The organism is Nocardia sp. NPDC056564 (assembly GCF_042793755.1).
In the GTDB taxonomy this organism is placed as follows: Bacteria; Actinomycetota; Actinomycetes; order Mycobacteriales; family Mycobacteriaceae; genus Nocardia.
The window spans coordinates 57,672-170,550 of sequence record NZ_JBHTUR010000015.1 but is presented as its reverse complement, the minus strand read 5'-3'; the positions used below and the strand labels follow the sequence as shown (position 1 = coordinate 170,550).

The following is a 112,879-nucleotide window of genomic DNA, read 5'->3' as shown; positions in this document are numbered from 1 at the left end:
CTTCGTCGTCGAGGGTTCAGTTGGCGGACAGCCCGCGCCGCATCGCTTCCAGCCCGACGACGAGCACCGGTGCCAGCACCACGTGCATGACCGACAGGGCGACCGTGGTCACGGCGTCGAACGGTGCGGCGATGGTCAACCCGATGGTCGCGATGGCGAGCACGGCGCCGACGATCTGGGCCACCCGCAGCGCGCCGGTCCAGAAGTACGACACCAGCGCGGCCGCGGTCATGCCGACGAGCAGCGGCAGGCCGGAGGAGACGATCACCCCGCCCGCGCCGACCGACGTGGTGACCCCCTGGTCGACCACTTCGAACGAGCCGCCGGCGGCCTCGCCGAGCAGCCAGACGATCAGGTTGACCGCGACCGCGACAACGACGCTGCCGATGACGGCGGTCGGCCGGCCGACCGCGGGGATGCGCAGTGTGGGGGTGAAGGTTTGGGCGGTGGTCATGATGTTCTCCTCATCCGAAGCGGTGGTGCTCGCTGTCGAGAACAATCATGAAACCTGAACAATTATTGAGGTCAATTCGTCGTAGATGTGGCCTGGATCACTCGGCGAGACACCGCCGCGACGGAATTCGCTGCGGCGCGCGGGGGTTCGCGCGGATCAGTCGGGCTTCGGCCAGTTGAGCAGCGTGTCCAGGTACAGCTGCCGGACCGCGGCGACCTTGTCGTCCAGGTGATTCGGGTCCCAGTCGCTGACGTCGATGGGGTCGAGGATCGCCACGTCCACGGTGCCCGGCCGGGCGACCATCGAGTTGCGCCAGCAGATCTCGCCCGCGTTGCGGATCACGATGGGGATGACCGGCACGCCCGCCTGGATGGCGATGTGGAACGCGCCCTTCTTGAACGGCCCGACTTCCGGTGTGTAGGAACGGGTTCCCTCGGGCGCGACCGCGATCGACAGGCCGCCGCGCAAGGTGTCGACCACCGGTGCGAGCGCGGCCTTGGCCTTGTCGGTGCTCGACCGATCGATGAAGGTCACCCCGACGAAGCGCATCAGCGGCCCGAAGATCGGGTTGCGGGTGAGCTCCTTCTTGCCGATTCCGGTGACCCCGCCGCGCAGCACCTCGGGAACGATGATGATGTCGAACTGGCTCTGATGGTTGAACAGGAACACCGCGGGCCGCGGTGCGCGCGCGATGTGGGCGCCGCTGACGCGCAGGTGCACGCCCGCGAGGCTCAAGGTATTGCCCGCCGCGTGCTCCAGCAGTGCGTCGGCCATCTGCCGATGGTCCCTGGTCGGCGACTTGGCCGCGACGCCGTAGCACGCGCCGCCGAGCAGGCCGGCGAAACCCGCTGTGGTGCGGGCGTAGTCGGCCGGGCGCGGGTCTCGGCGCGGGTGGAAGCGCAGGATCGGCCAATCGCCGTCGGCGGCGACCGCGGTCAGCTGTTGATCGGGGTTCACCGCGGCCGGATGACCGACCAGGGCCAGTAGCGGCAGGTCGGCGGTGCTGTCGGCATAGGCGTAGCTGCGGGTGAGATCCACGCCGTGATCGGCGGCGAATTCCCGGACCGCCTCGGCCTTGCCGTTGCGCCACCGGGTCTTTCCGTCCGGATAGCCGGTGAGGATGCCGTCCTCGGCGGCCATCGGGGTGTAGAGCACGTGCTCGATGCCGAGCTCGGCCGCCGCGGGCAGGACCTGAAAGCGGGTCAGCGAGCTGGCCAGCACGATGGTGTGCCCGGCCGCCTGATGCGTCCGAATCAGTTGCCATGCTTCGAAATACAGGTGCCCGTACACCGTGCGCCGGAACAGCCGCTCGCCCAGCGCATCCAGGTCGGCCTCGGATCTGCCCGCGAGCGCCGCGGCGAGCTGGCTCAGGAACCGGCCGTACTCGCCGTCGGTGGTGCCGTTGCGGATGCCCCGCAGCAGCACCTCCTCGGTACCGCGCCCGCGGAACAGGCGCCGGAACAACCCGGCCCGCGCAAACCCGTCGACGAGGGTGCCGCCGAAGTCGAAGATCGCGGCGACCTCCGGACCCGTTGGCCCGGAGCGGATCTCGGCGAGCGCGCCGTCGAGCTCCGCGCTCACCGGGTCTCCCGGTTGGACGGATCGAGCGCCGCGGCCCTGGAGATGCGGGCGCCGATGGTGCGCAGCTGATCGGCGAATTCCACCCGCCGCTCGGTCAATTCCGCCCGGCGCTTGGCCGAGTCGTGCGACACCGCTTCGAGCAGCCCGTAGTTGTCCGCGAGTTTCAGTGCGCTGGTGAACAATTCGGTGGAGACCGACTCCGGGCTGTGCAGCCGCTGCTGCAGCATCATCTGCTTGCCGACCGCGACGCAGTCGGCGATGAACTGCTTGCGGTCGAGTTCGACCTCGGGGTCGCGGTCGGCCAGCCGCTCGGCCACCACCAGCTGAGCGTCGAAGAACGAGCGAAGCACCCGGTGCGCCATCATGAATCCGGAACCGGTGAGCTTGGCCATCACCTCGGAGCCGAGGGTGTTGTCCCTGGTGTGGCTGTGCCACTCGGGATCGAGCAGCAGCATCTCGGCGGTCATCTGCTCGGCGAACTCGGCCCGCTCCGGGAAGAAGAACTCGAACTTCAGCAGATCGCGCAGCCGGAACGCCTCGTCCCAGCCGGTGGTCAGCTGATCGGCGCCGTCGCTGTCCAGCGCGGCCAGGATGGACAGCTCGAGGATGGCGCGATTGACGAACCAGTGCACGGCGCTGTTGCGATAGAACGCGGCCTCCAGGTGCGCGCCCGCCTCGATCGAATAGACCGGCTCCAGCCCGCCGCGATAGACCGTCACCACCTTGGCCAGCGAGAGTTGCTCCAGCACAACGGCCAGACCCTGATCGTCGCGCAACGCGGCCAGCTCGCCGTGCGGCAGGTTCCGCTCCTCGATGTAGCCGAGCACCGGCGCGAGCACCGTGCGCACCTCGCCGAGGGTGAGCGCGCGCTCGTGCACGCCGAGCAGGGCGAGGGTGACCAGCGCGTTGACCGTCACCGGGGTGACCGCGTTGATGCCGACGGCGATCTCGAAGGCCAACCGCTGCACGGCTTTGCGCTCCAGCTCCGTGACATCGGGCGCGTCCGGTGTGCCCTGCCCGGTCTCGGTGAGCCCGGCGGGCGCGGGTTCGGTGCGGTGCAGCGGGATGGTCAGCGGCGGCGTGGTGAGCGGATCGCCGTGCGCGGCGAGCCGATCGCGGGCCGAAAGCGGTTCGCCGAAGCGCACATACACGTGCCCGGCCGAATGCTGTTGGCTGCGTACATAACGCGCGAGCCAGGCCAGCCCCTCCGGCTTCTTCTTGCCGCCGACCTGTTCGGTGGAGATGGCGCCGAGTTCGTTGAGCCGCTCGTAGGTGATCGACACCGGCACCAGCATGACGTCCTCGACCCGGTCCGCCCGTACCGCCGCCGCAAGGTAGTTCAGCAGCCCGTAGCGCGGCGGGCGCAGCTTGCCGGTGCGGGTACGGCCGCCCTCGAAGTACCACTCCAGGTTGAAGCGCTTGGCCAGCAGATAGGCGAAGTACTCCTCGACCACCGCCTTGTACACCTCGTCGTCGCCGAAACTGCGCCGGATGAACACGGTTCCGGTGCGCCGGGCGATCGGCCCCATCGGCCAGAAGCTGAGATTCGCGCCGCCGATCACGTGGTTCGGCGGGAAGTCGTTGCGGGCCAGCACATCACCGAGCACGAACGCGTCGACATAGGAGCGGTGCGACGGCAGGAACACCAGCGGGTAGCGGCGGTTGAGGTCGCGCAGCCCGGCCAGCCCCGAATCGTCGGAGTCCACCTTCCAGGTGGACGCGTGGATCGGCCGCATCGCCTGGGTGAACAGGTCGGAGACCAATCTGCTTTGCGCGGCGACGAGTTCGTTCAACGCCTTCTCCGCGCGCCGGTACACCTCGTGCGGGCTGGCGCCGATCTGGTCGGCGATGAGCTCGAGCCTGCGCACGAAGTCGGGGGAGTCGAGGATCTCCTCGGCCACCAGCCGGGGCACCTTGTATCGGTCGCCGATGATGGTGCGCTCGGCCCGCTCCAGCGCCACCACCGCGGCGCGCACGACGGCGCGGGCGAACGGCTCGGCGGTGCCCTTGGCGACCAGGGCGGCGGCTTCGGGGTTGTTCGTGCGCAATTCGCTGAGCAGCGCGGGCTGCCCGGCCAGCACCACGTGCCGGTTCGGCTGGCCGGCCAGCTTGCGCTGGGCCAGCCGATTCGGCTTGCGCGGGTTGGTCAGCAGCGCCATGTCGGCGAAGGTGATCCGGCGTACGCCATCGCGCTCCGGCGGCCGCCAGAGCACCCGCACCGGCACCACCAGCGGGTCGTCGCGGCGGCCGACCAGCCGGGACGCCACCGCGCCCGCGTCGAGATCCAACTGGGTGATCGGCGCGTCGGTGCCGAACTCCTTGGCGATTCCGCCCTCGGTCAGCCAGGCGCCGATGAGTTCGCGCTCCACGCCGGAGGCCGCGTCGACCAGCGCCACCACCGACCCCGGTGCCGACGCTCGCTCACTATCCGCGGGCGATCCGCCACGGTGCTCGATCATTACCGATTCCCTCCTGTCCCGCCTCTCCGAGTATTCAAGCCAGACTCGCGTGCCATGGCGGTTGCGTCGGCGACCGGCGGTCAGGAGTTGGGTTCGGCTCGGCCCGTACCCGGTGAGTTACCCATGTTCTTGCGTGATCAGGTGTTGAGTCGGGAGAGGTCCAGCGCGGAGTGCGCTGGACAGGATCATAAGGCGCGGGGGCTGGACAGAGTCGCCAGTTGTGGTATTTCCGCGGGTTCGATCCGGTGCTGTGGCGGGGCCGCGGTTTACGCTGCGTTCATGGATTGGGCGCTGCGCGCGTGTGGCTGGCACGGTCATTACACCTACGCACCGGACGAGACCGACCTGGCCGATCGGCTGCGGGTCGAGACCGTGGCCGGGGTCGCCTGGCGCTGCTTGCGCTGCGGGACCTTCGTGCCCGGCGATCCGGTCGGATCCGGCCCGGCCGACCACGCGCCCGAGGTGCCGCGCGGGCGGCTGCTGCGGGATCGCTGGTTGATGCGCGCGCTGGCGATCGAGCGGTTGCTGCGCGGGCTGGTGCTGGTCGGTGTGGCGTTCGCGGTGTTGAAGTTCCGGACGTCGCGGGAGACGATGCGGGCCGCGTTCGATCAGGATCTGCCGCTGCTGCGCCCGCTGGCCGACCAATTCGGCTGGGATGTCGACCGATCGAAGATCGTGCACCTGATCGATCAGGCCTTCTCGCTGTCGAATACGACGCTGCTGTGGGTGGCCGTCGGCATCTTCGTCTACGCCGGGTTGCAGGGGATCGAGGCGCTCGGGCTGTGGCTGATGAAGCGCTGGGGTGAGTATTTCGCGGTCGTCGCGACGAGTCTGTTTCTGCCGCTGGAGATCTACGAGTTGACCGAGAAGGTCACCGTGCTGCGGATCGGCGCGCTGCTGGTCAACATCGCCGCGGTGGTCTGGCTGCTCTATTCGAAGCGGCTGTTCGGACTGCGCGGCGGGGCGGCCGCGTACCACGCGGAGCACAGCGCGGAGAGTTTGCTGAGTGTCGAGCGTTCGGCCCTGGCGGTCCCCTCGAACTGACCGTTCTGGGGTCGATCGTTGTGGTTGCGGGCACAGTTCCAAGCTAGTCAGGTAATGCTAACCTTACCTCCAAAGTAGAGCCAGTGCGAACTTTGGAGGATCGTTGTCGACCACGGACGAACGCTTGCGGGTGGAGTATGTGACCGATCCGGCGGCAGCGATGTCCCGGCTGGCGGGGGCAGATCGGTTCGGTGAGTACGTGATGTACGAGCGACCGGGTGAGTGGGTATTCGCCGCCGATCCGATCGGCGGGATCGAGCTGGATGTCGAGGAGCTGCGGGTCAGCTGGGACGGGCAGACCACCGCGACCCCGTGGACGGGCCGTCCGGCGGGAGTCGTCGATCGGGCGCTGGCCGGGTTGCCGCTCGATGGCCGGAATGCCTACGGCTGGATCGGATTCGAGTTCTGCGCGTGGGCCTATGCCGCGACCGCGCACCTGGACCCGCGGACCACGCTGGTGCAGTTGATGATTCCGCGCATCGAGGTGCGGATCGGCGAGTACGGCATCCGGGTCTCCGGCGCCACCCCGGCCGAGACCGGCGACATCCACGACCTGATCACCGAATCGCAGGAAAGCGAACTGCCGCAACCGCATCCGGCGGACATCCGGCTCGACCCGACCGGTTATGCGGGCCGGGTCGCCGAGGCGGTGAGCGAGATCCGGGCGAACAAGTACCAGAAGGTCATCCTGTCGCGGAAGGTCGATCTGCCGTTCGTGGTGGACGTGCCCGCCACCTACCGGCTCGGCCGCGCGCACAACACGCCCGCGCGCTCGTTCCTGCTGCGGCTCGGCGGGCTCGAGGCGGCCGGGTTCAGCCCGGAACTCGTTGCCTCCGTGGACGACAACCGCATGGTGACCACCGAACCGGTGGCGGGCACCCGGGCCTTCGGCCGGGGCGCGGAGATCGACGCGGCGGCCCGCGCTGACCTGCTCGCCGACCCCAAGGAGATCGTGGAGCACGCGATTTCGGTGCAGACCTCGTTCGCGGAGATGACCTCGGTGGCCGAGCGCGGCACCGTGGCGGTCACCGACTTCATGGCGGTGCGCGAGCGCGGCAGCGTGCAGCATATTTCCTCCACCGTGTGCGGCACCCTGGCCGCGGACCGGACCGGCTGGGACGCGCTCGAGGTGCTGTTTCCCTCGGTCACCGCGTCCGGCATTCCCAAGGCCGAGGGCATCGACTCGGTGTTCCGGCTCGACCACGACGCGCGCGGGCTGTATTCCGGTGCGGTGGTCACCATCTCGCCGACCGGCGCGCTGGAGGCGACGCTGGTGTTGCGGGCGATCTATCAGACGACCGAGGGCGCCTGGTTGCGGGCCGGGGCCGGCATCGTCGCGCAGTCGCGGCCGGAGCGAGAATTCGAGGAGACCTGCGAGAAGCTGGGCAGCATCGCGCCGTACGTCGTGCAGGCGCGGTAGACGTTCGATCGGATCTTCGGGCAGCGCATCGAACGATGCGCTGCCCGTTGTGTTTCCGATCGAGCGGCTCACCCAGCGGCGGCGCGTAGCGCCTTCTTATCGATCTTTCCGACGGCGGTGACCGGCAGCCGGTCCGCGCGGCGCAGGACGTCGGGGAGCTTGTAGGTCGCCAGGCCACGTTCGGTAAGAAAGGCCTTGATCTCGGCCAGCGTTGGCATCTCGCCGTCGACAACCAGTACGGCGCAGACTTTCTCGCCGAGCGAGGCATCGGGCAGTCCGACCGCCGCCGCGTGCCGGACGGCCGGATGTGCGAGCAGGTGTTCCTCCAGCTCGTCGCACGAGACGTTCTCGCCGCCGCGGTTGATCACGTCCTTGATCCGTCCGGAGACGATCAGGTGCCCGCTCGGCAGCCTGCGCACCAGATCGCCGCTGCGGTAGTAGCCGTCCGGGGTGAAGGCGCGCGCGTTGTGTTCGGGCGCGCGGTAGTAGCCGCGAATGGTGTACGGCCCCTTGGTGAGCAGCTCGCCCTCGGCGCCCGGCGCGACGTCGTTGCCGTCCGCGTCCACCACCCGGATCTCGTCGGCGGGTGAGAGCGCCCGCCCCTGCGTGGTGTGCAGCAGTTCGGCGGGGTCGTCGAGCCGGGTGAAGTTGAGCAGCCCCTCGGCCATGCCGAACACCTGCTGCAAGGTGGCGCCGAGCGCGGGGGTCACCGCCTTGGCGTTGACCTCGGCCAGCCGGGCGCCGCCGACCTGGAGCAGCCGCAGCGACCGCAGGTCGGCCTCCTCCCATTCGGTTGCGGCACACCACAGCTGGGCCAGCGGCGGGACGACCGCGGTGACCGTGACGCCATGCCGCTCGATGGCGGCGAAGGCGCTCTCCGGGCTGGGATCGGTGACGAACGCGACCGCGCCGCCGACGCTCACCGTGCCGAGAATCCCCGGGCAGGCCAGCGGGAAGTTGTGCGCCGCAGGCAAGGTCGCGAGGTAGACGTCGTCCGCGGTCAGCGCGCACACTTCGGCGCTCGCGGTGGCGTTGTACACGTAGTCCTCGTGCGTGCGGGCGATCAGCTTGGGCAGCCCGGTGGTGCCGCCGGAGACCAGCATCAGCGCGATATCGCTCGGGTCTCTCGTCGGCAGCGAATCTCCGGCGCGCGGAATCGAATTCAAGTCGATGCCGAATCCCGGCTCGCCGAGCACCAGCACGTGCCGCAACGAGGGCACCGACTCCCGCACGGCCGCGGCCAGGTCGCGATAGTCGAAATCCCCGAGCCGATCGATCACGATGTAGGCCACCGCCTCGGAAAGCGCTGCCAGATGCTCGATTTCGGCCCGCCGATGCGCGGGCAGGGTCAGCACCGGGATGATCCCGGCCCGCAGCAACCCGAACAGCACCGTCGCGAACTCCGGCACGTTGGGCAACTGCACCACCACCCGATCGCCGGGCGCGATGCCCAGCGCGAGCAGCCCGTGCGCCATCCGATCGGCCGCCGCGTCCAGCCACGCGTAGCTGCGCGGACCCGCCGCATCGAGCAGTGCGGGCCGATGCGGATGCCGCTGAGCCGTGTCCCGCAGCAGCTCACCCAGCGTGCGCCCGGCCCAATAGCCGGCGGCCCGATAGGCCTCGCCGGCCTCGGCCGGAACGGGCACATAACCATCGCGATGCGGGGTGGATGTCGAAGTCACGGTCGTACCTCACGGCTAACCCGGGCCGAGCCCGGTGAAGATAGGTAAGGCAACCCTATCTCAACGGTGTGTGCCGGTTCGAGCACGTCTCGATCGACGCCGTGCTGGCCCGGGTATGCCGTCACGTCTCGGTTTAAACTCCCCGCCATGAGCAGGTGGGATACCTCGTCGATGCCCGATCAGACCGGCCGGAGGTTCATTGTGACCGGCGCGAACAGCGGGCTGGGGGCGGCCACCGTGCGCGCCTTGGCGGCGGCCGGGGCCGAGGTGGTACTGGCCTGCCGGAACGTGGCCAAGGCGGAGCGGATCGCGGCGGAGCTGGGCGAGCGGGCGGTGGTGCGGAAGCTGGATCTCGCGGATCTGGCGTCGGTCCGGGAGTTCGCCGAGGCGACGGATCGAGCCGATGTGCTGATCAACAATGCCGGGGTGATGGCGCTGCCGGAGTCGCGCACCGCGGACGGTTTCGAAATGCAGTTCGGCACAAACCATCTCGGTCACTTCGCGCTGACCGGGCTACTGCTGGACAAGATTTCGACGCGGATCGTCACGGTGGCCAGCGGTGCGCACGTCATCGGGAAGATCGATCTGGACGATCTCAACTGGGAGCGGCGCCGGTATCGACGCTGGCAGGCCTACGGGCAGGCGAAGCTGGCCAACCTGATGTTCGCCTACGAGTTGCAGCGCAGGTTGAGCGCGGCCGGCTCGGCGAAGATCTCGGTCGCCGCGCACCCCGGTTATGCCGCGACCGAGCTGATGTCGCACACCGAGTCGATCCAGGACGCGGTGATGTGGCTCGGCAACCTGCTGCTCGCGCAGAGCGCCGAAATGGGCGCGCTGCCTACGCTTTACGCCGCGACGACCGACGTCGAGCCCGGCCGCTACTACGGCCCGACCGGCTGGCGCGGCCTGCGCGGCTACCCGGGCCGTTCCGGTTCGACGAGGGCCTCGCGCGACGAGAACGTCGCCCGCGCCCTGTGGCAGCGGTCGGAGCAACTGACCGGCGTCACCTACGCTTTCGCGAAATAGCCACGCGCCCGATCGAGGCTGCCTGCCGTGGACACGCGGCGCGCTGAGCTGCGACGATGAATCGATACGAGGGTGACTCGGGTCACCCCGGCCAGTGATGTCACACATCGCCTACCCGTGTCGTCCTCTCTACGAAGACGCAGAACAACCACGAAGGAAGGCACCATCATGGACGCTCGTATCAACCTCTTCGGCAACCAGGTCGCGGGCAGCTTCATCAAGCGGCTCAACAACGCCGCCCGGATCATCAACGACTCCACCCTGCCCGCCGCCACGCACGAGCTGATCAAGATCCGGGCCAGCCAGATCAACGGCTGCGGGTACTGCACCGACATGCACACCAAGGACGCCGCGCACCACGGCGAGACGTCGGTGCGGCTCAATCTGGTCGCCGCCTGGCGTGAGGCCACCGTGTTCACCGAGGCCGAACGGGCCGCGCTCGCGCTGACCGAGGAGGCCACCCGGATCGCGGACAGCGCCGGTGTCAGCGAGGAGGTGTGGCAGGAGGTGCGCAAGCACTACGACGAGGACCAGGCCGCCGCGTTGATCTCCGCGATCGCGATGATCAACGCCTGGAACCGGTTGAACGTGATCGCCCGCACCCCGGCCGGCGACTACCAGCCCGGCCAGTGGGGGTGAGGCATACCGGATCGACCGTGCTGTGGCATGCGGCACGGTCGAGCCACCCCCGGATAGCTGCCTGGTACAGTGCCTGACGTGCAGCGCGTGTATTTCTGGTTTAGCAAGCCGGCCCCGGGTGGGCTGGTCTGCGGCAACCACTTGCGCTGACGACATTCCACCCCGAGCCGGAAGACCGGCTCGACGGGGTTTCGCGTCCGTGGGTCGGCCGAAGAAAAGGAACCCACATGACCACCGCTGTTGATGTCGATCCACGGCATTCCGACCTGGACGATCAGCGCACCCTGAGCGTCAGCCCGCTGCGATCGCCCGCCGAGGTACGCCAGGTACACCGGATCACCGACGCCCTCGCCGACACGGTTCGCCGCGGCCGCGCGGCCACCGTGGACGTGCTGAACGGCGTGGACGATCGCCTGATGGTGATCGTCGGCCCGTGCTCGGTGCACGACCCCGCCGCCGCCCTCGACTACGCGCGCCGCCTGGCCGCCAAGGCCGCCGAGCTGGACGACGCCCTGCACGTGGTGATGCGGGTCTACTTCGAGAAGCCGCGCACCACCCTAGGCTGGAAGGGGCTGATCAACGATCCGCACCTGGACGGCTCGTTCGACGTCAACACCGGACTCGGCATCGGCCGCAAGCTGCTGGTCGACATCACCGGCCTCGGCCTGCCGGTGGCGTGCGAGTTCCTCGACCCGATCACCCCGCAGTACATCGCGGACCTGGTCGCCTACGGCGCGATCGGCGCCCGCACCGCGGCCAGCCAGGTGCACCGGCAGCTGAGCAGCGCGCTGTCCATGCCGGTCGGCATCAAGAACGGCACCGACGGCGACGTCCAGGTGGCCGTCGACGGCGTGCGCGCCGCCGCGGCCAGCCACGTGTTCCCCGGCACCGACCTGGACGGGCGCGCCGCGCTGATCCGCACCACCGGCAATCCCGACTGCCACGTCATCCTGCGCGGCGGCACCTCCGGCACCAACTACGACGCGGCCTCGGTCGCCGAGGCGTGCGTGCGGCTGGAGAAGGCCGGGCTGCCGCAGCGGGTGGTCGTCGACGCCAGTCACGGCAACAGCAACAAGGACCACACCAAGCAGGTCGACGTGGTCACCGACATCGCGGCCCGGCTCGGCGCAGGCGAACCCGGCGTGGTCGGGGTGATGCTGGAGAGCTTCCTGGTGGAAGGCAGGCAGGATCTGACTCTCGGGCACGCGAGCGAACTGACTTACGGCCAGTCCATCACCGATGCCTGCCTCGATTGGGACACCACCGCCGGCCAGCTCGACCGCCTGGCCGACGCGGTCCGGCAGCGCCGCAACCCCTGACGGCCACACCGGCTTTCGGCCTCCCGCACGGTGTCTCGTGCGGGAAGCCGGGAACCCGGTGATCACCAGACCAGCAACCGTCAAGTGGACCGCGACCGGGCGCCGCCGGTCGGCGAGGATCGACAGCGTGATCGACATGGCGGCAGTGCTCGGAGTCGCGGCGGTGGCGTTGGGCCTGGTCCTGACGCCCGGGCCGAACATGATGTACCTGGTTTCCCGGACCGTGTCGCAGGGGCGGCGCGCCGGTTTGGTGTCGCTCGGCGGTGTCGCGCTGGGATTCGCGGTGTACCTGGTGGCCGCGACCGTCGGCATCACCGCGGTGTTCGCGATGGTGCCGGGGTTGTACCTCGGGGTGAAACTGCTCGGCGCCGCGTATCTGCTGTGGATGGCCTGGCAGGCGCTGCGGCCCGGCGGCACGTCGATATTCGAGCCCGCGACGGTCCCCGCGGATCCGACCCGGCGGTTGTTCCTGATGGGGTTCCTGACGAACCTGCTGAATCCGAAGATCGCGATCCTCTACATGGCGCTGATCCCGCAGTTCGTCGCGCCCGAACACGGGCAGATCTGGTTGCAGAGCCTGGTTCTCGGCGCGGTGCAGATCGTGGTGGCGCTGACGGTGAACGGGCTGATCGTGCTCGGTGCGGCCGGCCTGGCGACCTTCCTCACCGGCAGGCCGCTCTGGCTGCGCGTCCAGCGCTACCTCATGGGCACCATGCTCGGCGCCATCGCCGTCCTGCTCGCCACCGACCGGGCCCGCCCCACCCCTGCCTGACCTCGGCAGAGCCACGGGCCGTGTCGGCGCGGAGCGCGCGCCCGGGTATGACACCGTGAGCGGCATGGTGGATTTCGAGGCCGCGGTGCTGGCCGGCCCGTTCGGGTCGGCGGCGGGCGCGGTGCTGCACGCGGGTGAGTTGTTCGGGGTGTTCGCGTTCGCGAGTTCGGGCGCCTTGCTGGCCGTGCGGCGCGACTTCGACATCTTCGGCATCGTGGTGCTGGCCTGTGCCACCGCGCTCGGCGGCGGCATCATCCGGGACCTGCTGATCGGCCGGACCCCGCCCGCGGCATTCGTCGATCTCAGTTATCTGTGGACGGCGGTGCTGGCCGCCGCGGTGATCTTCTTCTGGCATCCGTCGCGGCGGTTGACCAGGGGCCCGCTCGAGGTCGCCGACGCCTTCGGGCTCGGCCTGTTCTGTGTGACCGGTACGGTCATCGCCTACTCGCGCGGGCTCGGCGCGCCCTCGGCCGCGTTGCTCGGCCTGGTCACCGCGATCGGTGGCGGCGTGATCCGCGACCTGCTCGGCGGGCAGACGCCGAATGTGCTTCGGCCGGACCAGATCTACGCGGTGCCCGCGCTGGCCGGTGCCGTCGCCACGGCGACGCTGCTGCATTTCGGCGTGTATCAGGCGTGGACCGGGGCGCTGGCCGCGCTCGGCGCGATCGTCTTCCGGCTGCTCGCGTTGCGCTTCGGCTGGCATGCGCCGCAGGCACGCCGGTATCCGCGGACCAGGCCGCCGGCCGATCCGACCTCGCCGCACCCGTCCTGATCTCCCGCGCCGAGCGCGGGAGATCAGGGGCGCGCTACTTCAACCGATAACGCAGCTGCGCGAACTGTCCCATCTGTGCGACCTCGACGAGTCGCATGCGCGAGGCCGGAATTCGCCGCGGCAGCACGGGCGCACCGGCGCCCAGGGTCACCGGTGCGACGCCCGCGATGATCTCGTCGAGCAGCCCGGCATCGGCGAACAGTCCGGTCAGCTCGCCGCCGCCGACGATCCAGATGTGCTGCCCGCCCGCGGCTTCCAGCATGTCCCGGTGCACCGGCTCGACCGGGCCGGACACGAACCGCAGGTTGGCGCCGGGGACGGCGGGCAGCGTGCGATGGGTGAACACCCAGCACGGGAGATCCCCGTAGACCTTGGCCCAGTTCTCCGGCGGGTCGTTGGCCATGATCCATTCGTAGGTGGTCGCGCCCATGCACATCGCGCCGACGCCCGCGAGGAACTCGGTGATGTTGTGCTCGGCGGTGCCGTCGTCGTCGACCTCGAACAGCCAGCCGAGCGAGTTGTGCTCGTCGGCGATGTACCCGTCGAGGCTGGTCGCGGTGAAGTATTGGGTTGCCATGGGACATACCCTGTCAGCGAAACCTGACAGGGTATGTCAAGGTTCAGCGACCGCCTGCCCGGAGCCTGCGCACGCCCTCGTCGAGCGTCTCGTCGCGCTTGCAGAAGGTGAAGCGCACCAGGTGACTCCAGGCCGCGGCGTCGTCGGCGAACACGCTGACCGGGACGGCGGCGACGCCGAGCCGCTTCGGCAGTTCGCGGCAGAAGGCGAGGCCGTCGGCCGCGCCGAGCGGCGTGATGTCGCCGCACACGAAATAGCCACCCGGACTGTGCTTCACCTCCAGCCCGGTGTCGGCCAGCGCGGCGGCGAGCCGAAGTCGTTTCTCGGACAGCGTGTCCCGCAGCCCCGCGACCCACTCCAGCTCGTGGTTCAGCGCGTGCGCGACCGCGGGCTGGAACGGGCCACCGGCGACGAAGGTCATGAACTGCTTGGCGGCGAGCACCCCGTCGATCAGCGGCGCCGGGCCGCACGCCCAGCCGGTCTTCCAACCGGTGACGCTGAATGTCTTTGCCGCACTGGACACCACGACGGTGCGCTCGGCCATGCCGGGCAGCGTGGCCAGGCTGATGTGCTCGGTGCCGTCGTAGACCAGGTGCTCGTAGACCTCGTCGGTGAGCACCAGAATGTCATGCGCACAGGCGATCTCGGCGATGGCCTCGAGGTCGGCGCGGCCGAGCACGGTGCCGGTCGGGTTGTGCGGCGAGTTGACCACCAGCATCCTGGTGGCCGGCGTGATCGCGGCGCGCAGGCTGTCCAGGTCGAGCACGAAGTGATCGCCGTCGGCGACCAGGCGTGCGGTGCGCCGCCGCGCACCGGCCAAAGCGACTGCGGCAGCATAGGAGTCGTAGTACGGCTCGATCAGCACGACCTCGGAGCCCGGCTCGACCAGGCCGAGGATGGCGGCCGCGATCGCCTCGGTCGCCCCGACGGTCACCAGCACCTGGGTGTCGGGATCGTAGTGGGTGCCGTAGCGGCGGGCCCGGTCGTCGGCGATCGCGCGGCGCAGCACCGGCATCCCGCGCCCGGGCGGGTACTGGTTGAGGCCGTCGGCGATGGCCTGCCTGGCCACCTCGAGCATGCCGGCCGGGCCGTCGGTGTCGGGGAATCCCTGACCTAAATTGACCGCGTCGAACCGGACGGCGAGCTCGGTCATCTCCGCGAATATCGTGGAGGCGAAGGGGCGTAGGCGAGCAACGGTGGCGGGTTGCGGAGGCATAGTCGGAGACTAGCCCAGCATTCGCTATTGTTGCCATTCAATAGCGAATAGCTATGCTTCACTTCAAGTTTGGGCCGTCTACCTGCATGGTTGTGTGGTTTCCCAGTGGCGGCTAGCCTCGCCGTGTTCTACCTCACAGTCCCGCGATCCGCGGGTATCTCGAAAGGGGCATTCATGGCCTCATATCTCGACCTTGTGGTGAATCCGGCCACGTCGGAGGTCGCCGGATCCGCACTCGGTCTGCTTCGGCACGTCATGCAGGACTTCATCGCGGGCTTCGGCTCCTCTACTCCGGACTGGGGTCTGGGTTCCTCGACCGGCAACCCCGGCCTCGGCTCCTCGACCGGCAACTGGTTCGCCGGCTCGGCCACTCCCTGATGGTGGCCCGCCGGGCCGGTCGTGAGGGGGCCTGCCCGGCGGGCTCAGCCGAGCCGAATGCCGGTCAGCTTGGCCGGATTCGCGAGATCGTAAGTGCCCCAGACCAGTCCGTCGCGGACGGTGAAACCCATGACCCGCGGCGGATGTCCGTAGCCCGCGGTGACGACCATGCCCAGTTGTCCGTTGACCGAGGCGAATTCGTAGTTGTACGCAGGATCCACCGCGCTGCCGTCCAGGCCGTACTTGCGCACCAGCCCCACGTAGAAGCGCGCGATCCGATCCGCGCCGCGCAGGATGTTCACCGCGGTCGAGGTGGTGCCGTCGGCGTCGCCGATCACCACCGAATCCGGGTGCAGCGCAGCGGTAACCGCGCGCACGTCACCGGAGCGCAGCGCGCTGAGGAAGCGCTGCACCGCGGCCTCGTGCTCGGCGTCCGGCACCGGCGGCGGCGTGTCCGCCACCGCCTTGCGCGCCCGCACCGCCAGCTGCCGCGCGGCCTCGGCCGACACGTCGAGGATCTCGGCGATCTCGTCGAACGGCACTGAAAGTCCGTCGTGCAGAACGAAAGCCACCCGTTGCGGCGGAGTGAGGCGGTCCAGCACCACCATGGCCGCGAGTCGGTATTCCTGCCTGCGGACCACCGTCTCCAGCGGGTCCGGCGTGCTCGACGGCGTGCGCGCGGTCACCACCGGTTCCGGCAGCCATTGCCCCACATAGCTTTCCCGGCGCACCGCGGCACTGCGCAAGCGGTCCAGGCAGATTCGGCTCACCACGGTGGTCAGCCAGGCGCGCGGGTCGTCGATCTCGGATTGGTGGGCGCCGGCCAGGCGCAGCCAGCTCTCCTGCACCGCGTCCTCGGCGTCGCCGACGCTGCCCGTCAGCCGATACGCGACCGAGAGCAGATGCGCTCGATGTGATTCGAACAATCCGGCAAGCAGAGCGGCAACCATCAGGAGGATTCTACGATCTCCGGGCCGGTCGGTTCACCGCGGTGCCCCGGCCCGGCGCGCGGGAAAGCCGATGCTCAGCTCCGGCGATCCGTGACAACATGACTCGATGGACGCACACGCGCTGTCGAACGGAACGGTCTGGCTATCGATCCCCACCGCCGCGGACATCGACGCCATCACCGAATGTTGTCAGCATCCGTCCATCGGCGAGTGGGTGACCATCCCGGTGCCCTACACCAGGGATAACGCGCAGACCTTCGTCGACGACATCGTCCGCCCCGGCTGGGCGGGCCGCAGCCCGACCTGGGCGCTGCGCCTGCGGGCGGGCGGCACCGTCGTCGGCATGATCGGCCTCGGGGAACGCGACGAGTCCTCGGCCGAGATCGGCTTCTGGCTGGCCCCGGCCCAACGCTCGCGCGGCCTGATGACCCAGGCGGTGAACCTGGTCTGCGACTACGCCTTCCGGCCCGACGGCATGGCGCTGCGCCGGATCAGCTGGCGTGCGTTCGTCGGCAACTACCCTTCGGCCGCCGTGGCCCGTCGCACCGGCTTCCGCTACGAGGGTCTGGCCCGGCAGGGCAGCCTGCAGCGCGGCCGCAGCCGCGACCACTGGCTGGCCGCCCGCCTGCCCACCGATCCACCGGGCCCCGCGGAGGGTTGGCCTGCCGAGTTCGACCGGGCGCTGCAACGGTAATTGCCGTGGTCAGGGGACCGGCCGTGCCGGGCTGTCGGGGGTCTCAGGAAGAATGGTCCGGAATCGATGCGAGGAGGGGCTGTGACCGACGGTCCACTGATTGTGCAGAGTGACAAGACGCTGCTGCTGGAGGTCGACCACGAGTTGGCCGACGCGGCGCGGCAGGCCATCGCGCCGTTCGCCGAGCTGGAGCGCGCGCCCGAGCACGTGCACACCTATCGGGTGACGCCGCTGGCGCTGTGGAACGCGCGGGCGGCCGGGCACGACGCCGAGCAGGTGGTGGACGCGCTGGTCAGTTTCTCCCGGTACGCGGTGCCGCAGCCGCTGCTGGTGGACATCGTCGACACCATGGCCCGGTACGGGCGGTTGCAGCTGGTCAAGCATCCGGCGCACGGGTTGGTGCTGGTCAGCCTGGATCGCGCGGTGCTGGAGGAGGTGCTGCGACACAAGAAGCTCGCGCCGATGTTCGGCGCCCGGCTCGACGACGACACGGTGATCGTGCACGGCTCCGAGCGCGGCCGGATCAAGCAGATGCTGCTGAAGATCGGCTGGCCGGCCGAGGACCTGGCCGGGTACGTCGACGGCGAGGCGCATCCGATCGAACTGGACTACTCCGACGACAAGTGGCACCTGCGCGACTACCAGGAGATGGCCGCCGACTCGTTCTGGGCGGGCGGCTCCGGGGTCGTGGTGCTGCCGTGTGGCGCGGGCAAGACGATGGTCGGCGCCGCCGCCATGGCGAAGGCCAAGGCGACCACGCTGATCCTGGTCACCAATACCGTCGCGGGCCGGCAGTGGCGCCGCGAGCTGCTGGCGCGCACCTCGCTGACCGAGGACGAGATCGGCGAATACTCGGGAGAGCGCAAGGAGATCCGCCCGGTCACCATCGCGACCTACCAGGTGATCACCCGCCGTACCAAGGGCGAATACCGGCACCTGGAGCTGTTCGACAGCCGCGACTGGGGCCTGGTCATCTACGACGAGGTGCACCTGCTGCCCGCGCCGGTCTTCCGGATGACCGCCGACCTGCAGTCGCGCCGCCGCCTCGGCCTCACCGCCACCCTGGTCCGCGAGGACGGCCGGGAGGGCGACGTGTTCTCGCTGATCGGGCCGAAGCGCTACGACGCCCCGTGGAAGGACATCGAGGCGCAGGGCTGGATCGCCCCCGCCGAGTGCATCGAGGTCAGGGTGACGCTCACCGACGCCGAGCGGATGGCCTACGCGACCGCCGAGCCGGAGGAGCGCTACAAGCTGTGCTCGACCGCGCGCACGAAAATCCCGGTGGTGCAGTCGATCCTGGCCAAGCACACGGACGCGCCGACCCTGGTGATCGGCGCCTACCTCGACCAGCTCGACGAGCTGGGCGCGGCGCTGAACGCGCCGGTGATCCAGGGGTCGACGAAAACCAAAGAGCGCGAAGAACTCTTCGAAGCGTTCCGGCAGGGCGACATCCCCGTGCTGGTGGTCAGCAAAGTGGCGAACTTCTCCATCGACTTGCCGGAAGCCTCGGTCGCGGTGCAGGTTTCGGGCACCTTCGGCTCCCGGCAGGAGGAGGCGCAGCGCCTCGGCCGGCTGCTGCGGCCGAAACACGATGGCGGCCAAGCGCACTTCTACTCGGTGGTGGCCCGGGATACCCTCGACGCCGAATACGCGGCGCACCGGCAGCGTTTTCTGGCCGAACAGGGGTATGCCTACCGAATCATGGACGCCGACGACCTGCTCGGTCCGCCCATCGGATAAGTGGAGGCAACTCCTCCGTAAACTGTGCTAGGAATAGGGACGTGCGACGCTTCGAATTCCCGGTGGACCGCAAGCATGCCCGCGCGGTCAACGAAGTCTTCGCCGACCAGCGTCGACTGCGGATAGGGGCACTGGCCGCGGCGGTCATCGCGACCGCTGGTGCGGCGTATTTGATCTACCTGAACCATCCGTGGGCCTACCTGCTGACCATCGCGTTCATCCTCGGCGCGGTGGTCTCGCTGTGGGTGGCCTTCTGGACCGCCCGGCACGCCAGCATCGACAAGCTCTACACCGACGGCGAGCTGGTGCCCGCGGTGGTCTCGGAGACCTATCCGGCCAGCGTGGTGCTGCTCGCGCTGGTCGATGTGGCCAAGCCGGACGCCACCGATCCGCGCTACGCGCTGGTCATCCGCCGGGTCCGCACGCTGCCCGGGCACGAGATGTCCGCGGGGGAGCGGGTGCCCGCGGTCGCGGTGCGCACCGATCGGGCGCCGCGGCAGGTCGGCGAGCGCTGGCAGTCGGTCAGTGCCATGCCGATCGCCTGGGGCACCACCGACGACGAGGTCATCGAGCGCGCCCGCGCCGCGATCAGTGACGCCGAATGGCGTTTGCTCACCGACAATCTCGCGCTCACCGAGAAGGTCCGGCGCGCGCCCGCCAAGCGGCTGCTGCTCGATCCGCACCAGCTGCCCGACGATCTCGGTTCCTGACGCCGGAACATTCGCCTATTTCGGGTTGCGCCGCCGCTTAGACTCCGAAGATGGTTCCGATGTCCAACCTGCTGGCGTTTCTCGCGGCGGCGACCGTCCTCATCATCGTCCCCGGCCCCGGGGTGCTGTTCACCATCGGGCGTGCGCTCACCCTCGGCCGGCGCGCGGCGCTGCTGTCGGTGCTCGGGCACTGCCTGGGCGTGTTCGTCGCGCTGCTGCTCGTCGCGGTGGGGCTCGGCACGCTGCTGATGGCCTCCGCGCTCGCGCTCACCGTGATCAAGTTCGCCGGCGCGCTGTACCTGATGTACATCGGCGTGCAGGCGATCCGCGAGCGCAAGACGCTGCTGGACGCCCTCGGCGCCAAGGTCGACCTGGTGCCGGACGCGAAGGTGCTGCGCCAGAGCGTGATCGTCGGCGTGACCAATCCGAAGGCGATCATCTTCTTCGCGGCCATCCTGCCGCACTTCGCCGATCCCGACGCCGGATCGCTGCCGCTGCAATTCCTGATCCTGGGCTCGATCTTCCTGGCGATCGCGATGGTCTCGGACAGCGCGTGGGCGCTGCTCGCGGCCTCGGCACGCAGCTGGTTCGCCCGCTCGCCGCGCAGGCTGGAGGCGGTCGGCGGGGCAGGCGGGATGATGATCGTCGGGCTCGGCGCGTCGGTGGCACTGACCGGAAGCACGGACTGAACCGGCTACCATCCATCGGGTTGGTACGGCTGTACCGGAAGTAAGAGGGGTGGTTGTCGAATGAGGTTGTCCGGCTGGATGTGTGCGGCGGTCGTGGGCGCGGTCGTCGCCGCGGGAGCGCCCGCCGCCGCGGACCCGCCGCCCGATCCGTTCACCGGATCGTCCGGCCTCGGCGATCCGTACTACCCGGAGGACGGCAACGGCGGCTACGACGCCCGCCACTACGACGTCACCATCGACTACGACCCGGCGAGCCACCAGCTCACCGGGACCACCCGCGTCGACGCCGTCTCGACCCAGGCGCTGCGCGCGTTCAACCTGGACTTCGCCGGCCCGGACGTGCGCGCGGTGACGGTGAACAACCTGCCCGCCGGGTTCGATCGCCACGGCGAACACGAACTCACCGTGACCCCGTCGGTGCCGCTGCTGCCCGGCCTGCCGTTCACGGTGACCGTGGACTACGCGGGCATCGCGCAGAACACCGAGGGCAACGGCTGGACCTACGCGCCCAGCGGCGGCGCGTTCGCCGCGGGCGAGCCGCACTCGGCGACCAGCTGGTACCCGCTCAACGACACCCCGCTGGACAAGGCGACCTTCGCGCTGCACGCGACCGTCCCCGCGGAATGGGAGGTCGTCTCCAACGGCCTGCGCACCCAGGACGAGGTACGCGGCGAGCGCCGCACGGTCAGCTGGGCGGCCAACCAGCCGGTGATCGGCTACCTGACCACCATCGCGATCGACAAGTTCAGCTTCCTGGAGCAGCGCCGGGCCAACGGCACCCCGCTGATCAGCGCGTTCGCCCCGCAGGCCGAACGCAACCGGGAGACCGAGCAGCGCCTGCCGGAGATCCTCGACTTCATCGAAAGCCTCTACGGCCCTTACCCGTTCGAGTCCTCCGGCGGCATCTACGTGGACGCCGACATCATGTTCTCGCTGGAGACCCAGACCCGGCCGATCTACGCTCCGTGGACCGACCTGCCGACCGCGGTGCACGAGATCACCCACCAGTGGTGGGGCGATTCGGTGTCGGTGCGGCAGTGGTCGGACGTGTGCCTGAACGAATGCTTCGCCAGCTACACCGCCGACTACCTGTGGCCGGAGCACAAGGAGGGCAAGGACGTCGACGCGCAATACCGGCAGACCCTCCAGACCTACCTGGGCAACAGCGAGTTCTGGGAGATCCCGCTGGCAAACCCCGGCGCAGGCAGGGAATTCACGTCGGTCTACTACCGCGGTCCGCTGTTCCTGCACGCCCTGCGCAGACAACTCGGCGACGCCGTATTCTTCGCCGCGGTAAGAGAATTCAACGCCGCGCACGCATTCGCCAACGCCTCGATGCCGGAATTCCGCACCTTCGTACAGTCGAAGTCCCCCACGGATCTCACCGCCTTCTTCGACGCCTGGCTGAACCAGAACACCCCACCCCCCGACGAGTACCTCTACCCCGGCACCCTCCGCAGCTGACATCGAGTCGAGTCAAAAGGTCGCTGAATGATCTTGAACAGCAACCTTTTGACTCGACTCGACAAGCAAACGACCTTTTGACTCGACTCGACGAGCAGGGCCAACCGCTTGGCTGGCCTCGATGACCGAACGGCTCACGCAACGCCCCTCGTTTCCCAGCTTCTTTGAACCGGACCACAACCCGATGACCACGCTGGAACTCCCGCGTTGCCCATGCCAACTGGGTAAGCAGGTCGGGGACCCCACCTGACGTGCTCAGCACTATCGATCATCTCCGGGAGCAGGCGCACCTGATTGCCAGGTGCACTCCCGGCTTGTCCCAGCGCGACCTGGCGAGGGAAAGCTGAAGACCTACCCAGGTTTTCACTGGAGTAGTGCTGGGCACGTCGCCTGCCGTACCCGGCTTTAGGTGCATGTCAGGATGCGGCGTCGCGTTCCGGCGTGGTCATCTGGCTGTGGTTGCGTTATCGAGACTTCTTCGCATACCCGATTCATCCTTCGCATACCTGTTGAAGTGTTGAGGGGTATGCGAAAGATGAATCAGGTATGCGAGGGCGAACCTATTTGTCGCTTGGTCTGCGGGCGGGCGTGGCGGGTGGTGTGGTTATTCGCCGTCGACGTGGTTGCGTGCTCGTTCTACCCATCGTTCGGCGCGGTCGAGTTGTTTTTGGGCTGAACGTAATTGGTCCTGGGCCGCGCGTTCGGTGGCGCGGGCGAACTGCCGCTCCTGCTCGGCCTGGGCGAGCGCTTCCTTCAGTTCGGTGATCCGGGAGTCGATGTCGCCCAGCTGATCCGCCGCCCGGTCGGCTTCCTCGTGCGCCGAATCCCTTGCCGTGCGCGCGGTTTCGAGGGACTCCAGCGCGTCGTCCAGGTCGCGGCGCGGGTTGTCCTCGGCGGGGGCTTCCGCCGGTTCGGCGGCGTCGTCCACGGCGACCAGCCCCGGTCCGGCCGGACCGAACCCGTCATAGGTCGCCGAGGTGACCACCGTTCCGGTCCGCACCTGCTCGGCGACCTGCGGATCGGCCAGCGCCGCGGTCAACGTCTGCCCGACCTCGCGCAGCACGCTCTCGCTCACCGGACGCTCGTGCTCCGCGGCGAGCGCGCCCGCCTTCTTGGCCAGGGCGTTGACCGCCTGCTGCCGCTGCCCGGTCAGGCTGCGCAGCTCGGCGCCGGACAGTGTTCGCTGCGCCGATCGCAGCGCCGCACCCAGCTGGAGCAGCGCGTCCACCTCCTCGGGCGCGGCACGGGCCAGCAGGTTTACCGTCCACGCGGTGACCGTGGGTTTGCGCAGCTTGCCGATGGCGGTCGCCAATTCCTTGTCGCCCGCCTCCTTGGCCGCGTCGGCCTTGGCGGTGCGGGCGGCGACGAACTCGCCCGGGGCGAGTCCGTACAAGTCGCGGGCAACCTCGTCCAGCGTCATACTGGCCAAGCGTAACGACTCGGTCCGCCGGAGCGAAAGAAACCACGTGCTGGACGAATGTCCACGTTCTGGGTTTACGCGAAAGGCATTGCTAGTGAATAGCTTTGGATTCCAACTGCTCGGCCGCCTGCTGCCGAGCATCCTCGGGTACGCCCTGCTCGGCATGTGGGGCACCTGGTAACCGGCACGTCCCCCCAGTTTCGATGTCACCCGTAGAGCTGATGCGGTCGCACTCGGCGTCCGGGTATCCTCACCGCGTTCGCGAGCGGCGTGAATGTGTTCGGTGAGAGAGGTTTTCAGGTGAAGTTTCCAGGAGCGAGGCTGCTGGCACGCGTGGTGCTTGCCCTCGTCGCGGTGGCGGCGGTAATCGTCACGCTGGTCGGTTGTTCGTCGGCCAAGGATGACAGCAAGTCCGGTGGATCGGCCAAGGTCGGTGACTGCATCGTCAAGGGTGCCTCGGCCGACGCCAAGACCGAGACGGTCGACTGCTCGTCCGACAAGGCGGTCTACAAGATCGCGCAAAGCTCCGACAAGAAGGTCGACTGCGCGACGGACTACACCGCCTACCAGGCGAACCTCGCAGGCGGCACCGCGTTCCTGTGCCTGGCGCCCAACTTCAAGCAGGGCAGCTGCTACAACGAGAGCAGCGCCGCCGGCGTCAAGAACGTGGACTGCGGTTCCACCGAGGCCACCTTCAAGGTGGTGAAGCGGATCGACGGCGAGGCCGACGAGCTGCTGTGCGGGGCCGACGCGGACAGCTTCCGGCTGATCTCCGAGGCGCCGAAGACCACCTTCTGCCTGGCCAAACCCAAGGCCTGATCATTCGAGCAGGGCGACCGACGCGATCCGGTGCAGCGTGAAGTGCCGGACCGCGCCGGTCACCGGGTCCAGCGCGTCCAGCTGTCCGTTGCCGACCTTGAGCGGTTCCACCACGCGCTGGGTCGCGACACCCGACGCGTCCACGTAGCCGATGTTCACCGAGCGCCGCACCCGTGCCGCCAGTTGCAGCAGCGCCAGGGTCGCGGCGGTATTGGTGCGGGTGCCGTCCATGCGCACCGATTGCGCGGAGCGCGCGCTGGTGGCGCGTTCGGCCGCGCGGAGTTCGGTGACCAGCAGCTCCAGCTGCTCGGTGCTCGGCGGCATCGGCCGCCACGGCGGCCGGGCATTGGGCCGGGCGGAGATCCGCGCGCCGCGCTGCCGCAGATCCACGATGATGCCGGCCGAATCCTCGCCCGCGGGCGCGAAACCGGCCGCGCGCAGTTGTTCGAGCACCTCGCCGAGCGGTGCCTGGGCGATCGCCACCGTCGGCGCGATGGCCCGCAGCGCGAGCGTGCCCGCCACCGGTGCGGCGAGCACCTGGGCCAGCAGCGCCGGGTCGTCGCTGCGCAGGAACGACTGCGCCATGCCCGCCCGCAGCTGCCCGTGCCGCCGGGCGACGTCGTCGATCAGGTAGGTCAGCGCCTGCGGGATCGGCGTGCGCGAGTGCTTGGTGAACAGCGCGTGCAGTTCGGCGGCGGTGAGCCCGGCGTCGAGCGCACGCCGCACTGACGTCTCGCTGATTCGGTAAACCGTTGCCGCACCGGCGGATTCGACATCGGCAACCAATTCGACCCGCTGCTGCAGATCCGCGGTGAGCGGGCCGGGGGCGATCACCGTCAGGTCCGCCTGGACCAGCACGTGATCGACCGGCGCGGGCAAGGCCGACTCCATCGCCGCCTCGGCATCGGCCGCACTGGTCGGCGAGCCGTGCAGCAGCGCGCGGGCCGGGGAGCCGAGCGCGCCGCGGCCGACGAAGCCGAGTGCCGCGGCCTCGGCCAGCGTGTGTTCCACCGCCTCCAGCCGAAAGTGCCTGCGCCAGCGCGGTTGCCGCCAGGCCAGCACGCGGCCGAGGTCGGCAGGGGTGAGGGCGCTGCCGGACGGATATTCGGCGAGCAGACCGAGTATCGCGTGCCGGTCGCGCGGCGCGTGCGGGGTGCGCAGCTCCAGCGAGAGGGCCGCGAGGGGTTTGTCGTTGGCGTCGCGCAGACCGATCATCCACGGCATCCGGTCCAGTTCGAGCCACGCGAGGGCCAGGACGGCCCAGCGCCGGGCGAGCGGCGCCTCCAGCCACGCGTCGACCGCCGGGGTCGGCGCCCAGAAGTCGTCGGTCGAGTCCACCTCCGGCGGCGGGTCCGGCAAACCCTTTTCGATCAGTCGCGCGGCGGCCAGCAGTTCGACCAGCAAACCCGCCCGCTGCTCGTCGATGCCCGCCTGCTTGGCGATCCGGCGCAGCTCGCGCACGCCGAGCCCGCCCGCGCGCAGGGCGGGGGCCGGGGCCTGCCCGAGGATGTCCAGGATGGCGGTGCAGTGCCGCAGCAGTTCGCCGACTTCGCCCGCGGCAACCGCGTTCACGTCGGCGGCGGGTTGTTTCTTCGGTTTCGGCGCGGGCGGGGTCAGCGCGTGGGGGTGCGTCACCGGCTCGTTGCGCAGCACCTGACCGACCGTGACAGGCAGTTCGACCGTCTCGTCGTCGATCCGGTTGAGCAGCCTGCGGGCGAGTAGCTGCTGCACCGGGCGGTCCGCCGGGGTGCCCGGCGCGGCGTCCCTGGTGCGCCCGCGCGGGCCGGTGCTGGCCAGCTTGTCCAGCAGCGCCCGGGCGGGCGAGCCGAGTTCGGGTAGGACCTCGCGGACCTCGGGCTCGGTGAGCGAGTCCGGAATCTCGGTGGTGCTGCCGATCGGCCAGGGCAGCGCCTCGACCGCGGCGGTGACCAGGTGCAGCCCATCGTCGCTGGTCCAGACCAGGGCGCGGGCGGTGAGCCGCTCGATCGCCGCATCGATCGCGGCGGCGCTCACCCGTTCGTTCAGCTGCACGTGCAACTCGGCGCGGGTCAGCGGTGCGCCGTTGCTCTCGGTGCGCGTCACCCCGTGCACCGCAAGGGTTTCCAGGATCGCGAAGTCGAGGGTGTCCAGGTCGTCGGTGGCGCGCAGCACCGAGGCACGCTGCTCGGCCCGCGCGGCCAGCACGGCCATCGACGAGGGCAGCGGCACAGCCAGATCCGGGCGGAGTTCGAGCAGCGTGACCAATTGGGCATCACTGCGTGCACCGAGCCATCCGGCAAGGGAGGTCGCGGGCTCCCCCGCCTCTCCGCGTCTTTTGCCGGTCGTGGGTGCGTCGAGCCTGCCGCTGCGGGCCGGCGGTTGGGTCTCTGGCTTGGTTTCGGGCGTGCCCGGCGAGTTACCCATGTGCTCCCGAGATCAGTCGTTGCGTCTCAATCCGATCCTTCAGCGTAATCGACGCAGTCCGTCGGCCGCTGTGCGGAGATAGGCGGCCTAACCGGCAGCGGCAAAGTTGCTCAGCGGGCGGCGCGTGCCAGAATGGGGGCGTGGTGAACAAATCGAAGAAACCGTATGTCGACAACGGCTGGCCCAAGGTCGCCGAAGGTGACCACGCGGTCACCGAACTCTCGTCGACCCGTTCCGGTGGGCTCTCACCGTACGGTGAGGACACCGAGTTCCCGCTGCCGGCGGATCAGCTGCCTTACATGCACCCGAACACGGTCATCAACCGCTGATTTTCCGGACGGGAAGTCCGAAAGATACGAATAAGCCCCGCATCCTCGAGGATGCGGGGCTTATTCGTTGTTGATCGAAGGGCAGTGGATCAGGAGGGCAGCAGGCTCTTGTTCGCCTCGTAGAAGTTCACGATGGCGGGATCGAGCTTGGTGTTGCTGGCCTTGGCGGCGTTGAAGAAGTCGAACGCTTCCTTGGGCACCTGGACGCCCTGGCCCTGAACGACCTCGAGTGCGCGGTCGACGGCCGAGAAGATCTGCTGGGTGCTGTCCGGCGCGGCCTGAGCGGCCTGCGGCGCGGGCTCGGGGCTCCAGCGCGGGGTTTCGTTGGTGGTGGGGGCGGAGCGCGGGGTGGGCGCGCTGCTCAGACCCAGTTTGGCGGAGCAGCTCGGCCAGGCGCCCCAACCTTGGGAGGCGAGGACCTTCTCGGCCACGGCGATCTGCTGCTCACGGGTGGCCTGGTTGGCGCTGGCCGCGTACTCGCCGCCGCCATGGGCCCTCCAGGTGCTCGGGGAGAACTGAAGTCCACCTTGGAAACTGTTGCCGGTATCGATGCCCCAGTTACCGCCGGCCTCACACTGTGCGAGGCGATCCCAGTCGGAGTCGGGTGCCGCGCTGGCATTGCCAGCGAGGGCCACACCCGCGGTGCCGATGATCGCACCGGTGACAGCAACCTTGGCTACCGTGCGTCCGGTGGAGCTTGGCTTGCGATGGCGTCCACTCATATCGGGTTCGTCTTCCTCTCGACGCACCTGCGAGGTCATCGGTCGGGCTGGACTGAGAGGTCGTCATGCCCGCCCTCGCCCCTACGTTTCCGTCGGGTTTCCGGTGTCCCGCGGGGCGAGGTTCGGTGCGGCGGGCCGGTGTGTGCCGGTTGTCCCGGCTCGCTAAGAACGGTACGACGATCGGCGGGAAAAATCACCATTTGGTAACCGGCGTGTACGAGCGGGTCTCGGCCCGGTCTCGGCGCGGGCGTAGCACCTTCTGCGCAGCTAGACGCAGTGCGCTCAGACGGGGGCCGGGCCGTCACCGGTCCGTGACCTCTCCGTTATGTGACGAGGATCACATCCAGGATTTGGTAACGACAGACCCGGGTAACCCGTTTGCAGCGCACCGGCGACCTTCGGGTCGGATCAGCGCGAGCGCCGCCCCGATCGCAGGGCGAAGACGATCGCGACCAGGAATCCCAGCGGTGCGAGCAGCGCGGCGAAGTAGAGCCACAGCCCCGGCGATCCGTCCGACAGCACCGGCGTCAGGAAGATGGCGACGATCGCCAGCAATCCCAGCGCGAACAGGCCGAGCGCGAGCTGTAGCAACCAGTTGCCCGGCCTGCGCTGCCCGCCCCCGGTCGACGAGGGATCGGCGTCGTGCGGCGGGGGTGAAGCGGAAGGGTTCGTCACCGGACGACCGTAAAACTGATGTGCTTGCGTAATAGGCACCGGGGTAGACTCGTAGGCAAGCGCGTCCCGCATCACTGCTGGGCGCGTTCTTTTCGCAAACAGAAGAGAACCTGTTCCGGGTGTTGTGCCGCAGCGGGTTCCGTGGACAGATGTGCTCGGGCCGGTGGGGTTCGAGTTTTCGATGATGAACGGGTGAGCGCAGTGCCGACCGGCAGGGTGAAGTGGTACGACGTCGAAAAGGGCTTCGGCTTCCTTTCCCAGGACGAGGGTGAGGATGTCTACGTCCGTTCGTCCGCGTTGCCCGATGGTGTCGAGGGACTCAAGCCGGGGCAGCGCGTCGAATTCGGCATGGCCGCGGGCCGTCGCGGCCCGCAGGCGCTGAGCCTGAAGCTGCTCGAGGCCCCGCCATCGGTGCGACAGGGCCAGGAGCGTCAGGAGCGCGAGCGCGTCCGCAAGGAGCCGGTCGCGCGCAAGCACACGCCGGACGAGTTGCACGGGATGGTTGAGGACATGATCACCCTGCTCGAGGCGACGGTGCAGCCGGACCTGCGCAAGGGTCGTTACCCGGATCGCAAGACGGCGCAGCGCATCTCAGAGGTCGTCCGCGCGGTTGCCCGCGAACTCGACCACTGAAGTATCGGCCGTGTGGCCGCGGCGTGTTCGTGGCCCTGGACGGGCCACGAACGGCGCTCGCAGAACTCGCGCTGTGCCGGCTCGGTTATCGAGGGACGTCACAAAGTCGGTTGTCTGCCCTACGCAGCGGTGCTGATCGACCACGCGGCGTGCGGCAGGTAGAACTCCTTGCCCGTGTCCTTGTCCCTGGCCAGGATCGGCAGTTGCAACTCGACCCCGACCAGTCGCAGATCCGGTTCCGGATGCGAGTCGATGGTGACGGCCAGCGCGCCTGCGTCGAAGTTGGCGTGGCTGATCACCCGGTCGATCCGGTCGCCGTTGGGCAGCGCGTAGACCAGCTGGGCCAGCCACGGCGCGTCCGCGACCTGCTTCGGCAGCGACAGCTGCAAGGGGTAGTCCTTGGGCACCTTCAGTTCGATGGTCTGCCCGTAGCGGCAGTCCTCCATCGTCACCGTGCAGTACACGTACGGGGTGACGTCCACCGTCTTGCCGTGGGCGTAGGCGGTGATCACCGGATCGTGCTCGTCCGCGTTGCGCACCAGCACCACCAGGACGCCGACGAAGGCGACGGTGAACACGAGTAGTGCGGCAACGACGAGTGCGCCGATCGCGCGCGGGCTGAGCTTCTCGCTCACTGGCTCGGGTCTCCTATTCCTGGTTGGATACGGCTGGTTTCGCCGCCGCTCGTCCCTGGTCGACGGTATGCGTTCGAAGTCTGTGGCATCGGCCGGGTCGCGGGAACCTCCTGCTCCGCGTGTTGCGGACGATTTCCGCCGAGGCCGGGCAGCAGCGAGTGACCGCGGTAGCTGACGAAGGTCTGGACCAGGCCGATCACCAGGATCGCGGTGACCACCGCGAAGCCCTTCCAGTAGTCGGTCGGCAGCAGCACGCCCGCCGCGCCGCCGACCACCCAGCTCAGTTGCAGCACCGTCTCCGAGCGGCCGAATCCGGACGCGATCGATTCGGGCGGCAGGTCGTCCTGGATCGAGGCATCCAGGGACACCTTCGCCAGCGCGCTGGTGCAGGAGGCGATCAGGGCGGCCAGCGCCGCGCCGAGCAGGTTGTTGGCGAACGTGGCGAACAGCGCGACCAGCGTGCAGGCCGCGGTGCAGCCGAGCACGATCAGCGTCGGCTTGCCGAGCTTGAGCCGGGCGCCGGTGGCATTGCCGGCGAAGTTGCCCAGCGCGGCCATGGCGCCGACCACGCCGAGCATCGCGGCCTGCTGGGCCGGGCGATGTTCGGTGGCCTTGGCCACGAACGCGACATAGAAGGTGAGGAAGCCGGTCAGCACCCGGATGGCGCTGTTGCCCCACAGCGAGGTCACCACCGAGCGGCCGAGCGGCTGCCTGCGTTTGCGCGGCGGCGTCGCGGATTCCTTCTCCGGCGTCAGTACCTCGGTGGGCGCGTGATAGCTCAGTGTCGCGGGCACCTCGCCCTCGGTGACCTCCACCCAGGACGGGATGCGCAGGCTGAGATACGTTCCGGCACAGGCGATCACCGCCGCGAAGATCAGCGCGCCGCTGGAGCCGGCGATGGCGGCGGCCAGCGCGGCGATCGCGCCCGCGCCCATGGTGCCGCCGACCAGGCCGAACACCGTGAGCCGGGAGTTGGTGCGCACCAGGTCGATATCCGGCGGCAGCACGCGCGGCGTCACCGCGCTCTTCAGCACCGAGAACGATTTACTGCCGATCAGCATGCACAGCGCCAGCGGATACAGTGCCCAGCTGTCGAACTCGAGGATCAGTGCCACCGCGACCACCGCGCGCAACGCGAACGAGGTGGCCAGCGCCACCCGGCGTCCGTGCTGCAACCGATCCAGCATCGGGCCGATCAGCGGGGCGATCACCGCGAAGGGGGCGATCGTGATCAACAGGTACAGCGCGACTTTCGTCTTGCTCTCCGCGGTGGCGCTGGCGAAGAACAGGGTGTTGGCCAGCGACACGGCGACCGCGGCGTCCAGGGCGAAGTTCGCCATCGTCGCGTAGGTCAGCGCGGTGAGGCCGGACTTGTCGGCGCCGTCGGCCTTGGCCGCGCGCTGGAAGGTGGCGATGCCCTTCTCGGTCAGCTGGCGGCCGCGCATGGCGGCGACGCGGGTGACGGTGAGTTTGCGCGGGACGCGCTGGGTGCCGGGCGGAACCGGCGTGTCGTCGGCGGGTTCGGGCGATTGCTCGGGCAGCGGGGCGGTGGGCGGCGGGATCGCGGCCTTCGGCTCCGGGCGCTGGGGTGCCTGCTGGTGCGGTGGTTCCGGGCGATGCGGGAAGACTCGGCGCGGGGTGGCGTGTCTGCGGGTCTCGGCCTCGGCGGGGTCGGCCGGGCCCGCGTGCCCGGCCAGCCGGTCGGGGTCCAGCGGCGGCAGCGGCCTGCGGCCGGACGGCGTGTTCGGCGGCGGATATCGGTCGAAACCCGGGTGCCGTTCGATTGGCGGATACTCCGCGCCGTCCCACCGATCACGGTCGGGACCGGAAGGTTCGCGGGGAGTAGTCACATCCTCAATTCTGTCGTACTTCGGTGCTGGGCGTTCACTCGCTGTCGAAGGTGTCGGCGGAAGGTGACGTTCGTCGCGTCGTTGACGGCGGTGCATCTCCCTGGACTTCCCCGCGCGGCGAATCGCATGCGAATCGGTGTGCGGGAACTCACCGCGATCAGGCGGGCACGAAGCGGACCTCGAAGGTGGTCGGCCAGTTCTTACCCGCCAGCAGGAACCGGTCGGTGCCGGGAATCTGGGCGATCCCGTTGAGCGTGTCCTCGCCGTTCGGGATGATGCTGCGCGGCAGCAGGCCTGCCGCGTTGATCTGCGCGAGCACCCGGCCGCTGTCCGGGTCGATGCGCAGGATGCGGTCGCTGGGCCAGTCGTTGGCGTAGATCGAACCGTCCTCGGCGCAGTCGAGTTCGTTGAGCCGCGCGTTCTGGTGGCTGGTCAGCCGGATCGTGCCGGTCGGCGCGAAGGTGACCGGATCGCGGAAGGTGAGCGCGTCGGTGCCGTTGCTCATCACCAGTTGCCCGGCGCGGGTGCACAGGCCCCAGCCCTCGCCTTCGTAGGACGCGCGGCCGATCTCGGCCAAGGTGTTCGGATCCCTGGCGAAGGCCGTGTGGTCCTGCCAGGTCAGTTGCCACAGCCTGTCGCCGGCGAGGGTGAGTCCCTCGCCGAAGTAGGGCGCGGGCAGATCGACCCGGGCCAGCTGCTCGCCGGTGAAGCGGTTCGTCGCCCGCACGCTCGACGCGCCCGACAGCCCGGTCCCTTCGTAGAGAATGTCCCCATCGATTTCCAGCCCCTGGGTGAACGCGCGCGGGTCGTGCGACCGGGTGGCCACGACCTCGACATTCATCGCGGGCGACGCATCATCGGCCGCCGCGCACCCGCCCCAGATGACCACACCGACCAGCACACCGATGGCCAACGTCTGCCGATTGCGTTTCATACGGCAAAATGTAGGCCGTGAGCGCAGTTTCTGTTTCTGAGTCCGGTGTCAGGCCGATTCTGGCCGATGCCGTCGATCTGGCCCGCCGTGCGCTCCTGGAGTTGGAACCAGCCGGTGTCGGGGCGCATCTCGGCGTGGCTGCCGAGGACGAGAGCGCGGCAACCCATCACTTCGAGGCCACGCTGCCCGGCTATCGCGGCTGGCAGTGGGCGGTCGTCGTGGCGGCCCCACCGGAGGCCGACTACGCGACGGTGAGCGAATCGGCGCTGCTGCCCGGGCCGGACGCCCTGGTCGCGCCCGACTTCGTGCCGTGGGATCAGCGCATCAGGCCCGGCGACCTGGCGCCCGGTGACCTGCTCGCGCCGCCCCCGAACGATCCGCGCCTGGTGCCCGGCTACGTCGCCACCGGCGACCCGGCGGTCGACGAGGTCGCCCTGGAGATCGGCCTCGGCCGCACCCAGGTGCTCAGCCTCGAAGGTCGCGAGGAGGCCGCCGAACGCTGGTACGCCGAATACGGCCCGGACGCGGACATGGCCAAGGCGGCCCCGTCCACCTGCGGCCTGTGCGGCTTCTATCTGCCGCTGGCCGGCTCGATGCGCGCGGCCTTCGGCGTCTGCGGCAACGCGATGGGCGCCGACGGACACGTCGTGCACGTCGCCTACGGCTGCGGCGCCCACTCGGACACGGTCGCCCCCACCGGCGGCGGCTCACCCCTGTACGAGGCATTCGACGACGCGGCCGTGGATCTGATCCCGGCCGAGGAACTCCACGCGCCCACCGCCCCGGAGCCTGCCGTCGAGACCGGATCAGCGGATACGGCAACCGCACCGGTCGAGGAAGTTCCGTCCGCTGGCGCCGAATCCGCCGAGGCAACGGAAACATCTGTCGCCGAGGTCGAATCGGTGGCGACGGATGTCGACGCGGCACCGGTCGAGGACGCGCAGACCGTCGCGACCGAATCCACCGATGAGGCGGGCGCACCGCTCGCGACGGATGCGGTCACGCCGGTTGCCGACGCGGCAGCGACCGAGTCAGCCCAGCCGCTCGAGGCCGATGCCGGGGCCGCGCCCGCCGACACCGCAGCCGTGGCAGATGCCGGCGCGGAGGTCGCGGCCGCGCCGGTCGAGGAAACTCCGGCGGCCGAGACCGAATCCGCTGATTCGTCGGACGCATCAGCAGTAGCCGAATCGACTGCACCGGTGGCCGATACGGCAGCGGCGAGCGTCGAGGCCGGATCGGCCGAGGTGGCGGTTGAGACCGCGTCTGCGTCGGATGCGGCAGTCGTCGCGGATGTCGAGGCGGCAACGGCTGAGGTTGCGCCCAGTGCGGAGGCAGTCGCTGAGTCGGGCGATGTCGCGGCCGCGCCGGTCGCGGAAGCTCCGGCGGTTGGGACCGAATCTGTCGATGGGCCGGTTGCGGCCGAATCGGCAGGTGCCGAGGTCGCGCCGGGTGCGGATGTGCGGGTCGGCGAAAGTGGTTCCGCGGCAGACGATGTGGTGGAGGCCAAGCCCAGCTTCGATGTCGTGGTGGAGCCGAGTGGTTCGGTTACCGTGGTCGCCGAGGGCGGCGTCGCGGAGGCTGATGCGCAGGCGGCCTCCGGGGACGAGCACGTTGTCGACGGCGGGGCCGACTCATCGCCGCAGAGCTGACCGAGACGGCCGATCCGTTCGGCACCTCGGCGTTGCGGGCGGGCGTGCTTGCCGCCTGGCGTGATTCGCCGACCCGGCTGCGCGAAGACGCGGCGACCGAGGCGGACCTGGTGCGCGCCGGTTACCGCGACCGGCTGCTGACCGAGCTGGCGCAGAACGCGGCGGACGCGGCGGCCAAGGCCGGCGTCGCGGGCCGGCTGGTGGTCCGGCTCGACGGTGCGCACCTGCACATCGCCAATGCCGGTGCGCCGCTGGATCTCTCCGGCGTGCACGCGCTCACCGCGCTGCGCGCGTCCGGGAAGTCCGATGTCACGGCCGTCGGCCGGTTCGGCGTCGGCTTCACCGCCGTGCTGTCGGTCAGCGACGAGATCGACCTGCGCTCGACCACCGGCTCGCTCCGGTTCTCCCGCGACCTGACCTGGGAAGCGCTGCGGCGCAACGACATCCGGATCCCCGACCAGTCGGCGAAGGACCAGGCCGGCGAGTTCGCGCCGCCGGTGCTGCGGATGGCCTGGCCGACCGAGGCCGCTCCGGCAGCCGGCTTCGACACCGAAGTCGTGCTGCGCCTGCGCCCGGACATCGATGCCGCGGCGCTGCTCGGCGGCATGCATGACGAAGCCGTCGACCTGCTGCTGGAACTGCCCGCACTGCGACACATCACGATCGAAGCGGCGGAGTTCACCAGCGCCACCACCGATCTCGGCAACGGCTTGCAAGCGATCCGCGTCGATGGCCCGGGCGACACGCACCGGACCTGGTGGCAGTACCGGGCACCGCACGCCCGCTGGCTCCTCCCGCTGCGCAACGGCAGCCCGATCGCCGCCGCGCCGGACGTGCTGCGCGCTCCGACCCGCTCCGACGAGGAACTGTCCCTCCCGGCCCTGCTGATCGCCGACATCGCGATGCAGCCGGACCGCCGCCGCCTTCTCCCCGGCGCCCGCCTCACCGAACTCGCCACCGGCTACGCGGATTTCGCCCGCGCCCTCCCGCCTCGCGACCGCCTGGTCCTCGTCCCCACGCCCGGCTTCGCGCGGAGCGAGGCCGACGGCCTGCTCCGCGAAGCGCTGATCCGCGAACTCCAGACCAAGCCGTGGCTGCCGATCGTCGTCGCCCCCGGTGCGGCCGGCCAGGCGGCTGAGGACGCCGCGGCGGCCCTGTTCGCCCCGGTGGCCCAACCCGGCTCAGCCACTGCGCCCAGCACCGCAGAAACGCCGCTGTCGGCCGCACCGGACGAGGATTCGCCCGTAGGTGCCGAGACTTCGCCCAGCGTCCCCTCTTCGTCGGTAACCGCCAACCCCGGCAGCGCAGCACGGCCGGACACGGTGTCCACCATTGCGGACACCGAACTGTTGGACGACTCAGGCTTATTCGAGACAGTCGGCGACCCCTCTTCGTCGGTAGCTGGGGACACCGACAGCGCACCGGTATGGCCGGACGCGGTATCCACCGGTACGGGCACCGAACTGTTGGACGACTCGGCCCTATTCGACGCAACCGCGACCGATTCCACCGACGTGGCGGTCCCGACGCGGGCGAGTGTGTTCACCGGCCTGACGGACGACCTGGCGCGCTTGCTCGATGATGTGGTCGGGCCGTTGGTGATTCCGGAGTTGTCCAGGCCCGGGCATGCCGAGGCACTGGGTGTGCTGGATGTGCATCGGATCGGGTTGGCGCGTCTGGCCGAGTTGTCCAGCGGGCTGGAGCGGGCCCCGCACTGGTGGCACCAGCTGTATACGGCGCTGGAGCTCTTCGTGGGGGACCCCCTGGCCGCCGAAGAACTTGGTGCGCTTGCCGTTCCGCTCGCCGACGGACGTCTGGTCACCGGCCCCCGCACGACGGTGCTCGACGACCAGCTCGAGGTCGCGATTCCGGTGCATTGGGCCCGGCTGGTGCATCCCGAGGCGGCGCATCCGCTGCTGGCCCGGCTCGGCGCGCGTTCGGCCACCGCCGAGGACCTGCTGAGCGAACCCGATCTCCGTGCCGAACTGGAAGATCACCCGGACGACGCGGACACCATCGATGCGGTCCTGCGCCTGGCCGTGCTCGCCGATCCGACCGCCCTCCCGGCCTGGCTCAGCCTGATCGAATTGCCGGACGTCGACGGCGAATTGCGCCCGGCCGACGAATTGCTGCTGCCCGACGCCCCGCTGCGCGAGCTGCTGGTCGAGGATTCGCCGTTCCGCGCGATCGATCCGGCCGTGGTGGACGGCTATGGCGCGCAAGCGCTGCGGGCCATCGGCGTCGGCTGGGATTTCACCGTGGTCACCGAGGCCGATCCGACCGGCCCGGACCACGATCTGGACGACGAGGACCGCTGGTGGTCGACGCTGGCCGACGATCCGCCGGAGTTCGCCGCGATCCGCGATCTCGACCTGGTGGACGACGCCGCCTGGCCGGAGGCGTTGTGGCAGTTGGCTTCCGCGCCGCGCACCCGCCGGCTGCTCACCGATCGCAACGGCTACACCGCATGGTGGCTGCGCACCAACGCGCGCATCGACGGCACCCCGCTGGGCCTGATGCGGCATCCCTCGGACACCGAATTCGCCGGGCTGCTGCCGACATTCGCGGTTCCGGGTCTGGCCGACGACGCCACCGCGATGCGCGCGATCCTGGCCGACTCGTCCGTGATCACCCCCGACTTGGCGACGGCCCTGCTCAACGCCCTTGCCGATCCGTCGAAAACCCCTACCCCCGAAGTGGTTTCGCGCACGCACGGGACGCTGGCCGCCGCGGTGGCCGAGGAACTCCTGGATCTCACCGACCTCGCGCTGCCCGATCGGGTGCGCGCGCTGTCCGGCGAGGTCATCGATCCGGCCCAGGCGCTTGTCCTGGATCAGCCCTGGTTCGGCCTGGCCGTGCCACCGAATCGCTTGGTAGCCGGCGACCTGCAGACCGCGCCCGCCCTGGCGAACCTGCTCGATCTGCCCCTGGTCTCCGAGTCGGTCACCGCCGAGATCTCGTCCACCGGCCGCCGTACCACGTGGTCCGACGAACCGCTGGGAGTCGTACTGCGGCAACTCTTCTCGCTGCCCCGGCAGGCGGGCGATCTGGTGCTGCACGACGATCTGCGCGTCCGTCTGCACGGTGCGATCGAGGCCACCGCCTCGGTTCCGTGGTGGCGCGACGGCGACACCGTGCACGTCCGGGCACCGCGCTGATCGGCGAATCCGCCTGTCCCGCAGCGGTGATCGCTAAGCGGCGTGCTCCGCGATCATCTGGCTGAGCAGGTCGAGCTGCGAGCGCACGCTCTCACTGTCGTTGTCCACCAACCACCGCAGCACAACTCCGTCGATCACATTCAAGGTGAACCGGCTCAACGATTTCAGCGGAACCGACCACTGGTTCCCGGTCGCGTCGCGCGCGTGTTCCAGGATGTCGGCGACGGTGGAGTCGTTGAAGTTGTACTGTTCCCTGGCGATTGCGAGTTTCGCTGGAGTTTGCTCACCCTCGCGCAGTGCGTAAGTGGTGGTTTCGTAAGTGAGCAGTTGACGTTCCGGAGTGGCTTCTATGTTGAGCCACATCAGTTCCAGTCCCGCGCGGATCAATTTTTGAAGCGCTTCTTTTCCACTTCCGACGTCTTGCCATACCGTTTCATTGGCGTCGACAGAATCGCGTAATTCCATCGACAACGCCTTGACCAGCTCGGTCATCAGCGCGTCCTTGTTTTCGAAACAGTAATGCACCACTCCAAGCGAGACTCCTGCCGCTTGGGCGACATCGCGCGTGGTCACGCCCGCAACGCCCTTTTTTTCGGCAAGACCGATAGCGGCCTCGATAAGGTGGGCCCGTCTTTCTTCGACGCTCAATCGGGAGGACACCCAAGGGAGTTAAGCGCTCGGGGAGCGTGCAGTCAATTCGCCGGTGGAAAAATCTCGACTGGACGAGTGACCAGTTGTGTGGTTCGCTGCCATCAGATCGAAGGAGACGCGTATGCCGCTGTCGCGCAGAACCGTTCTTGCCCGAACCGTTGCCGGTTCGGCGACGCTCGCCGCCGCCGCGGCGGTCCCCGCCATGTCCGGCGCGCTCGGCGCCGAGGCGGCGGCCGCGCCGGGTTCCGGTGGCTACGAGCTCGGTGTCGGTATATCCGACATCACCGGTCCTGCCGCGGAATGCGGAATGATGGGATATTCCCAGCTCGAACAGCAGACGGCGGGTATCCACCTGCGGCCGCGGGCGCGCGCGTTCATCATCGGGAGCGCCGGGCGGCGCATCGTTTTCGTGGTCGCGGAGAACGGGATGATCTTCCAGTCCGTGCACCGCGGCGTGCTCGCGGAGCTGGCGCGGCGCTTCGGCGACCGGTACACCGAGCAGAACGTGGTGCTCACCTCGACGCACTCGCACGCGACCTGTGGCGGCTCGAGTAACGATTACGCATACAACCTGTCCATCTTGGGTTTTCAGCAGCAGGTGTACGACGCGGAGGTCAACGGCATCGTCGAGGCCATCGCCGCCGCGGACGCCGATCTGGGCCCCGGCTCGCTGGCGCTGGGGCACGGCGAACTGCACGACGCGAGCGTCAACCGGTCCCGCGTGGCCTGGGAACTCAATCCCGTTGCCGACAAACAACACTTTCCCGCGGCGATCGACCCGGCCGTCACCGCCCTGTCCCTGATCAAGGGTGGCCGCCAGGTCGGCGCCATCACCTGGTTCTCCACCCACTGCACCTCGATGACCAACGAGAACCGGCTGATCAGCTCGGACAACAAGGGGTACGCGGCGTTCGCCTACGAACACCTCGAACACGGCGTGCGCTACCTCGACGGCGCACCGGATTTCGTCGCCGCCTTCGCCCAGACCAACGCAGGCGACATGTCCCCGAACCTGAACCTGCGCCCCGGCTCCGGCCCCACCGAGAACGAGTTCGACAACACCCGCATCATCGGCGAGCGCCAGTATCAGGCGGCGAAAGACGCACTGGCCCAGGCCCGGTCGATGAGCGGGCCGGTCGACGCGATGCTCTGTTACATCGACCTGGCCGACATCGCCGTCGACGGCCGGTTCACCCCGGACGGGCAGCCGCGGCACACCGCGACCGCGGCGGCCGGGGTCTCGCTCATCGCAGGCAGCATCGAGGACGGACCCGGCTTCCCCGGCGCCCCCATCCCGGAAGGCGTGCGCAACCCCTTCCTGGATGCATTGGGCGGCGCAGGCACCCCCGCGCCGGCGTGGCTCGCGGATGCCCAGGCGCCCAAGGCGATCGCCGCGCCGCTCGGGCTGATGCCGCCGGTGGCCTGGGTGCCGAATGTGTTGCCGGTGCAGATCGTTCGGCTCGGCGAGCTCTACTTGGCCGCCGCCGGTGGGGAATTCACCATCACCGCGGGCCTGCGCGTGCGCCGCGCGGTGGCGGACGCGCTCGGCGTGCCGCTGGAGCAGGTGCTCATGCAGGGGTACGCGAATGCCTACCACGAATACGTCACCACCCCTGAGGAATACGACTCGCAGCAGTACGAGGGCGCCTCGACCCTGTTCGGCCGCTACACCCTCTGCGCCTACCAACAGGAATTCACCCGGCTGGCAACGGCATTCGCGGCCCGGCAGGTGGTCCCGCGCGGCCCCGCCCCGCGCGACGTGTCGAACCTGCAACCGAACTTCCAGCCCGGCGCGGGACCGGACACCACCCCGCCGGGCCGCGACTTCGGCGACGTGCTGATCCAGCCCGCCCCGGCCTACGCCCCCGGCGCCCAGGTCGTCGCCGAATTCGTCTCTGCCCACCCGAAACACAACACCCGCCGCAACAGCACGTTCCTGGAGGTGCAGCGGCGCAACGCGGCAGGGGAGTGGACGCGGGTGGCCAACGAGGGCGAATGGGCGGTGAAGTATTTCTGGAGCAAACGCGGCGCGGCCACATCCGTGGCGCGGTTCACCTGGGACATCCCGGCCGACGCCGCGCCGGGTCGCTATCGGTTCCAGCACTACGCCGACAGCCTGAGCCCCGACGGCGCACTGCATCCGTTCACCGGCACTACCAACGACTTCGAGGTCGGCTGACCCTCGTGCGTGCGCTACAGACCGGTCTGCGCGCCCTTGTCGCCCCGGCGCGCCGCCCGCCGCTGGATGAGGAAAATCCCGAGCGCGAGCACGCCGACCACCAGCCCCATCAGGCAGACCGGCAACACCGACGCCCACCGGTCACCACTGGCCCAGACCACCGCCGTGGCCACCAGCCAGAGCGCGCTGCCGACCGCGAGCACCGGGCGCGGATCGGTCAGCCGGGGCGGGATCTGCGGCACATTCTCGGTCACGGCACCAGCGTAGCTGCGCGAACGCGCGTCCGACGCGCAGCCGTCCCGTATCGTTCAGCTCTGTGACAACGCCATCCGATGTTCGAGCCCTCGCCGGTGAACTCTCACTGGCAGTGGTTCGACTGACGCGTCATCTGCGCGGACGCCGCGCCGACTCCCAGATCTCGCTGACCCAGCTCTCCGCCCTCGCCACCCTGGCGCGGGACGGCGCGATGACACCGGGGGCGCTGGCCGCCCGCGAGCGCGTGCAGCCGCCGTCGATGACGCGGGTGATCGCCTCGCTCACCGACCTGGGAATGGTCGAGCGCAAGCCGCACCCCACCGATGGTCGCCAGATCATCGTGTCGCTGTCCGAGGCGGGTACCGCGCTCATCGCCGACGAGACGCACGCCCGCGAGGCCTGGATGACCGAGCAGCTCTCCGGCCTCACCGACGATCAGATCGACGTGCTCACCCAAGCCGTCGCCATCATGAAGCAGATAGTCGCCGAATCGGAATGAGCGGTGTGCACCCATTCCGTCGGCTCCTGACCTCCGCCTAACGCGCCCCGAACGGCTGGTCGCTGTCCACGATGTCGCGCCCGAGCGGGAACAGCGACAGCGGGATGAGCTTCAAATTGGCCCAGCCGAACGGGATTCCGATGATCGAGACGAACAACGGGATGCTGGTCAGCAGGTGGCCGAGGGCGAGCCACCAGCCCGCGACGATCACCCAGATGATGTTGCCGATCAGCGATCCCGCACCCGCGCCCGGCCGCTCCACCGTGGTCCGGCCGAACGGCCACAGCGCGTAGGCCGCGATCCGGAACGACGCGATGCCCCACGGGATGGTGATGATCAGGATGCAGCAGATGATCCCGGCCAGGATGTAGCCCAGCGCCATCCACACCCCGACGAACACGAGCCACAGGACGTTGAGGATCAAACGAATCGGCGCCATGTGAACAGGATGCCAGCCGAACCGGGGCACCGGCATCAGGGTTTCCCCCGAGCCGGTGCGACGTGAACCACAGCCGCGATACCCAGGCCCGCGTCAGAAGAACCAGCCGAGCATCGCGTCGCGTTCGGCGGCGAACGCGTCGCCGAACGCGCGCACCGTGGCGAAGTCCTTGGCCTGCAAGCGGTTTGCCTCCGCGAAGACCCGGGCCGGGTAGGCGCCGAGGTACACGCTGGCGAGCACGTCGATGCCGAGTTCGAGGTCGGCCGGACGGTTGGTCGGCGCGCACTCGGCGATGCCGTCGCGCACGGTGAGGGCGAAGCTGCCGCCCGCGTCGCGGAACGGATCGGTCACCGCGAGCACGACATCCAGGTCGCGTTGATACGAGCGGGCGGTCAGCGCGGCCGGAATGTCCATGAGCCGCAACCACAGTGCGTCGTAGCGCGCGGTGGTCTCGACCAGCCGGATGTCGGTGAGCAGATACGGCAGCGGGTCGTTGTCGCTGAGCGCCGCGTCGATGTGCGTCACCAGCTCCAGCCCGGCCAGCGCCCGCCACAGCGCGGCATGCGCGTCGGTGGTCACCGAGCGCATGTCGACCACCTCGGCGACCTTGACGTCCTTGGTGTAGTTGTAGCGATAGAGCGCGTAGCCGTCCGGGTGCAGCAGCGTGAACAGATCGGTGCCACCGCCGCGGTACTCGGCCGGGTCGGCGAACAGCATCCGCCAGCTGGTCTCCGGGCGTGCCTGCGCGCCGGGCACGAGCCTGCGCCAGCGGTCGTAGACGGCCCGCACCTGGTCGGTTACCTCGGTGAGCGGGGCGAGCAGCACGCCACCCGGATCCGGTGCCGTCGGCCGGAACTCGGCGAATCGTCGATCGATGCGCACCGCGTTCTCCCGGATCGTCGGCCCGTAGCCGAAGCGCCCGTAGATGGTGCCCTGGCTGGCGGTGAAGATGGTCAGCGGCACGCCCTCTGCCTCGGTCCGCCGGTGCTGCTCGGTGTACATCGCCCGGAGGATCCCGCGCCGCCGGTGCGTCGGCGCGACCACCACACCCGCGATCCCGCACGCCTCGACCGTGCGTTCGCCGGGCACCGTCAGCGTCATCCTGGCCGCCTTGGTCGCCCCGACGATCCGCTCGCCGTCGAGCGCGACGATGGCGTCCTCGACGGCGAAGACCCGGTTCGCCGGGTCCCGGAACGCCTCGGGCAGCCGCATGCCGAAGGCGGTATCGGCGACCAGCGTGATCGCGGCGTCGTCGGCGGGAGTGGCGGACCGAATGGTGATTCCGTTTGGCAGCGTCATGGCACGACACTCCCACGCGGCGTGCGGCGCCGCATTCGAATTAGTGCCGGGCGACGCGGCCGCACCGGAGGCGGCGGTGCGCGCCGGGCCCAGGCAGGATGTATCCGTGGCCGAAGTGATCGATATCGTCGACCCCGCCGATCCGCGGGTCGACGACTTCCGCGACCTCAAGTCCGCCGATCGCCGGCCCGACCTGCCGGGCCGCAAGGGCCTGGTGATCGCCGAGGGCGTGGTGGTCGTGCAGCGGATGCTGGATTCCCGCTTCGCGCCGACCGCGTTGCTCGGCGTGGACAAGCGGCGCGAGGAGCTGGCCGCCGATCTGGTCGGCGTCGACGTGCCCTACTACCGCGCCTCCGCCGAGGTGATGGCGGAGGTGGTCGGCTTCCACCTCAACCGCGGGGTGCTCGCGGTCGCCCAGCGGCCCGCGCCGCTCACCCTGGACGAGGTCCTGGCGCCCGCCCGCACGGTGGCGGTGCTGGAGGGCGTCAACGATCACGAGAATCTCGGCTCGATGTTCCGCAACGCGGCCGGGCTCGGCGCGGAGGCCATCCTGTTCGGCGATCGCTGCGCCGACCCGCTCTACCGGCGCGCGGTGCGGGTGTCCATGGGCCACGTGCTGCGGGTGCCCTTCGCTTCCGTCCCCGATTGGCCGCAGGGTCTGGATATACTGCGGCGCAAAGGGTTCCAGATCATCGCGTTAACTCCGAACCCGGCCGCGGTGACGCTGGCCGCGGCAATGACCGGAGACCGGGTGGCCTTGCTGCTCGGCGCCGAAGGTCCAGGGTTGAGCGAGGACGCGATGCGAGCCACCGATGTGCGGGCGCGAATTCCGATGTCACCGGGCACCGATTCGCTCAACGTGGCCACCGCGGCCGCGATGGCCTTCTACGAGCGGGTCCGGACGTGAGTTACCCACCGCATCGCGGCCCGACGCCCTGGGGCGCCGGGATCACCGTCTCGATCATGGTCGGGCTGCTCGCCGCGGTGGCGGTGTACTCCTTCGGCCGCGCGCTCGCCGAGGTGCATCCGCTGCTCGCGGTGGCGGTGAACCTGGTCGCGGCCGGCGGGGCGGCGCCGACCGCCTGGCGCTGGCGCTGGACGCCGGTGACCAGGTGGGTGGTCGGCGGCGCGGCGGTGGGCGTGCTGCTCGGCTGGGTGGCGTTGCTGATCAGCGGGATCGCGGCCTAGGAGACCCGGTCGTGACCGCGCAGCCAGCCGAACAGGCCGCGCCTCGGGCGCGCGCCGAGGTCCGGCTCGTGCTGCGGCGGGACGAGCGTGGCCGGGTCCGGCGCTTGGCCTTTCGGGTACAGCGTGAAGCCGCACACCGCGACATCGCCGGGGACCAGCGCGCCCTCGGCGGCGGGGGAGCGGTAGTGGAAGCCGAGCCATTCGTTGTTCGCCGCGTCGGCGAAATCGGGCGGGTCGAACGGCAGGGTCTGCGGGTCCGGCAGTTCGCCCGCCTGCCAGCGCACCGGATGCTCGCCGGCCCAGTACGGCCGCTCCCACACCAGCGGCAGGCCCTCGTCCTCCAGGATGTTCACCCGGCTGGAACTGAAGGCCCGGCGGAATTCGCCGCGCTCCCAATGCGCGAACGCGCCCCAGCCGTGCGCGGCGTCGAACGACACCAGGAAGGTGTGCTCGGAGGCCAGCGGCCGGACCAGCAACTCGGGGATCTCGGTCGGGTGCACCCGCGCGGCCTGCGCCGAACACACCACCGTCACGCCCGGGTAGCAGCCGATGTAGACCTCGTCGAGGTCGGGACCCGCGCAGCCGGCCAGGGTGCCGACCATGATCGGGAGCACGTCCCGGTCGCTGTGCAACTGTTTCGCCAGCGCCAGTGCGGCATCCGGATCCGGATCGTGGTTGGCCCGCAGGACCGTCAACGGGTCGGGTGCGTCGACGTACCAGAGCGTCGAAGCTTTCGATAGCATTTCCGGCACCTCCCGATGGTTGCACGAATCAGCTCCGCGAACTTCGAGCAACGCACTGGGGTGTCGAACAATTCATCGCCCTCGTGAATGTCCGAACCGTCGCGCGCAGTCGACAACACACCCAAAAATCTACTCGCCCCGCACGGCGCTGGGCGGCCCTTCGGCCCCGGAACACGCCAATGCGTACCAGAAATCGGTCGGCGGATTCGGTGCCCGGAACTCGGCGATACCGCTGGCTAACTCGTCGAGCGGAAGGTTCGCGCATCCCGGATGGGCGGCGCGGCCGACACCCCGGTGCCGCCGGGCGATCGAAATGCGGGCGGCGTCAAGCACACTCAGTGCCCGGAGCTGCGCACCCCGAGCAGCACGTCCTCCCAGGACGGCATGGGCGCCTTGCCGCGCTTGGTGCGCGCGGACTTAGCGGGGGCTTTGCCGTTGGCGGCGGGCTTGGCCGGTTCTTCGGCGGCGGGCTTGGCCGACGCGGCGGGCGCGGGCGGGGCGGTGGGTTCCGCCGGTGCGCTCGGCGTCGTCGGCGCGGGTGCGCTCGGTGCGGGAGCCGGGCTGGGCGCGGTGGGCGCCGTGGCGGTGGGGGTCGCGGTCGCACCGGCGGTGATGGCAGGCGTGTTCGCGCCGCCTGCGGCGACGGCCCGCTGCTCGTAGTATTCGTCCAGGGTGGGCTGGCTCTGCTGGCGGGCCGCGGGGCGGGCGGGCGGTGCGGTGGGCGCCGGGCGCGGTTCGACCGCGGGCTCGGGCTGCGGCGCGGGTGCGGCGGCCTCGGGCTCGGCGGGCAGGATCGTCGCGAGACCGCGTAGCGCGCGGCCGAAGTCGGGATCGATCAGGTCGGAGGCGGGGTCGTCGAGCGGGGAGACCGAGCCGCCGTGTGCGTCCGGCTGGTAGCGCCAGTGCGCCGCGATTTCCGAACGCCCGTTCTGCCACTGCAATTGGGCGACCCAGAAGCCCTTCTCGTCCTTCCAGGCGTCCCATTCGGCGCCCTCGATGTTGTGCCCGCGTTCGGTGAACGCGGCGGTGACGACATCGATGAGGGTTTCCACGGCGGGGCCGTCGGGGCGGACCGGGTGCGCCTTCTGGGCCAGTTCGGCCGCGCGGGCACGTTCCAGCAGCACGGGGTAGGCGAACCGCTCGACGCGGCTGGCCGGCATCCCGGATTCCTCGGTGACCTGGTCGACGGAGGCACCGGCACGGATACGAGCCTGGATATCGCGAGGACGCATAGTTGCTTCCATTTCGATCTCGATCTGGCCGAATCGGGCAAGGTCTCCGCGCGCTGCGGCTCGTAGCTTGTCGTCGGCGGGAAGCCGGTACTTCGCGCCGGACTCGGTGTCGATACACACGATGTGCGTGGAGTCGGGCGTCACCCCGATCACTCGAAGTTCACGCACCGTTACCTCCTTACCGCGTCGACCCGCGACACCGCCACCTTTCCGAAACAGTAGTGCACTTCTGGGATCCGTGGGGCGAGACACGCGGGGCGGAAATCTCCAAAAAGACTCCCGCGCCCCGCTAATCTGCTCTGTTCGACTTACTGCACCCTGCGGTGCGGCGTGTCATTTTCGGCGTGTCGTGCTCGAATCCGAGTGCGTCAGCCCAGATTCTGCACGACCCAGTCGATGCTGCGGGTGAGCTGGCTGACGTCCTCCGGATCGATCGCCGGGAACATGCCGACGCGCAGCTGGTTACGACCCAGCTTGCGGTACGGCTCGGTGTCGACGATTCCGTTGGCGCGCAGCACCTTCGCCACCGCGGCCGCGTCGACCGAGTCGGCGAAGTCGATGGTGCCGACCACCTGCGAGCGGTGCGCCGGATCGGTGACGTACGGCGTGGCGAATTCGCTCGACTCGGCCCAGTTGTACAGGCGCGAGGACGAATCCAGCGTCCGCTTGACCGCCCAGTCCAGGCCGCCGTTGCCGTTGAGCCACTCGATCTGGTCGGCGAACAGCAGCAGGGTGGCCAGCGCCGGGGTGTTGTAGGTCTGGTCCTTGGTGCTGTTGTCGATGGCGATCGGCAGCGACAGGAACTCCGGCGTCCACCGGCCCGAGCCCTTGATCTCCTCGACCCTGGCCAGCGCGGCCGGGCTCATCAGCGCGACCCACAGGCCACCGTCGGCGGCGAAGCACTTCTGCGGCGCGAAGTAGTAGACGTCGGCGTCGGTGATGTTCACCGGCAGGCCGCCCGCGCCCGAGGTGGCGTCGATGGCGATCAGCGCGTTCTCCGAGCCCGCCGGGCGCTGCACCGGAATCGAGACGCCGGTGGAGGTTTCGTTGTGCGCCCAGCCGATCAGATCGACCGACGGGTCCGACACCGGCTCCGGCGCGCTGCCCGGCTCGGCCGAGACCACGATCGGGTCGCCGATGAACGGGTTGCCCTTGGCCACGCTCGCGAACTTCGAGCTGAACTCACCGTTGGTGAGGTGCAGCGAGCGCTCCCGGATCAGGCCGAACGCGGCGGCGTCCCAGAACGCGGTGGTGCCACCGTTGCCGAGCACGACCTCGTAACCGTCGGGCAGGCCGAACAGTTCGCGTAGGCCCGAACGCACCCGCGCGACCACATCCTTCACCGGCTTCTGCCGATGGCTGGTGCCGAACACCGAGGCGCCGACGGTCACCAGGGACTGCAACTGCTCCGGGCGCACCTTGGAGGGGCCACAGCCGAAACGTCCGTCGGCGGGCTTGAGGTCGGCGGGAATCGTCGGGAGCGCAGTGGTCATGCGAACAGGGTAAAGCGTGCCGGACCTGCCCGGTTCGTGTGGGTCGGCACCTGTGCTCGAGGCCACGGACGCCGACCTCGCCGCGCCACGCCGGAATTGTCCCGGTCTGCTTCGGTTGCAGTGGAATTGCTGTGTCGCGGACCACACTCCGGCTAACCTTTGCGCCCATGAACATGGCGCCGGCGAACTCGGGGTGGCGATTGCTCGGTCGACGACCACGGTCCTTCGGGCTGCGCGTCGGCGCGATCTCCGATGGCGCGCGGCGGGAGTTGCTGATGCGCGGCGCGCAGGGTTCGGCGACCATCCTCGGCGTGCGGGCGAGTTCGAAGGCGGCGCCCGGCGAGCCCGCTGCGCCGGGGCACGTGTTCTGGGTCCGGGTGCTGGTCGACGGAATTCCGCCCTACGAGACCAGGATTCGCCAGCGCGTGTCCGCGGCGAACCTGGAGTGGATGCAACCCGGCGACGTGGTGTGCTGCCGCGTCGATCCGGGCGACCGGGATCGATTGGTGCTGTATGTGCCGGATTTCGCGGAGACCGGCCGGGCCAGCAGCGCGAAGATCCTCGCCGACGGCCGCCGTGCCGACGCCACCGTGCTGGCCGCGACCCCGGTCGCCGCGGACTACTCCGGCCGCGACGACCCGGTGCTCCGGCTCGACCTCGAGCTGCGCGCCTGGGACGAGCCGACCCCGTGGCTGGTCCGGCTCGTGCAGCCGGTGCCGTTGTCCGCGATCGGCCTCGTCGATCTCGGCCAGCACCTGGAGGTCGCCTTCTTCACCGTCGACCACGGCGAATCCGTCGCGGTCGACTGGGCGGCCTCGCTCGGGGAGGACTGATCGCGGTCAGAGGTGCACGAAGGTGAAACCCATGGCGCGGATCGTCGGCAGCACCGCGATCATCCCCGCGCCGGTCCCGGACTGCGGCCGATGCATGTGCGCGAGCGAAATCGCGCCCGGCGCGGCGGCATTCATCGCGCCCTGCACCTTGGCCGCGCTCGCGGTCGCGCCGTAATCGGCGTTGATGCTGAAACCGACCGGGGTTTCCCCCAGTTCGTTCACGATGGCCACCGCGACGTCGTCGTAGTGCGCGGTGCCCGCGCGGAAGAACCGCGGCGGACGGCCGACCAGTCCGGTGAGTCGCTCGTGGTTGGCCCAGACCTCGTCCGCGACCTCCTGCGCCGAACCGGTGCCTGCGATGCCATAGGCCGACTGCCCGTTCACCGACAGCGGCTTGTGCGCCACACCGTGATTGGCCAGCTCGAACAGCGGGTTCATGGCCAGCTGGGCGGCCCGCTGCTGGTTCGCGTCGATCCACCGCTTGTTCAGGAACAGCGTGGCCGGAATCTGCTGGGCGATCAGGAAGTTCACCAGCGATTCGTCGATGTCGTTGTTGCCCGCCCCGCCGCACGCGTCGAAGGTCAGCGCCATCTGCTTGCCGGTGGCCGCGAACGTGCTGAGGATGCCCGGCATCGCCACGCCCCACTGCTGCGGGTGGTCGCCCGCGTGCCGGGCGACCACCGCCGCGGGGGAGTTGGCCGGCGGTGGCGGCGCGTTCTTGGCGACCGCGGTGGAATTGCCCGCGACCGGGGTGCGACCGGTCGAGCTGGGCTGCGCGGACGTTTCGCTCTGCGCCGTGCCACATCCGGTGGTGGCCAGCCCGGCGGCCAGCGCGGCGCCGACGCCGAACATCCGCCGGCGAGACATGCCTTTTTCCATCATCCGTAAGCCCTCTTTCCGAAGTCAGCCCCGGATGCTACGCGAGCCGAACGCCCAAGTGGTGCAGGACATTCGGCTCGCGGTCATACCGTCTATCTATCGCGCTAGGCGTGCGAGATGGCCGCCCAGCCCGCGACCTCCTCCGGGCCGCGCGGGGCGGGCCCGGTGTAGATGGCCGCCGGGCGCACCAGCTTGCCGAGCTGCTTCTGCTCGAGGATGTGCGCACACCAGCCCGCGGTGCGGCCACAGGTGAACATGGCGGGCATCATGTGCGCGGGCACCTCGGCGAAGTCGAGGATCACCGCGGCCCAGAACTCCACGTTGGTCTCGATCGCCCGGTCCGGACGGCGCTCGCGCAGCTCGGCCAGCGCGGCTTGCTCCAGCGCGGCGGCCACCTCGTAGCGCGGGGCGGCCAGCCGCTTGGCGGTGGCGCGCAGCACGCGGGCGCGCGGGTCCTCGGCCCGGTACACCCGGTGCCCGAAGCCCATCAGCTTCTCCTTGCGATCCAGGATGCCCTTGACCAGCGCCCGCGCGTCGCCGGTCTTTTCGACCTCTTCGATCATCGGCAGCACGCGGGCGGGCGCGCCGCCGTGCAGCGGGCCGGACATCGCGCCGATCGCGCCGGACAGCGAGGCCGCGACGTCGGCGCCGGTGGAGGCGATCACGCGCGCGGTGAAGGTGGAGGCGTTCATGCCGTGCTCGGCGGCGGAGACCCAGTAGGCATCGATGGCCTCGGTGTGCTTCGGGTCCGGGTCACCCTTCCAGCGGGTCATGAACCGCTCGGTGACCGTGGTGCACTCATCGATCTTCTTCTGCGGCACCGCGGGCTGGTAGATGCCGCGCGCGGACTGCGCCACATAGGACAGCGCCATCACCGAGGCGCGGGCCAGGTTGTCCCGCGCGGTCTCGTCATCGATGTCGAGCAGCGGCTGGTAACCCCAGATCGGGGCGAGCATGGCCAGGCCGGCCTGTACGTCGACGCGGACGTCGCCGGTGTGCACCGGCAGCGGGAACGGCTCGGCGGGCGGCAGGCCACGACCGAATTCGCCATCGACCAGCAGCGCCCAGACGTCACCGAAGGTCACCCGGCCCTCGACCAGCTGCTCGATATCGACGCCGCGGTAGCGCAGCGCGCCGCCGTCCTTGTCCGGCTCGGCGATATCGGTGGTGAAGGCCACCACACCCTCCAGGCCGCTGACGAAATCGCTGGGTACGGCGGTCTGGCCGGTAGGCACCGCGGGGCTGGTAGTCATGTTGTGACTTCTCCTTGCAATTTCGAGCACATGCCGATCACCAACACCTTAGATCCTTGCTACCGCGGAGTAACGTCTGGCCCATGCGTGACCTGGACAATTCACCCGGCGGCCAGGAGACGGCCGATTTCCCGCCGAGCACCGATCTCGCGGGCATGCGCGTCGAGTACGGGGGCGCCCCGTTCGGCAGCGGCGAAGACGTCGATCTGGACGAAACCTGGTTGGCCGGCGGCTGGGAGCCGTTGTTACGCCACTGGATCGAGCAGGCGACCGCGGTCGGCGTCGCCGAGCCGAACGCCATGGTGCTGGCCACCGTCTCGCTGGCCGGCGGCACGCCCCGACCGGTCGCCAGGACGGTGCTGTGTAAAGGCCTCTCGCCCGAGGGTGTGACTTTTTACACGAATTACGACTCGGCCAAGGGCAGCCAGCTCGCGGCGGTCCCGTTCGCCGCGGCCACCTTCGTCTGGCCCGCGCTCGGCAGGCAGGTGCATGTGCGCGGCGCGATCGAGCGGGTCGGCGCCGAGACGACCGCGGTTTACTGGCGCTCCCGCCCGCGCGACTCGCAGCTGGGCGCCTGGGCGTCGCGGCAGTCCAAGCCGATCGGGTCGCGCGCCGAGCTGGACCGCACGATGGCCGAGACCATCGCGCGCTTCGACGACGTCGACGAGATCCCGGTGCCGCCGCACTGGGGTGGGTTCCTGCTCCGCCCGGACGAGGTGGAGTTCTGGCAGGGCCGGCGGGGCAGGCTGCACAACCGGATTCGGGTGCTCATCGCGGACGGGGCGATGACGGTGGAGCGACTACAACCCTGACCTACGGTCCGCACTCGCTAAGCTGCCGCCGGTGAGACTGCTGGCCGACACCACACCGCTGCGAAATCCCGACTACCGGCGCCTGTGGACCTCCGGCGTGGTCACCATCATCGGCGCGCAGCTGTCCATCGTCGCGGTGCCCCAGCAGATCTTCCAGATCACCGGTAGCTCCGGATATGTCGGCCTGGCCGGGCTTTTCGGCCTGGTGCCGCTGATCGTGTTCGGGCTGTGGGGCGGCGCGCTCGCGGACGTGATGGACCGGCGCAAGTTGATGCTCATCACCAATGTCGGCACCGGCCTCACCGCGGTGGCGTTCTGGGCGCAGGCCGTGTCCGGCATCGACAACGTGTGGGTGGTGCTCGGCCTGTTCTCGGTGCAGCAGGCATTCTTCGCGGTGAACCAGCCGACCCGCAGCGCCACCATCCCGCGCCTGCTGCCGGAAGACCAACTGGCCGCGGCCAATTCGCTGAGCATGACGGTGATGCAGTTCGGCGCCATCGCCGGGCCGGTGCTCGCGGGTGCACTGATCCCCGTGGTCGGGCTGTCCACCCTCTATCTGATCGACTCCATCGCGCTGCTCGCCACGGTGTGGGCGGTGTGGCGGCTGCCCGCACTGCCGCCGACCGGGACCGCGCGCAAGGCCGGATTCCGCACGGTGCTGGACGGTTTCGCGTATCTGGCGACGCAGCGGATCCTGCTCGCGTCGTTCGCCGTGGACGTGATCGCCATGGTGTTCGGCATGCCGCGCGCGCTGTTCCCGCAGATCGCGCACGAGACGTTCGGCGACCCGACCACCGGCGGCGTCGCGCTCGGCCTGCTGTTCGCGTCCATGTCGGCGGGCGCGGTGCTCGGCGGGGTGTTCTCCGGCTGGATTCCGCGGATTCGCCGCCAGGGCCTGGCCGTGCTGATCTGCATCGCGCTGTGGGGCGTGGCCATGGTCGGCTTCGGGGTCGCCGTCGGATTCACCGGACACGGGCTCGGTCTCGGCCTGGGTCTGTGGCTAGCGCTGATCTGCTCGGCCTTCGGCGGCGCGGTGGACATGGTGTCGGCGGCGCTGCGGGTGACCATGTTGCAGCAGGTCGCGACCGATGCGATGCGCGGCAGGCTGCAGGGCGTGTTCATCGTGGTTGTCGCAGGTGGGCCGCGAATCGGTGATGTTGCCCACGGTTTTGCCGCAGCCAGTCTGGGTACCGCTGTGGCCGCGGCCGGTGGCGGCGCGCTGGTGGTGATCGGCGTGCTGATCGCCGCCGTGGCATTCCCGGCATTCCTCCGATACCGAGTAGGCCGCGCACATGCGGAAATAGTGGCACCATAAGCCTGCGAATATCTGGCAACCGCCGTTCGGTGAGCGGCAACCCCCGCACGTGGCCTTGAGATGAATGTGCGGTCGCGCAGGACTACCCTCCTGGTTGTCCGCGTCGGTGAACGTCTAGCGTTGAGACAAGTGCATCGTGCGCCGACCGCGACGGTGCCTACGGTTCTAGCCTGAGAGGGATCCTTCCGTGCCCGCTGAGAACATCATCAACGTCGACGAAGACGCCAAGCCGGTGCTTACCTACCCCGGCGGGGAGTTCCCGATGACGGTCACCAAGGCCGCTGAGGGCAACGACGGAATCGAGCTGGGAAAGCTCCTGGCCAGCACGGGTTACGTGACCTACGACCCGGGCTTCATGAACACCGCCCCGACCAAGTCGGCGATCACCTATATCGACGGTGAGGCGGGCATCCTGCGCTACCGCGGATACCCGATCGACCAGCTGGCCGGGACCTCGACCTTCATCGAGGTCAGCTACCTGCTGATCTACGGCGAGCTGCCCACGCAGGCCCAGCTGGACGACTTCACCGACCGGATCCGCAGGCACACCCTGCTGCACGAGGACCTGAAGCGGTTCTTCGACGGCTTCCCGCGCAACGCGCACCCGATGCCGGTGCTGTCCTCCGCGGTGAACGCGCTGTCGGCGTACTACCAGGACTCGCTGGACCCACGCGACCCCGAACAGGTCGAGCTGTCCACCATCCGACTACTCGCCAAGCTGCCGACGATCGCGGCCTACTCGTACAAGAAGTCGGTCGGCCAGCCGTTCCTCTACCCGGACAACTCGCTGAGCCTGGTGGAGAACTTCCTGCGGATGACCTTCGGGTTCCCGGCCGAGCCGTACGAGGTCGACCCCGAGGTCGCCGCCGCACTGGACATGCTGCTGATCCTGCACGCCGACCACGAGCAGAACTGCTCCACCTCGACGGTGCGGCTGGTCGGTTCCTCCGACGCCAACCTGTTCACCTCGGTGTCCGGCGGCATCAACGCCCTCTGGGGTCCGCTGCACGGCGGCGCGAACCAGGCCGTGCTGGAGATGCTCGACGGGATCAAGTCCGACGGCGGCGACGTCAAGGAATTCATCCGCAAGGTCAAGAACAAGGAAGACGGCGTGAAGCTGATGGGCTTCGGGCACCGCGTCTACCGCAACTACGACCCCCGCGCCGCGATCGCCAAGAAGCACGCCGACGCGATCCTGCAGAAGCTGGGCAACGACGAGCTGTTCGACATCGCCCAGTCGCTGGAGGAGGCCGCGCTGACCGACGAGTACTTCATCGAGCGTCGCCTGTACCCGAACGTCGACTTCTACACCGGCGTCATCTACAAGGCCATGGGCTTCCCGACCCGCATGTTCACCGTGCTGTTCGCCATGGGCCGGCTGCCGGGCTGGATCGCGCACTGGCGCGAAATGCACAGCGAGCCACTGAAGATCGGCCGCCCGCGGCAGATCTACACCGGCTACGGCGCGCGTGACTACCGCGAGATCACCAATCGTTAGCTCCACCGTTTCACCCACCATCACCTATCGAAGGGGATAAGCCGAATGACCAAGCCGGAGATCGAATTCCAGGGCGGCCCCGCGCCTGCCGAGCTGGTGATCAAGGACATCATCGAGGGCGAGGGCAAGGAAGCCGTGCCCGGCGGCAACGTCGAGGTGCACTACGTCGGCGTGGAATTCGACACCGGCGAGGAATTCGACTCCTCGTGGAACCGCGGCGAATCCATCAACTTCCCGCTGCGTGGCCTGATCCAGGGCTGGCAGGACGGCATCCCCGGCATGAAGGTCGGCGGCCGTCGCCAGCTCACCATCCCGCCGGCCCTGGCCTACGGCCCGGCCGGCGCCGGGCACGCCCTCGCGGGCAAGACCCTGGTCTTCGTCATCGACCTGCTGGACGCGAGCTAGTCCGAAAACGCCGACCGCGGCCCGTGTTCCACCTCGGTGGGGCACGGGCCGCGGCGCGTTCACCGGTGCACGATCTCGACCGGATCGGTCAGCGCGAGGGCGAGCGCGGACTGCTGGGCGGTGCTGCGCTGGGGGAGGGCCTGGACGGCCTTGTCCGTCTGTGTGCTCAGGTTGCCGACGATGGTCTGCAACTGGGTGACGCCGCCGGTGAGCTGGCTGATGGCGCTGACCAATTGGGCGCCGCCCTGGTCGGCCAGCCTGGGCAGGTCCTCGGCCAGCTTCGCGCCCTCGGTCAATTGCGCACTGGCACTGGTCATCCGGTCGACCACGGTGTGCAGCAGGGTGCCGAGGTCGGTGCTCGGGTCGACCGCGCCGCCGACCAGCGCGCCGAGACCGGTGAGCTGTGATCCGGCCTGTCCCGAAATCCCTTGCAGCGCTTCTAGCTTCTTGATGATGTCGGCCAGCGCCGGATCGCCGGCGAACGGGAGCGCACGCAGCGGCGGCAGGATCTGGTCGAGCCCGGAGCTCACCGTGTTCGCCGCCTGCTCCACCTGCGCGATCGTGATGCCGGTCGAATCCAGCGCGACGGCAAGCTGATTCGCCTGCTTGGCCGCGCCGTCGACGGTCGAGTTCAGCAGCGCGATCGCCGAAGTCAGCTGGGCCGAACCCTCTTTCGCGAAATTCAGGAACCCGAGCAGCTGGTCGGCGCCCGAGCTGAACTGCTCGGCGCCCGATGCGGCCGCGGTCACCCCGGCCTTCAGCAACTGGGCAGTGAACTGCGCCTGCGTCATCTGGCTGCGCGCCTGCCCGACCGCGGACAGCGCCGCGTCGACACCCGCCGCGCCGACCCGATGGGTGACCTCGGAGATCGCGCCGTTCACCAGCCCGCTGTCCGCACCCTTGTGCGTCGCCACGGTGACCTTCGCGCGCCGGGGTTCCGCGCCGGCCAGGGAGCCCATGGATTCGGTGAGGTCGGCGGGCAGGGTGATCACCGCGGCGTAGTCGTCGGTGCTCGCCTCGCCCGGCTTCGCCGCGGTCCATTCATAACCGCCCGCGTCCTGCAACGCCTTGACGACCCGGGCGCCCGTCGGCCCGGCGTCGGCGTTGACCAGGGCGATGCCGGTCGGGCCGTCGTCGGATCGGCCGCACGCGGTGATTCCGGCGCCGAGCGCACCAGCGCCGACCAGGGCAACGACGAGCAGGGCCAAGCGGGCACTTTTTCCGGTCACCCCGCTGACCTTAGAACCCGTACATGGCCTCAGCGCTGGCGTTTCTATGAGAGTTCGCTAAGGCCCCGTGCATGTCTGTGCCCGGGGACCGTGCGCGGCGATCAGGGCGCGGTGCTGGGCAGCTCCAGCACGAGACGGATGCCGCCCATCGTGCCGTCGTCGAAATAGGCGCGGCCGCCGTGCAATTGGGCTTGCTGGGCGACCAAGGCGAGGCCAAGGCCCGACCCGCCCTTGCTCGCCTGACTACCACGGAAGAACCGATCGAAGACTGCCTGCCGCTCGTCCGCCGGGATACCGCGCCCATTGTCGTCGACGCTGATCACGATGTGCCCGTTCGGCGCCCGGTGCGCGGACACCAGCGCCTCGGTGGCGCGGCCGTGCTTGACCGAGTTGGCCAGCGCGTTGTCCACCGCGAGGCGCAGGCCCGCGGGCAGGCCCAGGGTTACCAGCTCGGTGTCGCTGTCGATGCGCACCTTCAACCCGGGGAAGTGCCGCATGGCATCGTGCGCGGCCTGGTCGCACAGGTCGCCGACATCGGTGGCGACGTGGTCGCGTTCGTCGGTGAGGTCACCGGTCGCGAGCCGTTCCAACGCCGCGAGGGTGGTCTCCACCCGCCCCTGGCTGCGTTGCAGATCGGCGAGGATCTCCGCACGCTGTGCCTCGTCCAGATCGAGAGTGCGCAAGACCTCCAGGTCCGTGCGCATGGCGGTGAGCGGTGTGCGCAGTTCGTGCGCGGACACGGCGGCGAAATCGCGCGCGGTCTCCAGCGCGGCGGCGGTTTCGGACTGCGCCTGGTCCACCCGCTGCAACATCGTATTCACCGCGTCGGCCAGCTTTTCCGCCTCGCGCACGCCCGAGCCGTCCACCGGCGTCTGTGGATTCTGTGGATCGGGCAGGCCGCTGCGCGCGTCGACCTGACGGGTGAGCCGCACGATCGGGCGCACCGCGCGCCCGGCCAGCAGCCAGCCCAGCGCCGCGGAGGCCGCGATGGCGAACAGGGCGCCACCGAGCACCCAGCGCCGCTGCTCGGCCGTGGCGGCGGCCGCCGACGCGGTCGGGATGCCCATCGAGACCACCCGGCCCGCGGGCTGATTCTCGGTCGTCGACAGGATCCGGTACGGCGTGCCGCCGACCGGCACCGTGCGCGAACCCGGTGCCAGATCGGGCAATTGGGTCGGCGTGCTCGCGATGACATTGCCGTCTACCCGAACGGTGACGGCGATGTCGTTGTTCAGCCCGGGCACGAAGCCGATGACCCGGACCACCACGACCGGTTCGATCAGCACCAGGCGTGCGGCGATCGCCAGCTGCTGATCGGATTGGCGCATGTTGTTGCGCTCGATCGCGTGAATACTGATCACGCTGATCACCGCGACGACGATGACCGCGCCCGCGGCCGCCGCGCCCGCGACCCTGGTGCGGAGCGAAAAGGCCCGGCGCCGACGGGATTTCGGCGCGGCGACCTGCGTCATTTGGGCGCCCGCAGGACGAACCCGACCCCGCGGATCGTGTGCAGCAACCGCGGCGCGCCGTCCACCTCCAGCTTGCGCCGCAGATACCCGACGAACACGTCGACCACATTGGTGTCGGCCGCGAAGTCGTAGCCCCACACCAGTTCCAGCAGTCGCTCCCGGCTCAGCACCACGCCGACATTGCGGGCCAGCGTGGACAGCAGCTCGAATTCTCTTTTGGTCAGCTCGATTTCGGCGCCGTTCAGCAGCGCGCGATAGCCGGCGACATCGACCTCCAGCGGCCCGACGGTGATCGCCCCCGGCGTGGCCTGCGACTGGGTGTCGGTGCGCCTGCGCAGCAGCGCCTTGATCCGCGCGACGAGTTCGGCCAGTACGAACGGCTTGACCAGATAGTCGTCGGCCCCCGATTCCAGCCCGGAGATCCGATCGTCCACCGAGGCCCGCGCGCTGAGCACGCAGATCGGCACCTCGTTGCCCAGCGCGCGCAACGCGGTCACCACGCCGGCGCCATCGAGCACGGGCATGTTCATATCGAGCACGATCGCGTCCGGCGCGTGCTCGTTCACGCTGCGCAGTGCCTGCGCGCCGTCCCTGGCCACCAGCACGTGGAAGCCGGAAAGCCGCAGGCCGCGCTCGACCGATGCGAGCACGTCCTCGTCGTCATCGACGACGAGGACGGTCGGGGTCGTTGGTGTCACCTCAGTCATTCTGCTCCCCGCCGCCGCGCGGCTTCGGTCCAGACTCGCGTGTCGCGCCGGGCCGACCGGTGATCATCGGGGAAGGGACGGTCGTCAGTAGCTGTGGCAGGAGTCGGCCACCGCCTGGATGGTCCCGCGCAGCTGGGCGTAGCGCGGGTCGTTCTGGGCCTGCTGCACGGCGTCCGGGTTCGCGTCGATCGCCCGCTGCAATTCCGCGCGGCGCTGCTCGACCGGCTGATCGAACTTGCGCTGCAGCTCGGCCTTCTGCGTGGGATTCGCGTCGAGCATCTTGGCCAGCTGCGGGGCCTTGTCGTGCAGCGCGGCGTCGACCTGCGTGAACGAACAGTCCGAGTTCAGCAGCGGGCCGGCCAGCTCCATCGGGTCGGCGGAGGCGATCGCCGGGCTGAGGAACACGGCGACGGTGGCCAGCCCGCCCGCGGCGAGGGCGGCGACGGCGGGACGGCCAACGGAACGCTTCATGGTGTGACTCCAGTTCGTCGAGGGGTGGTTACCAGCGCCCTCGACGCTAGGCCGCCGCACTGGCACGTTGGTGAACGTTCCCTAAGGAATCTCTGAGCACCTGCTCCGATGTGCGCGGTGCACAACGGAAATATTCAGCAGGACAACTGATTTCAAGCGCACACGGGTAACTCGCCGACCGGTGTCCCGGTCGCGGCACCGAGTCCGGCCTACATACTCGGGGAGGCGGGACGCGCCGCGTGGATCTGCTCTTCCAGTGCCTCGAGCACCGTCGGATCCTCGATGGTGGAGGGCACCTCGTACGGCTCGCCCGAGGTGATCTGCCGGATGGTCTTGCGCAGGATCTTGCCCGATCTGGTCTTCGGCAGCGCGGTGACGATCACCGCGTCGTGCAGCGTGGCGATCGCGCCGATCTGCGCGCGCACCCGTTCGATCAGCTCGTCGCGCAGCTGCCCTGGATCGACCTCGACGCCCGACTTGAGCACCACGTAGGCCAGTGGCCGATGGCCCTTGAGCTCGTCGGGCAGCCCGATCACCGCGCACTCGGCGACCGCGGGGTGCCCGGCGATGGCGGCCTCGATGCTGCCCGCGGACAACCGGTGCCCGGCCATATTGATCACGTCATCGCTGCGGCCGAGCACGTACAGGTAGCCGTCCTCGTCGAAGTAGCCGGAGTCACCGGTGAGGTAGTGGCCCGGGTAGGCGGTCAGATACGAACGCTTGTAGCGCTCGTCGTCGTTCCACAGGCCGGTGAGCGTGCCGGGCGGCAGCGGCAGCCCGATCACGATGTTGCCCTCGACATTCGGCGCCACCGGGTTGCCCTCGGAATCGAGCACCCGCAGCCGGTAGCCGGGCACCGGCACCGAGGCCGAGCCTGCCTTGATCGGAAGCTGTTGCAGGCCGAGCGGATTCGCGCAGATCGGCCAGCCGGTCTCGGTCTGCCACCAGTGGTCCACGACCGGGCAGTCGGTGCGATCGGCGAGCAGCACCTCGTCGGCCCAGGCATAGGTCGCTGGATCTAGTCGCTCGCCCGCGCAGAACAGGGCACGCAGCGACGAGAGGTCGTAACGGTGGGCCAGTTCGGCTTCCGGGTCCGCCTTGCGGATGGCGCGCAGCGCGGTCGGCGCGGTGAACAGCACGCGAACCTTGTGCTCGGCCACCACCCGCCAGTACGCGCCCGCGTCCGGCGTGCCGATCGGCTTGCCCTCGTAGAGCAGCGTGGTCGCGCCGACCAGCAGCGGCGCGTAGACGATGTAGGAGTGCCCGACCACCCAGCCGACGTCGGAGGCGGTCCACATCACCTGCCCAGGGCCGATGTCGTAGATGTTGCGCATGGACCAGGCGAGGGCAACCGCGTGTCCGCCGTTGTCCCGAACCACCCCTTTGGGTTTCCCGGTGGTGCCCGACGTATAGAGGATGTAGAGCGGATCGGTCGCCGCGACCGGGACCGGCGCAGCCGGTGGCGCATCCCGGACAGCGTCGTCCCAATCGAGCCACTGGGCGGCGACGGTCTCGGTGGAGCTCGGCAGCGATTCGGTCGCGGCCTGCGGCGCGGAGAAGTGGATGGTCGGGAACTGCGGGCGCTGCTTCACGATCACCGTGCGCGGCACCGTGGTCGCGGCGAGATCCAAGGCCTGCAACACAATCGGCGGATATTCGAGCTGTTTGCCCGGTTCCAGGCCGCCCGACGCGGTGATGATCAACACCGGTTCCGCGTCGTCGATGCGCGCGGCGAGCTCCGGCGCGGCGAAGCCGCCGAACACCACCGAGTGCACCGCGCCGATGCGCGCGCAGGCCAGCATCGCGATCACGGCCTCCGGGATCATCGGCAGGTAGATGATGACGCGATCGCCCGCGACCACCCCCAGCCTGCTCATCGCGCCGGCGAACTCGGCAACCTTTTCCAGCAGCTCCGCGTACGTGAAAACGCCTCTGGCGCCGGTCATAGCGGAGTCGTATATTAAGGCGGGCTGATCCGCCAGGCCCCCCTCCGCCGCGCTGCCGCCGTGCACATGCCGGTCGAGGGCGTTGAAGGAGGTGTTGAGGCGAGCGTCGGTGAACCACCTGGCCACCGGGCGAGCAGCCGGGTCGATGATCTGGGTCGGCGGCACCACCCAATCGATGGCTTCCGCCGCCCCGGCCCAGAACTCGGCGGGGTCGACCAAGCTGGTCTGATAGACCGGTCGGTACTCGTGCCGCACGTTCAAACCCGTGACTCCCTAGCCTCGCCTCGATGCCCGCCTCGATAGATCTGGTTGATTGTGGCAGACTTCACGCGACGCCCGGGTGGGTGTTGTGACCTTTGGTTTTGCCTGGAACGGCCAGGTCAAGGGTCGCATGCTTACTCGGAGTCACCCAAGAAGTTATTGATCCGTTAGAATCTGATGTCACTTATTTGGGCCGTCGTAGACGCAATTTCTCGGCCAGCCGCAGTTCTCGGCCAGCTCCGCCTGTCGAGCCAGTATGCGTGTGGAGGTTCGCTGATGGCGCGTGGTTGGGGCCAGTTTGGAAAGTGAGTGGGAGATGCGTGAGGCCGCTAGGTCCGGCAGAAGGCGCTGGGCGCTCGGCAACTGGGACCTGCGCTGGAAGGTGACGGCAGTGCTCGCCGTCCCGCTGGCCGTCGCGGTAGGCCTTGGCGTGTCCAGGATTTCATCGGAGTTCACCAACTCGGGTCGGCTCGCCGACGTCGCGGAGAACGTCCAGGCCATTCCGGCCGTCACCGCGTTGAGCGCGCAGACGGCGACGACCGTCGGTTCGCAGATGATCGCGGTCGCGCCGAACGTCTCGGTGGTGACCGACCAGAACCTCGCCGATCTCGACAAGGCGATTGCCAACGCGGAGAAGGCCGCCGACAAGCTCAGTGGTGTGTCCGGCGCGCGTTCGGCGCTGGACAGCATGCTCAATCAGGCAAAAGCCGTTCGGCAGCAAGGCAAGAACGTCACCACCGGGCCCAGCTCGGACGCCATCGGCCTGATCGACCGGGTACGCAACGACAGCGTGCGGATCGTCGAGACGACGGTCGGCCAGGTCAGTGACACCGCGGTCGACACGGCCAAGCTGCGTCTGGTCGACTCGCTCAACACGCGTGCGACGCTGGTCGGCGAGGTCGCCGCGTTCCCGGAAGTGTTGAAGGACCCGAAGGTAGGCACGCCGGGCTTCCTCACCGCGGCCAACACCGAGCGCTCGCTGCTCGGCGTGCTGTCGCACCGGTTCGCCGACGGGGACACCTCGATCGCCGATCTGCGCGCGGGCATCGACACGCGCGTGACGCTGCTGAACAGCCCGCAGTCGCAGGCCGGACAGATTCCGGTCGGCGACCTGAAGAAGTCGCTCACCGACAGTCTCGCGGTCTACGAGCTCGTGGTGAGCCGGGCGACCAAGGACATCGACAGCGCGATGAACGCGCTGGTGTCCACCGCGCAACGGGACGCGTGGACCTACACCGCGGTCGTCGTCGCCACCATTCTCGCGGCGCTGTTGCTCGCGGTGTTCGTGGCGCGCTCGATGATCGTGCCGCTGCACCGGCTTCGCCTGGCCGCCCTGCGGGTCGCCGAGAGCGACCTGCCGCACGAGGTGGCCCAGCTCCGCAACGGCGCCTCGCCGGAAGAGGTGCCGCTGGAACCGATGCCGGTGCGCAGCACCGAGGAGATCGGCCAGCTGGCCCGCGCGGTCGACGACATCCACGGCCAGGCGCTGCGCCTCGCGAGCGACCAGGCGCAGATGCGTTCCCAGGTCAACGACATGTTCGAGACGCTGGCCCGGCGGTCCAAGTCGCTGGTCGACCATCAGCTCAGCCTGATCGAGGCGATGGAGTACGACGAGAAGGACCCGCGGCTGCTGGAGAACCTGTTCCGGCTCGACCATCTCGCGGCTCGCATGCGTCGTAACGGCGACAACCTGCTCATCCTGGCCGGCACCAGGCAGCGTCGCGCGAAGTCGGCTCCGGTCGAGATCGCCGACGTGCTGCGGGCCGCGATCTCCGAGGTCGAGGACTACGAGCGCGTGAAACTGGGTGCCACGCCGCGTGGTTCGCTGGTCGAGCCCGCCGCCTCCGACATGGCGCACCTGTTCGCCGAGCTGCTGGACAACGCGCTGCGCGCCTCCCCGCCGGAGACCGACGTGAAGTTCACCTTCGCGCAGGCGCACGACCAGGGCATGCTCATCGAGGTGGCCGACCGGGGTATCGGTATGCCGCCGTCCGAAATGGCCGATATCAACCGGCGATTGGAACAGACCGCGGAGCCCGGCCCCGATACCGCCCGGCACATGGGTCTTTTCGTGGTCGGCCGGCTGGCCGAGCGGCACGGTCTCACCGTGCGGCTGCGCCCGACCTTCGACACCGCGCGCGATCCGGGCGTCACGGTGACCGTGCACGTCCCCGGCGGGCTCATCGTCGCGGGCAAGCCGATCACCGCGCAGCCGGTCACCCCGTCGCCGCAGGCGGGCGAGCGGCCGCGGCCGGCCGCCCCGTCGTCGATGCAGATGCGGGCGATCACCCGGACCCCCGGCGGCAATGTCATGGTGACCGTCGATCCCGGCGTCAGCGGACCGCTGCCGATCACCAAGGCCAACCCCAGCGGGCCGATCCCGGCCGGCGGCGGGCTGCCGCAGCGGCAGCCGGGTAACTCCATGGCGTCCGGGCTGCAATCGAACGCCCAGCAGTCGGGCGCGACGCTGCGCCCCGCACCGGGTGGCCAGCAGTCCGGTGGGCCGCAGCGGGGCAAGCTCGCCGCCGCGAACCTACCCAAGCGCAACCTCGCTCCCGGCGGTCCGCCGCCGCGGCAGCCGGGCGCCCCGGCCGAGCCGACCGTGACGGGTCTGCCGCCGCGGGACGCGAATTCGGGCGAGCTGCCCAAGCGTCAGCCGGGCAGCAACGGCGTACCGCAGCCCAGCATCAGTGGTCTCGCGCAGCCGCCCAGCGGCCTGCCGCAGCGTCAGCGTGGCGAGAACGGGCTCCCGCAACGGGATTCCGCGCCGGGTGGCCTGCCGCAGCGGGACCCGGGCGCGGGCGGCCTGCCCCAGCGCGACAGCGTGTCGGGCGGTCTGCCGCAGCGGCAGACCGGGCCGAGTGGCTTGCCGCAGCGGGAGGGCCTGCCGCAGCGCGACCCGAATGCCGGTGGTTTGCCACAGCGTGATCCTGGTGCCGGCGACCTGCCGCAGCGGGAGTCCGCGTCCGGTGGTCTGCCGCAGCGTGATCCGGGCGTGGGCGGCTTGCCGCAGCGCGAACCGACCGCCGGTGGTCTGCCGCAGCGCGAACCCACCGCGGGCGGACTGCCCCGGCGGCAGCGCGGCGAGAACGGCCTGCCGCAGCGGGAGTCCGCGTCCGGTGGTCTGCCGCAACGGGATCCGAGCGCGGGTGGGCTGCCGCAGCGCGAGCCGACCGTAGGCGGCCTGCCGCAACGCGAATCGAGCCTGCCGCAGCGCGATCCGAGTTCCGGTGGTCTGCCGCAGCGGGAGTCCGCGTCCGGTGGCTTGCCGCAGCGTGATCCGAGTGCGAGCGGCCTGCCCCAGCGTGATCCGAGTGCGGGCGGTTTGCCGCAGCGCGATTCGGGTCTGCCGCAGCGGGATCCGAACGCCGGTGGCCAGCGGCACGCCGCCGCGAGCCTGCCGCAGCGGGAGACGACACCGACCGGCCTGCCGCAACGGCAGCCGGGCACCCAGGTGCCGCCGAACCTGCCGCAGCGCGAGCCGGGTGACGCTCTGCCGCAGCGGGATTCCGCGCCGGGCCTTGGCCTGTCCCCGCGCGGCCGGGGTACGCTGCCCGGCGTCGACGAGCAGCCGAAGGATGCGGAGGCCGCAGGCGGCGATCCAGGCAGGCACAGTTACCGCGCCAACCCGACCAGGACGGCGTCGTTCTTCCAGACCAGGCTTCAGCCCGCGGTCGAGACCGGCGATTCCGTCATGGGTGGGACACCGATTTTCGCGGAAATGATGTCGGCGTGGCTGTCAGACCCGAATATGGACAGGTCCACCGTGGCCGCCTCCTTCGAATCACCCGGTGATGAAGGATGGCAGGCGGCTCGAGCGGCCAGCGAGGCACAATCCGAAACCAGGACGGCGGCCGGGTTGCCGCAACGCAATCCGGGCGGAAGGCTGGTCCCGGGCGCCGTCAACGGTGCGGTGGAACGAGCACCGAGCCGTGATCCAGAAACAATCAGGTCCAGCCTGAGCCGCCATCAGCAGGGCGTCCGGGACGGCCGCGCAATGAGAGCAATGAACTTAACCGGAGATAAAGGAGACCGATGAACCCCGATCTAGGTGGTACGAATCGTCAGCTGGATTGGCTGGTTTCGAACTTCGCCAACGAGGTTCCTGGCGTAGCCCATGCCGTCCTGGTCTCGGCTGACGGCCTACTCATGGCCGCGAGCGCTCAGCTGCCCGTCGACCGTGCCGAGCAGCTCTCGGCCGTTACCGCCGGACTGGCCAGCCTCTCGGTCGGCGTCTCGAACCTGTTCGAGGGCGGCACCGTGCTGCAGTCCGTCGTCGAGATGGAGCACGGCTACCTGCTACTCATGGCGGTCGGCGACGGCTCGTACCTTGCCGTGCTGACCAACACGTCGTGCGACATCGGTCAGGTCGGCTACGAGATGGCGTTGTTGGTCGAGCGGGTTGGCCAGACAGTTCAGGCCACGCCACGCGTCACGATGGGTTCCTGATGGTGGGATGGACATAGAAGATCACCGCTTGGGGAGCGCCGAGCCCAGTCTCGTCCGCCCATACTCGTTGACCGCAGGCCGAACGAGGCCCGCGGTCGAGTTGGCGTTGGAGGCTCTCGTCGCATCGCATCCGGTCGCCCTGGAGCGGCAGTTCGAACTGACCAACATCGAGACGTCAATCGTGGAGTTGTGCAGAGAATCGCCGTCCGTCGCTGAGGTAGCAGCCCGACTTGGTATCCCCATCGGGGTGGCTCGCGTGCTGGTTGCCGACCTGATCGAGGCCGGGCATGTACGCGTTTCGGCGACTTTGAAAGACGATTCCAGCGACGATGAACGTCGCGAGCTGATCGAAAGGGTTCTCAGTGGACTCCGGCGTATTTGATTCGACGGCGCAGGTCGACACCCGTACCAGCAAGCCAACGTCGGCGAAGATCGTGGTCGCGGGTGGCTTCGGTGTCGGTAAGACCACGATGGTCGGTGCTGTCTCGGAGATCGTTCCGCTGCGCACCGAGGCATTGGTGACCAATGCCAGTACCGGAATCGACAATTTGACGGGCATCCCGATGAAGTCGACCACCACCGTGGCGATGGACTTCGGCCGGATCAGCCTCGCCGACGATCTGGTGCTATACCTCTTCGGTACGCCGGGCCAGTACCGATTCTGGTTCATGTGGGACGACCTGATCCGCGGCGCCATCGGCGCCGTGGTGCTGGTCGACACCCGCAGGCTCGAGGACAGCTTCGCTGCCGTCGACTACTTCGAAGCGCGCGGCCTACCGTTCCTGGTGGCGCTCAACGAATTCGACGACGCGCCGCGATACCCGATCGAGGACATCCGGCAGGCCCTCGCGGTCCCGGCGGACGTACCGATCCTGTCCATCGACGCCCGGCGTCGCGAGCCGGCCAAGCAGGCCTTGGTCGCGCTCACCGAGTACGCCCTGCGCAAGGTGATGCAGGGCTACTGAGTGCTCGCGCGGTGAGGATTTCGGCGCGCGAACTACTCGGGCAACTGCTCGACACCGACTCGTATGTCAGCTGGGACCGGCCACCGATCGAGGTGGCCGCGACCACGCGATACCGCGAGGCGTTGCGGAAGGCTGCGGTCGCGGCGGGCACCGATGAGTCGGTGCTCACCGGCGAGGGACTGCTGCGTGGCCGTCGGGTCGCCGTAATCGCCTGCGAGTTCGGCTTTTTGGCCGGTTCGATCGGGGTCGCCGCCGCGGAACGGATCGTGTCCGCGGTCGAGCGCGCGACCGAACTCGGGCTGCCCCTGATCGCTTCGCCGACCTCCGGCGGCACCCGTATGCAAGAGGGCACCGTCGCGTTCGTGCAGATGGTGAAGATCGCCGGTGCGGTCGCCGCGCACAAGTCCGCCGGCCACCCCTACCTGGTCTACTTGCGCAATCCCACCATGGGCGGGGTCTTCGCCTCGTGGGGTTCGTTGGGGCACATGACTTTTGCCGAACCCGGCGCGCTGATCGGGTTTCTCGGGCCGCGCGTCTATCAGGCGCTCTACGGTCAGCCGTTTCCCGAGGGTGTGCAGACCGCCGAAAACCTTTACCGCCGTGGGGTTATCGACGGTGCCATCACGGTTTCCATCTTCCGGCGGATCGCCCATCGTGCGCTGAGTGTCCTCACCGGTATTCCGGATTCGACTGCGGGCGAACAGATTTCACGCCCCCGCCGGGAGCTGCCCGAAGCCGTCTCGGCATGGGAGTCCGTCGTGATCTCCCGCCGCCCGGACCGCCCCGGCATTCGGGACCTGTTACGCCATGTGACACAGCGGGTTCCGCTGAGCGGAACCGGGCAGGGCGAGGCCGATCGGACCGTGGTGCACGCACTGGCGCGCTTCCGCGGCCAGCCGTGCGTGGTGTTCGGGCACGACCGATCCGGACAGCAGGGCGGGTACTCCATGGGGCCCGCCGCGTTACGGGAGGCGCGCCGCAGCATGGCGCTTGCCGAAGAGTTGCGGTTGCCGCTCGTGCTGGTGATCGACACGTCCGGCGCCGCCCTGTCGAGGGAGGCCGAGGAGCGCGGATTGGCCCCCGAGATCGCCCGCTGCATCGCGGATTTGGTGACATTGGCCACTCCGACCGTCTCGGTGCTGCTCGGCCAGGGCACCGGCGGCGGCGCGCTGGCTCTGCTCCCCGCCGACCGGGTCCTGGCCGCCACCTACGGCTGGCTGGCCCCGCTGCCGCCGGAGGGCGCGAGCGCCATCGTCCACCGCGACACCGAGCACGCCGCGGAACTGGCCGAGTCCCAACGCATCCGCGCCGCCGACCTGCTCGCCGACGGTGTGGTGGACCGCATCGTCCCCGAATACCCCGATGCCGCCGACGAACCGGTCGACTTCGCCCGCCGCATGGGCGCCGCCATCGCCGACGAACTGGCCCGGCTCCGCCAGCGCCCCGCCGCCGAACTGCGCACCCTGCGCCAACAGCGCTACCGCCGCCTCGGCCTCCCCTCCGCGACGCACGGCTAGGCACCCGGCGCGCTGAACTCCGCGATCAACTCCCGATACCGCGCAAACGCCGGCTTCGCCGTGTAATCCGAACGCAGCAAACCGAATTCGAAGTTCATGTCGTCGCGCCCGGTGTCCGCGTCGCGCAGCGCGAAATGCTCGTAGGTGTCGATATTGAGCGTCGGCGCGAGCGCGTCGACCGTGCGAACCACGCTGTCCAGCACCGCTTCCTGCCGCGCGTACGACCGGCCCGGCCCGGTCGGCCAGCCGGTCTCGGTGATGTGCAACGGCGTCGACTCCGGAATGCCGGCGGCGGCCAGGCTCTGCCGCCGGAATCCGGTCAGCACCGCGGTGACGGCGTCGGTCAACCGCTCGGCAGCGATGGGCCGGAACACATCCGGAAAGAAGTCCAACCCCACGTAGTCGAGCGCGTCGATGAAGTCCTGCCCGCCGCGCCGCCCGAGATCGGTCCAGAACTCCTGCGCGGGCTCGAGGATCGGTGTCGAATTGCACCCGATCCGCACATTCAGCCCGAGTCGTCCGGCCTCTTCCTTCGCCGCGAGCACCCCCTCGACGATCGCCTGCCGCACCGCCGGAAATCCGCCGTCCCCACCGGGACCCGCGTGATTGGCTTCCTCGGCGATCTGCAACGACGCGAGCCGCGCACCGAACCGCCGGAGTTGGGCGCGGAGGTAGTCCAACCATCCCGACAGGTCGCTGCCGCGATCGCGAAAGCACACCACCAGGTCCAGCTTCCGGTTCGTCCGCGCGTATTGCGCGACGTCCGGCGGTGCCTCGTGCATGCCGCCGATGTCCTCGCCATAGAGCAGATATCCCCGGGTCAGGAACGGATGTTCGCCGTGCAGCGCGTCGAGCGCCGCACCGATCTGTTCGGCCCGCTCCGGCGGTCCTGGTGTGAGATTGCCGTGTTCGTCGGCGCCGAGCCCGCCCGCGTAGATCCCGAATCGAAGAGCCATGGGCCGACCGTAGCATCGATATTTGGTGTCACACCAAAAATGGCGTGACGCTATGATTTGGCGCATCGACAAGGAGGGCCATGGCGCTGCGCGAGGAAAAGAAGCAGGCAACCCGGCGGGCTATCGCCGATGCCGCGACGGGGCTGTTCATCGCGCACGGCTTCGACCGGGTCACCGTCGCCGAGGTGGCCGACGCCGCCCGGGTGTCGATCAACACCGTCTTCAACTACTTCCCGACCAAGGAGGATCTCTTCTTCGATCGGCAGGCCGAGGTGGTCGAACGGCTCGCGGGCGCGGTGCGGCGACGTGCCGCCGATGAGTCGCCCGCGGCGGCGGTGCGCAGGCTGTTTCTGGACGAACTGCGGCGCGACGAGCCAACTTTGGGCCTGTCCGCCGACGCGGCCGCGTTCTGGCACGTGGTCGAGGCGAGTCCGGCGCTGCAGGCGCGGCTGCGGCTGCTCGGTGAACAGACCGAGGCCGCGCTCGCCGAGGCCATCGCGGAGTCGACCGGCGCGGGCAGACGGGACGCGACGCCACGGTTGCTGGCGGCCGTCCTCGCCGGCATCGATCGCGCGCTGCACGCGGAGATCCGGCGTCGGTTGCAGTCGGGTGACGCCCCGGAGACCGTGCGCCGCGATATCCGCAAGGCCGCCGGCGTCTTCGAGGCGATGGCCGACCTCGGTGTGCAGTGCCGCTAACCGAGTCGCGTAGCGCGCCTTACCGCGTCATGACCGTCACTGTCGGCCGGTGAGAAAGTGCAGGTCGGGCGGTAAACCTGGGCTCAACACGCCAAGGGGCAGCGTTGACGGCTCGCCGCCACACTTCTACCGTCGCAGGGTGACCTTCAGAAGCGAGACCTCCGCCATACCCTCGATCATCCTGAACGACGGCAACGTGATCCCGCAGCTGGGCTTCGGCGTCTTCCAGGTGCCCGACGACGAGGTGACCCCGGTCGTCACCGCGGCGCTGGAGGCCGGCTACCGCAGCATCGATACCGCGGCGGTCTATGGCAACGAAGAAGGCACCGGGCGCGCGATCCGTGATTTCGGTCTGCCGCGCGACGAGATCTACGTCACCACCAAGCTGTGGAATGCCGACCAAGGCTTCGATTCGACGCTGCGCGCGTTCGACACGAGCATGCAGAAGCTCGGCCTGGACTACGTCGACCTGTACCTCATCCACTGGCCGGTGGCCCAGGCCGATCGCTACATCGACACGTTCCGCGCGTTCCAAGCACTGAAGTCACAGGGCCGGATCAAGTCGATCGGCGTATCGAATTTCACCGTCGCCCACCTGGAGCGGCTCATCGGGGAGACCGGCGAAACCCCCGTGGTGAACCAGATCGAGCTACACCCGCGGCTGGCCCAGCGCGAACTGCGCGACTTCCACGCCGGCCACGCCATCGCCACCGAGGCGTGGAGCCCGCTCGGCCAGGGCACCCTGCTCGACGACCCAACGATCACCTCGATCGCCGCCGCCGTCGACCGCACCCCCGCCCAGGTGATCATCCGCTGGCACCTCCAACTCGGCAACATCGTCATCCCCAAGTCCGTCACCCCCTCCCGAATCGCCGAAAACCTCGACGTCTTCGCCTTCGAACTCTCCCGCGACCAAATGGACGCCATCAACGCCCTCGACAACAACACCCGCGTCGGCGCCCACCCCGACACCATGACCGCAGGCCTGGACTAACCCAAACCCAGATAGCGGGTCAGTTCTACGGCTGCGGCTCGGCCTGCGCGGTTCGCGCCGATGGTGCTGGCGGAGGGGCCGTAGCCGATGAGGTGGATGCGGGGGTCGGCGGCTACCTGGGTGGCGAGTTGGCCGGTCATGGTGATGCCGCCGCCGGGGCCGCGGAGGCGTAGTGGGGCCAAATGGTCCAGGGCGCTGCGGAATCCGGTGGCCCAGAGGATGACCTGGGCGGGTTGGAAGGTGCCGTCGGGCCAGCGCACGCCGTCCGGTTCGATGTGGTCGAACATCGGCAGGCGGTGCAGCGCGCCGCGTCGCTGGGCGGCCCGGAGCCGGTCGTCGAGCCGCAGCCCGGTCACCGAGACCACCGATCCGGGCGGCAGTCCGCGACGTACCCGGTCCTCGACCTTGGCGACCGCCGCGCGCCCGTCCTCCGGGCCGAACGACGCGTCCCGGAAGATCGGTTCGGTGCGGGTCACCCAGGTGGTCGAGGTGACCTGGGAGATCTCGTCGAGCAACTGCACCGCCGAGATGCCGCCGCCGACCACCACCACATGCTTACCGGCGAACTCCGCCGCGCTGCGGTAGTCGTGCGTGTGCAGCTGCCGTCCGGCGAACGTCTCCGCGCCGCGATAGCGCGGGATGAACGGATGTTCCCAGGTCCCGGTCCCGTTGATCAGGCCGCGCACCCGGATCGTGCCCGCCGAGTCGGTCTCCGCGTTGAGGATCGGTCCGTGCTCGGCCGGGCTTCCGTCCTCGGTCCGGTCGCAGACCACCCGCACCGAAACCTGCCTGCGGACCCGCAGATCGAAGTGCTTCTCGTAGAGCTCGTAGTAGTGCGGCACCGCGGTCGCCGCGGGCGCGGACTCCGAGCCGGGCGGCAAGGTCTCGGCGAACGACATGCCCGGCAGGTCGTGCACCCGATTGACCGTGGTCAGGGTGAGCGAGGGCCAGCGGAACTGCCAGGCTCCGCCCGGACCTGGCGCGTGGTCCACGATGAGAAAGTCCTGCTCGGGGCGCAGCCCGAGGCGCTGGAGATGATAGCCAGCTGACAGCCCGGCCTGACCAGCGCCGATCACCAGGAGGTCGAAGTCTGTCGGCACAGCCGCCGATCGTATCCGCTTCAGCGGTCTACGCCGTCGGCTGTGGCAAAGTGAATGTAACTAGACGGATCGTTCAGTTGGGGAGGTCGCATGCTCGGAGTTAGCCGAGACGGTGACGTGGTGACCATCGAACTTCAGCGTGAGGAGCGGCGCAACGCGCTGAACCTCGAACTCATCACGCTGCTGCGCGAAGCCGTCCTCGCCGCCGTCGCCGATGACGCGCGGGTAATCGTGATAACCGGGCGCGGCCCGATCTTCAGCGCGGGCGCGGACCTGTCCGGCGTCTACTCCGAGGAGTTCCTCGACGGACTCCAGGACATGCTGCACACCATCGAGTCGGTTCCGGTACCGGTGATCTCGGCGATCAACGGCGGCGCGCTCGGCGCGGGCGTGCAGGTGGCCCTCGCCTCGGATCTGCGGGTCGTCGCGCCGGACGCCTACATCGCGGTGCCCGCGGCCAAGCTCGGCATCTCGGTGGACCGGTGGACGGTGCGCAGGCTGGTCTCGCTGATCGGCGGCGGCCCGGCCAGGACCATCCTGCTCGGCGCGGACCAGGTGACGGCGGCCGACGCCTACAACTTCGGCTTCGCCAACCGGCTCGGCTCGCTGGCCGACGCGCAGTCCTGGGCCAAGCAGATCGCCCAGCTCGCCCCGCTGTCGCTGCGGCACATGAAGCTGGAGCTCAACGACGACGGCACCCGCGAGCCGGACAACGCCCAGCAGCGCGCCGCGCTCGAGGCCGCCTGGACCAGCGCCGACGCGCAGGAGGGCCGGCTGGCCAGACAAGAGAAGCGCGCCGCGAAATTCCTGGGGCGCTGATGAACATTCGCAGCATTGCCGTGGCCGCGGCCGGCGCACTGGGCCTGACCTGGGTGGTTCGCGCGGCGTGGGGCATCCCGTCCGCGATGGGCGCCTCGATCAACGCCATCCAGCCGTACGCGGCCGGGGCGGCGACCTACCGCAATCGGCAATTCCACAACACCGAGCCGAGCAGCCAGCTGGCCGCGGGATCCGCACCGTCGCTGCTGGTTTCGGCGCTCACCAAGCGCAACGTGGGCCGTCCGGCCGGAGTGATCCCGCTGCAGACTCCGCAGCTGCCGGACACCGCGGCCGACCTGGCCGTCACCTGGTACGGCCACGCCACCGCGCTGATCGAGATCGACGGCTACCGGGTGCTCACCGATCCGGTGTGGAGCGAACGGGTTTCGCCGTCCGCGCTGGTCGGCCCGAGCCGGATGCATCCGGTGCCGACGCCGCTGTCCGAGCTGCCCGCGGTGGACGCGGTGATCATCTCGCACGACCACTACGACCACCTGGACAAGGACACGGTCCGCGAGCTGGTGCTGCGCCAGACCGCGCCGTTCCTGGTTCCGGTCGGCATCGGCGCGCACCTGCGGCACTGGGGGGTGCCGGAGCGCCGGATCATCGAATTGGATTGGGGCGGTTCGGTTTCGCTGTCCGCGCTGGGCCGGGCGCACCAGGGTTCGGATCTGGTGCTCACCTGTACCGAGGCGCGGCACTTCTCCGGTCGCGGCCTGGTCCGCAACACCACGCTGTGGGCGTCGTGGTCGATCGTCGGCCCGACCAGGCGCGCGTACTTCGGCGGCGACACCGGCTACACCAAGGCGTTCGCCGAAGCCGGCGCGGCCCTCGGCCCGTTCGACCTGACCCTGCTGCCCATCGGCGCCTACGACGAGCGGTGGCGCGACGTGCACATGAATCCGGAGGAGGCGGTGCGCGCGCACGCCGACCTGTGCACGGGCGCGGCCGGGCACGGCCTGCTGGTGCCGATCCACTGGGCCACCTTCAATCTCGCCTTCCATGGTTGGTCGGAGCCGGTGCGGCGCATGGTGACCGCGGCCGAGGCGGCAGGCACGGCGATCGCGATTCCGATGCCCGGTCAGCGGGTCGAGCCAGGTAGCACCGCACCGCGGGATTCGTGGTGGGAAGATGTGGGTTGACGACATCCTGCTAGTGGGCTAGAGGAAGGAACGAATGCTATGAGCTTCGCGGATACTCTGAAGGGCCTCGTCGGCAAGGGCAAGGACGCGGCGGCCAAGAACGCCGACAAGATCAACGACGCCATCGACAAGGGCGGCGATTTCATCGACCAGAAGACCCAGGGCAAGTACTCGGACAAGATCGCCAAGGGCAAGGAGGCCGCCAAGAAGGTGGTCCCGCCGGAGGATCAGCCGGGTGCGCCGGGTCAGCCGGGCGGCGCGGGCGCGCCGGGCACCACGCCGGACACCCCGGACGCGCCGGGCATGGACAGCTCGGGCCCGCAGGTCTGACGAGCGGCGGGGATCCGGCTTTCTGTCGGTCCCCGCCTCTAGACTCGATTGCATGGCATCCCGCCGGAAGTTCGGTGGCATCGAGGTTGAGCTCAGCAACCTCGACAAAGTGCTGTATCCGGCCACCGGCACCACCAAAGGCGAAGTGATCGCCTACTATTCGGCGATCGCGCCGGCCATGCTCCCGCACATCGCCGGGCGGCCGGTCACCAGGAAGCGCTGGCCCAACGGGGTCGACGAACCATCCTTCTTCGAGAAGAACCTGCCCGCGCACGCGCCGTCCTGGATCGAACGGCACACCATCCAGCATTCCGATCGCAAGGTCACCTATCCGGTGATCGACTCCGAGGCCGGGCTGGCCTGGCTCGGGCAGCAGGCGGCGCTGGAAATCCATGTGCAGCAATGGCGCTTCGACGGCGACGCGGTCGGCCCGGCGACCAGGCTGGTGTTCGATCTCGATCCGGGGCCAGGCACCGGGCTGGCCGAATGCGCGCGGGTCGCGCTCGCGGTGCGCGAGATGGTCGAGGGGATCGGGCTGCACGCCTTCCCGGTGACCAGCGGTAGCAAGGGAATTCACATCTACGTCCCGCTGGATCGGGAGCTGAGTTCGGGCGGCGCGTCCACGGTCGCCAAGCAGGTCGCGACCAATCTGGAGAAGCTGCACCCCGACCTGGTGACCGCCACGATGGCGAAATCGGTGCGCGGCGGCAAGGTTTTCCTGGACTGGAGCCAGAACAATCCGTCCAAGACCACGATCGCGCCGTACTCGCTGCGCGGCCGCGAACAGCCCAACGCGGCCGCCCCGCGCAGCTGGAAGGAGATCGAGCGCCGGAAGAAGCTGCGGCAGTTGCGCTTCGACGAGGTGCTCGCCCGCTGGCGCGACGATGGCGACCTGCTCGCCGAGCTGGATCCGCTACTGCTGGAGGGCAATACCGCCTCCGCGGAATCCGGCGCCGACGCGCTGGCGAAGTATCGATCGATGCGCGACCCGGCCCGCACCCCCGAGCCGGTGCCCGCCGACCGGCCCGCGCCGAGCGCGGGCAATCGCTACGTCGTGCAGGAACATCATGCGCGACGGCTGCATTGGGACGTACGCCTGGAACGCGGCGGCGTGCTGGTCTCCTGGGCCGTGCCGAAAGGACCGCCGACCAGTTCGAACCAGAACCGGCTCGCCGTGCACACCGAGGACCATCCGCTGGAGTACCTGGATTTCCACGGCGCCATCCCGAAGGGGGAGTACGGCGCCGGGGAGATGACCATCTGGGATTCGGGCACCTACGAGACCGAGAAGTGGCGCGACGACGAGGTGATCGTCGAATTCCACGGCGAGCGGCTCAACGGGCGGTACGCGCTGATCCAGACCAACGGCAACCAGTGGTTGATGCATCTGATGCGCGAACAGCACGGCGACCGCGCGAAAGCGCTCGGTACGGACCCGGATACGCCGTCCGGCCGGATCATCCGGGTGCCCAGTGGCCCGGCGGCGTTCCCGCGCGGACTCTCGCCCATGCTGGCCACCCCCGGCGACGTCACCGACCAGGACGCCGCCGAGTGGGCGTTCGAGACGAAGTGGGACGGCTTCCGGCTGATCGCCGAAATAGACTCCGGCACAATGACCTTGCGTAGCCGAGTGGGCAATGTGGTGACCGCCAGATATCCGGGGATCGCCGCGCTGGCCGACGAATTGGCCGGGCACAGCGTGGTCCTGGACGGTGAGGCGGTGGTCTTCGACGACCACGGGGTCGCCAATCTCGGCCTGTTGCAGGCGGATGCGGCGCGCGCGGTGTTCGTCGCCTTCGACGTGCTCTACCTGGACGGTACTTCGCTTGTCCGCAAACGGTATTCGGACCGGCGCCGGGTGCTGGAGGCGCTCGCGGGCACCGCACCCTCGATGGTCGTGCCGCCCCGGCTGGACGGTTCCGGCGCCGACGCGGTGCGCTACAGCCAGGAGCACGGCATGGAGGGGGTGGTCGCCAAGCGCAAGGATTCGGTGTATCTGCCCGGTAAGCGCGGTCATTCGTGGGTGAAGCAGCGCAACTGGCGCACTCAGGAGGTGGTGATCGGCGGCTGGCGGCGCAGCGACGCACGCGACTTCAAGTCACTGCTCGTCGGCATCCCCTATGAGGGCAGGCTGATCTACGTCGGACGCGTCGGCACCGGCTTCAACGACACCGACATGCGGGAGCTGGCCAAGCGCCTCGGCCCGACCGAACGCAAGACCAGCCCGTTCGACAACGAGTTGACCGCCGAGGAACGCAAGGAAGCCGTCTGGGTGACGCCGAAAATCCATGGCCGGGTGCGCTTCATGAACTGGACCGAGACGGGCCGCCTGTGGCATCCGGCCTGGTTGGGCGCCTCGGACTGATCGCCGGGCGGCGGCGGATCACCGCCGCCGATTACAGTGAGGCGCGGTGGGACCCATCTCGGACGAGGAGTACACGGTGGACTTCAAGAACCTGGCGAACAAGGCGCTCGACCTGGCCCAGCAGAACGCGGACAAGGTGGAGACCGTCATCGACAAGGCCGGTGACCTCGTCGACCAGAAGACCGACGGCAAGTTCGCCAGTCAGGTCGATTCCGCCCAGGAAGCCGCCAAGAAGGCTCTGCACCAGCAGAAGTGACCGCCGGCACCGACCGCTCATCGAGTCGAGTCATATGGTTGCTGTTCAAGATCAGCTAGCGACCATTTGACTCGACTCGATTTCCGCCCAGTTTCCCTGGGCGGACCGCAGCCAGATGACCGCGCTGTGACTTTCGGCTGCGCGGACGGACATTGCGGCGGTGGGGATGACCGTGGTTGACCGTTGCTGGAGGGGGCGGTCGGTCCGTACTGTCAATCCCCCGAGGCCGGAGTTGGTGGGCGCAGGGTCGCGTCGGTGCGCTCCGTCGCGCCTCGCCGGACAGCGGAGGGCTCCATGCGCAGCATCCACGGAGCGGGTGGAGACGATAAATCCGCGCTATCAGCGACGGTCGGCCGAATGTGTCGTTCCGGCAAAGAATTCGGCGTGTCGGCGAAACGTCGAGCGAGTGCTGACGGGTTCGGGCACCGGCAAGGTAGGTTGCCTGCCATGGCGACTCCGCATGGAATCGGTAGGGGGACATCGCTCCTCGGCAGTGCACCACCCGCAGCACCGGTCCGGCGCCTCGGCGCGGCGCTGGCCAGAGCCGGATCCTCGGCGGTCGCGGCGGCGGCGCTCGTGGCCTCGACGCTGATCACCGCGCCGGCCGCGCAAGCGCAAGTGCCCGCACCCGACGCCGATCCGTTCTACGCCGCGCCCGCCGACCTCGCCGCCTATCCCGCGGGTGCGATCGTGGACTCCCGGCAGACCGCGTTGTTCGGCCTGCCGCTTCCGGTGTCGACCTGGCAGGTCAAGTACCGCAGCTCCGACGCGAGCGGCGCGGCGGTCGCCGACGTGGCCACCGTCATGGTGCCGATGGTGCCGTGGCTCGGCCCCGGCCCGCGGCCGCTGCTGTCGTACCAGGTCGCCGAGGACAGCCTGGGCTCCCGCTGCGCGCCCTCGTACGCGCTGCGCGGCGGCGGTGATCCCGGCGGCGCCCAGGCGCTGATCGACACCCCGTTCATGGCCGACGCGCTGCGCCGCGGCTGGGCCGTGGTGACCAGCGATCACGAGGGCCCGCAGTCCCGGTTCCTGGACGGCGTCAATTCCGGCCGCGGCGTGCTGGACGGTATCCGTGCCGCCCGCGACCTGCCCGCCGCCGGGCTCGGCCCGTCGACTCCGATTGCCGCGTGGGGGTATTCGGGCGGCGCCTTCGCCACCCTGTGGGCCGCGCAGATGCAGCCGCAGTACGCGCCGGACGTGCGCATCGCGGGCATCGCCGCCGGCGGTGTCCCGTCGAACTGGCCTGCCATCGCCCAGCACGTGGACGGCACCATGCAGGCCGGCCTGGCCATGCTGGTCGTCATCGCCGCCACCCGGGACAACCCGGGCGCCGGAATCATGGATCTGCTCAACGATCGGGGCCGCGCGATGATCGCCACCGACGGCGCCGCGTGCGGCCCGGATCTGGTGACGAAGTACGTCAACGCCCGCGTCGACGACTTCGCTTCGGTGCCGAACCTGTTGTCCCACCCCAGTTTCCGTGCGGCAACCGATCCGCACGAACTCGGCACTCCGGCCCCGGGCATCCCGATGTACCTGTATCACAGCACCAGCGACGACGTGGTTCCGGTCGCCGGGTTCACCGATTTGCTCGGCCGGTACTGCGGCCAGGGCGCGATCATCACCTCGGTGCATTCGGCGGTGCCCGGCCACAACCCGGCCGCCGTCATCGAATCGTTCGGGGCGATGTCCTATCTCGCGGACCGGGTGGCGGGCGTGCCGGTCGCACCTGGTTGCCACGAACGGTAACGCGCCCTGCCGGGTAAACGACGACGCGGCCCGTACCGAAGATTTCGGTACGGGCCGCGTCCATCGGTCGTCAGTTCTTGGCGCGGCCGGTCTCGTCCATCCACTTGGTCGTTCCCGGCGGCGCGGCGAGCGTGCTGAGCAGGTCGATGCCCGCGACGATCAGCGTCGGGCCGCCGGCCACGATGGTGCCGATGATCCCGCCGACCGCCGCGCCCGCCAGCACGCTGGCGATCACGGTCGGGCCGCCGAGGATGCCGGTCAGTCCGACCAGCGCGCCGATCACGGTGCCGATGAACCCGCCGACCGCGGTGGCGATGCCGAACTGGGACAGGAACGCGTCCTGCGCCCGCTGGTTCTCGAACGGCGAGGCGATCTCGGTCGCCGGGACCGGGCGAGCCTCGGCGACGTCCTTGACCACGGTTAGTTCCAGGACCCGGCCTGCGTCGCGCACGGCATGCGGTAGCGGGAACTCCAGCCCGTCCTGCCGGAACGCCAGCGGCATGGTGACCACCGTGCGCCCGGCCTCGTCTTTGACGTCGACGACATTGCCGGTCACGTCGAACGAACCACCGGTCAGGGTGGTGATGATCTTGTCTCCCACCAGCTTCGCCTCGTACCCGATCTCGGGTGCCTGCGCGGCGGGCTGGGCATGGACCGTGCCTGCGCCGACCGCGACAGCGGCGACCAGGGGCACGGCGGCCGCGGTGATTGTGCGGAGAATCATTCGGGTGTTCCGTTCTTCATCAGGTTTCGAGCAGCGGAGAACGCCGCGCAACGTCGAATCCCTTTCCCCCACTGTGGTGCGCGGCAGCGATGCGATTGAAACAACAGCTACTCCGTAGATAACTCTACCGCCCGCGCCGGGCTTCAGCCCATGGAATAGGGGGCTTGTGTCCTTTTCCGAAACCGCGAATCCGGTTATAGTGGTTGGCTATTCACGTTCGTCAATGCAGTACGTTGATCGCGCGGGCGATGACCAGGGCGGCCAGAATCAGCGAGATCGCCGACTGCACCATCATCATCGCCTTGGCCCAGCGCGACATCGGCATCACGTCGGTCGGGCTGAACGCGGTCGCGTTGGTGAACGACAGATACAGGTAGTCCATGAACTGCGGCTCCCAGTCCGGGCCGGCTAGTTCGGGGCTCTGCATCTGGACGAACATGAAGTCCGGCAAGGGCTTTCGGGCGTGTGCCCGGGCCGCCGGGCCGCCTCGATCGAACTCCCAGTAGCCCAGGCCGAACACCACCACATTGGTCAGCCAGACCGCGCCGCCGGACCCGAGCAGCCGGGCCGGATCGTCGCTGAGCGTGCCGTCGATCAGGCCGGCCACCAATCGATCCGCCGAATATGCTGTCGCGACTCCGAGCAGTCCGACCAGGGCCAGTCCCAGCCAGCGGAACCACTTCTCCTCGCGGTCGATCCGCACCGGATTCGCGACCAGTACGACCACCAAAAGCAGGCCCTCCAACCCGGGTAGCAACCATTCAGGCTCGGGTAAGAATCGATCCGGCAACACTACCTGCAAGGCGATGATCGCGATCACCGCGGCGGTGGCCGCCAGCCGCGATTCACCGGCTGTCCGCCGCTGCCAAGCCGGTACCTCGTCGCCGTCGCCCACCCGGTCAGTATCGCGCGCTGCGGTCGGCCGGCGGGTTAGGCAGGCGGCTACAACAGCGCGAAGCCGAGCACGGCGCTGCCCGCGCACACCACGACGACGACGGCCAGCGCGATCGCGTCGGCACGCCCCGGCGAGCTGGGATAGGCGGCGAGCTCGCCGGTGCCGCCGCGCGCGGTGATCGCCTCGCCGAGTTCGCCTGCGCGCCGGGTGGATACGGCCATGGCGGCGGTCAGGATGTCGATGAGCGGGTTCTCGGTGGCCAGGTAGAGCAGGTTGTCCTTGGGCCGGAGCTTGCGGGCCGCGCGCAGCACCCGGATCTCCTCCATCAGCAGCGGCAGGCCGCGCAGCGTCAGCGCGACCACGACGGCCCATTCGTCCACCGGCACCCGGAGTTTGCGCAACGGCGCGCCGAGCTTGGCCAGTGCGGGCGCGATGTCGCTCATCGGCGTGGTCCAGGCGACCAGGAACGACGCGGCGACCATGATCAGCGCGAAGACCACCGTCTGCGCGTACCGCACCACGGCCTGCGTGCCGACCGGAGCGTTGAGCAGCACGCCGAGCACGAGCAGTCCCCAGAACCACCAGGGCAGCCGGGGAAGCGTGCCGAGCGGCAGCCGGGCGAGCACCCCGATGAAGACCAGGAACACGATCATCACGCCGAGCACCGGCCAGGTCGGCAGGAACATCAGCAGGAAGCTGATCAGGAACGCGCTGATCATCTTGGTGCCCGCCCACAGGTTGTGCACCGGGCTGGTCACCGGGACCCGGCGAAACAGCACCACACTCATGACCGGCCTCCACGCTCGAGCCGCCACGCGGCGTCGCCCGGCGGCCGCAGCGGTGCGGCGGGCCGGGCCTCGGACTGGTGTGTCGCGTCCTCGGCGACGGGGTCGGTCACCGAGTCGGCCGCGAGCAGCCGGCCGGAGCGCAGATGCACCGTCCGGTCCACCACCGCGGACATGTCCTCCACGTCGTGCGAGATGACGATCAGCGTCAACCCGGAATCACGCAGCCGCGCAAGCAGTTCCACGATGTCCGCGCGCCCCTCGGGGTCGAGCCCGGCCAGCGGCTCGTCGAGCACCACCACCTGGGGATGGCAGGCGACGATCGCGGCGAGCACCACCCGTTTGGCCTGTCCGCCGCTGAGTTCCTCGATGGACCGCGCGGCGAGCGTCCGATCCAGGCCCACGGCATCCAGCGCCCGCCCCACCGCGCCGGAACCGGTGGCTCGTCCGCCCCAGTCCGCGATCTCCGCGCCGACCGTCTGCTTCTGCAGTTGCAGCCGGGAGTGCTGGAACGCCAGCTCGACGCGGCCGATCTGCCCGGTGACCGCCTTGCCCGCGAGTTCGCAACGGCCGGAACTGGGTTCGATCAGGCCGGCCATGATCCAGGCCAGCGTGGACTTGCCCGACCCGTTGCCGCCGACGATCAGCAGCGCCTCACCGCGGCGCACCGTCAGGTCCACCGAGTGCAGCGCCGCTGCCTCCCAGGGAGTGCCACGGTTGTAGGTGTATTGGACGTCACGCAGTTCGAGGATGGTGTCGCCCATCGGCCTGCGCCGCACGTCGCGCGCCGGACGCGGCCAGGCGGGCAATCGCTCGACCGCGCGTCCCCGCTCCAGATGCACCACGCGGCCCGCCGCCGCCGCGTCGGCCTCGTGGTGGGTGACCAGCACGACCGCCATCGAATGCCGTTTCGGCAGCGCCGCAAGCAGTTCGACGAGTTCGCGCCGTCCGTCCGGATCGATCATCGAGGTCGCCTCGTCGGCGATGAGCAGCGCGGGCTTGCGCGCGAGCGCCGCCGCGACCGCGAGCCGCTGCTGCTGCCCGCCGGACAGCGTGGCGGTCTCCTTGTCGCCCATGCCGTCCAGGCCGACCTCGCCCAGCAGCGCCGCGACGTCGACCTCGGCGGCGAGCTCGGTCGGCAGGCCCCACACCACGTCGTCGGCGACCAGCACGCCGAGGGTCTGACTCTCCGGTCGCTGCAACACCAGCGCGGTGCCGCCTTGATGCCCGAGCCCCGCGGAGCCGGGCCGCCGCACCGTTCCCGCAGTCGGCGGCAGTCCGGCGAGCAGGCGGGTCAGCGTCGACTTCCCGGAGCCGTTGTGCCCGACCACCGCGACGAACTCGCCGACCTCGACGGTCAGGTCGATGCCGCTGAGCGCGTCGCGCGGCGCGCCGGGATAGCGGAAGGCGACGCCGCGCAACGTCACCGGCAGCGGCGCGATCGGGCGATCGTCGGCGGGCGCGTCCAGGCGGTCCTGGCCGGGCAGCCAGGTCAGCCGGTCGAGCACCGAGCCGAGCACGAACCAGGAGAACAGCGCGGTCGCGATCATGCCCGAGGCGACCCCGCCGCCGACCCAGGCCCACCACCAGCGCAGCACGGAATCGGTGAGATCGGCCGCCGCGCGCCCGAGCGGCTCGAGCTGCTGCTGGCGGGCGGCGAGATCCTGAATGCCCCGCGAGGTGTTGCGCAGGGTGTCGAAGAGCAGATTCCGCCCCGCGGAGAACAGTTGCAGCAGGCCGACCGCGAAGCCGGCCCAAAGCAGACCGGCGACGGCCGACAGGCCGAGCACCGACGCCAGTCCACCGCCGCGCCGCTTGGTCGTGCCGATGATGCCCGCGATGGTCGCCGTCGCCATCAGCCCGGTGGTGGCGACCAGGCCGGTCGCGACGAAGGTGACCACGGTCGCGGCGACGGCCGCGGTGATCAGCGCGCGCAGCCGGAACCGCTGCGCGATCAATCCCATGGGCACCGCGGCGACCAGATTCAGCGCGGCCGCGAACGGGACCACCGTGCCGACCGTCACCAATCCGACGGTGGCCCCGCCGAGCACCGCCCCGACCGCCAGCTCGATCGGTCGTAGCGGCCCGGGTTCGGCCGTTCCGTCAGCTATCGGGCGTCCAGTCACGGCACAAGTCTGCCAGTGTGTGCGTTCGGCGCGCCGTCATGCGACCGGGGTGAGGGTGTAGGCCTGCCGGTCGAGCTTGCGGATGCGGCGGCGGTAACTGGTCTGCGAGCCCGGCCAGTTGTTGGTGATGCGTCCCGCGGCATTGCGGTACCAGCTCGAGCAGAAGTTCCACGGCGTGCGGTCGAGGCGTTGTTGCAGCGCCGTGTTGAACCGCTGCTCATGATCCGCGCGGACCTCTAGGGTGTGTCCCGGCCTGCGCCCGAGCAGCTCGACGGCCTGCCGGATGTAGCGGGTCTGGGATTCGATCATGTAGATGATCGAGCCCGCGCTGAGGTTGGTGTTCGGCCCGTAGACCAGGAACAGATTCGGGAAGTCCGGCACCGCGATGCCGTAGTAGGCGTGCGCGCCGCCGGCCCAGGCGTCGGACAGCTTGTGCCCCGCCCGACCGTAGATGTCCATCGGCCAGAGGAATTCGGTGCCCTTGAAGCCGGTGCCGTAGATGATCACGTCGGCCGGGTGCACCGTGCCGTCCGCGGTGCGCACGCCCTCGGGCACCACCTCGGTGATCGCGGTGGTCTCCACGTGGACGTTCGGCTGGGTCAGCGCGGGGTAGTAGTCGTTGGAGAACAGCGCGCGCTTGCAGCCGATCGGGTAGTCGGGGGTGAGCACGGCCCGCAGCCGCGGGTCGGTCACCTGTTTGCGCAGATGGCGGTCGGCGATCCGGGCCACCAGCCGCGCGATGGCCGGAAACTCGACCAGGCCGAGCGAGACGAAATCGGCGATCGCCCACCAGCCGAAGCGCTCGGCCAGCAGCGCGCCGGGCAGCCGGGCGAACAGCGTGTGCTGAATCGGGGAGTAGTCGGTGTCGAACTTGGGGATCACCCAGGCCGGGGTGCGCTGGAACAGGGTGAGGTGCGCGACCGTCGGCTGGATCTCCGGGATGTACTGGATGGCGCTGGCGCCGGTGCCGATACACGCGACCCGCTTGCCGGCCAGCTCGACCCCGTGGTCCCACTCGGCGGAATGGAACGCCGGGCCCGCGAAACTGTCGACGCCGGGCAGATTCGGCAGCGCGGGCCGCGACAGCTGACCGACCGCGGAGATCAGGATGTCCGCCGTCCGGGCCGTCCCGTCCGCGGTGCGGACCGTCCAGCGCCCGGACGCGTCGTCGAATTCGGCAGCGGTCACGTCGGCGCCGAACTCGATCGCGTCCAGCACGCCGTTGCGCTCCGCGACCCCGCGCAGGTAGGCGTGGATGGCGGCGCGGCCGGAGTAGCGCTGCGGCCAATCCGGTTTCGGCTCGAACGAGAACGAGTACAGCGGGGACGGGACGTCGCAGGCGGCGCCGGGATAGGTGTTCTCCCGCCACACCCCGCCGAGGTCGGCGGCCCGCTCCAGGATGGTGAGGTCGTGGAAACCGTTGCGGCGCAGTTCGATCGCCATGCCGATGCCGCCGAAGCCCGCGCCGATGATGAGCACCGAGGGCCGGTTGCCTGTTGTCATGTGACACTCCTCACAAGACCGAAGGTAATTCCACTGTAGGGGGCGTCGGGATAACCAATAGAGAAATTCGGCCATACTGAGCGATGTGGAGCGGGTGCAGGATCCGGGGATTCGCGACTGGAACTTTCCGCGCGGGATAGCCAGCGTGGCGCTGATGGTCGGCTACGCGGGCGAGTGCGGCGTGCCCACCGGGCGCATGCTGGCCGGAACCGGGTTGGCCGAGCCGGTGCTGCGCGACCCGGACGCCCAGATCGACGCGCATATCGAGCTGACCGTGGTGCGCAACCTGGTCCGCGAACTCGGCGACCGGCCCGCGCTCGGGGTGGAGATCGGCCGCCGGTACCGGATCACCACCTTCGGCATCTTCGGCTTCGCCTGTGTGAGCAGCCCGACCCTCGGCGAGGCGATCTCGTTCGCGCTGCGGTATCTGGAGTTGAGCTTCACCTTCAGCCTGCCCGTCGCCGAATGGCGGGCGGGGGAGTTCATCGCCTGGGTGCACGACGAGCTGATCCCGGCCGACGTGCGGCAGTTCCTGGTCGAACGCGACGTCACCGCGATGCACCAGGTGATGAGCGATCTGCTCGGTCGGCACCTGCCGCTGGCCAGGGCCGAATTCCGGTTCCCGGAGCCGGATTACGCCGACCGGATCGAGGCGGTCACGGTGGTGCGGCCCCGGTTCGGGCAGCCGCGCAACCTGTTCGCGATCGATCCCGCCGTGCTGGATCAGCCACTGCCGCAGGCGAATCAGCAGACCTGGGCCATGTGCCTGGCGCAGTGCCGGGACCTGGTGCATCGCCGCCGCGCCCGCACCGGCATCGCCGCGGAGGTGCGTGAGCTGCTGGTGCCCGGCGGCACCGAGGGATTCGCCGGTCCGCCCGGAATCGACTCCGTCGCACGCGATCTCAATATGAGCACGCGCACGCTGCGCCGCCATCTCGACGCGGCTGGCACCAGCTACCGTGCGCTACTGGATGAGGTGCGCCGCGCGTTGGCCGAGGAAATGCTGTCCGCCACACCGCTTTCGGTGAGCGACGTGGCGATCCGCCTCGGCTACGCGGAATCCTCGACCTTCATCTACGCGTTCAAGCGCTGGACCGGCGCCACCCCCGCCGCCTATCGCCGCGAACGGGCCGGACGCCGCTGAGCCGGGCGGTTACTCGGCTTCGCCACGCCCGTTCCGGCTGCCCGCGTAGGCGAATTCGCGGACCTTGCCGACGATCCTCGGCAGCAATTCCACCCCGTCGGGGTGGTTGAGCATGGGATCGAAGAAATCCGTGCGGTGCTCGGCGGGCTCCGCGAGCCGTAGCGTCAGCGCCGCCAGGCGCACCGGCGGCCCGGTCATGCCGCGCGCCCGCAACTCGAACGAGAGGGGATGCTCCGACAGGTGATCGGTCAGCGCGGCCAACGACGCGGAGGCGGGCTGGCCGGTGTCCGGCTCGGCAAAGAACCACACGGGCATGGTCTTTCCCACTCGATAGGGCATCAGGCTGCCGTAGCCCGCGCGGACCCAACCGCGGGCCGGTGTGATCAAGAACCGGCCCAGCGGCCCGCGTCCGGTGGTCGCCAGCGCGAAATCCCAAGGCTCGTCGTGCCGATCGAGCACCCGGAACGCGAAGCCGAGCACATCGGGCAGGCCACCCGGGGTGCCCGCACCCTTCGACAGGCGGGCGATGACGGCGCGTTCGCCCGCGCCGAACAGGTGCTCGAACTCGGGTTCCGCGTGCAGCCGACCGGCCAGGTCCAGCCCGTCGGGATGGAAAACCCTGGCGTGGCGCAGGTTTGCCCCGGCCGCGAAGGTGGTGCGCACTACGGCGGCGGCGAGATCGGTCATCGGAGTTCCTTCGCGTCGAGGGAAACTGTCTTCCCTTCGACTGCCCGGACCCGCGACGGCTAAACGAACTCCGCCTGCGCGGTCGATCAGCTCGGCAGTACGCCCAGCCGGCCGCCCATCGTAACGCTGCGGAAATGCGTTGTCAGGCTGTGTTTTTCATCGATCATGTGCAGCGCGACGGCCGGGTCCGGCGCGTAGTCCATCACGTGGTCGGGCGGGTCGAGTTCCCAGAGGCCGCCGAGCACCGACGCGGTGCTCGGCGCGACCAGCAGCGGGCGTCCGGCGAATGTGGTTGTCGCCGAGGAATGCGCGTGACCGGTGAGCACCGCGACGATGCGTTTGTCGCCGGCCACCACCTCGGCGAACTTCTCCGGCTCGTCCAGCGAGATCTCGTCGACCACCGGGCTGAACAGGTACGCGGGCGGGTGATGCAGGGCGAGCAGGATCGGTTTGTCGGCCGGCGCGGTCGCGAGGACGCCGTGCAGCCAGCTGTAGGTCTCGTCGGCGAGGCGCCCGTTCGGCTCGCCGGGAATGCTCGAATCCAGCAGTGCGACGGTCAGATCCCCGACCCGGTGCGCGTGATTGATCGGCGCGGTCGAGGCGGCCTCGCCGAGCAGCGTGCTGCGGAACGCGGCCCGATCGTCGTGGTTGCCCGGGATGGCGTACACCGGAATGTCGATGTCGAACGCCAGTCTGGCCTGGGCGTACTGCTCGTGCTGGCCGGAATCGGTGACGTCACCGGTGACCAGGATCGCGTCCGGTCTGCGGCGCAGGCCGGTGAGAAAGGCCATGACCTGTTCGGCCCGTTCGGCGTTGCGGGCGCCGAGATCGAAATGTGTATCGCTGACCTGAGCCACCAGGATCATCGGCGTTCGCTTTCTCTGGGGGATCGCTCCGTTGCGTCAGAGTGTGCCCGCCTCCCGTGCGCGGCACGTATTAAGGCTAGTTGACCTGCGTGTTACGCGTCGCCATGAGGCTCACCACCAGCGGAAACCTGTGCGGCGGTCTGTGTGCGCGCTCACTGTGACTGCTCGCCTGCCTGCGCGGCCAGCGTCTGCAACGAGCGCAGGAAGGCCCGCCGGTCCGCCGCCGGAAGCTGCTCGAGCAGCTGATTCTCTCGCTTCTGGATCTCGGCCTGCACCCGGTCGCGCAGGCTGCGCCCGGCCGGCGTGAGCGACACCAGATTGACCCGCCGGTCCGCCGGATCGGGTTCGCGCCGGATCAATCCGCCCTGCTGCAATTCGTCCAGCACGCCGATGATCCGGGTCTTGTCCGCATTGATCGACTTGGCCAGCGCGGCCTGCGTGTACACGGGTTCCTTGCCGAGTCCGAGCAGCACCGCGTAGCCCCACATCGACAGCTCATGCCGTTCGAGCACCGGCGTTTCCACCGCCAAGAGCGTGCGCATGAGCGGGGCGATCATGGCGGCGAGATCGGGACGAGGGGCTTCGGACATGGATCGAAAATACTGCTTGATAGATAATAAGCAGCTGCATACGATACGCTCGTACTTATTATTTGACATCGAGCAGAGAGAAGCCGACGATGGCGACCGAACCGGATTTCAGCGCGGAACTGCGCACCCTCGACTCCCTGAAGAGCACCGTCGACCTGGTCGCATTCGATGCGCAGGCGGTACGGACCAGCATCGATCTGGTCGAGCGGCTCACCGACGCGGACCTGAGCAGGCCGACGCCGTGCGCCGATTGGACGCTGCACGGCCTGCTGACGCACATGATCGCCCAGCACTACGGATTCGCCGCGGCCTCGCGTGGCGACGGTGACCCCGTGCGGTGGAAGCCGCGGCCGCTCGGCGCGGACCCGGTGGCGAGTTATCGCGCCGCGGCCGAGCACGTCCTCGACGCGTTCGCGGCGCCCGGCGTGCTGGATCGCAAGTTTCCGCTCGCCGAGTTCAGTACCGACCTCCAGTTCTCCGGAGCGCAGGCGGTGAGCTTCCACTTCATCGACTACGTCGTCCATTCCTGGGATGTGGCACAGACTTTGGGGCTGAGCGTGACCTTCGACGACGATCTGATCGACGCCGCGTTCCCGGTGGCGCAGGCGGTGCCCGGCGGCGACATCCGGCTGGCGCCCGGCGCCGCGTTCGGCCCGGAGGTTCCGTGGTCCACCGCGGACCGGTTCGATCAGATCATCGCGATGCTCGGCCGGTCACCGGCGTGGTCGCGCTGAGTTAGTCGAGGGCGCGGCGCAATTCGCGTGCGCGGTGCAGCAATTCGTCGGCCGCGCCCGCCTCGGCCTGGATCGGCCGCCAGAACTCCGCGTCGGGCGCCGCCTCCAGGTCGAGTACCGGCGGGGTGCGCCAGTCCGCCGTCAGGCCGAGCCGCCAGGAATGCAGGAAGGTTCGATCGTGCGCGCCCGTCTTGTCGAACAGCGGATCGCCGACGATGGGATGGCCGATCCAGGCCAGCTGCACGCGAATCTGGTGCCGGCGGCCGGTGATCGGGCGCAGCGCGAGCACCGCGTAGTCGTCGCGGCGCAGCACCGTGGCGAAGTCGGTGCGGGACGGATAGTTCTTGGTGTCGAGCAGATCGGCGTCCGCGACGAACCACCGATTCGCTTCCCGGCGAATGCTTTCCCGCGGCGCCGCGATGCGCACCCGGTTCTTGCGGCCCACGCTGAGCGGCAGGTCGATCACCCCGGTCTCGGGCAGGTCGCCGGCGGCGACGATCGCCAGGTACGCCTTCTCGGCGGTCTGCTTGTTGAACTGCCTGGTCAGCTGCCCGTGTGCGCCGAGTTCCTTGGCCAGCAGCACCAGGCCGGAGGTCACCTTGTCTATCCGGTGCACCGGATAGAGCGTCTCGCCCGCCGCGGCCGCCAGCTCGACCAGGTCGGCGTCGTGCCGTTCGCCGGTGACGGAGATGCCCGCGGGCTTGTGCAGGGCGAGGATCGCCTCGTCTTCGTCGACGAGGAATCGCGCGCGCAGCTCGGACCAGTCCATTTCCACTGGCCAGAGCTTAGGTCGCGGTACCGGCCCGGCCCGAACTCGGGTTCACTGGTGCTTCTCGTTGCGACGCAGGATGTGCGGGCGCAGCCGGTTGAACCCGCGGACCCGGACGCTGCGCAGGTTCTTGATGATGAACTCCGGCTCGCCCTGCAGCGCCGTGGCGGCTTCGTCATCGATGAGCACGGTGCCCGGCCTGGCGACGCCGGTGAGCCGGGACGCGATGTTCACCACCGATCCGTACAGATCGCCGAAGCGCTGCAGCACCTGCCCGTAGGCGAACGCGACGCGCAGTTCCGGGGTGCCGCCGACCATCATCGTCGACTCTTGAATGGCCAGCGCGATGCGCGCCGCGTTGGCGGCGCTGTTCGCGGCGAACATGACCTCGTCGCCGACGTTCTTCACCACCCAGCCGCCGTTCTCGGTGATCGCGGCCGTGGTGGTGGATTCGAACGACTCCAGCAGCAGCGAGAGCTCATCGGGGTGCAGGTGCCTGGTCAGCCGCGTGTAGCCGACCATGTCCGCGAAGCCGACCGCCAGGTCGCGCAAGGTTTCACCGGCGGAGGTCCCCGGATCGAGCGACCGGGACAGCGCGGCCGCCAGGTGCCTGCGCCAGGCGTAGATGTTGAGCTGTTCGAGCGTCGCGATGGTGCCCTCGGTGGCGGCGCGAATGGTCTGCTCGGCGTCGGCGTCCGGATCCGCCGCCGCGATGCGCGCGCCGATCTCCGCGAGCACCAGGTCGACCTGCCATTCCGCCAGCCGCGCCATGCCCTGACCGAGGGTGCGCGCGGTCGCCGCCTGCTGCCTGGCGTCGGCCGAGGCCAGAATGCTCAGATCGCGGAAGTTCCGCAGCGCCGCGATGTCGGCATCGGTGTAGTCGACGGCATCGTCGTCCAACCCCGCCGGGAAGCCCAGCGCCGTCCACAACCGCTTGGTCAGCGCCGTGGTGGTCCCCGCCTGCCCGGCCACATCGGTCCGGCTGTACTGCCGATCCCCGTCCAGCAGATACGACTCGACGATCGACTGCACCAGCTCGGACTTCTCGGTGGGCACCATGCCCGTACCTTACGACCCCCCACCCCCACCCCGCCGCAAAGACCGCCACCATTGGGCGACCTCACAGCGCCCGGTTCACCCCGTTGCGGTGGATTCGCCGACGAACGGCGCGAGCGAGTCCCACGACCAGGTCAGCGTGCCCGCGGCCAGATCGCCGACAACGCCCTCGACCCAGCGCAATTCGGCCTCGGTGACGGCGCGCAGGTATTCGTCCTCCAGCATCACCACGCGCGGCAGATCCATGCCCGTCATCTGCTCGGCGTCGGCGTTCAGCTCGGCCAGTTGGTCGCGCAAAGTCGTTGCCCGGCGCGCTAATTCGGCACGCGCGCCGTCCGGGTCGAGCAGCATCAGGAACGACAGCGCGGCCGGGAAGTCGGGATATTCGTTGCGCGGTGTCGAGATCATCTCCGCCAACCAGGTGGTGCAGGCGGTGCGGCCCGCGTCGGTGATCTCGTAGACGGTGCGCTCCGGGTACTGCTGATCGCGTCCGGTCTCGCGGACCGCGACCAGCCCGGCCTCCTGCAGCCTGCCGATCGTCTTGTAGAGCGCGGCGCGCTGGGCGACGTTGACCACCTTGTCCTTGCCCCACTCCTTGATCCGGCGCTGGATCGCGTACGGGTGCATCGGCTCGAGATTCAGGATGCCGAGCACCACCATCGCCAGGGGAGAGCGCTTGAACTGCGTCGATGCCGTCATGTGACTCATTCTAAGGGCTCCGGGAAACTAGATCCCTACAAACTAGTTGCATTGAAACTAGTTTGTGTGTCACTATTCATTCAACGGAAAGAACACCTGGAAGGACCACCGAAATGAGCACCGAGACCACCCAGATCCGCGTCGATCACGGCACCGTCAAGCGCCTCGGCGACTGGACCGACGCGACCTCCTTCGACGTCCGCGTCCGCTACGGCAGTGCCGTCATCGACCTGCGCTCGCCGCAGTTGGCCGGCGACGGCGATATCGAGGTGCACGCGAACCTCGACCACGCCATGGTCAAGCTGCTCGTCCCGGACGACGCCGTCATCGACCAGTCGGCGCTCGACTGGACCGGCCGCGGCCGGGTCAAGGATTTCGCCCGCCCGCAGCAGGCGGCCGGCCGCGTCATCCGACTCATCGGCACCAGCGTCACCAGTGAGTTCCGCGTCCATCGCGGCGGCATCGCGGTGCTGTCCGCGATGTTCTCTCGCGAGTTCTTCGAAGACGCCCGCCGCGCCAACCGCGAAGGCCGAACCCCAACCCTCGCCGACCCGGCCAACGCCCCCCGTTGAGTGAAAACGCAAGAATGCCCCGGACTTTCGCGTCCGGGGCATTCTTTTCAACGGTTCCCGTCAGTTGGCGGTCACCTGACGCGGGCCAGGAAAGCGTCGATGGCAGACCACATCTGAGGGTTGAGCTGGGTGTGCGTGCCGGTGCCGGTGACCGTCTGGAAGTCGACGCCGTTGGCGGCGAACTGAGCGGCCAGGGTCGCGTGCAGGGGCGACGGCACGGTGGTGTCGGTGACGTTGGCCAGCAACAGGATCGGCGCGTCGTAACCGCTGGTTGGCACGGTCAGATAAGACTCGTACGCGGCCCGGACCCGGCTGTCGGACAACGGCTTCGACAGCAGCTCGCCGATACCGACCCCATCCACCCGCGCCTCGATCTCCGGCTTGCACATGGTGTCGATGTCGTCGAGCAGTTGCCGACCGACCGGGCTCAGATACTGGTTGAAGTCGATATCCGGTCGCGCGGCGCGGAATCCGGCGAAGATGCTCGACAGGAAGCCGAGGGTCTCCGCGGTGCCGGGAATCGTCGGAATGGCGGGACTGGCGATGGGCAGCACCTTTTCGACATCGGATTCCGGGTCGACCGTGATGGTGCCGCGGTAATCGAGGTCGGCGGCGTAGCTCGACTGCAGGTGGCCGGCGCCGAGCGCGGCCTGCCCGCCCTGCGACAGACCCATCGTGGCCCAGGTCCTGGACAACTCGGGATGCGCGGACCGCGCGGCGCGCAGGATGTCGATGGTCGCGGTCGCCTCGGTCCGCAGCTCCAGGTACGGATGCGGCCCGGTGTCGAACAGGCCGAGCCCGAGGTAGTCCGGCGCCACCACCGCGAAGCCCTGTCCGACCAGGCGCTGCATGATGTCGTCTTCCTCGGCGTGCCAGTGCGAGTTCGGCGCGGTACTCGGATCGGATTCGCCGCCGCAGCCGCGGCCGAGCCCGGTCGTCCCGTGGTCGAACGCGATCACCGGCCACCCGCCCGGCGGCGGTGTGCCGTTCGGGACGAACAACGCCCCGCTGGCGGGCTTCGGCGTGCCGTCCGAGCCGGCCGTCCAGTAGGTGATCACCGACCCGTTCGGCATCGGCCGCCAGCCGTCGGCCTGCGGGGTAGCCGAGATCAGCATCCCCGGGGTTTCCGCGGCGGCCGGAGCCGCCTGCAACCCGAGCAGGACGCTTGCCGAGACCGTGGCCATCGCCACCGAACTCTTCCAACCACGAGTAACGCGCATCGAAGACGTCTCCTTGTTGCTGGACGTTCGTCCAGTTCGGGTGCAGCCTATGGCGGATCCGTAGCGTCAGCATCGATCGATGGCAAATTGTAAGCAAACCCACGTTACCCGAGCGCTCGCGGGTTACTGCGGTCCGTGCAACTCGATCGCGGCGGTCCGGATGGCTCCGGCGGTCCTGGCCGCGGCCGCGCTCAGCGGCGACGGGAGATGGGCGAGCAGCAGCCGGCGCTGCTCCTGTGGACCGCCGCGCACCGGCAGGACCCGCACGCCGGGTAGCACGGCGGGGGCGAGGACCGCCGGGATGGTGGTCAATCCGCAACCGGCGGCGACCAATTGGAGTTTGGCCAGCCAGTCGCGGGCGGTGTGTGCGATCTCGGGGCGTTCGTCCAGCCCGGGCCAGACGCCCATCAGCCGGTCGTCGCTGGTGTTCGGTCCGGCGATCCACTGCTGGCCGTGCAGGTCGGCGACATCGATGTAGTCGCCGCGAGCCAGGGGATGTGCGATGGGCAGGGCGATGCACAGGCTGCGCTCGGTGAGGGTGTGCAGGACCAGGGTGGGCGATTCGGTGTCCGGTGCCCGGAACGGCGGCGCGGAGCCGAGTAGGGCCAGGTCGACGCTGCCCGCCCGGAGCGCGCGAACCAGCGCCGGCGTGCTGCCCTCGCGGCTCAGCACGGTGATGCCGGGATGCGTTCGGCGCAGTGCCGCGATGGCTTTCGGCAGCAGCGCGGCGCCGGCGCTCGGGAACCAGCCGACCCGCACGGTGGCCGCCTGGGCGGGCAACCCCGACAGCTCGCGGGCGGTCGCATCGATCTGGTCGAGCACCGCGGTCGCCCGCCGCAACACGAGATGGCCTGCCGCCGTGAGCTTTACCCCCTCGCGATGCCGCTCCAGCAGTTCCGCGCCCGCCAGTTTCTCGATCGAGGCGATCTGCCGCGACACCGCGGACTGCGTGTAACCGAGCGACCCCGCCGCCGCGGTGAAGGTGCCCTGCTCGGCGACCGCGCGAAAAACGCGCAACGCGGTCAGCGAGACATCGGTGAAATCCATGACGTCAACGCATACCAGATGTGCCTGATTCTCGTTGGACTCATGGATCGCGGCCTTCTAGTTTGGCGTCATGAACGTTGCACGCATCGCCCTGGTGACCGGGGCCAATCAAGGTCTCGGCCGGGCGCTCGCCGAGGGACTCGCCACCCGAATGGACCCGGCGGACCTGGTCTTGCTGACCGGACGCAACCCGCGGCGGGTCGCGGACGCCGCGGCCGAAATCGCCGCCGCCTCAGGCACGCGCAGCCGAGTCGAGGGCCGGGTGCTCGACGTCGCCGACGCCGAGGCCATCGCCGCCCTCGCCGCCGAACTGCGCGAAACCCACGGCGGAGTGGACATCGTGCTCTCCAATGCCACCACCCGGCTGCTGCCGGACCAGTCCCAATCCGCGATGGCCGACGAGTACATCGACGTCGCCAACACCGCGACGCACTCGATCCTGCGCGCCTTCACCCCGATCCTGCGTCCCGGCGGCCGCCTGCTGGTCGTGGCCAGCTCGCTCGGCAGCCTCGGCCACCTGCCCGAGCGGCTGCACCCGCTGTTCGACCACGCCACCCTCGACCAGGTCGAGTACGCCGTCGAATCCTGGCGCAGCGCAATCCATGCCAGGACGGCCGAGGAGGCCGGCTGGCCGCGCTGGCTGAACATCCCGTCGAAGGTCGCCCAGGTCGCCGCCGTCCGCGCGGTGGCCGCCGAACGCCGCGACCACGACCTGGCCGCCGGAACCCTGATCGCCTCGGTCTGCCCCGGCATGATCGACACCGCGACCTCGCGCCCGTGGTTCAGCGACTTCAGCCATGCCCAGACCCCCGCCGAGGCCGCCCGTGCCGTCCTGGATCTGGCGCTCACTCCGGGCGTCGATCCGGCCCGGTACGGCGAGCTGATCCGCTTCGGCGAGGTCGTTCCGTGGCATTCCGGCCAACCATTGGCCGAACAGGATCGGCTGCTCACCCCGTGAGCCAGCCGATGGGCCGTTCGGCCGCCGGCCCGGGCTGATCGTTCGACAATGAGGTGTTCGCCGCGATCGCGGCCGGCCGTCCTCGGGGAGTCGGGCTGGGTCGCGGCGGCCCGACCGCCGCGGAAGGAGCGTCATGATCTTCATCGTCGTCAAGTTCAAGACCAAGCCGGAATGGACGGACAGGTGGCTGGAACTCGTCGGACCGTTCACCGCGCTGACTCGCGCCGAGGCGGGAAATCTGTGGTTCGAGTGGTCCCGCAGTGTCGATGACCCGGCCGAATTCGTCTTGGTAGAGGCGTTTTTCGATCAGGCGGCGGGCGCGGCGCACGTGCACAGCGCCCATTTCCAGGCGGCGGTAGCCGAATTGCCGCAGGCGCTCGCGGCGACGCCGAAGATCATCAGCCGGGCCATCGACGGGACCGATTGGTCGGCGATGGGGGAGATGACCGTGGAGTGAGCGTTATTCGGGTGACTTGGTGCGCCGGCTGAGAGTGAGTGCTTGCCGTCGGTGCTCGTCGGCGTGCGGCATGCCGAGTGCGATGGCGAGTTCGGCGAGGTAGTGGGCGACCGGCTCCAAGCTGATCAGGCCGCTGCCTGCGCCGGCGAGTTCGGTTGCGGCGGGCAGTAATTGGTCGTAGCAGTGGCGCACGGCCGGTTCGTCGCCGAGGGTGAGGGCGGCGCGGGCGCGCAAGCAGGTGCGCAGTTCGAGCAGCAGGTCGCGCGGTGAGTCGGGGACGGCGTGCAGTGCTGCGGCTGCCTCGTCGCGAAGACCCTTGGCCGAGAGGATGATCGGGCGGACCCATGGTTCGTACGGGCCCCAGTTCGTGGTCGCGTCTTCGAGTGGCATGCCGTGCTGGAGTCGCAGGCAGAGCAGCGCAAGGGGGAGCAGACCCTGTTCGACGCCGGGCATTCCACTGCCGGTGAGCAACTCGGCCGCGGCGCGGTAGGCGGCCTCCGCCGTGCGCGGGTTGCCGGTGAGCGCGGTGCGTAAGGCGGCGTACCAGTGGGTGAAGACGCCGACCGTCGGCAGTTCGTAGTCGGCCGCGAGTTGGTCCGCGGCGGCTGAATGAGCGTCGGCGGACTCGAGATCTGCGGTAGCGCAACCTGTTTGAATGCCGATGAGGTGGCCGAGAACCTCGAAGGTGGGCAACCGATGCCGTCGGCCGAGCACGATGAGTTCGTCGCCGATACGGCCGCGTTCCGCGCTGAGCCCCGCGCGGTGGAAGGTGTGCATGAAGCGGCCGTTGAGGGCGAAGGCCAGGAGCGCGGGATCGTCGAGTTCCCTGGCGATCGCCTCCGCCTCTTCCGCCGCACGCAGTCCGCGATCGTCCGTGGCGCCGCGCAGTTCGAGGGCGATGGTCGTGCACAGCCGGGCGCGCAGCGCACGGTGTTCGGCGGGTAGAGCGGTACGGGTGCGTTCGGCGGCGGTGACGATGTGGGCCGCCAAGCCGGGGTCGTCGTTAGTGGTCCAGCTAGCGGGGATGTCGAAGGCGCTGATCACGCGTGCGGCGCGGACCGGATCGGCCCATTGTTCGGCCTGTGTGATGGCCAGTTCGCGGTAGTGGCGGGCTTCGGCGAGGGCACCGGTGACCGCCAATGTTCTGGCGAGGCCGGTGATCGCGTCGAGTCGTGCGGCTGGATCTGGTTCGGGCATTCGGTCGAAGGCGTCGAGGGCTGCGCGCCATTGCCGCACTGCCTCGCCGAGCGCGAACCCGTGTTCGGCCGCCTGTGCCGCGGCCCCGGCGTACCGGGCGGCGCTCGCCGCGGTCGCGCGGCTCTGTGCGCGAACGAAGTGGTGCGCCAATACGGAAACATCTGTGGTGGCCAGCTTTTCGAGTAGATTGCCGATCTCGCCATGCCATTGCGCGCGGCGTGGGCCGCTGATCTCGCGGTACACGGTGTCCCGAACCAAGCTGTGGGTGAAGCGGAGCGTGCCGTCGGGTTGTTCGGTGAAAAGCCCTGCTGTAAGCGCATTGTCGAGGTCGTCGAGAGCGCGGGCCGCGTCGTCCGCCAGATCGAGGAGGATCTCCCGATCGATGTCTTCACCGAGCACGGAAGCCTGCTGGACCAGGGTCTGTGCGGACCGCGGCAGCATCGCCAGGCGATGCCGGATGACCTCGCGGACACCCGGTGGGATGGCGTCGAACGCATCGGGCCCTTCGTCGCGGAGCAGGCGGGCCAGCTCGCGGACGAAGAAGGGATTCCCGTTGCTACGCCGATGAATTCGGGAGCCGTCGCGTTCGGCGATATCCGGTCCGGCGATCTCGCGTACCAACGTGGTGGTGTCGTCCTCGGGCAAGCCGCTCAGGTACACCCGAACCGGCTCGAAGGGTGCCACCCTGCCCAGCGTGGCGGTCAGTTCGGTGCTGATCTCGGTGCTGCGGTAGGTCGCCAGCACCAGGACCGGACCCGCGATGCCCCCGGTGACCAGCTCGGAGAGCAGGTCGAGGGTTTCCGCGCCCGCGTTGTGGATGTCGTCGAAGACCAGCAGAACCGGCGTGCGTCGCGCCACCGACGCCAGGTAGTCGGCGGCGGCGCGATGAAAGAGGAAGCGGGCCTCGGCGGGATCGGTGACCGTGATCTCGTCCGGCCAGGTGCGCTCGGTGGGATCCGCCGCGGTCAGGGTCGCGCGCATCCTCGTCCACGCCCAGCCGGGCGGGACACCTAGATCCGCGGGGCTCTCGCCGCGAGCGGTGAGCCAGCCCTTGCCGGCCAACGTGGACGAAATCGCCTCGGCGAGTGCGCTTTTGCCGGAGCCGGCCTCGCCTGCCAGCAGTGCCGATCGGACGCGTCCGTGCCGGGCGGCGTCGTCGGCGGCATGCTGTATCGCCGCGAACTCCAGTCTGCGCCCGACGAAACCCGCTCCGGGCGAGGAAGTTCGGGCTTTCGGCAGCAGTCGTGGCGCATGGGTCAGGATGTCTGCCTCTACCCGTTGGAGTTCCGGACCCGGGTCTGCCCCCAGTTCGGTGCGCAGACGATGACGGATGCGGCGGAGTACGGCCAGGGCATCGCTCTGCCTGCCGGATCGGTAGAGCGCGAGCGCAAGTAACTCCCCTGCGTGTTCGCGCAAAGGATGCTCGGCGAGCAGGGAATTCAGCGCGGGCACCGCTTCAGCGGGCCGGGCGAGGTCGATCAGCGCGGCCGCGCGGTGCTCGACGGCGAGCAGACGCAACCCATCGAGCCGGTCGACTTCCGCACGCGCCCACCCTTGTTCGGCGAATTCCGCGTACGGCGGGCCTTGCCACAGCGCCAAGGCCGCGTCGGCGGTCGACAATGCCCGGTCGAAGCGGTCGGTCGCGAGCAGTTCGGCGGCCCGGACGACGGCGGCCTCGAATCGGTCCGCGTCCACCGCGTCCGGCTCGGTGCGCAGCGCGTATCCGGGTGCGACGGTGACCAGCACCTCGGCCGGGGTGCGCGGCGCACGATCGGGTTCGAGCGCCCGCCGCAGATCGGCGACGAACGTGTGAATCGCACCCACCGCGCCCGGTGGCGGTCTTTCCCACAGGTCATCGATCAGCTGATCCACCGAGACCATCCGACCCCGCGCGACGAGCAATCGCGCCAGCACCGCGCGATGCTTCGGCCCCTTCAGCGGCAGCGGCTCGCCGGAACGCTCGGCGGCGAGCGGCCCGAGCACACCGAAACGAAGGTGCGTCACGACGTCGTACTCAGTCGCTGCTGACCAGTTGCTGAGTGCGCGCGAAAAGACTGTCTGGCGTCACCAGCGAACACCGGAAGGACACCTCATGACACCGAAGATTACCGGATTCGACTACCGGCGGATCGCCGTCGCCGACCAGGTGGAACTCAATGTCGCGGTGGGCGGCGCCGGCCGTCCCGTCGTGCTGTTGCACGGCTTCCCACAGACCCACCTCATGTGGCGGCACGTCGCCGCCGACCTGGCCGCCGATCACACCGTCATCTGCCCTGACCTGCGCGGTTACGGCGACAGCGACAAGCCGGCCGAGACCGGCGGCAGCTATTCGAAGCGCACCATGGCCGCCGATATCGTCGCGGTCGCCAAGGCCCTCGGCCACGAGCGACTCGCCCTCGCCGGCCACGACCGCGGCGCCCTCGTCGCCATCCGTGCGGGCCTCGACCACCCCGGCGTCGTCACCCACCTGGCCGCACTCGACGTCCTGCCCACCCTGGACATGTGGGACGTCATGCACGGCGTCACCGCCGCCGTCGGCTTCCACCTCTACCTCATGGCCCAACCCCCGGGCCTGCCCGAACACCTGATCGCCGCCGCCCCCGACGCCTTCTTCGGCCACTTCCTCGACATCTGGACCCGCGACCCCGCCGCCATCCCACCCGAAATCCGCGCCGCCTACCTGCGGGCCTGCGCCGCCGCCGTCCCCAGTATCGTCGCCGACTACCGCGCCTCCGCAGGCGTCGACCTCGACCACGACCGAACCGACCGCACCGAGGGCAACCACCTCCGCATGCCGGTCTCTGTCCTCCAACAAGATTGGGGCGCCGCTCTCGGCTTCGACGCCGAATCCCGCTGGCGCGCCTGGGCCCCAGATCTGAAGCACACCACGGTCAGCTGCGGCCATTTCATGGCGGAAGAATCCCCCGCCACCGTCATCGCGGGCCTTCGTGAGTTGTTGAGCCGCTGACGTCCGCCTCGCCGCGTCCGCTCGATGTGGTGGTCAGGTGACGATCCTGCACGCTGCTTGAATTCAGGCCCACGCTGCGGCGAGGCGTTGGGCGTGGCCGCGGAGGGCGCGCAGGGGTGGGGGTGCGTTGCCGGTGATGACGATGAGGACGACCGGGCCGCATAGTTCGGCGACGGCGAGTTGGTCGTCGGGGAGGCCGGGGAAGTGGGGGCGGATGTGGTTCAGCACGGCGTGGGCCGGTTCGGCGAGCAGGTCGGCTTCGGCGACCAGCCTGCTCACCTCGGTGTCGTGCTGGGCTTCGCCGAGCAGGGCCCGGTAGGCCGCGCCTGCCGCCGAGGTGGTGAGGAACTGGGTGAGGGCGACCAGGAAATCGGTGATCATCCGGACGGGATCCGCGTGCACGGCGACGGTCAGCTCGCCGCGCGCGTCGTCGGCGCAGGACTCGATCAGGATGTGCGCCTTGGTCGGCCACCACCGGTAGACGGTCTGCCTGCCGACACCGGCGTGCTCGGCGATGCCCTTCATGGTCATCGCCGAGTAGCCGATCTCGACCAGCAGATCGTCGACCGCGTGCAGGACGGCGAGGCGAGCGGTCTCGCTGCGCGGACGCCCCGGAGTGGCAGGTTTCCTCACGCCGCCAGCATATGGGGCCATCGTGCACCGTTTATCCGGCGCGGCCGAGCCCCCGCGCGATCATTGCCGGTACGCACCGTTCTCGATGTCCTCGATCAGGGTCGGCCCGGTGGGCACCCACGGTACGGTCGCGCGGGTGAGTTCGCTCGACGCCGTCATGGACAGCCCGAAGAAGTGGCCGACGATGCCGAAGTGCGCGTCAGCGTCCCGCGGATCGATCGAGGTCACCGGCAGTTCCAGGGAACGGCCGAGCGCCTCCGCGATCGCCCGCGTGGTGATGGACTCCTCGGCGGCCGCGTGCAAACGCGTTCCGGCAGGGGCGCTTTCGATTCCGAGCCGGATCAGCCGGGCCGCGTCGGAGCGGTGCGTCGCCGACCAGGTCGTGGAACCGTCGCCGATGTAGCCGGAGACGCCCTGTTTGCGCGCGGCGGCGGCGAGGAACGTGACGAACCCCCAGTCGCCGTCGCCGTGCACGGACGGGGCGAACCGGATGATCATGGACCGCACGCCGCGATCGACGAAGTCGAGTGCGAGGTTCTCGCTCCCGCCCCGATCGGACTCCGGGCCGACCGCGGGCGACGGATCCGTCTCCCGCACGGACCGGCCTTCTACCAGGCCGGAAAGCCCATTCGCGACCATCAGCGGCCGATCGGTACCGACCAGCGCCTCGGCCATCGCCTCGACCGCGGCCCGTTCGGTGCGGTCCGATTCCGCGGGATTGCCCCAGTCGTGCTTGTTCGCCAGGTGCACGACGGCGTCGGTCTCGGACGCGCCGCGGCGTAGCGAGCCGAGATCATCGAGGTCGCCACGCAGGACGATCGCACCCTTCTTCTCCAACAGTTCGGCGGCGGCGTCCGACCGAGCCAACCCGACCACCTCGTGACCTGCGTCCAGCAGCTCCTCGACAGCTGCCGAGCCGATCCAGCCGCTGGCTCCGGTGACGAATACACGCATCAGCGTGGCCTCCTTGAGTACGTGAAGACCCGATCTTGTTTCGAGTCACTGTGTACCGAAAAGATAGCAGAAACAAGTCATTCTGTCTCGAAATACTTTCCCGGCAGATCCGTCGATAGTGGCCACTCCCAGGTCTTAGCTCCTGATCGCCTCTTGACTGCATGTGCTCATATCGAGACACTGTGACTTGCAACCGCCGCAGCCGCGGCCCGTCCAAGGAGCGCCGAACACCATGAGCGACAACACCTTCGAACCCGCCCTGACCGCCTTCATCCTGGTCCGAACCACCCCCGAGTGGCTCGCCCTCCCCGTCCCCCGCCGATTCGAGGTCTTCACCAAGGAAATCCTCGACCCCGTCCGAGCCAAGGTCGCCAACGTCCGCTCCCGCTTCTTCGACACCGAGTTCTACTCGGCCCGCGTAACCGACATCTGGCTCTGGGAAGCCGCCGACCACCAGTCCTTCCACCTGGTCATCGAAGCCCTCCGCGAAACCCCCTTCTGGGACCACTACTTCGAGGTAGTCGACATCCTCGTAGGCATCGAAAACGCCTACGCCACCAACTACGGCCGAGAAACCGTAGCCACAATCAACGCCTGATTCCCCTGCTCGGGTCGGGGTGACGGATTCCTCTCGCCGCCGCCCCGCACCTCCCCGCCAACTGCCGATAATGTTGCAGGGCATCGTCAGTGGCCAGCCGTGTGCCGCGGGCGTTCGTCAGGAGGGGGGCGACCATGACCGATACCGAGACATTCGTATCGGACAGTATTCAGTTCGGCAATATTCTCACTACTCGTTCCGAAGACTGCGTCTCGGCGCGTTTCGAGTCCGATGTCCCTACGGTGGTTCGTATCGCGCGGACGGGACCGCGTACTCGGGACGATGTACCTATCGGGACTCGTGACTCGAAGTTCCTCACCGCGCACGTGAACGAGCGGGAGATCGCGGTAGTCCCCGGCATGGGCAGGGTGTTTCGCCGTTCGTACCGTATCGCGGTGGACCTCGGCGACAGATTTCTCAGCCTTCGCCCACACGACCTGGAGACACACGTGCTGGTCGGTGGAAAGTCGCATGAGATGGAGAAGCGTCTTGCCGATCTCAAACTACTGGCCGACGGGTCCGTCGATTTCCTTCTCGCCTCGTCGATCAAGGTCGTGATCCTGAACAAGACGGTCGTTCCGCCGGAGATGAACCCCGAGGACGCCCTCGTCGGCGCCGCACTTGCCACCGCATTCGGAACCGGCTCGATGTCGTTCACATCCATCGTCACTGGTTTCATCGGGGCAGCGATTCCGGGCTGAGCCGACTCGACTGATATCACGCCCGCCGGCGCGTGCCCGCCTCCGGCCCTGTCCTGTGTGCCCTCGGCAGGATTCGAACCTGCGACACCCGCTTTAGGAGAGCGGTGCTCTATCCCCTGAGCTACGAGGGCTGGCCCGATGGTGGTCACCGGGACGTTCGGAGTCTACCGGGTCGGGGGGCTGAGGCCGAAACGGATTCGCGATGCCGACAGTCAGCGGGCAATTCGCCACCCAGGTCAAGCGCCGCTGGCCAGCCACCTGATCGCGCGGTCGAAGGCCGAGTCGCGCTGCTGGGCGAACTCCTCGTCGGTGAAGACGGGCTCGGTCAGCTCGGGTGGGATGCCGGTGCCGTCGAAGGTCCGGCCGTTCGAGGTTTGGAAGACCTCGTTGGGTAGGCCGAACCACCAGTCCGTGTGCCGCGCTCCGGGGAGTTTGCGTTCCAGCACATCGGAGAACACGCCCTGGGTGGGTTGCCCGATTCTTGTTGTGCGCGCGGGGCGTTCGAGCATGGCCTGAGTGAAGGTCTCGCCGGCGCTGACCGTGGAGCCGCCGGTGAGAATGGCGACGGGGCCGGTGAAGGCGGCGCGGGCCGGTTCGACGCGTTGCGGCTGCGGTTCGGTGCTGCGGGTCTTCTTGGCGTAGGCGAAATAGGGGCGGTCGGTGAGGCGGGCGGCCAGGTGCAGGCCGAGGCTGTCCGAGCCACCGCCGTTGATGCGTAGATCCAGGACGAGCCCGCGGAGTCGACCCAGCCGGTCCGGGGTGAAGATCGCGTCGAGGGCGCGGTCGAGTTCGGCGCTGTCGGCGGCGAAGGTCCGTTCCGCGGTGTAGCCGCTGAATGAGGAAACCCGCAGGTAGCCGTAGTCCTGCCCGGGGATGTCCGCGTAACCGATGCGCCCGTTGGCGAATTCGGTGAGCGGGTGCTGGAGATCGCGCCGCTGGACGAACTCTCCGACCTGCCGGTCGAGCTGCGGGTTCGGAATGGTCGTACCGGGCCGGCCGGTGCCGAAGAACCCGGTCTCGCCCGCCGACACGACCACGTGCGCGTCGGTCAGCGGCGCGACCATGTCCCGCAGCGTCGCGAAGAACTCGGCATCGTCGCCGCGCTGTTCGGCCAGGCCGGCCCGATCGCGGAAGCGGTCCCGGACCTGTTGCCAGTCAATGCCTTTCGCGGCGAAGAACGGATAGTTCTCCTGAAACGTCTGCCAGAACACGTCGAAGGCGGTGGGCTCGGCCGCGGTGCCGCAGGTGGCCGGCAGGCCGTCCAGGCGCCGCAGCGTGCGGTCTCCCGGTGATCCATCGACGTGCAGCGCGGCCCGATCCGGACGATCGCCCGGCCGCACGGTGAGCACGTCCTTGCCTTTGGTGACGTACCTGCCAGGCTCCCCGAGACGGGTGGCCGGTGCGTCTTTTATGCAGCTCAGAGCCGTTACCTGATAGGTGTCGATGGTGTCCTGATGCACGGAGAGCACGCTCCCGTAGTCGTCCACCTGCCAGATCCCGGACGGAAATTCGGGCACTCCCGCGGCGCTCCCACACGCCGTGCCGGCTACTGCCAGTGCCATCGCGAGAACCGCGGTTCGCTTGCGCTGCATGACCATTCGTCAACCGTCCAGCACGGCACGGCACGACGGCAACCGTGTAGGCAGGTGACCTGAAGGTGGTGCTAGCCGTAGTGCGCCGGCTCAGAAGCTCCCGCCGTCGAACCCGCCGCCGCCGTCGAACCCGCCACTGTCGAACCCGCCGCCGTCCCAGCCCCCACCATCGAATCCGCCTGCGTCCCCGCCGGAGTCGTACCCGGCGGTGTCGTCCGCGCCGGTGTCGTACCCACCGTTATCGCCCGCGGCGGCGAGCCCGTCCTGGTACCCGTCGCCGTACCCGCTCTCGAACCCTTGCGCGTCGTACCCGACCCCGGACATCCCGGAAAACAGCGACGAGAACAGCAGCGCCGACCCCAGCCCCCAGGCCCCGCCGATCAACGCGGGCTTCCACCACGGCTCGGAATACCACCCCGCGGGCACCGGACGACCGGCGACCCGACCGCCCGGGTAGTAGTTCGGCGTCGCCGGCGAGGGCTCCGGCGAGGCCGCGATCTCCCGCCCGTCGTGCTCGACCACCCGCTTCTCGGTGACCTTGCCCGCCGCGTCCTGCCCGTCGAGGGCGGGCACATCGGGCCCGGGATCCATGCCCATCGCGGTGCGCGCGGCGCGAATGTAATAGAGCCCTTCCAGTGCGGTCTGTTTGGCCAGCCGCGCCTGCGCGGGCGTGCGCGCCTGATCGAGTTGCGACCCGGCGGCGAGCTGCCGCTCGGACGCGTCGACCAGCGCCTGCTTGGCCGCCTCGTTGGAGCCGGTGAGGTTGTAGATCTGCCCGCCGAGCCGCTCGTTGACCTGGCGGGCGTCGGCCAGCGCATCGGCGAGCTCGGTGGCCGTGCGCTGCTTGCGCTGCCGGGATTGCACCACGATGAGGGCGCCCACCGCCACGATCACCACGACGATCAGTAGCCACAACACCGCGCGTACCTCTTCCATAGCCGGGTCCGGAAACAATGCCCAGTTTACTGGGCACTTGCTGAGACCCGGCTGAAAACAGACGGCGCGGTCTGGGAGTCAGCGCACGTCGGCCAGCGGCCGGTCGGCCTGCGCCTCGTCGTAGTCGGCCAGCTCGAAAGTCTTTGTCTTCCAACGGTAGAGCACGGTGGCGCCCGGCCAGTTGTTGGTGATGCGGCCCGCCGCGTTGCGATACCAGCTGGAACAGAAATTCCACGGCGTATCTTTCAGTCGCCGCTGCAGCCAGTCGTCCCAGTGCTGTTCGGCGCTCGCCCTGGCGGCCAGATAGCGGCCGGGCCGATCAGTGAGGTACTGCACGACCTGCCGGATGTAGCGCGCCTGCGACTCCAGCATGTAGATGATCGAACCGGAGCCCACATTGGTGTTCGGGCCGTACATCATGAACAGGTTCGGGAAGTTCGGCACGGACAACCCGAGGAAGGCGCGCGCCCCCTCCTCGCCCCAGACGTCGGCCAGTTTGCGGCCGCCTACGCCGTAGATGTTCATCGGCGCGAGGAATTCGGTGCCCTTGAACCCGGTGCCGTAGACGATCACATCGACCTCGTGCTCGACGCCGTCCGCGGTGCGGATGCCGGTCGGCGTGATCGCCTCGATCGCCGTGGTCTCGACCGTGACGTTCGGCTGGGCCAGCGCGGGGAAGTACTCGTTGGAGAACAGCCCGCGCTTGCAGCCCGCCGCGTAATCGGGGGTCAGCTTCGCGCGCAGCTCGGGGTCGGGCACCTGCTTGTCCCGGTGCCGGTCGGCCAGCGCGATCACCGGGGTCTTCATCGCCGGAATGTCGGTCAGCGCCAGCGCGAGCACCTCGAACAGCGACCAGATCGCGAACCGCTCGGCGAGCCGGGTCGGCGGCAGATACTTGAACACCGCCTTGTGCGCCGTGCTGTATTCGGTGTCGAACTTCGGCAGCACCCAGGCGGCCGACCGCTGGAACAGCGTGAGATGCGCGGCCACCGGTTGAATGCGCGGAATGTATTGGATCGCACTGGCTCCGGTGCCGATGCAGGCGACGCGCTTGCCGGTCAGGTCGACGCGGTGATCCCACTCGGCGGAGTGGAAGGCCGGACCCGCGAAGGTGTCGATGCCGGGGATGTTCGGCATGGCCGGCCGGGAAAGCTGACCGACGGCGGGCACCAGGATATCGGCGGTGAGCTGAGTCCCGTCTCCGGTGGTGACGGTCCAGCGCCCGGTCCGCTCGTCGAACTCGGCGTCGGTCACCTCGGTGCCGAACCGGATGAACCGCGGCAGATCGTGCTTGGCGGCAACCCCGCGCATGTACTCGTGGATGTCGCGCTGCTCCGAAAACCGCCGGGGCCAATCGGATTTGGGCTCATACGACCAGGAGTAGAGCGGCGACGGCACGTCACACGCGGCGCCGGGATAGGTGTTCTCCCGCCACACACCGCCCAAATCCGCGGCGCGTTCCAGGATGGTGAACGAGTCCAGCCCGGCCCGCCGCAGCTCGAGCGCCACCCCGAGTCCGGCGAACCCCGCTCCGATGATGATGATGGACGGCGTTGTCATGTTCCGAGCCTAAGCGCCGAACCCGCAGGTCCGAAGAGATCCGCGGTCAGCGAATCGGCATTTTCGGCCAGATCGGGCCACTCGGTCCCGCCAGCCTCGCCTGGGTCAGCCCGCGGTCGCGGCTCGCTGACCGCCGATGATCCTCCGCGGTCGGATCGAGTGGCTCGTATTCAGAAGGTTGGGTTATGAGCCACCATTTCGGGGAGACGCGAGAGTTGGTGCCGGAGATAGTATTTGTATCTCAATCGCATTGAAGACCGTCCAGCTTGGTTCCAAAAGGGGTAAAAACAGCGAAGATGCCGCGAATGCGTCGATTTCGCCATGGGAGATGACCAGTTGATGGCAACATCGATGCCAGCTGGGAAGGCCGTTCGTGGGGAGGCTCCTGGAGTTCGGTAAGAGCGAAGGGTGGGAAATTCCCGATAAGTGATCATTTCGTCTCCGCATCGGATCGGCACGTTAATTCGAGTACTATGCGCCGGCATCATCGGCGTCTCGAGGTCGATGGAGGGCTTATGCGGGTTGTTGCGGTCATGAACTACAAAGGTGGAGTGGGGAAGACGACGTTAACCGCCAATCTTGGTGCGGTTGCTGCTAGTCGAGGGCTACGGGTACTTCTCATTGATCTCGATCCGCAAACCAACCTGACCTTCTCCTTTTTCTCGATCGACGACTGGCATGATCGACTCAAAGATGACCGCACCATCAAGCAGTGGTACGACGGCGAAATGCCAGGACGTGATATCCAGTTGGCGGATCTCGTCGTCACGCCGGAGCGGGTCAATCGAGCGCTCAAGAATCCGGATGGGCAGCTGGACCTGATCTCGTCACACCTAGGTCTCATCGATATAGATCTCGAACTCGCCGCCCTGCTGGGTGGGACCACTACTCTAGACGGATCGAAGCGACGGTTCCTGGACTTGCACGGTTGTCTGCGTCGTGCGCTGGCGGACAGTGCTTTTACCACCTATGACCTGGTTCTCATCGATTGCGCGCCGAATTTTGGTCTCGTCACCAAGACGGCAATCGCAGCAAGCGAGCAAATCCTCGTGCCTGCTAAGGCGGATTACCTGTCCACCTTGGGATTGGATTACCTGGCCGGCAATTGCGCCGGACTGGTGCAGCAGTTCAATGACTATGTTAGCCATGGGAGAAGCATCGGTGATTATGGTCTGATCGACCCCTGCTTTTTGGGTGTGGTCTTCACCATGGTGCAGATCTATTCGCAACAGGTGACGGTCGCCCAGCACGCCTACATCGAGGAGGTGAGCCTGAATTCGATTCCCGTACTGAAGAGCAAAATGCGCAACAGTCCTCGCCACTTCGGCAACGCTGGTGAAAGCGGGGTACCGGCGATGCTGCGTACCGGCGGCAAGGACGAGGTCGTGGGAGAGTTCGACCAGTTGGTCGACGAGGTGCTTGGTGCGCTCGCCTTGCCATCGGGTGATCGCCGATGAGCTATCTGAGCAGGCTTGTCGCCCTGCAGAGTCGGGTGTATGAGTTCCTTGAGCATCAGGACGAGGCGACGCTGCGAGCGATTCTCGATCGATCGGCACAGCTGGCTGTGGTGCATGCCGACGACGTAGGGATGCCAGCCGGCGCCGCGACTGACCCGGATGCTCGCCTTGCTTCCCGACCGGTGTCGACCGGCACGGTCACGCCATCAAATGAGCCGCAGGGTGCAGCGGACGATCTCATGCGGTTGCGATCGGGGCAGGACCGGCGGACCTATTTGAACGGAGCTCGGCTGTCTCTGAAGCAGATGCGCGAGGTAGCGAGACTGGTCGGTTTCGTCGGCTACAGCAAACTCTCGAAAGCCCAACTCGTAGACGCACTGGCCGACCATGCGCCTGCGGCAGCCAACGCGCACGCGGGTCGGTCCCGAACTTCTACGTCCGCTCGGCACGACACGGTCGATGAAACAGCGGCTGGCCGGCAGGCGCAGCCTGATGTGCCCCGATCCGAGACATCATCGACGGTCACCGGACGGCAAGAGGTCGACGTGGTGAGCATCGCCGCGCAGTTACGAGTTACGGAGACCGAAGAAGAGGGCGCCGTGTATCTACGCACGCAAAACCTGGATCGGGAGACTTTGCTCGGCGTCGCGGCTGAATTGCAGCTCACACGGGTGAATCGACTCAGCCGAACCGAACTGGAGAAAAGAGTTCTGAAGCAAGCAATCGGTGCCCGGCGAAAGTTCGCCGGGCTGCGGAGGTGGTGAGTATGCCGGGGGAGACGCCGTCAGAGCGAGACGACGAAGCAAGCGGTCGCTCGGCGTACCTAATCGGCGGCCGCCGCGTCACGGTTTCAGATCTCTTGGACGCCGGTCTCATCCGCACCGGTGCGAAGCTCAGATTCAAGCGCACCCGCATTGGAGTGACCTACGACGCGACCGTGATCGACAAGGGGCGAATCCGGCTGGATTCCACCGGCGAGGAATTCCGTTCGCCATCGCGCGCCGCGATGGCAGCGGCGGGCATGCGAGCGGTCGACGGTTGGCGAGCGTGGCTCGTGGTTGATCAGGACCGGATGTTGGATGCTGTCCGTCAGGACTTGCTCGATCAGGTGATTGCGAAAGCGGCGTCAAAGGCACACCAGCGCAACGAGGATACGGTTCGACAACGCGTTCATGAGCGTCTGCGGCAAGCGCGCAAGCACGCCGACGACAACGACCCGGAGCGCATTTCCGTCCGCGAACTGCTGGCGTTGTGGGGCGCGTCGGACCGAGGCGACCAGGTCAGTCGGATCGAAGCGGATTTGGCCAATCATGGCTTGGTGACCTCGCCCAGCTTCCGCGCGGTGACTCTCGACACCACGGTCGCGCTGACCACGCCACCCGGTGAGGTGGAGGGGACTGCTGCCGCGGGTTCATCCGCCAGCGACGATCTTCCGGTCGGCGAGGACGATGAAGGTGGCGGTGATCTCGATGTTCGACTGACTGTCGGGAATCTGTCTCCGCTGAACGGTGTGGAAGCCGTTGGGCCGAACAGCACACTGGCAGAAGCGATAACCAAAATGCTGCTCAACGAATACTCTCAACTCGCGGTCCTCGGCGGCCCGCGAAACCTGCGCGGCGCCGTGACATGGCGTTCTATCGCCCAAGCAGTGCACCAGAAGCCCGACGCGAGGTTAATCGATGCGATCGACCCGCAGGTGGAGGTCGTCGACTATGAACGTGACCTTTTCGAGGTTCTGCCCATCCTGGAACAACGCGATTTCGTCTTCGTGTTGGACCAGAACAAAGTGATCCAAGGCATTGTGACGACAGCCGATGTTGCGCAGCGATACGGTGCCATGGCCACGCCATTCTTCCTGCTTGGCGAGCTGGATCAGACGTTGCGCTGGATCATCAACCGCACCTTGGATTTTCCGACCGTCCAACGACTCAGCAACCGAAAGATCACCAGGTTCGACCAACTTTCCTTCGGTGACTACCGGCATATTCTGGAAAACAAGGAAGTCTGGATGCGTCTCGGCTGGCCGCTCGACCGGTCAATATTCATTTCTCGGCTCGAGGAGATCCGCCTGATCCGCAACAAGGTTATGCACTTCCACTCCGACCCGATACCCGAAGATGCGGTCGACAATCTACGGCGGTTCAACAAACTACTGCACCGATATCGTGAGGAGTCGTAGATGCCAGGAACGCACTCGACCGTGGCGGGCTAGTTCCCGGCGAGTTGGCGGGCGATGACCAGGCGCTGGATCTGGTTGGTGCCTTCGAAGATCTGCATGACCTTGGCCTCGCGCATGTAGCGCTCGACCGGGAAGTCCTGGGTGTAGCCGTAGCCGCCGAGGACCTGGACGGCGTCGGTGGTGACCTTCATGGCGGCGTCGGTGGCGATGAGTTTCGCGACGCTGGCCTGGCGCGAGTAGGGCAGCCCGGCGTCGCGGCGGCGGGCGGCGTCGAGGTAGGTGGCGCGCGCCGAGTCCACGGCGGCGGCCATGTCGGCGAGCACGAAGCCGAGACCCTGGTGGTCGATGATGTGGCGGCCGAACGCTTCGCGCTCCTTGGCGTAGGCGACCGCGTCGTCGAGCGCGCGCTGCGCCAAACCGGTTGCCACGGCGGCGATGCCGAGCCGGCCGGAATCGAGGGCGCTGAACGCGATCGAAAGTCCCTGCCCCTCTTCGCCGATGAGTCGCTCGGCGGGCAGGAACGCGTCGTCGTAGGCGGCGGTGGTGGTCGGCACGGCGCGCAAGCCCATCTTCTCCTCGGGCTTGCCGAAGCTCAGGCCCTCGGTGTCGCGCGGCACCAGGAAGCACGAAATGCCCCGGGAGCCTTCGCCGGTCCGCGCGAACAGGGTGTAGAAATCGGCGCGGCCGCCGTTGGTGATCCATGCCTTCGCGCCGGTGATCCGGTATCCGCCTTCGACTTTGGCCGCCCGGCAGCGCAGCGCGGCCGCGTCCGAACCCGCGTGCGGCTCGGAAAGGCTGTAGGCGCCGATGGTTTCGCCGCCGAGCAGGTCGGCGAGCCAGCGCTGCCGCTGGTCATCGGTGCCGAAGGTGAACAGCGGATGGCAGGATAGGCTGTGCACGCTGACCGCGACCGCGACCGCCGCCCAGCGCGCCGCCAGCTCCTCTAGTACCTGGAGGTACACCTCGTAGGGCTGCGCGCCGCCGCCGAACTCCTCGGGATACGGCAGGCTCAGCAGCCCGGCCGCACCGAGGGCGGGGAAGACCCCGTCGGGGAACGTCCCGGTCTTCTCGCATTCGACCACCCGCGGCTCGAGCACCTTGTCGGCGATATCGCGGGTCAGCTCGAGCAGGTCCCGAGCCTCGGACGTCGGCAGCATTCGATCCACTGGCATACCCCTACGCTAGCGAGCGAAGCGCCGGTGCGGGCGCCAGGTCGTCGCTCCTGTTCGGGCGACCGATCGGGCGCGCGGCGCGGTGGCTGTGATCGATCGCTCAGTACGTGCGGAACCCTTTGCGCCCGTTCGCCATCCGGCGGCGGTACATTCGACGACGAGCTTGCTGGAAGGAATCTCGATGGCGCGTACCTGGCCGCGCGGCCGAATGGCGACTGTCGTGTTCGCCCTGGTGGCGCTGAGCATGCCTTTTCTGCCGGTCGGCCCAGCCTCGGCGCAGCCGCCGGTGGTCGAGCGCAGCTTCGCCAATGCCGCTGGCTCGCGGGACTTCTACCTGCATGTTCCGCCGGGCGATCCGGCCGGTAAGCCGCTCATGGTCTACCTGCACGGCTGCACCGATCCGCAGCGCCAGCTCGCCGACACCGGATTCGCGCTGACCGAGGTCGCCGACGAACTCGGGTTCGTGCTCGCCTACCCGATCCAGACCGCCGCGGCCAACGAGCGGTACTGCTGGAACTGGTTCGATCCGGCGAATCAGGCTCGCGGACAGGGGGAGTCGTCGATCATCGCCGACCTCACCACCTCGTTGATCGGTGAGTTCGGGCTGGATCGTTCGCGCGTCTATGTCGGCGGGTACTCCGCGGGCGGCGCGATGTCCACGGTGCTGGCCGCGGACTATCCGGATCTGTACGCGGCCATCGCCCCCATGGCGGGTGGCCCGTACGGGCTGGATCCGCAGACGTTCGGCGCGGACCTGACCGGCGCGTCCATCGTCGCGGCGATGGGCGAACGAGCCCGGCCGGTACCCGGATTCTTCCTGCAGGACTTGGCCGATCAGACCAGCCTGTATCCGATCGGCCGCGCGAATCTGACCCAGTGGCTCGGCGCCTACCGGCGCGCGGGCGAGCCCGCGGCGCCCACCGCGCCGACCGCGGTCACGACGACCACGGACCCGGTCCCGACCACGGTCGAGCGCTACGCCGCGGGCAACTGCGTGCTCGCCGAATTCCGGACGCCGATCGGTCCGGATCACATCGGCGGCGGGCTGCTGATGCAGTCCGCGCGCGGGGTCGCGCTGCAACACGACTTGATGAATTTCCTGCTGGCACACCGGCTCGGCGCGCCGCGGCAGGCGTGTGGCTGAGTAGGGTGAATCGAGAAAAGCGGACAAAGCCAACTGGTCGGCCTGCTATAGGCGTGCAGATGTGATTGCACAGCGGTGGCGCGAGCGGCGCTGCGGCACGGGCGAATTCGCGCTGGTCACGGCGGTAACTGCCGGTTGTCCAGCGGTGACCGACCAGCGGGTTTTGTCTCATTCGGATGTTGTTCCGGCAGGTTGGCTGGCGCACTCGCGCCATAGCGACTAAGACAGTGAACGGTTCGATGGGGACGGACCGGCATGTCGGCGGCCACGCAGGGGGTGTCGCCGCCATTCCGGTCCGGTGGGGACGAACTCGGGGAATTCGCCGTAGCCGGAAGGCATTCGTCCGGTCTATTATCTGCGTATGAATGCAGATAGCCAGGAAGGTCGACGGCACCTGGCCGAGGATCAGGTGGGTCTGATCGTCGAGGTTTTCCGGATGCTGGCCGACGCGACCCGGGTTCAGGTGCTGTGGGCACTGGTCGACCGCGAACTGTCGGTGAACGACCTGGCCGGCCACGTCGGCAAACCCGCGCCCTCGGTGTCCCAGCATCTGGCCAAGCTGCGGATGGCGCGGCTGGTCAGCACCCGCCGCTCCGGCACCACGATCTACTACAGCCTGGAGAACGAACACGTCCGGCAGCTGGTGGTGGATGCCGTCCACAACGCGGAGCACGCGGGCCCCGGCATTCCGCCGCATCATCGTGGCGACGGTGCGGTCCGCGAGCTGCCGGCGAACCGGACCGGCACAGCGGAATGACCTGCGCGAAACATGGTATTGGGCAACGGATCTCGGAGCGTGACGGGGTGAACGACAACGAGCGGCCCGGCCTCGGCCGGCGGCACCGTGACCACGCGCATTCCGGACCCGGCGGCGGCCACCATCATGGGCACGCGCACGGCGAAGACGCCGGGCACCCGCACGAGCACCCGAAAGGTGTGCGCGGGATGCTGCGGGAGATCTTCGTGCCGCACAGTCACGACTCGGCCGACAGCATCGACGACGCGTTGGCGGCGAGCACGGCAGGCATCCGGGCGGTGAAGATCAGCCTCGCGGTGCTGAGCGTGACGGCGATATCGCAGGTACTCGTGGTGCTGGCCTCCGGCTCGGTCGCCTTGGCTGCGGACACAATTCACAACTTCTCCGACGCGTTGACCGCGGTTCCGCTGTGGATCGCGTTCGCGCTGGGCCGGCGCGCGGCTACCCGCCGCTATACCTACGGTTTCGGTCGGGCCGAGGATCTGGCCGGCCTGTTCGTCGTCGCGATGATCGCGCTGTCGGCCTTGATCGCCGGGTACGAGGCCGTGCGCAGGCTCCTGGCGCCGGTGCCGATCGAACACCTCGGCTGGGTCGCCCTGGCCGGCGTGATCGGCTTCCTCGGCAACGAGACCGTCGCGCTGTACCGCATCCGCGTCGGCCGGCGAATCGGCTCGGCGGCGCTGATCGCCGACGGCCTGCACGCCCGCACCGACGGATTCGCCTCGCTGGCGGTGCTCCTCGGCGCGGCCGGCGTCGCCCTCGGCTTCCCGCTCGCCGATCCGATCATCGGTGTGCTGATCACCGTCGCCATCCTCGCGGTCCTGCGCACCGCGGCCAGGGACGTGCTGCGCCGCCTGATGGACGCGGTCGAGCCGGGCCTGGTGACCGCCGCCGAGCGGGCCCTCGCCGCCGAGCCGGGGGTGCAGGGCGTGCGCAGCCTGCGCATGCGCTGGATCGGGCACCGGCTGCACGCGGACGTCGAATTGG

Annotated in this window: 103 protein-coding genes, 1 tRNA gene and 1 pseudogene (1 of these 105 running past the window's edge); 54 read left to right on the top strand and 51 right to left on the bottom strand. The window is 68.9% G+C overall.

What is annotated here, in order from left to right; translation table 11 throughout:
- Window positions 1-16 precede the first annotated feature (16 nt).
- The 3 genes from ACFQ9K_RS31405 to ACFQ9K_RS31395 all read right to left on the bottom strand — a co-directional run bounded on the left by ACFQ9K_RS31405 (window position 17) and on the right by ACFQ9K_RS31395 (window position 4,494).
- Window positions 17-454, bottom strand: a complete 438-nt coding sequence (locus ACFQ9K_RS31405; RefSeq protein WP_378723039.1) for a DUF6069 family protein — start codon at window positions 452-454, stop codon at window positions 17-19.
- A 156-nt stretch (window positions 455-610) separates the two neighbouring features.
- Window positions 611-2,035, bottom strand: a complete 1,425-nt coding sequence (locus tag ACFQ9K_RS31400) for an HAD-IB family hydrolase (RefSeq protein ID WP_378723040.1) — start codon at window positions 2,033-2,035, stop codon at window positions 611-613.
- Entirely contained in the window at window positions 2,032-4,494 is a 2,463-nt protein-coding gene (locus ACFQ9K_RS31395) for a glycerol-3-phosphate 1-O-acyltransferase (RefSeq protein WP_378723041.1), read from the bottom strand. The genes ACFQ9K_RS31400 and ACFQ9K_RS31395 overlap by 4 nt, the downstream gene beginning before the upstream one ends.
- A 279-nt stretch (window positions 4,495-4,773) precedes the next feature.
- Between ACFQ9K_RS31395 and ACFQ9K_RS31390 the strand changes: the two genes are divergently transcribed.
- Both ACFQ9K_RS31390 and ACFQ9K_RS31385 read left to right on the top strand, forming a co-directional pair.
- Complete coding sequence (locus tag ACFQ9K_RS31390) at window positions 4,774-5,538, top strand: DUF2127 domain-containing protein (protein ID WP_378723042.1); 765 nt, start codon at window positions 4,774-4,776, stop codon at window positions 5,536-5,538.
- Between the two features lie 103 nt (window positions 5,539-5,641).
- Window positions 5,642-6,958, top strand: coding sequence for a salicylate synthase (locus tag ACFQ9K_RS31385; protein WP_378723043.1), 1,317 nt, complete (start codon window positions 5,642-5,644; stop codon window positions 6,956-6,958).
- A gap of 68 nt (window positions 6,959-7,026) precedes the next feature.
- Here the strand turns inward: ACFQ9K_RS31385 and ACFQ9K_RS31380 are convergent, their stop codons facing one another.
- Window positions 7,027-8,640 carry a (2,3-dihydroxybenzoyl)adenylate synthase gene (locus ACFQ9K_RS31380; RefSeq protein ID WP_378726639.1) on the bottom strand — a complete coding sequence of 538 codons (1,614 nt, stop codon included), beginning with the start codon at window positions 8,638-8,640 and terminating at the stop codon, window positions 7,027-7,029.
- A gap of 147 nt (window positions 8,641-8,787) precedes the next feature.
- Between ACFQ9K_RS31380 and ACFQ9K_RS31375 the strand changes: the two genes are divergently transcribed.
- The 5 genes from ACFQ9K_RS31375 (at window position 8,788) to ACFQ9K_RS31355 (ending at window position 13,168) form a co-directional block, all read left to right on the top strand.
- The gene (locus tag ACFQ9K_RS31375; RefSeq protein WP_378726641.1) at window positions 8,788-9,666 is read left to right on the top strand and encodes an oxidoreductase; all 879 of its coding nucleotides are present in this window, start codon (window positions 8,788-8,790) and stop codon (window positions 9,664-9,666) included.
- Between the two features lie 168 nt (window positions 9,667-9,834).
- On the top strand, window positions 9,835-10,305 hold the full coding sequence (locus ACFQ9K_RS31370) for a carboxymuconolactone decarboxylase family protein (RefSeq protein WP_378726643.1): 471 nt from the start codon (window positions 9,835-9,837) through the stop codon (window positions 10,303-10,305).
- Between the two features lie 227 nt (window positions 10,306-10,532).
- Window positions 10,533-11,624, top strand: coding sequence for a 3-deoxy-7-phosphoheptulonate synthase (locus tag ACFQ9K_RS31365; protein ID WP_378726645.1), 1,092 nt, complete (start codon window positions 10,533-10,535; stop codon window positions 11,622-11,624).
- 127 nt (window positions 11,625-11,751) lie between these two features.
- The gene (locus ACFQ9K_RS31360; protein WP_378726647.1) at window positions 11,752-12,396 is read left to right on the top strand and encodes a LysE family translocator; all 645 of its coding nucleotides are present in this window, start codon (window positions 11,752-11,754) and stop codon (window positions 12,394-12,396) included.
- 64 nt (window positions 12,397-12,460) lie between these two features.
- Window positions 12,461-13,168 (top strand): trimeric intracellular cation channel family protein, encoded by a 708-nt coding sequence (locus ACFQ9K_RS31355; RefSeq protein ID WP_378726649.1) that lies wholly within the window; start codon window positions 12,461-12,463, stop codon window positions 13,166-13,168.
- 34 nt (window positions 13,169-13,202) lie between these two features.
- Here ACFQ9K_RS31355 and ACFQ9K_RS31350 read toward each other — a convergent pair whose 3' ends face one another.
- Together ACFQ9K_RS31350 and ACFQ9K_RS31345 are read right to left on the bottom strand one after the other, a co-directional pair.
- Window positions 13,203-13,745: a dihydrofolate reductase family protein gene (locus ACFQ9K_RS31350; RefSeq protein WP_378726236.1), complete on the bottom strand. Its 543-nt coding sequence runs from the start codon at window positions 13,743-13,745 to the stop codon at window positions 13,203-13,205.
- Between the two features lie 43 nt (window positions 13,746-13,788).
- On the bottom strand, window positions 13,789-14,961 hold the full coding sequence (locus tag ACFQ9K_RS31345; RefSeq protein ID WP_378726238.1) for a pyridoxal phosphate-dependent aminotransferase: 1,173 nt from the start codon (window positions 14,959-14,961) through the stop codon (window positions 13,789-13,791).
- Window positions 14,962-15,135: 174 nt separating this feature from the next.
- Between ACFQ9K_RS31345 and ACFQ9K_RS31340 the strand changes: the two genes are divergently transcribed.
- Window positions 15,136-15,339: a hypothetical protein gene (locus tag ACFQ9K_RS31340; protein WP_378726240.1), complete on the top strand. Its 204-nt coding sequence runs from the start codon at window positions 15,136-15,138 to the stop codon at window positions 15,337-15,339.
- Between the two features lie 44 nt (window positions 15,340-15,383).
- Here ACFQ9K_RS31340 and ACFQ9K_RS31335 read toward each other — a convergent pair whose 3' ends face one another.
- Window positions 15,384-16,289, bottom strand: coding sequence for a sigma-70 family RNA polymerase sigma factor (locus ACFQ9K_RS31335; RefSeq protein WP_378726242.1), 906 nt, complete (start codon window positions 16,287-16,289; stop codon window positions 15,384-15,386).
- A 106-nt stretch (window positions 16,290-16,395) separates the two neighbouring features.
- On the opposite strand from ACFQ9K_RS31335, the gene ACFQ9K_RS31330 reads away from it, so the two are divergent.
- The 5 genes from ACFQ9K_RS31330 (at window position 16,396) to ACFQ9K_RS31310 (ending at window position 21,586) form a co-directional block, all read left to right on the top strand.
- Window positions 16,396-16,983, top strand: a complete 588-nt coding sequence (locus ACFQ9K_RS31330; protein WP_378726244.1) for a GNAT family N-acetyltransferase — start codon at window positions 16,396-16,398, stop codon at window positions 16,981-16,983.
- Between the two features lie 81 nt (window positions 16,984-17,064).
- On the top strand, window positions 17,065-18,723 hold the full coding sequence (locus tag ACFQ9K_RS31325) for a DNA repair helicase XPB (RefSeq protein WP_378726246.1): 1,659 nt from the start codon (window positions 17,065-17,067) through the stop codon (window positions 18,721-18,723).
- Window positions 18,724-18,764: 41 nt separating this feature from the next.
- Entirely contained in the window at window positions 18,765-19,433 is a 669-nt protein-coding gene (locus ACFQ9K_RS31320) for a DUF3239 domain-containing protein (RefSeq protein WP_378726248.1), read from the top strand.
- Between the two features lie 50 nt (window positions 19,434-19,483).
- On the top strand, window positions 19,484-20,122 hold the full coding sequence (locus tag ACFQ9K_RS31315) for a LysE family translocator (RefSeq protein WP_378726250.1): 639 nt from the start codon (window positions 19,484-19,486) through the stop codon (window positions 20,120-20,122).
- Window positions 20,123-20,182: 60 nt separating this feature from the next.
- A complete protein-coding gene (locus tag ACFQ9K_RS31310) occupies window positions 20,183-21,586 on the top strand; it encodes a M1 family metallopeptidase (RefSeq protein WP_378726252.1) in 1,404 nt (467 codons plus the stop codon).
- A 604-nt stretch (window positions 21,587-22,190) separates the two neighbouring features.
- On the opposite strand, the gene ACFQ9K_RS31305 is transcribed toward ACFQ9K_RS31310, so the two are convergent.
- Window positions 22,191-23,006 carry a hypothetical protein gene (locus ACFQ9K_RS31305; RefSeq protein WP_378726791.1) on the bottom strand — a complete coding sequence of 272 codons (816 nt, stop codon included), beginning with the start codon at window positions 23,004-23,006 and terminating at the stop codon, window positions 22,191-22,193.
- Between the two features lie 300 nt (window positions 23,007-23,306).
- Between ACFQ9K_RS31305 and ACFQ9K_RS31300 the strand changes: the two genes are divergently transcribed.
- Window positions 23,307-23,825, top strand: a complete 519-nt coding sequence (locus ACFQ9K_RS31300) for a hypothetical protein (protein ID WP_378726793.1) — start codon at window positions 23,307-23,309, stop codon at window positions 23,823-23,825.
- Here the strand turns inward: ACFQ9K_RS31300 and ACFQ9K_RS31295 are convergent, their stop codons facing one another.
- Window positions 23,826-26,228 (bottom strand): helicase-associated domain-containing protein, encoded by a 2,403-nt coding sequence (locus ACFQ9K_RS31295; protein ID WP_378726795.1) that lies wholly within the window; start codon window positions 26,226-26,228, stop codon window positions 23,826-23,828. It lies immediately after the preceding gene.
- A gap of 140 nt (window positions 26,229-26,368) precedes the next feature.
- Between ACFQ9K_RS31295 and ACFQ9K_RS31290 the strand changes: the two genes are divergently transcribed.
- Window positions 26,369-26,557, top strand: coding sequence for a hypothetical protein (locus ACFQ9K_RS31290; protein ID WP_150403929.1), 189 nt, complete (start codon window positions 26,369-26,371; stop codon window positions 26,555-26,557).
- 89 nt (window positions 26,558-26,646) lie between these two features.
- Here the strand turns inward: ACFQ9K_RS31290 and ACFQ9K_RS31285 are convergent, their stop codons facing one another.
- Window positions 26,647-27,279, bottom strand: coding sequence for a resuscitation-promoting factor Rpf1 domain-containing protein (locus ACFQ9K_RS31285; protein WP_378721998.1), 633 nt, complete (start codon window positions 27,277-27,279; stop codon window positions 26,647-26,649).
- A 408-nt stretch (window positions 27,280-27,687) separates the two neighbouring features.
- Window positions 27,688-27,954: a hypothetical protein gene (locus ACFQ9K_RS31280; RefSeq protein WP_378721999.1), complete on the bottom strand. Its 267-nt coding sequence runs from the start codon at window positions 27,952-27,954 to the stop codon at window positions 27,688-27,690.
- Between the two features lie 201 nt (window positions 27,955-28,155).
- On the opposite strand from ACFQ9K_RS31280, the gene ACFQ9K_RS31275 reads away from it, so the two are divergent.
- Entirely contained in the window at window positions 28,156-28,587 is a 432-nt protein-coding gene (locus ACFQ9K_RS31275) for a cold-shock protein (protein ID WP_191094095.1), read from the top strand.
- Between the two features lie 119 nt (window positions 28,588-28,706).
- Here the strand turns inward: ACFQ9K_RS31275 and ACFQ9K_RS31270 are convergent, their stop codons facing one another.
- The 3 genes from ACFQ9K_RS31270 to ACFQ9K_RS31260 form a co-directional block, all read right to left on the bottom strand.
- Entirely contained in the window at window positions 28,707-29,222 is a 516-nt protein-coding gene (locus ACFQ9K_RS31270; RefSeq protein ID WP_378722000.1) for a DUF2771 domain-containing protein, read from the bottom strand.
- Window positions 29,219-31,072, bottom strand: a complete 1,854-nt coding sequence (locus ACFQ9K_RS31265) for an MFS transporter (protein WP_378722001.1) — start codon at window positions 31,070-31,072, stop codon at window positions 29,219-29,221. The genes ACFQ9K_RS31270 and ACFQ9K_RS31265 overlap by 4 nt, the downstream gene beginning before the upstream one ends.
- Window positions 31,073-31,229: 157 nt before the next feature.
- Window positions 31,230-32,006, bottom strand: coding sequence for a glutaminyl-peptide cyclotransferase (locus tag ACFQ9K_RS31260; RefSeq protein WP_378722002.1), 777 nt, complete (start codon window positions 32,004-32,006; stop codon window positions 31,230-31,232).
- A 17-nt stretch (window positions 32,007-32,023) separates the two neighbouring features.
- On the opposite strand from ACFQ9K_RS31260, the pseudogene ACFQ9K_RS31255 reads away from it, so the two are divergent.
- A pseudogene (locus tag ACFQ9K_RS31255) lies at window positions 32,024-32,750 on the top strand (DUF3027 domain-containing protein); the annotation flags it as partial.
- Between the two features lie 949 nt (window positions 32,751-33,699).
- Window positions 33,700-36,813 carry a sacsin N-terminal ATP-binding-like domain-containing protein gene (locus ACFQ9K_RS31250; protein ID WP_378722003.1) on the top strand — a complete coding sequence of 1,038 codons (3,114 nt, stop codon included), beginning with the start codon at window positions 33,700-33,702 and terminating at the stop codon, window positions 36,811-36,813.
- Between the two features lie 33 nt (window positions 36,814-36,846).
- On the opposite strand, the gene ACFQ9K_RS31245 is transcribed toward ACFQ9K_RS31250, so the two are convergent.
- Window positions 36,847-37,461: a TetR/AcrR family transcriptional regulator gene (locus tag ACFQ9K_RS31245; RefSeq protein WP_378722004.1), complete on the bottom strand. Its 615-nt coding sequence runs from the start codon at window positions 37,459-37,461 to the stop codon at window positions 36,847-36,849.
- 124 nt (window positions 37,462-37,585) lie between these two features.
- Here ACFQ9K_RS31245 and ACFQ9K_RS31240 point away from each other — a divergent pair, with 124 nt between their 5' ends.
- Window positions 37,586-39,643, top strand: a complete 2,058-nt coding sequence (locus ACFQ9K_RS31240; protein ID WP_378722005.1) for a neutral/alkaline ceramidase — start codon at window positions 37,586-37,588, stop codon at window positions 39,641-39,643.
- 14 nt (window positions 39,644-39,657) lie between these two features.
- Here ACFQ9K_RS31240 and ACFQ9K_RS31235 read toward each other — a convergent pair whose 3' ends face one another.
- Window positions 39,658-39,897: a DUF2530 domain-containing protein gene (locus ACFQ9K_RS31235; RefSeq protein WP_378722006.1), complete on the bottom strand. Its 240-nt coding sequence runs from the start codon at window positions 39,895-39,897 to the stop codon at window positions 39,658-39,660.
- 62 nt (window positions 39,898-39,959) lie between these two features.
- On the opposite strand from ACFQ9K_RS31235, the gene ACFQ9K_RS31230 reads away from it, so the two are divergent.
- Entirely contained in the window at window positions 39,960-40,397 is a 438-nt protein-coding gene (locus ACFQ9K_RS31230; protein WP_378722007.1) for a MarR family winged helix-turn-helix transcriptional regulator, read from the top strand.
- A gap of 37 nt (window positions 40,398-40,434) precedes the next feature.
- Here ACFQ9K_RS31230 and ACFQ9K_RS31225 read toward each other — a convergent pair whose 3' ends face one another.
- The gene (locus tag ACFQ9K_RS31225) at window positions 40,435-40,836 is read right to left on the bottom strand and encodes a YccF domain-containing protein (RefSeq protein WP_378722008.1); all 402 of its coding nucleotides are present in this window, start codon (window positions 40,834-40,836) and stop codon (window positions 40,435-40,437) included.
- A gap of 93 nt (window positions 40,837-40,929) precedes the next feature.
- On the bottom strand, window positions 40,930-42,135 hold the full coding sequence (locus ACFQ9K_RS31220) for a GNAT family N-acetyltransferase (RefSeq protein ID WP_378722009.1): 1,206 nt from the start codon (window positions 42,133-42,135) through the stop codon (window positions 40,930-40,932).
- A 106-nt stretch (window positions 42,136-42,241) separates the two neighbouring features.
- Here ACFQ9K_RS31220 and ACFQ9K_RS31215 point away from each other — a divergent pair, with 106 nt between their 5' ends.
- Together ACFQ9K_RS31215 and ACFQ9K_RS31210 are read left to right on the top strand one after the other, a co-directional pair.
- Window positions 42,242-43,042, top strand: a complete 801-nt coding sequence (locus tag ACFQ9K_RS31215; protein ID WP_378722010.1) for a TrmH family RNA methyltransferase — start codon at window positions 42,242-42,244, stop codon at window positions 43,040-43,042.
- The gene (locus ACFQ9K_RS31210) at window positions 43,039-43,323 is read left to right on the top strand and encodes a DUF2537 domain-containing protein (RefSeq protein ID WP_378722011.1); all 285 of its coding nucleotides are present in this window, start codon (window positions 43,039-43,041) and stop codon (window positions 43,321-43,323) included. The genes ACFQ9K_RS31215 and ACFQ9K_RS31210 overlap by 4 nt, the downstream gene beginning before the upstream one ends.
- Here the strand turns inward: ACFQ9K_RS31210 and ACFQ9K_RS31205 are convergent.
- The 3 genes from ACFQ9K_RS31205 to serC all read right to left on the bottom strand — a co-directional run bounded on the left by ACFQ9K_RS31205 (window position 43,320) and on the right by serC (window position 46,791).
- Complete coding sequence (locus ACFQ9K_RS31205; RefSeq protein ID WP_378722012.1) at window positions 43,320-44,066, bottom strand: DUF6928 family protein; 747 nt, start codon at window positions 44,064-44,066, stop codon at window positions 43,320-43,322. The genes ACFQ9K_RS31210 and ACFQ9K_RS31205 overlap by 4 nt on opposite strands.
- Before the next feature lie 335 nt (window positions 44,067-44,401).
- Window positions 44,402-45,466: a septation protein SepH gene (gene sepH, locus ACFQ9K_RS31200; protein ID WP_378722013.1), complete on the bottom strand. Its 1,065-nt coding sequence runs from the start codon at window positions 45,464-45,466 to the stop codon at window positions 44,402-44,404.
- 200 nt (window positions 45,467-45,666) lie between these two features.
- A complete protein-coding gene (gene serC, locus ACFQ9K_RS31195; RefSeq protein ID WP_378722014.1) occupies window positions 45,667-46,791 on the bottom strand; it encodes a phosphoserine transaminase in 1,125 nt (374 codons plus the stop codon).
- Between the two features lie 167 nt (window positions 46,792-46,958).
- Between serC and ACFQ9K_RS31190 the strand changes: the two genes are divergently transcribed.
- Window positions 46,959-47,624, top strand: a complete 666-nt coding sequence (locus ACFQ9K_RS31190) for a hypothetical protein (protein ID WP_378722015.1) — start codon at window positions 46,959-46,961, stop codon at window positions 47,622-47,624.
- Window positions 47,625-47,630: 6 nt separating this feature from the next.
- Here the strand turns inward: ACFQ9K_RS31190 and ACFQ9K_RS31185 are convergent, their stop codons facing one another.
- Together ACFQ9K_RS31185 and ACFQ9K_RS31180 are read right to left on the bottom strand one after the other, a co-directional pair.
- A complete protein-coding gene (locus tag ACFQ9K_RS31185) occupies window positions 47,631-48,491 on the bottom strand; it encodes a polysaccharide deacetylase family protein (protein ID WP_378722016.1) in 861 nt (286 codons plus the stop codon).
- A gap of 116 nt (window positions 48,492-48,607) precedes the next feature.
- Complete coding sequence (locus ACFQ9K_RS31180) at window positions 48,608-49,756, bottom strand: citrate synthase 2 (protein ID WP_378722017.1); 1,149 nt, start codon at window positions 49,754-49,756, stop codon at window positions 48,608-48,610.
- A gap of 83 nt (window positions 49,757-49,839) precedes the next feature.
- Here ACFQ9K_RS31180 and pdxH point away from each other — a divergent pair, with 83 nt between their 5' ends.
- The 4 genes from pdxH (at window position 49,840) to ACFQ9K_RS31160 (ending at window position 53,786) form a co-directional block, all read left to right on the top strand.
- Window positions 49,840-50,568 (top strand): pyridoxamine 5'-phosphate oxidase, encoded by a 729-nt coding sequence (gene pdxH / locus ACFQ9K_RS31175; RefSeq protein WP_378722018.1) that lies wholly within the window; start codon window positions 49,840-49,842, stop codon window positions 50,566-50,568.
- 31 nt (window positions 50,569-50,599) lie between these two features.
- Window positions 50,600-51,883 (top strand): MFS transporter, encoded by a 1,284-nt coding sequence (locus tag ACFQ9K_RS31170; RefSeq protein ID WP_378722019.1) that lies wholly within the window; start codon window positions 50,600-50,602, stop codon window positions 51,881-51,883.
- 187 nt (window positions 51,884-52,070) lie between these two features.
- Window positions 52,071-53,381: a citrate synthase gene (locus ACFQ9K_RS31165; protein WP_378722020.1), complete on the top strand. Its 1,311-nt coding sequence runs from the start codon at window positions 52,071-52,073 to the stop codon at window positions 53,379-53,381.
- Window positions 53,382-53,426: 45 nt separating this feature from the next.
- A complete protein-coding gene (locus ACFQ9K_RS31160; RefSeq protein ID WP_378983939.1) occupies window positions 53,427-53,786 on the top strand; it encodes an FKBP-type peptidyl-prolyl cis-trans isomerase in 360 nt (119 codons plus the stop codon).
- Window positions 53,787-53,845: 59 nt separating this feature from the next.
- On the opposite strand, the gene ACFQ9K_RS31155 is transcribed toward ACFQ9K_RS31160, so the two are convergent.
- From ACFQ9K_RS31155 to ACFQ9K_RS31135, 5 genes are all read right to left on the bottom strand, one after another.
- Window positions 53,846-55,015 (bottom strand): hypothetical protein, encoded by a 1,170-nt coding sequence (locus ACFQ9K_RS31155; RefSeq protein ID WP_378722544.1) that lies wholly within the window; start codon window positions 55,013-55,015, stop codon window positions 53,846-53,848.
- Window positions 55,016-55,116: 101 nt separating this feature from the next.
- Window positions 55,117-56,487, bottom strand: coding sequence for a sensor histidine kinase (locus tag ACFQ9K_RS31150; RefSeq protein ID WP_378722545.1), 1,371 nt, complete (start codon window positions 56,485-56,487; stop codon window positions 55,117-55,119).
- Window positions 56,484-57,194: a response regulator transcription factor gene (locus ACFQ9K_RS31145; RefSeq protein ID WP_378722547.1), complete on the bottom strand. Its 711-nt coding sequence runs from the start codon at window positions 57,192-57,194 to the stop codon at window positions 56,484-56,486. The genes ACFQ9K_RS31150 and ACFQ9K_RS31145 overlap by 4 nt, the downstream gene beginning before the upstream one ends.
- Window positions 57,195-57,278: 84 nt before the next feature.
- The gene (locus ACFQ9K_RS31140) at window positions 57,279-57,665 is read right to left on the bottom strand and encodes a hemophore-related protein (protein WP_378722549.1); all 387 of its coding nucleotides are present in this window, start codon (window positions 57,663-57,665) and stop codon (window positions 57,279-57,281) included.
- A 209-nt stretch (window positions 57,666-57,874) separates the two neighbouring features.
- Window positions 57,875-59,872: an AMP-binding protein gene (locus ACFQ9K_RS31135; RefSeq protein WP_378722550.1), complete on the bottom strand. Its 1,998-nt coding sequence runs from the start codon at window positions 59,870-59,872 to the stop codon at window positions 57,875-57,877.
- A 316-nt stretch (window positions 59,873-60,188) separates the two neighbouring features.
- Between ACFQ9K_RS31135 and ACFQ9K_RS31130 the strand changes: the two genes are divergently transcribed.
- From ACFQ9K_RS31130 to ACFQ9K_RS31110, 5 genes are all read left to right on the top strand, one after another.
- Window positions 60,189-63,911: an ATP-binding protein gene (locus tag ACFQ9K_RS31130; protein WP_378722552.1), complete on the top strand. Its 3,723-nt coding sequence runs from the start codon at window positions 60,189-60,191 to the stop codon at window positions 63,909-63,911.
- Window positions 63,908-64,321, top strand: a complete 414-nt coding sequence (locus ACFQ9K_RS31125) for a roadblock/LC7 domain-containing protein (protein ID WP_011207200.1) — start codon at window positions 63,908-63,910, stop codon at window positions 64,319-64,321. Before ACFQ9K_RS31130 ends, ACFQ9K_RS31125 begins: the two co-directional genes overlap by 4 nt.
- Before the next feature lie 7 nt (window positions 64,322-64,328).
- Window positions 64,329-64,703 (top strand): DUF742 domain-containing protein, encoded by a 375-nt coding sequence (locus tag ACFQ9K_RS31120; protein ID WP_040731099.1) that lies wholly within the window; start codon window positions 64,329-64,331, stop codon window positions 64,701-64,703.
- 88 nt (window positions 64,704-64,791) lie between these two features.
- On the top strand, window positions 64,792-65,286 hold the full coding sequence (locus tag ACFQ9K_RS31115; protein ID WP_228541077.1) for an ATP/GTP-binding protein: 495 nt from the start codon (window positions 64,792-64,794) through the stop codon (window positions 65,284-65,286).
- Between the two features lie 11 nt (window positions 65,287-65,297).
- The gene (locus tag ACFQ9K_RS31110; RefSeq protein ID WP_378722553.1) at window positions 65,298-66,803 is read left to right on the top strand and encodes a carboxyl transferase domain-containing protein; all 1,506 of its coding nucleotides are present in this window, start codon (window positions 65,298-65,300) and stop codon (window positions 66,801-66,803) included.
- Here the strand turns inward: ACFQ9K_RS31110 and ACFQ9K_RS31105 are convergent.
- Window positions 66,800-67,759, bottom strand: coding sequence for a hypothetical protein (locus tag ACFQ9K_RS31105; RefSeq protein ID WP_378722554.1), 960 nt, complete (start codon window positions 67,757-67,759; stop codon window positions 66,800-66,802). The genes ACFQ9K_RS31110 and ACFQ9K_RS31105 overlap by 4 nt on opposite strands.
- 80 nt (window positions 67,760-67,839) lie before the next feature.
- Here ACFQ9K_RS31105 and ACFQ9K_RS31100 point away from each other — a divergent pair, with 80 nt between their 5' ends.
- Entirely contained in the window at window positions 67,840-68,457 is a 618-nt protein-coding gene (locus tag ACFQ9K_RS31100; protein WP_378722555.1) for a TetR/AcrR family transcriptional regulator, read from the top strand.
- A 139-nt stretch (window positions 68,458-68,596) separates the two neighbouring features.
- Entirely contained in the window at window positions 68,597-69,451 is an 855-nt protein-coding gene (locus tag ACFQ9K_RS31095; protein ID WP_378722556.1) for an aldo/keto reductase, read from the top strand.
- Here the strand turns inward: ACFQ9K_RS31095 and ACFQ9K_RS31090 are convergent.
- Entirely contained in the window at window positions 69,448-70,551 is a 1,104-nt protein-coding gene (locus tag ACFQ9K_RS31090; protein ID WP_378722557.1) for an NAD(P)-binding domain-containing protein, read from the bottom strand. The genes ACFQ9K_RS31095 and ACFQ9K_RS31090 overlap by 4 nt on opposite strands.
- A gap of 90 nt (window positions 70,552-70,641) precedes the next feature.
- On the opposite strand from ACFQ9K_RS31090, the gene ACFQ9K_RS31085 reads away from it, so the two are divergent.
- The 6 genes from ACFQ9K_RS31085 (at window position 70,642) to ACFQ9K_RS31060 (ending at window position 77,212) form a co-directional block, all read left to right on the top strand.
- Entirely contained in the window at window positions 70,642-71,370 is a 729-nt protein-coding gene (locus ACFQ9K_RS31085) for an enoyl-CoA hydratase (protein WP_378722558.1), read from the top strand.
- The gene (locus ACFQ9K_RS31080) at window positions 71,370-72,512 is read left to right on the top strand and encodes an MBL fold metallo-hydrolase (RefSeq protein ID WP_378722559.1); all 1,143 of its coding nucleotides are present in this window, start codon (window positions 71,370-71,372) and stop codon (window positions 72,510-72,512) included. The genes ACFQ9K_RS31085 and ACFQ9K_RS31080 overlap by 1 nt, the downstream gene beginning before the upstream one ends.
- A gap of 39 nt (window positions 72,513-72,551) precedes the next feature.
- Entirely contained in the window at window positions 72,552-72,842 is a 291-nt protein-coding gene (locus tag ACFQ9K_RS31075) for an antitoxin (protein WP_378722560.1), read from the top strand.
- A gap of 52 nt (window positions 72,843-72,894) precedes the next feature.
- Entirely contained in the window at window positions 72,895-75,207 is a 2,313-nt protein-coding gene (locus ACFQ9K_RS31070) for an ATP-dependent DNA ligase (RefSeq protein WP_378722561.1), read from the top strand.
- Between the two features lie 46 nt (window positions 75,208-75,253).
- Complete coding sequence (locus tag ACFQ9K_RS31065; RefSeq protein WP_378722562.1) at window positions 75,254-75,463, top strand: antitoxin; 210 nt, start codon at window positions 75,254-75,256, stop codon at window positions 75,461-75,463.
- 447 nt (window positions 75,464-75,910) lie between these two features.
- Entirely contained in the window at window positions 75,911-77,212 is a 1,302-nt protein-coding gene (locus tag ACFQ9K_RS31060) for a lipase family protein (RefSeq protein WP_378722563.1), read from the top strand.
- A gap of 70 nt (window positions 77,213-77,282) precedes the next feature.
- On the opposite strand, the gene ACFQ9K_RS31055 is transcribed toward ACFQ9K_RS31060, so the two are convergent.
- From ACFQ9K_RS31055 to ACFQ9K_RS31035, 5 genes are all read right to left on the bottom strand, one after another.
- Window positions 77,283-77,936: an ammonium transporter gene (locus ACFQ9K_RS31055; RefSeq protein WP_378720277.1), complete on the bottom strand. Its 654-nt coding sequence runs from the start codon at window positions 77,934-77,936 to the stop codon at window positions 77,283-77,285.
- 220 nt (window positions 77,937-78,156) lie between these two features.
- Complete coding sequence (locus ACFQ9K_RS31050; protein WP_378720275.1) at window positions 78,157-78,831, bottom strand: hypothetical protein; 675 nt, start codon at window positions 78,829-78,831, stop codon at window positions 78,157-78,159.
- A gap of 47 nt (window positions 78,832-78,878) precedes the next feature.
- A complete protein-coding gene (locus ACFQ9K_RS31045; protein ID WP_378720274.1) occupies window positions 78,879-79,619 on the bottom strand; it encodes an energy-coupling factor transporter transmembrane component T family protein in 741 nt (246 codons plus the stop codon).
- Window positions 79,616-81,742, bottom strand: coding sequence for an ATP-binding cassette domain-containing protein (locus tag ACFQ9K_RS31040; RefSeq protein ID WP_378720272.1), 2,127 nt, complete (start codon window positions 81,740-81,742; stop codon window positions 79,616-79,618). Before ACFQ9K_RS31040 ends, ACFQ9K_RS31045 begins: the two co-directional genes overlap by 4 nt.
- Before the next feature lie 36 nt (window positions 81,743-81,778).
- Window positions 81,779-83,245, bottom strand: a complete 1,467-nt coding sequence (locus ACFQ9K_RS31035) for a flavin-containing monooxygenase (RefSeq protein WP_378720271.1) — start codon at window positions 83,243-83,245, stop codon at window positions 81,779-81,781.
- 85 nt (window positions 83,246-83,330) lie between these two features.
- On the opposite strand from ACFQ9K_RS31035, the gene ACFQ9K_RS31030 reads away from it, so the two are divergent.
- The gene (locus tag ACFQ9K_RS31030) at window positions 83,331-84,389 is read left to right on the top strand and encodes an AraC family transcriptional regulator (protein WP_378720270.1); all 1,059 of its coding nucleotides are present in this window, start codon (window positions 83,331-83,333) and stop codon (window positions 84,387-84,389) included.
- A 9-nt stretch (window positions 84,390-84,398) separates the two neighbouring features.
- On the opposite strand, the gene ACFQ9K_RS31025 is transcribed toward ACFQ9K_RS31030, so the two are convergent.
- The 3 genes from ACFQ9K_RS31025 to ACFQ9K_RS31015 all read right to left on the bottom strand — a co-directional run bounded on the left by ACFQ9K_RS31025 (window position 84,399) and on the right by ACFQ9K_RS31015 (window position 86,532).
- Window positions 84,399-85,076 carry a phosphodiesterase gene (locus ACFQ9K_RS31025; protein WP_378720268.1) on the bottom strand — a complete coding sequence of 226 codons (678 nt, stop codon included), beginning with the start codon at window positions 85,074-85,076 and terminating at the stop codon, window positions 84,399-84,401.
- An 86-nt stretch (window positions 85,077-85,162) separates the two neighbouring features.
- Complete coding sequence (locus tag ACFQ9K_RS31020) at window positions 85,163-85,942, bottom strand: metallophosphoesterase (protein WP_378983934.1); 780 nt, start codon at window positions 85,940-85,942, stop codon at window positions 85,163-85,165.
- Window positions 85,943-86,094: 152 nt separating this feature from the next.
- Complete coding sequence (locus ACFQ9K_RS31015) at window positions 86,095-86,532, bottom strand: MarR family winged helix-turn-helix transcriptional regulator (RefSeq protein ID WP_378720266.1); 438 nt, start codon at window positions 86,530-86,532, stop codon at window positions 86,095-86,097.
- A gap of 89 nt (window positions 86,533-86,621) precedes the next feature.
- Between ACFQ9K_RS31015 and ACFQ9K_RS31010 the strand changes: the two genes are divergently transcribed.
- Window positions 86,622-87,266 carry a TIGR03086 family metal-binding protein gene (locus tag ACFQ9K_RS31010; protein WP_378720264.1) on the top strand — a complete coding sequence of 215 codons (645 nt, stop codon included), beginning with the start codon at window positions 86,622-86,624 and terminating at the stop codon, window positions 87,264-87,266.
- 1 nt (window position 87,267) lies between these two features.
- Here ACFQ9K_RS31010 and ACFQ9K_RS31005 read toward each other — a convergent pair whose 3' ends face one another.
- The 3 genes from ACFQ9K_RS31005 to ACFQ9K_RS30995 all read right to left on the bottom strand — a co-directional run bounded on the left by ACFQ9K_RS31005 (window position 87,268) and on the right by ACFQ9K_RS30995 (window position 89,790).
- Window positions 87,268-88,035 (bottom strand): RluA family pseudouridine synthase, encoded by a 768-nt coding sequence (locus ACFQ9K_RS31005; RefSeq protein ID WP_378720278.1) that lies wholly within the window; start codon window positions 88,033-88,035, stop codon window positions 87,268-87,270.
- A 51-nt stretch (window positions 88,036-88,086) separates the two neighbouring features.
- The gene (locus ACFQ9K_RS31000; protein WP_378720263.1) at window positions 88,087-89,094 is read right to left on the bottom strand and encodes an adenylate/guanylate cyclase domain-containing protein; all 1,008 of its coding nucleotides are present in this window, start codon (window positions 89,092-89,094) and stop codon (window positions 88,087-88,089) included.
- 75 nt (window positions 89,095-89,169) lie between these two features.
- Window positions 89,170-89,790, bottom strand: a complete 621-nt coding sequence (locus ACFQ9K_RS30995; protein WP_378720261.1) for a PadR family transcriptional regulator — start codon at window positions 89,788-89,790, stop codon at window positions 89,170-89,172.
- Between the two features lie 113 nt (window positions 89,791-89,903).
- Between ACFQ9K_RS30995 and ACFQ9K_RS30990 the strand changes: the two genes are divergently transcribed.
- Entirely contained in the window at window positions 89,904-90,362 is a 459-nt protein-coding gene (locus ACFQ9K_RS30990; protein ID WP_378720260.1) for a hypothetical protein, read from the top strand.
- Window positions 90,363-90,433: 71 nt separating this feature from the next.
- Here the strand turns inward: ACFQ9K_RS30990 and ACFQ9K_RS30985 are convergent, their stop codons facing one another.
- Both ACFQ9K_RS30985 and ACFQ9K_RS30980 read right to left on the bottom strand, forming a co-directional pair.
- A complete protein-coding gene (locus ACFQ9K_RS30985; protein WP_378720259.1) occupies window positions 90,434-91,582 on the bottom strand; it encodes an alpha/beta fold hydrolase in 1,149 nt (382 codons plus the stop codon).
- Between the two features lie 123 nt (window positions 91,583-91,705).
- Window positions 91,706-92,629: a LysR family transcriptional regulator gene (locus ACFQ9K_RS30980; RefSeq protein WP_378720258.1), complete on the bottom strand. Its 924-nt coding sequence runs from the start codon at window positions 92,627-92,629 to the stop codon at window positions 91,706-91,708.
- 70 nt (window positions 92,630-92,699) lie between these two features.
- On the opposite strand from ACFQ9K_RS30980, the gene ACFQ9K_RS30975 reads away from it, so the two are divergent.
- Both ACFQ9K_RS30975 and ACFQ9K_RS30970 read left to right on the top strand, forming a co-directional pair.
- A complete protein-coding gene (locus tag ACFQ9K_RS30975) occupies window positions 92,700-93,587 on the top strand; it encodes an SDR family NAD(P)-dependent oxidoreductase (RefSeq protein WP_378720257.1) in 888 nt (295 codons plus the stop codon).
- A 133-nt stretch (window positions 93,588-93,720) separates the two neighbouring features.
- Window positions 93,721-94,044 carry a putative quinol monooxygenase gene (locus tag ACFQ9K_RS30970; protein ID WP_378720256.1) on the top strand — a complete coding sequence of 108 codons (324 nt, stop codon included), beginning with the start codon at window positions 93,721-93,723 and terminating at the stop codon, window positions 94,042-94,044.
- Window positions 94,045-94,047: 3 nt separating this feature from the next.
- On the opposite strand, the gene ACFQ9K_RS30965 is transcribed toward ACFQ9K_RS30970, so the two are convergent.
- On the bottom strand, window positions 94,048-97,245 hold the full coding sequence (locus ACFQ9K_RS30965; RefSeq protein WP_378720255.1) for a BTAD domain-containing putative transcriptional regulator: 3,198 nt from the start codon (window positions 97,243-97,245) through the stop codon (window positions 94,048-94,050).
- An 88-nt stretch (window positions 97,246-97,333) separates the two neighbouring features.
- Here ACFQ9K_RS30965 and ACFQ9K_RS30960 point away from each other — a divergent pair, with 88 nt between their 5' ends.
- Window positions 97,334-98,209: an alpha/beta fold hydrolase gene (locus ACFQ9K_RS30960; RefSeq protein ID WP_378720254.1), complete on the top strand. Its 876-nt coding sequence runs from the start codon at window positions 97,334-97,336 to the stop codon at window positions 98,207-98,209.
- A 63-nt stretch (window positions 98,210-98,272) separates the two neighbouring features.
- Here ACFQ9K_RS30960 and ACFQ9K_RS30955 read toward each other — a convergent pair whose 3' ends face one another.
- Together ACFQ9K_RS30955 and ACFQ9K_RS30950 are read right to left on the bottom strand one after the other, a co-directional pair.
- On the bottom strand, window positions 98,273-98,842 hold the full coding sequence (locus tag ACFQ9K_RS30955) for a TetR/AcrR family transcriptional regulator (protein WP_378720253.1): 570 nt from the start codon (window positions 98,840-98,842) through the stop codon (window positions 98,273-98,275).
- A 60-nt stretch (window positions 98,843-98,902) separates the two neighbouring features.
- A complete protein-coding gene (locus ACFQ9K_RS30950; RefSeq protein WP_378720252.1) occupies window positions 98,903-99,796 on the bottom strand; it encodes an SDR family oxidoreductase in 894 nt (297 codons plus the stop codon).
- Window positions 99,797-100,028: 232 nt separating this feature from the next.
- Here ACFQ9K_RS30950 and ACFQ9K_RS30945 point away from each other — a divergent pair, with 232 nt between their 5' ends.
- Both ACFQ9K_RS30945 and ACFQ9K_RS30940 read left to right on the top strand, forming a co-directional pair.
- Window positions 100,029-100,394 (top strand): darcynin family protein, encoded by a 366-nt coding sequence (locus ACFQ9K_RS30945; protein ID WP_378720251.1) that lies wholly within the window; start codon window positions 100,029-100,031, stop codon window positions 100,392-100,394.
- A gap of 134 nt (window positions 100,395-100,528) precedes the next feature.
- Window positions 100,529-101,095 (top strand): hypothetical protein, encoded by a 567-nt coding sequence (locus ACFQ9K_RS30940; RefSeq protein ID WP_378720250.1) that lies wholly within the window; start codon window positions 100,529-100,531, stop codon window positions 101,093-101,095.
- A gap of 58 nt (window positions 101,096-101,153) precedes the next feature.
- On the opposite strand, the gene ACFQ9K_RS30935 is transcribed toward ACFQ9K_RS30940, so the two are convergent.
- The 4 genes from ACFQ9K_RS30935 to ACFQ9K_RS30920 all read right to left on the bottom strand — a co-directional run bounded on the left by ACFQ9K_RS30935 (window position 101,154) and on the right by ACFQ9K_RS30920 (window position 105,183).
- Window positions 101,154-101,226, bottom strand: a tRNA-Arg gene (locus ACFQ9K_RS30935).
- A 105-nt stretch (window positions 101,227-101,331) separates the two neighbouring features.
- Complete coding sequence (locus tag ACFQ9K_RS30930; RefSeq protein WP_378720249.1) at window positions 101,332-102,657, bottom strand: S41 family peptidase; 1,326 nt, start codon at window positions 102,655-102,657, stop codon at window positions 101,332-101,334.
- Between the two features lie 120 nt (window positions 102,658-102,777).
- Window positions 102,778-103,623 carry a DUF1542 domain-containing protein gene (locus ACFQ9K_RS30925; RefSeq protein WP_378720248.1) on the bottom strand — a complete coding sequence of 282 codons (846 nt, stop codon included), beginning with the start codon at window positions 103,621-103,623 and terminating at the stop codon, window positions 102,778-102,780.
- Window positions 103,624-103,701: 78 nt separating this feature from the next.
- A complete protein-coding gene (locus ACFQ9K_RS30920; RefSeq protein WP_378720247.1) occupies window positions 103,702-105,183 on the bottom strand; it encodes a flavin-containing monooxygenase in 1,482 nt (493 codons plus the stop codon).
- Window positions 105,184-105,698: 515 nt separating this feature from the next.
- Here ACFQ9K_RS30920 and ACFQ9K_RS30915 point away from each other — a divergent pair.
- Genes ACFQ9K_RS30915 through ACFQ9K_RS30905 form a run of 3 tightly spaced genes read left to right on the top strand, consistent with a single transcriptional unit; the run spans window position 105,699 to window position 108,819 of the window.
- The gene (locus tag ACFQ9K_RS30915) at window positions 105,699-106,640 is read left to right on the top strand and encodes a ParA family protein (protein ID WP_378720246.1); all 942 of its coding nucleotides are present in this window, start codon (window positions 105,699-105,701) and stop codon (window positions 106,638-106,640) included.
- Complete coding sequence (locus ACFQ9K_RS30910; RefSeq protein ID WP_378720245.1) at window positions 106,637-107,404, top strand: hypothetical protein; 768 nt, start codon at window positions 106,637-106,639, stop codon at window positions 107,402-107,404. Before ACFQ9K_RS30915 ends, ACFQ9K_RS30910 begins: the two co-directional genes overlap by 4 nt.
- A gap of 2 nt (window positions 107,405-107,406) precedes the next feature.
- Complete coding sequence (locus ACFQ9K_RS30905; RefSeq protein WP_378720244.1) at window positions 107,407-108,819, top strand: CBS domain-containing protein; 1,413 nt, start codon at window positions 107,407-107,409, stop codon at window positions 108,817-108,819.
- 29 nt (window positions 108,820-108,848) lie between these two features.
- Here the strand turns inward: ACFQ9K_RS30905 and ACFQ9K_RS30900 are convergent, their stop codons facing one another.
- On the bottom strand, window positions 108,849-109,991 hold the full coding sequence (locus tag ACFQ9K_RS30900) for an acyl-CoA dehydrogenase family protein (protein WP_378720243.1): 1,143 nt from the start codon (window positions 109,989-109,991) through the stop codon (window positions 108,849-108,851).
- Between the two features lie 181 nt (window positions 109,992-110,172).
- On the opposite strand from ACFQ9K_RS30900, the gene ACFQ9K_RS30895 reads away from it, so the two are divergent.
- From ACFQ9K_RS30895 to ACFQ9K_RS30885, 3 genes are all read left to right on the top strand, one after another.
- The gene (locus ACFQ9K_RS30895; RefSeq protein ID WP_378720242.1) at window positions 110,173-111,135 is read left to right on the top strand and encodes an alpha/beta hydrolase family esterase; all 963 of its coding nucleotides are present in this window, start codon (window positions 110,173-110,175) and stop codon (window positions 111,133-111,135) included.
- Between the two features lie 361 nt (window positions 111,136-111,496).
- Window positions 111,497-111,892, top strand: a complete 396-nt coding sequence (locus ACFQ9K_RS30890; protein ID WP_378720241.1) for an ArsR/SmtB family transcription factor — start codon at window positions 111,497-111,499, stop codon at window positions 111,890-111,892.
- A gap of 47 nt (window positions 111,893-111,939) precedes the next feature.
- Window positions 111,940-112,879, top strand: the 5' portion of a protein-coding gene (locus ACFQ9K_RS30885; protein ID WP_378720240.1) for a cation diffusion facilitator family transporter. It continues 128 nt past the right edge of the window; only the first 940 of its 1,068 coding nucleotides appear in the window; it begins with the start codon at window positions 111,940-111,942; its stop codon lies beyond the right edge, outside the window.

Bases quoted from the DNA above. Each gene is read 5' to 3' on its own strand.
- ACFQ9K_RS31405 (WP_378723039.1), bottom strand. From the start codon at position 454: ATGACCACCGCCCAAACCTTCACCCCCACACTGCGCATCCCCGCGGTC.
- ACFQ9K_RS31395 (WP_378723041.1), bottom strand. From the start codon at position 4,494: ATGATCGAGCACCGTGGCGGATCGCCCGCGGATAGTGAGCGAGCGTCG.
- ACFQ9K_RS31390 (WP_378723042.1), top strand. From the start codon at position 4,774: ATGGATTGGGCGCTGCGCGCGTGTGGCTGGCACGGTCATTACACCTAC.
- ACFQ9K_RS31375 (WP_378726641.1), top strand. From the start codon at position 8,788: ATGAGCAGGTGGGATACCTCGTCGATGCCCGATCAGACCGGCCGGAGG.
- ACFQ9K_RS31370 (WP_378726643.1), top strand. From the start codon at position 9,835: ATGGACGCTCGTATCAACCTCTTCGGCAACCAGGTCGCGGGCAGCTTC.
- ACFQ9K_RS31365 (WP_378726645.1), top strand. From the start codon at position 10,533: ATGACCACCGCTGTTGATGTCGATCCACGGCATTCCGACCTGGACGAT.
- ACFQ9K_RS31355 (WP_378726649.1), top strand. From the start codon at position 12,461: ATGGTGGATTTCGAGGCCGCGGTGCTGGCCGGCCCGTTCGGGTCGGCG.
- ACFQ9K_RS31350 (WP_378726236.1), bottom strand. From the start codon at position 13,745: ATGGCAACCCAATACTTCACCGCGACCAGCCTCGACGGGTACATCGCC.
- ACFQ9K_RS31345 (WP_378726238.1), bottom strand. From the start codon at position 14,961: ATGCCTCCGCAACCCGCCACCGTTGCTCGCCTACGCCCCTTCGCCTCC.
- ACFQ9K_RS31340 (WP_378726240.1), top strand. From the start codon at position 15,136: ATGGCCTCATATCTCGACCTTGTGGTGAATCCGGCCACGTCGGAGGTC.
- ACFQ9K_RS31335 (WP_378726242.1), bottom strand. From the start codon at position 16,289: ATGGTTGCCGCTCTGCTTGCCGGATTGTTCGAATCACATCGAGCGCAT.
- ACFQ9K_RS31330 (WP_378726244.1), top strand. From the start codon at position 16,396: ATGGACGCACACGCGCTGTCGAACGGAACGGTCTGGCTATCGATCCCC.
- ACFQ9K_RS31315 (WP_378726250.1), top strand. From the start codon at position 19,484: ATGGTTCCGATGTCCAACCTGCTGGCGTTTCTCGCGGCGGCGACCGTC.
- ACFQ9K_RS31310 (WP_378726252.1), top strand. From the start codon at position 20,183: ATGAGGTTGTCCGGCTGGATGTGTGCGGCGGTCGTGGGCGCGGTCGTC.
- ACFQ9K_RS31305 (WP_378726791.1), bottom strand. From the start codon at position 23,006: ATGACGCTGGACGAGGTTGCCCGCGACTTGTACGGACTCGCCCCGGGC.
- ACFQ9K_RS31295 (WP_378726795.1), bottom strand. From the start codon at position 26,228: ATGGGTAACTCGCCGGGCACGCCCGAAACCAAGCCAGAGACCCAACCG.
- ACFQ9K_RS31285 (WP_378721998.1), bottom strand. From the start codon at position 27,279: ATGAGTGGACGCCATCGCAAGCCAAGCTCCACCGGACGCACGGTAGCC.
- ACFQ9K_RS31260 (WP_378722002.1), bottom strand. From the start codon at position 32,006: ATGAAACGCAATCGGCAGACGTTGGCCATCGGTGTGCTGGTCGGTGTG.
- ACFQ9K_RS31240 (WP_378722005.1), top strand. From the start codon at position 37,586: ATGCCGCTGTCGCGCAGAACCGTTCTTGCCCGAACCGTTGCCGGTTCG.
- ACFQ9K_RS31225 (WP_378722008.1), bottom strand. From the start codon at position 40,836: ATGGCGCCGATTCGTTTGATCCTCAACGTCCTGTGGCTCGTGTTCGTC.
- ACFQ9K_RS31220 (WP_378722009.1), bottom strand. From the start codon at position 42,135: ATGACGCTGCCAAACGGAATCACCATTCGGTCCGCCACTCCCGCCGAC.
- ACFQ9K_RS31205 (WP_378722012.1), bottom strand. From the start codon at position 44,066: ATGCTATCGAAAGCTTCGACGCTCTGGTACGTCGACGCACCCGACCCG.
- serC (WP_378722014.1), bottom strand. From the start codon at position 46,791: ATGACCACTGCGCTCCCGACGATTCCCGCCGACCTCAAGCCCGCCGAC.
- ACFQ9K_RS31190 (WP_378722015.1), top strand. From the start codon at position 46,959: ATGAACATGGCGCCGGCGAACTCGGGGTGGCGATTGCTCGGTCGACGA.
- ACFQ9K_RS31185 (WP_378722016.1), bottom strand. From the start codon at position 48,491: ATGTCTCGCCGGCGGATGTTCGGCGTCGGCGCCGCGCTGGCCGCCGGG.
- ACFQ9K_RS31180 (WP_378722017.1), bottom strand. From the start codon at position 49,756: ATGACTACCAGCCCCGCGGTGCCTACCGGCCAGACCGCCGTACCCAGC.
- pdxH (WP_378722018.1), top strand. From the start codon at position 49,840: ATGCGTGACCTGGACAATTCACCCGGCGGCCAGGAGACGGCCGATTTC.
- ACFQ9K_RS31160 (WP_378983939.1), top strand. From the start codon at position 53,427: ATGACCAAGCCGGAGATCGAATTCCAGGGCGGCCCCGCGCCTGCCGAG.
- ACFQ9K_RS31150 (WP_378722545.1), bottom strand. From the start codon at position 56,487: ATGACGCAGGTCGCCGCGCCGAAATCCCGTCGGCGCCGGGCCTTTTCG.
- ACFQ9K_RS31145 (WP_378722547.1), bottom strand. From the start codon at position 57,194: ATGACTGAGGTGACACCAACGACCCCGACCGTCCTCGTCGTCGATGAC.
- ACFQ9K_RS31140 (WP_378722549.1), bottom strand. From the start codon at position 57,665: ATGAAGCGTTCCGTTGGCCGTCCCGCCGTCGCCGCCCTCGCCGCGGGC.
- ACFQ9K_RS31130 (WP_378722552.1), top strand. From the start codon at position 60,189: ATGCGTGAGGCCGCTAGGTCCGGCAGAAGGCGCTGGGCGCTCGGCAAC.
- ACFQ9K_RS31125 (WP_011207200.1), top strand. From the start codon at position 63,908: ATGAACCCCGATCTAGGTGGTACGAATCGTCAGCTGGATTGGCTGGTT.
- ACFQ9K_RS31120 (WP_040731099.1), top strand. From the start codon at position 64,329: ATGGACATAGAAGATCACCGCTTGGGGAGCGCCGAGCCCAGTCTCGTC.
- ACFQ9K_RS31115 (WP_228541077.1), top strand. From the start codon at position 64,792: ATGGTCGGTGCTGTCTCGGAGATCGTTCCGCTGCGCACCGAGGCATTG.
- ACFQ9K_RS31105 (WP_378722554.1), bottom strand. From the start codon at position 67,759: ATGGCTCTTCGATTCGGGATCTACGCGGGCGGGCTCGGCGCCGACGAA.
- ACFQ9K_RS31100 (WP_378722555.1), top strand. From the start codon at position 67,840: ATGGCGCTGCGCGAGGAAAAGAAGCAGGCAACCCGGCGGGCTATCGCC.
- ACFQ9K_RS31085 (WP_378722558.1), top strand. From the start codon at position 70,642: ATGCTCGGAGTTAGCCGAGACGGTGACGTGGTGACCATCGAACTTCAG.
- ACFQ9K_RS31080 (WP_378722559.1), top strand. From the start codon at position 71,370: ATGAACATTCGCAGCATTGCCGTGGCCGCGGCCGGCGCACTGGGCCTG.
- ACFQ9K_RS31075 (WP_378722560.1), top strand. From the start codon at position 72,552: ATGAGCTTCGCGGATACTCTGAAGGGCCTCGTCGGCAAGGGCAAGGAC.
- ACFQ9K_RS31070 (WP_378722561.1), top strand. From the start codon at position 72,895: ATGGCATCCCGCCGGAAGTTCGGTGGCATCGAGGTTGAGCTCAGCAAC.
- ACFQ9K_RS31060 (WP_378722563.1), top strand. From the start codon at position 75,911: ATGGCGACTCCGCATGGAATCGGTAGGGGGACATCGCTCCTCGGCAGT.
- ACFQ9K_RS31055 (WP_378720277.1), bottom strand. From the start codon at position 77,936: ATGATTCTCCGCACAATCACCGCGGCCGCCGTGCCCCTGGTCGCCGCT.
- ACFQ9K_RS31045 (WP_378720274.1), bottom strand. From the start codon at position 79,619: ATGAGTGTGGTGCTGTTTCGCCGGGTCCCGGTGACCAGCCCGGTGCAC.
- ACFQ9K_RS31035 (WP_378720271.1), bottom strand. From the start codon at position 83,245: ATGACAACAGGCAACCGGCCCTCGGTGCTCATCATCGGCGCGGGCTTC.
- ACFQ9K_RS31025 (WP_378720268.1), bottom strand. From the start codon at position 85,076: ATGACCGATCTCGCCGCCGCCGTAGTGCGCACCACCTTCGCGGCCGGG.
- ACFQ9K_RS31020 (WP_378983934.1), bottom strand. From the start codon at position 85,942: ATGATCCTGGTGGCTCAGGTCAGCGATACACATTTCGATCTCGGCGCC.
- ACFQ9K_RS31015 (WP_378720266.1), bottom strand. From the start codon at position 86,532: ATGTCCGAAGCCCCTCGTCCCGATCTCGCCGCCATGATCGCCCCGCTC.
- ACFQ9K_RS31010 (WP_378720264.1), top strand. From the start codon at position 86,622: ATGGCGACCGAACCGGATTTCAGCGCGGAACTGCGCACCCTCGACTCC.
- ACFQ9K_RS31005 (WP_378720278.1), bottom strand. From the start codon at position 88,035: ATGGACTGGTCCGAGCTGCGCGCGCGATTCCTCGTCGACGAAGACGAG.
- ACFQ9K_RS31000 (WP_378720263.1), bottom strand. From the start codon at position 89,094: ATGGTGCCCACCGAGAAGTCCGAGCTGGTGCAGTCGATCGTCGAGTCG.
- ACFQ9K_RS30995 (WP_378720261.1), bottom strand. From the start codon at position 89,790: ATGACGGCATCGACGCAGTTCAAGCGCTCTCCCCTGGCGATGGTGGTG.
- ACFQ9K_RS30990 (WP_378720260.1), top strand. From the start codon at position 89,904: ATGAGCACCGAGACCACCCAGATCCGCGTCGATCACGGCACCGTCAAG.
- ACFQ9K_RS30985 (WP_378720259.1), bottom strand. From the start codon at position 91,582: ATGCGCGTTACTCGTGGTTGGAAGAGTTCGGTGGCGATGGCCACGGTC.
- ACFQ9K_RS30980 (WP_378720258.1), bottom strand. From the start codon at position 92,629: ATGGATTTCACCGATGTCTCGCTGACCGCGTTGCGCGTTTTTCGCGCG.
- ACFQ9K_RS30975 (WP_378720257.1), top strand. From the start codon at position 92,700: ATGAACGTTGCACGCATCGCCCTGGTGACCGGGGCCAATCAAGGTCTC.
- ACFQ9K_RS30970 (WP_378720256.1), top strand. From the start codon at position 93,721: ATGATCTTCATCGTCGTCAAGTTCAAGACCAAGCCGGAATGGACGGAC.
- ACFQ9K_RS30960 (WP_378720254.1), top strand. From the start codon at position 97,334: ATGACACCGAAGATTACCGGATTCGACTACCGGCGGATCGCCGTCGCC.
- ACFQ9K_RS30950 (WP_378720252.1), bottom strand. From the start codon at position 99,796: ATGCGTGTATTCGTCACCGGAGCCAGCGGCTGGATCGGCTCGGCAGCT.
- ACFQ9K_RS30945 (WP_378720251.1), top strand. From the start codon at position 100,029: ATGAGCGACAACACCTTCGAACCCGCCCTGACCGCCTTCATCCTGGTC.
- ACFQ9K_RS30940 (WP_378720250.1), top strand. From the start codon at position 100,529: ATGACCGATACCGAGACATTCGTATCGGACAGTATTCAGTTCGGCAAT.
- ACFQ9K_RS30930 (WP_378720249.1), bottom strand. From the start codon at position 102,657: ATGGCACTGGCAGTAGCCGGCACGGCGTGTGGGAGCGCCGCGGGAGTG.
- ACFQ9K_RS30925 (WP_378720248.1), bottom strand. From the start codon at position 103,623: ATGGAAGAGGTACGCGCGGTGTTGTGGCTACTGATCGTCGTGGTGATC.
- ACFQ9K_RS30920 (WP_378720247.1), bottom strand. From the start codon at position 105,183: ATGACAACGCCGTCCATCATCATCATCGGAGCGGGGTTCGCCGGACTC.
- ACFQ9K_RS30915 (WP_378720246.1), top strand. From the start codon at position 105,699: ATGCGGGTTGTTGCGGTCATGAACTACAAAGGTGGAGTGGGGAAGACG.
- ACFQ9K_RS30910 (WP_378720245.1), top strand. From the start codon at position 106,637: ATGAGCTATCTGAGCAGGCTTGTCGCCCTGCAGAGTCGGGTGTATGAG.
- ACFQ9K_RS30905 (WP_378720244.1), top strand. From the start codon at position 107,407: ATGCCGGGGGAGACGCCGTCAGAGCGAGACGACGAAGCAAGCGGTCGC.
- ACFQ9K_RS30900 (WP_378720243.1), bottom strand. From the start codon at position 109,991: ATGCCAGTGGATCGAATGCTGCCGACGTCCGAGGCTCGGGACCTGCTC.
- ACFQ9K_RS30895 (WP_378720242.1), top strand. From the start codon at position 110,173: ATGGCGCGTACCTGGCCGCGCGGCCGAATGGCGACTGTCGTGTTCGCC.
- ACFQ9K_RS30890 (WP_378720241.1), top strand. From the start codon at position 111,497: ATGAATGCAGATAGCCAGGAAGGTCGACGGCACCTGGCCGAGGATCAG.